Source organism: Microbacterium sp. NPDC008134 (genome assembly GCF_042957055.1).
Taxonomy (GTDB): domain Bacteria; phylum Actinomycetota; class Actinomycetes; order Actinomycetales; family Microbacteriaceae; genus Microbacterium.
In genome coordinates, this window is the sequence record NZ_JBIBHO010000001.1 from 54992 (window position 1) to 167067 (window position 112076).

Sequence of the window (112076 nt, forward strand, 5' to 3'; positions counted from 1 at the left end):
GAGCGCCAGCACCGGGGCCTCGAGGCCGCTGTACTCGTTGACGAAGGTGCGCACCACGCGGCTCAGCTCGAGGTTGGCGTTGCGCGGCGAGAGCTTTTTCGCCCGGTAGTCGGTCTCGATCTGCTGCACGCGGTCGAGGTACTCCGCACGCAGTTGGCTGAGCACGTCGCCGGTGAGCAGCGGCTGCTCCTCGATGCCGATGCGGTCGGAGGGCCGACGCTGCTTCGTGAATACGATCACGAGCCAGGCGCCGACGATCAGCAGGGCGAGGATGCCGAACGCGAGCAGCACCCATCCCCAGCCGTACTGCGCCGGTGGGTAGAGCTCATCAGACCCGGGCATTCGACCTCCCGGCGGAGCGGCTGAGTGCGCCGTGGAGCAGGCGCAGCAACTGGGGCACCGCCGACTCCTGACCCTCGAGCACGGCGTGGCCGATCTCGAGGCGCTTCAACGTCTCGGCGAGGTGCGCCTCTTCGGCCTGCGCCTGCGCGGTGAGCTGGCGCACGATCGCGGCGTCGCCCTGCACGAAGTCCGGCACGTCCCAACTGCTGTCGACGTCGCTGCGGATGCGCCCCGTCGCGTGGTCGAGCACCGGATCCGCGTCGCGCAGCGTGAGCCACAGCACGTCGTGCTGCACGCGCAGGCGGCGCAGCATCCGCTCGGTCTCGTCGGTGATCGGTGCCTCGTCGGTGATGACGACGACGATCATGCGCCGAGACACCGTGCGGGTGACGAACGAGAGCAGGCCGTCGCGGTCGTTGGGAACCGTGCTCTCGTCGGTGGCTCGGCTGATCGTGCGCAGGGCGTGCTCGAGCGCGCCCTCGCTGCGGCCGGGTGCCAGGCGACGCGCGCGCGAGGCATCGCCGTACACCGCGGTGAAGTCGTCGCCGTGCCGCAGGGTCAGGATGCCGAGGGCACCGGCGGCCATGATCGCGAGATCCTTCTTCGGCCGCTCATCGGCCGCGAGGGCGGTCATCGACCGCCCCGTGTCGACCACGAACAGCACCGTCTGCATGCGCATCGCGCGCGAGCGCTTCACCAGCGGCGTGCCCAGGCGGGCGGTCGCGCGCCAGTCGATGTCGCGCACCTGGTCGCCGTACTCGTACTTGCGCAGGTCTTCGAAGTCCAGGCTGCGCCCGCGCAGCAGCGACGCGTGCGCACCGTCGAGCGCGTGCATCGACTTGCGCGACGAGTGCAGGAAGAGCTTGCTCTTCACCTGCGTGATCAGACTGGGCATTCGTTTCGGTTTCTGGTCGGTGCCGCGTGGGCCCCTGAGCCTGTCGAAGGGTCGCTGATGGCGTCGCGGTTCAGGGCGTCGGGACGGCGGCGAAGATCTGGTCGATGATCTCCTCGCTGCGGATGCCCTCGGCGTCGGCCTCGAATGTGAGCAGCACGCGGTGGCGCAGCACGAGGTGGCGCAGCTCGCGGATGTCTTCGGGCAACACGTGCGAGCGGCCCTTGAGCAGTGCGAGTGCCCGCGACGCCTGCAGGAACGCGATGCTCGCGCGGGGGCTGGCGCCGTACTTGATGAAGCGGGCGCGGTCGTCGCCGATGTACGGCGCGGGGTTACGCGTGACGTACGCGATCGACACGATGTAGTTGCGGATCGCCGGGTCGACGTAGATGCGGCTCGCGACGTCCTGCAGCATGTGCACGTCGTCGAGCGAGATCGCGCTCGACACGTGACGGTCGGGGTCGAGCACGCCGGAGTCGATGCGGCCGAGGATCTCGAACTCCTCGGCGGGGCTCGGGTACTCGACGATCTCCTTGAGCAGGAAGCGGTCCATCTGCGCCTCGGGCAGTTCGTAGGTGCCTTCCTGCTCGATCGGGTTCTGCGTCGCGATCACGAGGAACGGCTTGGGCAGGTGGTGCACCTCGCCGCCGATCGTGGTCTGGTGCTCCTGCATCGCCTCGAGCATGGCGCTCTGGGTCTTGGCGCTCGAGCGGTTGATCTCGTCGAGCAGCACGAAGTTGGCGTGCACCGGGCCGAGCACGGTGCGGAACGACCCCGTCGCGGCGTCGTAGATCTGGTTGCCCGTGATGTCGCTGGGCAGCAGGTCGGGCGTGCACTGGATGCGCTTGAACTGCGCCTTGACCGTGTCGGCGAGGGTGCTCGCGGCGGTGGTCTTGGCGAGGCCCGGCACGCTCTCGAGAAGGATGTGGCCGCCGGCGATGAGCGAGATCAGCAGGCTCATCCGCAGGCGCTCCTGGCCGACCATCTTCGCCGAGTACGCGTCGGACACGACCTTCAGCACGTCGCCGGCGCGCTTCAGCTCGGCGTCGTTCGGGGCGCTCTTGGCCGCGGCATCCGTCTTCGGGGCCGGGGTGGATGCCGGGGCCGGGGTGGATGCCGGGGCCGGTGCGGATGCCGGTGCCGGCGTGGACGCGGGAGGCGCGGATGCCGGGAACGGCGGCGGCGTCGCCGGTGCGGCGGGCGGCGGGGGAGCCGCGGCGTCGCGCAGCTCGCTGCGCAGAACGGGCGCCGGCGCGGGAGGCGCGGGCGGAGGCGGAGGGGCCGAGTTCGTCGACGGGTCCGGCGCGTAGGGCTCGTTCATCTGCAGTCTCCTCGATCACGCGGGGAAACATCGCGTCCTTCCCCCGCACCAGGGTAACCGCATCCGCCGACACGACGGTCCGGACGGGATGGGGAGGAGTCCCCATCGGCTGCTCGCCCACCCGAGTGCCTTCACACCTGCAGGGGAATGCGCACACGTGCAGGGAGGTACAGCGGTTGATCTCCCTGCACGTGTGATTTCTCCCTGCAGGTGAGCAGCCCGGGCGCGACTCAGGGAACGCGGATGCCGCGGCGCCGGCCCACCCAGACGACGCCCGCCGCGAAGGCGATGATCGCGACGGCGATGCCGAGGATGTAGGCGATGACCGAGGGCCATCCGCCGGGGCCGTTCGGGTCGAGGAACGGATACGGGTACCACCAGGGGTTGCCCGTGACCGGGCCTGTGATGAAGTTCGCGCGCACCATCGTGTAGACCGCCCAGACGATCGGGAAGATCACCGCGACCACGGCGGCGCTCCACGGCAGCGCACGGCGACGCGGCGCGAACAGCACATCGAGCAGCATCACGAGCGGGATGATCACGTGCAGCGTCTCGTTGGTCCAGACCTCGGAGACGCCGTCGAGGTTGATGTACCGCAGCAGCAGGTTGTAGACCACGCCGGTGACGATCATGTACGTGCTCGTGCAGACGAGCAGGGTGGCCAGCCAGCGCGGCTCAGGGGTGCTGTCGCGGCGGGTGCGCAGCATCCAGATCGCAGCGATCGTGAGCGAGACGACGGCGCCGATGTTCGAGAGCACCGTGAAGAAGCTGAAGAAGTTCGCCACGACCGTGGGGATATGCGATCCCCACTCGGTCGTCGACGCATGGGCGTTCGTGAGCGACAGCGTGATCTGGCGGATCAGCGCCGCCGTGCCGAGTACCGCCGTCGCGACGCGCAGGTAGGGCCACCAGGTCGTCATGTTGCCTCCGAGGGCCAATGTAGCGGTCGACCGCGAAGACGCCCGATCCACACGACGATCGACGCGAGCACGAGAATGCCGAAGGCGATGACCGCGATATAGATGCCCACCGACAACCAGCTCGACGTCTGCGGGTTGAGAAACGGGTACGGGTACCAGTAGGGCGTGGCCGTGAACGGGTCGGTGATGAACGGCCCGCGGATCAGCGTGTAGGCGCCCCATGCGAGGGGGAGGATGACGGCGAGGAAAGCGGTGGTCCAGCCGAGGGGGTGGCGGCGCGGCGCGAACAGCACGTCGAGCAGCATCACGATCGGGAGCACGATGTGGAGCGTCTCGCTGGTCCACTGCTCGGTCGCGGAGTGCGAGGGGATGGATCGCAGCAGCACGTTGTAGACGATGCCGGTCGTGATCATGTACGTGCTCGCGAACGTGAACAACACGGCCAGCCAGCGGGGCTCGGTGTCGTTCTTCGCCTTCGTGCGAAGCATCCATGCGGCACCGATCAGCAGGGTGACGGCGGCGATGAGGCCCGAGAGGGTGGTGAAGAAGCTGAAGAAGTTCGACACCGCCGTGGGGATGTCGCGACCCCACTCGGTGGTCGCCGCCTGCGCCGACGCGATCTCGCGCGTGAGCTGCCGTGCGAGGGCCGCGAGGGCGAGCAGGGCGGTCGCGATGCGCAGGTAGGGCCACAGTGTCTTCATCGTTCCTCCGTCGATTCGTGGTCGACGTTCCGTGGTCGAGCCGTCGGACACCGTAGCCGCCGAGAGGACGCCTCGCGGGGCTCTCAGAGGGGTGTCTCACTCTTCGGGCGGGGTTCTCGGAATATCGCGACGTGCGGTCGTTGATTGCGCGCCGATCGCTGTGGCGATTGGTATATCGATACGCCTGATGGGGGATGTTTTCGAGGGGAGGATCGGGGTTTTCTTCGCGTCGATGATGCGGCATTCTTGACCCGGCTATGTCCGCGGAATGAGGGGGTTTCGGGTGTCGTACGACCTCGAGGTGTACGGAAAGAATGCGCTGTCGACGCGGGAGTTGGCGAAGCTGGTGTCGGCGGATCGGGCGTTGAGCGCGCAGGTCGACAAGAAGGCGGATGCCGTCGACGCCGTTGTGTGGAAGAAGACGGGGGCGCACTTCTTCACGATCGACGGGCCGATGGAAGTGGAGCCGGAGGATCTGCCGGAGGACTGGCCCGAGGGTGAGGGAGCGACGGTGCTCTACAGCCTGAGCATCACGTACGACGTGTCGGACGGGCCGGGTGCGTTCTCGGCGACGGTCGACGGTTCGGACGTGGATGCGGCGATGGCGTTCGCGACGCGGTTGGCGGAGCGGATCGATGGGGCCGTGATGGATCCGCAGTCGTGGGAGCCGGAGGAGGGCGTCGAGCCGGAGCCGGAGCCGGAGCCAGCGCCTGAGCCATCCAAGGCGCGCTACCTGCACATGACGTGGTGGCGCCTGCGCGACGATTCGAAAGATCTCGCCGAGATCTATCTGCGCACCGCGCGCGAGCTCTTCCCGGTTGCCGTGCCGACACGCTTCGGCACGTACGAACCGATGCAGGGAAAGTTCCCGCGGGACGACGACTCGGCGTTCGATGCGATGTATCGCGACGAGTGCGAGGGGAGCGCGCTCATGTTCAGCAGTACCTCGATGAAGCATGGCCGGATCAGCCACTGGACCAACGAGCTCTGGGTGCGCGTACAAGCCGTCGACCTGACGTTCGACCTCTCTCGAATAGAGAAGGCCCGTGCGGTAGGGGAGATCGAGCGCTTCTTCGTTGACCTTGCGGAGCGGATGAGCGCATTCTTCGCGTTCGCCTCGGTCACGCACAGCCGCTACGTCGCCGGCGAGTCCCGTTTCCTGCCGCGCGGGCAGTGGAGCGGCCTCCCTCGGGACCCCCGATGGATGACCTGGTTCGGAGCCGACTACGCAGAGCTTGTGCGCCCCCATATTGACCCGGCGCTAGTGACGGAAACTCCGCGGGGTCTGCTCCATCGGTGGACGGATCATCCTGTGAGCGCGGACGACCTTCGTCGAATCAGCCCCGAACCGTGGCTCCCCGCCGAGCTGAGCGGAACGCCCGATCCTGAGGACGAGTTCCGAAGCAGTGAGGGAGCAGTCAGCATGCCGGATTCCCTGCGTTATCCCGACGAGGGGTCGCCGCAAGCTCTGAGGATCGAAGCGCACTACGCGCGCTATGCGTGAGGTCGTGGCGAACCTGTCGAAGGTCTCCGATGAGCTGACCCCCGCGCCGCGTCAGCCCCGCCGGCCCCGCCGCAACCGCGTCACCAGCACTCCCAGCAGGCACAACGCCCCACCGAGGAACATCAGCGGGGTCGGCACTTCGCCGAGGATCGCCCACGACATCAGGATCGCGACGGCGGGCACGACGTAGGTCGTCGCCGAGGTCTGGCCGGCGGTGCTGCGCTGCAGCACGTACGCCCACGTCGTGAAGGCGATCGCGGTCGGGAAGATGCCGAGGTAGACAACCCAGAGCGTCGACTCGATCGGAGCGGTCTGCAGTGCGCCGATCAGGCTGCCCGTCCACGGCAGCAGCGCCACCGTTCCCGCGACCGCACCGAGCCACGTGAGGGTCGTCGCGTCGGAGCCGACGCTCAGAAGATGCTTCTGCAACAGCGTGCACCCGGCGTACATGACGGCGGCGAGCAGCGCGAGCAGCAGTCCGGTGACGTCGGGGCCCGCACCCTCGGCCGCCTGCGAGTTCATGCCGATGAGCACCACGCCGAGGAAGGCGATCGGCGCTCCGATGATCAGTGGCTTCGGAAACCCCTCCCGCAGGAACAGCCCGCTGAACACCACGACCATCAGCGGCGCGAGGTTCACCACCATCGCCGCCGTACCCGCGTCGAGCGTGCGCTCGGCGGCGTTCAGCGCGAGGTTGTAGACGCAGAACCACCCGACTCCCCACACCGCCACCAACCACCAGTGACGACGCGCGGGCAGGCGGATGCCGTGGCGCACCGCGATGATCGCGAGCACGAGACTGCCGACCGCCATGCGCAACAGAGCGAGGGCGCCCGGGTCGAAGTGCGGACCCGCGCCGCGGATGCCGATGAACGCCGATGCCCACAGCACGACCGTCACCAGGGCGGCGATCAGCACGAGCGGCCCCTGCCGGGGCGTCGCACCCGGCAGAGCGCCCGGGAGGGGAGCGGTCTTCGACATGCTCCGATGGTGGCAGGGGCCTCCGACATCCGCGATGCGCCGGAGCGACAGCATCCGCTCCTTTCCCGCCACGCTCGTTCCCGATCCCGGCGAAGCTGCGGAAGAAAGGCGATGTCGGCCCCTTCGATAGGATGGGGGAGCCCGAGAAGGGCCAGCTCATCAGCCGGTGCAAACCCGGCGGAAGCAAGGGGGACACCCGTGCCAGGAATCGTTATCGTCGGCGTGCAGTGGGGCGACGAAGGAAAGGGCAAGGCCACCGATCTGCTCGGTGAGCGCACCGACTGGGTGGTGAAGTTCAACGGCGGCAACAACGCCGGGCACACCGTGGTCGTCGGCAACGAGAAGTACGCGCTGCACCTGCTGCCCTCCGGCATCCTCTCCCCCGGCGTGACGCCCGTGATCGGCAACGGCGTCGTCATCGACCTCGAGGTGCTCTTCCACGAGCTCGAGGCCCTCGGCGGCCGCGGCATCGACGTCTCGCGCCTGAAGGTGAGCGCCAACGCGCACATCATCACGCAGTACCACCGCACGCTCGACAAGGTCACCGAGCGGTTCCTCGGCAAGCGCATGATCGGCACCACCGGCCGCGGCATCGGCCCGGCCTACGCTGACAAGATCAACCGCGTCGGCATCCGCGTGCAGGATCTCTTCGACGAGAACATCCTGCGCCAGAAGGTCGAGGGCGCCCTCGACCAGAAGAACCACCTGCTGGTGAAGATCTTCAACCGCCGCGCCATCACCGTCGACGAGATCGTCGAAGACCTGCTCTCGTACGCCGAGCGCCTGCGTCCCATGGTCGCCGACACCGGTCACCTGCTCGACGAGGCCCTGCGCCGCGGAGAGGTCGTCGTCTTCGAGGGCGGCCAGGCCACCATGCTCGACGTCGACCACGGCACCTACCCGTTCGTGACCTCGTCGTCGGCGACGGCCGGCGGGGCATCGACCGGTTCGGGAGTCGGTCCCGGCGCACTCGACCGCATCGTCGGCATCGTCAAGGCGTACACGACCCGCGTCGGATCGGGTCCGTTCCCGACCGAGCTCTTCGACGAGCAGGGCGACTGGCTGCGCTCGCGCGGCTTCGAGTTCGGCACCACCACCGGACGCCCGCGCCGCGTCGGCTGGTACGACGCCCCCATCACGCGCTACGCGACGCGCGTCAACGGCATCACCGACCTCGTGCTCACCAAGCTCGACATCCTCACCGGCCTCGAGCAGATCCCCGTGTGCGTCGCTTACGACGTCGACGGCGAGCGCTTCGACGAGGTGCCGGTCAACCAGACCGACTTCCACCACGCGACGCCGATCCTCGAGTACTTCCCCGGCTGGAATGAGGACATCTCGGTCGCCCGCACCTTCGACGACCTCCCCAAGAACGCGCAGGACTACGTGCTCGCGCTCGAGAAGATGAGCAACACGCGCATCTCGGTCATCGGCGTAGGCCCCGAGCGCGACCAGGTGGTCGTGCGCCACGATCTGCTCGACTGATCCCGTGACGCGGTTCTGGCTCGGCGGCTACGGCCCCGAGATGGACGGCTCGGCCGAGGGCATCGGATTCCTCGCCGGCGACGAGGGGCGTGAGGCGACGACGCTCGCCTACCGCGACCTCGCGGCGGCGGCGTCCTCGCCGTCGTGGCTGGCGCAGCATCCGTCGCTCGACGTCGTCTACGCGGCTCTCGAACACGACGGTGCCGTGCAGGCCTTCGTGCGGTCGGGCGAGGCCGCGCTCTCGCCGCTCGGCCGAGCCGTAGCGGCGGGCGAAGCCGTGTGCCACCTGGCCGTCTCTCGCGACGGCTCGACGCTGATCGCCAGCTGTTACGGCGACGGGCGGGTCGTGCGGTTCGGCCTCGCGCCCGACGGGCGCATCGTGCCGGCGAAGGCGGATGCCGCAGCGGCGCTGCGCGCGGCCCTGTTCGGCAACGACGAAGACCCCGAAACGGTGCGCGAGGAGCCGGGGGTGGGGGCGGCGGCATCCGATCCCTATGGCGTGACCGATCGCGTCTCGCACGCGCACTCGGCGGCGTTCCTGCCGGATGGGCGGATCGTCACCACCGACCTCGGCTTCGACCTCGTGCGGTTCTGGCGGCTGTCGGGCACCGGGCTGCGTCTCGATCACGAGGTGATCCTGCCCCTCGGCGTCGGTCCTCGACACATGGTCGTGCACCCGAGCGGACACCTCCACATCGTCACGGAGTACTCCTGCGAGGTCTTCACGCTCGCCGAGACTCCGAGCGGGGCGTGGGCCGTCGTCTCGTCGACGCTGTCGAGCCCGATCGCCGAGGTGGGCGTCGACTTCCCGGCCGAGCTCGCCCGCACCCGCGACGGAGCGTTCCTCTACACGGCCCTCCGCGGAAGCAACACGATCGCAGCGCTGCGCGTGCACGGCGGCGGGGAGCGTCTCGAGTCCGTCGCGCTCGCCGACTCCGGCGTCGACTGGCCGCGCCACCACCTGGTGTTCGAGGGAAAGCTCGTGGTCGCCGGGCAGCGGTCCGACTCGATCATCCTGATCGACCTCGACGAGCGCACGGGCGCGCCCCTCGGCATCCGCCACCAGGCCCCCGCCGCGACGCCGACGCACATCCTGCCCGTCCGCTGACTCGGATCCGGGCCTTCGGTGCGGGCGAGTCGTCCGGCACAACTCCTCAGAATCGCCGCGGTTGGGCGCGTTCCGGTCCGTTTCAGGGGGCTGCGTCCTGATTCTGCGGAGTTGTGCGAACGAAGGTCTGTACCCAACTCAGGAAGATCGGGTGGATTCTGCCGGAATCGGGCCGATTCGGGCAGTTCCGGGCGTTCTTCCTGAGTTGGGTACGCCGTCGTCCCGAGGCCTTGCGCAGAATCTCCGGAGTCATGCACGCCACGCGGCGCGAACCGTACCCGGCGCGTCGGGTAACAACCACCCCGTGACACGACGTTGCTGTTCAGCGAGACTGTTGCGCGGAGAGGTGCGAAGCGATGACTGCAGAGAAGACCGACGAATACGACCTGATCGTGCTGGGCGGAGGTCCGGTCGGCGAGAACGTCGCGGATCGCGCCGTGCAGGGAGGACTCACGGCGATCATCGTCGAGAGCGAGCTGGTCGGTGGAGAGTGCTCGTACTGGGCCTGCATGCCGTCGAAGGCGCTGCTGCGGTCGGCCCAGGCCCTGCGTGCGGCGCAGCACGTCGCCGGTTCGAAGGAGGCAGTGACCGGCTCCCTTGATGTGTCGGCCGTGTTCGCCCGCCGCGACTCCTTCACCAGCAACTGGTCGGACGACGGACAGGTGAAATGGCTGCAGTCGGCGCACATCGATCTCGCCCGCGGCCACGGGCGCCTGACGGGCGAGCGCGAGGTCACGGTGACCGACGCCGACGGAGGCACGCGCGTGCTGCACGCCCGCCATGCGGTCGCGATCAGCACGGGATCGGATGCCGTCGTGCCGCCGATCCCCGGTCTGAGCGAGGCTGCTCCGTGGACGAGTCGCGAAGCAACCAGCGCCGAAGAGCTGCCGGAATCGCTGGCCGTCATCGGCGGCGGAGTGGTCGCGGTCGAGATGGCGACGGCCTACGCCGCGCTCGGATCGACGGTCACGCTGATCGCACGCAGCGATCTGCTGGGCGGCATGGAGCCGTTCGCCGGCGAGCGGGTGGCGGCGGGTCTGCGCGAGCTCGGCGTCGACGTGCGGCTGAACACCGGCACCACGGCGGTGCGCCGCGACGACAGCGGCGTCACGATCACCCTTGACGACGACACCGAGGTGACGGCCGCCGAGGTGCTCGTCGCGACCGGGCGCTCGCCGCGCAGCGGCGACATCGGCCTCGAGACGGCGGGCCTGGAGCCCGGAAAGTGGATCACGGTCGATGACACCCTGCGCGTTCCCGGGTCGGACTGGCTCTACGCGGTGGGCGACGTCAACGGACGCGTGCTGCTCACGCACCAGGGCAAGTACCAGGCGCGCGCGGCGGGCGACGTGATCGCGGCCCGCGCGAAGGACGAGCCGGTGGATGCCGACGACTGGGGCCGCCATGCCGCCACGGCCGACCACGCTGCGGTGCCGCAGGTGACGTTCTCGATCCCCGAGGTGGGGTCGGTCGGGCTCACCGAGAAGGAGGCGCAGAAGGCCGGGCTCGACGTGAAGGTCGTCGACTACGACCTCGGCTGGGTGGCCGGGGCGAGCCTGTACGAAGACGGTTTCGAGGGTCAGGCCCGCATCGTGGTCGACACCGCGCGCGACGTGATCGTGGGCGCCACGTTCGTCGGACCGGAGGTTGCCGAACTGGTGCAGGCCGCGACGATCGCAGTGGTCGGCGAGGTGCCGATCAAGCGGCTCTGGCACGCGGTGCCCTCGTACCCCACGGTCAGCGAGGTCTGGCTGCGCCTGCTCGAGGGCTACGGGCGGGCCTCGGCATGACCCGCGCTGCCGGGGCGACGATCGTCCCGGCATCCGATCCGATCCGATCCGACGGATGCTCCGAACAGGGAGCGAGGTCGGATCGTTCGGCGTGCGCGGAATGTTTCGCATATTGACACCATCCGGCACAACCCCCGCCGCAATGTCGGCGACCTCTTATACGCTCTAACTCACATCCCAGGAGGCAGAACCATGAAGGCTGTACTCGCAGGAACCGTGATCGCCGAGGCCGAAGAAGCCGACCTCTTCCGCATCGAGGGCAACTGGTACTTCCCGCCGGCGTCGATCACGCCGGGCGCACTCGTCGAGAGCCCGACGCCGTACACGTGCCCGTGGAAGGGCGCAGCCCAGTACTTCTCCGTCGAGGTCGACGGCGAGCTGCACAAGGATCTCGCCTGGTCGTACCCGACGCCGTATCCGACCGCGTTCGACCGCGTCGGCGGCGACTTCTCGGGCTACGTAGCGTTCGATCCGAGCGTCGAGGTCACCGCCTGACCGCTCGACGGCATCCGTCCTCCCGCCTCGACCTCCCGCTCATCGATCCACCGACTGGAGCCCAGCCATGATCGAATTCCGCAACGTCACCAAGCAGTTCCCCGACGGCACCGTGGCCGTGAACGACTTCAGCCTGGTGCTGCCGTCGCGCAAGACGACGGTGTTCGTCGGCTCGTCCGGCTGCGGCAAGACGACGCTGCTGCGCATGATCAACCGCATGGTCGAGCCCACGTCGGGCGACGTCGAGATCGACGGTGAGAGCGTGCTCGGGGGCGACCCCGTGCAGCTGCGCCGCCGCATCGGCTACGTGATGCAGAACTCCGGGCTCATGCCGCACTTCACGGTGATCGACAACGTCTCGACGGTGCTGCGCCTGAACGGCGTGAAGAAGTCCGAGGCGTACGCGCGTTCCCGCGAGCTGCTCGACACGGTCGGTCTCGACCAGAAGCTCGCCGAGCGCTATCCCAGCCAGCTCTCGGGCGGTCAGCAGCAGCGCGTGGGCGTGGCCCGCGGCCTCGCCGCCGACCCGAACATCCTGCTGATGGACGAGCCCTTCGGCGCCGTCGACCCGATCGTGCGCGCCGATCTGCAGCAGGAGACGCTGCGGCTGCAGCACGAGCTCGACAAGACCGTCGTCTTCGTCACGCACGACATCGACGAGGCGTTCCTGCTCGGCGATCAGGTCGTCATCCTCGACAAGGGCGCGCGCGTGGTGCAGGTCGGGTCGCCGAGCGAGATCATCGAGAACCCGGCCGACGACTTCGTCGCCTCGTTCATCGGCGCGGATCGCGGGCGTCGCGCGCTGCACCTCAAGCAGACGCCGCAGGGCACCGTCGTCGTCGACTCCGAAGGACGCACCCAGGGCGCGCTCGTCGCCGAGACCGAGCACGCCGACGGTCCGCTGGCGGGGCCGGATGCTGCGGCCCTCGATGCAGTGCAAGGCGGTCAGCCGTGAACTGGGTGGCAAACAACTTCGGGCTGATCCTCGAACTCACCGCGGTGCATCTGCGGCAGAGCATCGTGCCGATCGTGCTCGGGTTCATCCTGTCGTTGCCGCTCGGGTGGATCGCCTGGCGGTACCGGCTGGTGCGCGGGCCGATCATCGTGCTGACGGGTCTGCTCTACACGATCCCCTCGCTCGCGCTGCTGATCCTGCTCCCCGCGACGCTGGGCTACTCCGCCATCAGCGAGACGAACCTCGTGATCGCGCTGACGATCTACGCGATCGCGATCCTCGTGCGCGCGGTGTCCGACGGGCTCGACTCGGTCGATGACGACGTGCGCCAGGCGGCGACGGCCACGGGCTTCGCGCCCTTCCGGCGCTTCTGGGCGGTCGAGTTCCCGCTCGCCGGTCCCGTGATCCTCGCCGGCCTCCGCGTCACGGCGGTGAGCACGATCTCGCTCGCCACCGTCGGCATCCTGATCGGCGTCACGAATCTCGGGTACCTCTTCACGAACGGCCTCGAACGCCGCATCATCGCCGAGGTGTTCGCCGGTGTGATCGCGGTCGTCATCATCGCTCTCGTGATCGACCTGATCCTGCTGCTGATCGGCCGCGCGCTCATGCCGTGGACCCGAGCGGCGTCGAAGGCCACCGCGAGCCGCGCGATCGCCGTGGGAGCTCCCGCATGAACCTCTTCGTCGAAGCCTTCGCCTGGATCTTCGCGCCCGCGCAGTGGACGGGGCCGTACGCGCTGCCCAAGCTCCTCGGCGAGCACCTCGCCCTCACCGCCATCTCGGTGCTGATCGCGGCGGCCATCGCGATCCCGATCGGGTGGCTGATCGGCCACACGGGTCGTGGACGCGAGGTCGCGGTCGCCGTCTCGGGCGCAGCGCGCGCGATCCCGTCCTTCGGTCTCATGGTGCTGCTCGTGCTCCTGCTCGGCGTGCTTCGCATCCCCGAAGCCGCCATCATCACCTTCGTGCTGCTCGCCATCCCGTCGCTGCTCGCCGGTGCGTACACGGGCCTCGAGGCGATCGATCGGCGCACGCTCGATGCCGCCAAGGCGATGGGCATGACCGGGTGGCAGGTGTTCTGGAAGGTCGAGGTTCCGCTCGGGCTTCCGCTGCTGGTCGGCGGCATCCGCTCGGCTCTCCTGCAGGTCATCGCGACCGTCACGATCGCCGCCTACGTGAACCTCGGCGGGCTCGGCTGGCCGATCATCCAGGGCATCCCCCTGCGCCGCTTCGACCAGGTGCTGGCCGGCGCGATCATCGTCGCGGTGCTCGCCCTGATCGTCGACCTGCTCCTCGCCACCGCGCAGCGCGCCGCGGTTCCGGCCGGCCTGCGCGGCGGCGGACCGCGGGTCAACGACAAGCGCTCGTCGCGGACGGCGCACGCGGCGACGGCATCCGCCTCCACATCGGAGCCGGCAGCCGCCCCCGCCTGACACCCCGCCCCGCCGGAGCATGCGCTCGGCGCCACCCACCTGAATCCACAGCACTCGAAGTCCCCAGCAGTTTCCAGAGAAGAGGAAGTCCATGTTCACAGCACGAGGCAAGCGCTCCGTCCTCGCCGTCGGCCTGGTGGCCGCGGCCGCGCTCACCCTGTCCGCCTGCGGCAGCAGCAACCCGCTCGACGAGCCGTCCGACGACAGCGCCGGCTCGGGCGGCGGCGAGACGATCGTCGTCGGCTCGCAGGCGTACTACTCGAACGAGATCATCGCCGAGATCTACGCCCAGGCTCTGACCGACGCCGGCTTCGACGTCGAGACGCAGCTCAACATCGGTCAGCGCGACGCGTACATGCCCGAGGTCGAGTCCGGCGCGATCAACGTCTTCCCCGAGTACACGGGCAGCCTGCTCGAGTACCTGTCGAAGGACGGGGTCGATGTCACCAGCCCCGACGACGTCTACGCCGCCCTGCAGGACGCCCTGCCCGACAGCCTGACCGCTCTCGACTTCGCCGAGGCATCCGACCAGGACACGTACACGGTGCTCAAGAGCTTCGCCGACGAGTACGGCATCACCTCGATCGCCGACCTGTCGAAGGCGCCCTCGCCGGTCACGATCGGCGCGGCTCCCGAGTTCGAGCAGCGTCCGTACAGCCCGTCCGCGGCCAAGGAGGTCTACGGCGTCGACCTGCAGTTCTCGGCCACCGGTCCGAGCACGCTCGAGTCGCTGCTCGCCGGCGAGATCCAGGTCGCTGACATCTACACCGCCGACCCGGCCTTCGAGACCGAGGACATCGTGGCGCTCGAAGACCCCGAGAACCTGATCATCTCGTCGAACGTCGTGCCGATCGTCTCGAGCGACATCGCCGACGAGGTCTCCGACGTGCTCAACGCGGTCAGCGCCAAGCTCACCGCCGAGGAGCTCGTGTCGCTGAACGTCCTCAGCACGGTCGACCAGCAGTCGTCGAAGGACATCGCCAAGAAGTGGCTCGAGGACCAGGGTCTCATCTGACCTCCAGCCGCCTCACCGGGAGTGCCCGGGCCCCGAAGGGTCCGGGCACTTCTGCGTTCTGGACGGGTTCGGTGGCGGTATCCGTTTCGAGTCGCTCACTTTGCAGAAAGCGATGCCCCCGAACCGCAATGTGAGCGATTCGAAAGCGGGGGTGTGGAGAGGAGAGAGCGGAGGGGGAGCAGGGTCGGGACCCTAGACCCGGGCGTCCTGCCTCGGCACCCAGACCTGCTTGATGATGATGAGGATGGATGCCGCGACCGGCACCGCCACGAGAGCTCCGAGCAGGCCGAGCAGCGTGCCCCCTGCGAGGGCGCCGATCACGACGAGCGAGCCGGGGATCGCGATCGCCTTGTTCATGACGCGCGGGGTGATGACGTAGGCCTCGATCTGCATGTAGACGAGATAGATCACGGCGAAGATCAATGCCGCGATCGGGTTGGTGAACAGCGCGAGGGTCGTGCCGATGATCCAGAACAGCACCGATCCGACCAGGGGGATCAGCGTGATGCAGAACGCCACGGTCGCCATGAGCGGCGGGAACGGCAGCCCCAGGAACATGTACAGCAGCAGTGCGAGCATCGCGTTGAAGAACGCGAGCACGACCATGCCCATCACGTAGCCGCCGACCGAGTCGGTGATCTGGTCGGTGATGTCGCTGGCGCGCGCGCGGTCGCGCGCCGGCGCGAGACGCAGCAGGCTCTGCTTCATGCCGGAGAGCGACGCGACGAAGTACAGGGTGAGCACAAGCACCACGATCGTCCCCGAGATGCCGGAGGCGATGGATGCTCCGACCTGGAGCGCCCCGCCGCCGATGCTGGCGATGTTGCCGGGGTCGGTGAGGAACTTCTGCAGGTCGGCGACGAGCCCCTGGAACTGGTCGCCGAACTGGTCGTTCAGGGTGGCGTAGATGTCGCTGCGCTGGAAGTCGGCGATCATGCCCGGCACGGATCGCACGAAGCTCGCGATCTGCTCGATCACGATCGGCAGCACCATCCAGAGGATCAGGGCGATGACGACGATGAGCGACAGGATCACCGTGACGACCGCCATCACCCGCGACAGTCCGCGACGCTCGAGGAAGCGCACCGAGGGGTCGAGTCCGAGCGCCGCGAACAGGGCGAGCGCGATGTAGATCAGGACGGTGGCGAGGCTCGAGATCGCGAGTCCGAGCACGAGAGCGGCGAGACCGCCGAGGGTCAGCAGGAAGCCGAAGACGAACGGGCGGTCGATGCGGGTCCAGAACGAGCGGCTCGGCGTCATCGGCTCGATCACGACCGCGCGCTGCGGGCGGGTCGCGGACGGGGCAGCAGACTCGGCGGCCGGCGAACCGGTAGGCGAACTCTCCTCGATCGACGCGGCGTCGTCCGAGGGCGCGGATGCCGGCGGCTTCTCGTTGCTCATGTGCTCACGATAGCGGTGCACGGCATCCGATCACCGGCGTTCTCGCGCGCTCTAGAGTGGAGGCATGACCGCGCCACAGGATCCGAAGGCCGAACTGCTGCGCCTGCGCGCCAGCATCGACAACATCGACGCCGCGCTGATCTTCATGCTCGCGGAGCGCTTCCGGGCGACTCAGCAGGTCGGTCACCTCAAGGCCGAATACGAGATGCCCGCCTCCGACCCCGGTCGTGAGGAGCAGCAGGTCGCCCGTCTGCGCGCGCTCGCCGAGGAGGCGCACCTCGACCCCGAGTTCGCCGAGAAGTGGTTCAACTTCGTGGTGGCCGAGGTCATCCGCCACCACACCGCGGCGGCCGAGTCGCGCTGATCCGGGCGGGTCAGACCGTGATCGTCGACCCGGTCACGAGACCCTCGACCGCGAGCGTGTAGGCGCGACCGATCTCGTCGTCGCCGACCGGGCGGTGCCCGGCGAACAGTCGGTGGTATCCGGGGGAGTTCTCGAGCACGTCGGGGGAGACCGCATTAATGCGGATGCCGCGGGGCGCCTCGGCGGCCGCCGTGATCACGAACGACTCCAGCGCGCCGTTGGCCATCGCGGCCGCGGCACCGGTCGCGATCGGGTCGCGCGAGAGCACTCCGCTGGTGAGGGTGACCGATCCGCCGTCGCGCAGGTGCGTGAGCGCCTGGCGCACGACCTCGATCTGCGGCAGCGTCTTGCCCAGGAACGCCGCGGTGTAGTCGTCGCGATCGAGTTCGGTGAGGTGCTTGAACGGTACGGAACCCGCGGCGACGACCACGGCATCGATCTCGGTCACCTCGGAGAACAGGGCGGCGATCGAGGCGGCATCCGCCAGATCGACCTGCACGTCGCCGGAACGCGACGCGCGGATCACCTCGTGCCCACGCGATTCGAGCGTGTCCGAGACGACGCGGCCGATGCTTCCGGATGCTCCGATGACGACGATCTTCATGGGATCAGTCTTTCACCGGTTCCTCGTGGCGGGGCCTTCGACAGGCTCAGGGACCCAGTCGCGCGAGCCCGATGGGCGGGCAGACGAAGGGCCCGGCGTTCCCCGTCCGCCGGACCCTTCCGAGGCCATCACGGAGCCGAGCCGCAGTGATCTCTGAGCAGTCGGTGTCGGTTGTCGTCCTCCCGCACTCCCCAGTGCACGGATGAACCCCCCTCGACCGCGCCCTCCCGCCCCGATGCTCGGAGCCTTTCGCGTTCGACACCTTCCGAAGAACAGGAGCGCCTCACGCCCTTCGTGATACATCGTGTCGAGAAAAATCTCGAGAAAGATCAGAACCCGGCGCCGTGGCACTGAAACGGCGCTCGATGCCCGGTCTCCTGCGCGGCGACGGCGAGGGCCGGCGCGGGTTCCACGCCGTCGGCGAGGTGCCCGTGCACCGCGGCGAGCAGCTCGCAGGCGACGTCGTCGGGCACGGTGACCGGCGCGGCGATCACGCAGCGGGTGCCGGCGTGCAGCCACACGCGCGTCATGCCGAGCGCCTCCTCGCCCCAGCGCACCGCCGATCGGCCGAGCTCGCACGCCGAGAGGATGACCGTCTCGGGCGCCGTGGGAATCAGATCGACGTCGTAGCCGAACAGCGTGCCGTCGGCGAGCTCGAAGCCCGAGAACAGCGGGTTGTCGGCGGAGTGCCGTCCGTGCGCGGCGATGTGCAGCAGATCGGATGCTCCGGCGACCTCGGTCACGGCCGACACGGTCGCTTCGCCGCCGAGGAGGGAGACGGTCGCGGCATCCGTCGTCGCCCAGGCGTCGCGCGCCCGCTGCACCTCTTCCACGGCACGCGGCACGCGCGGACCGGTCGCGAAGCCGATGCGTTCGGGCCGGCGAGACGTGCCGCGACGGGTGCGCACCTCGGCCCAGCGCGAGGCCGAGGTCGCGACCGTGAACGGCACGCCGTGCATGCCGGGCAGCATCGCCCACGGCACACCGGCGAGCACACCCGGCAGAGTGATCACGATGCGGTGCGCATCGCTCGGGTCGAGGGTGGCGCACACCGGGGTGAGGAGTTCGTCGTCGAGGGTCTGAAGGCGCACGGCCAGCGACCGTTCGATCACCGTCGACATCGGGCCGCCGCGAGTCAGGGCGGCGACGTCGAGGTCGGCGCGGAGGCCGTCCATCGCGGCACGCACCCGCGGCCACGACAGCTCGACGATCGAAGCTCCGGTCGCGGTCGTCGCGACGCACAGCAACTCGTCGCCGGTGTAGAGGTAGGCGAGCAGCGCCGTGCCGCGCTCGAGCTGCGCACGGGCGCCGGCGAGGTCGAGGCGCCCGCGGGTCTCACCCGCCCCGGTCGCCGCCCACTGCCGCTCGCGCACCCGGTCGCGCAGCACGCGCACGCGGGCGTCGGCGGTCCAGTCGGCGCCGGCGAGATCGGCGCGCAGCATCCGCAGTTCGGCGAGATCGGATGCCTGGGCGTCATCGACCGGCGGACGCACCGGGGCGACCTGATGACTGAGGTGGCGGGCGCGCTCCGCCCACTCGAACAGCACCTCGGGGTCGCGCGTGCGCGCCGCCGCGCGGAGTCCCGCGAACATCAGATCGGTGCCGTGCATCGCGACCGAGGCCTGCAGGTCGAGCGCGCCGAACGACTGCTGCCAGGAGGTGAGCAGATCGAGGCCATCGGTCGCGGCGCGCAGGGCCGCCGTGTGACGCCCGCCGGTTGCGGCCCGGGCCACGCGCACCTCGTGCGCCCGGAGCCGGAGCGTCGTGGAGGCGTTCGCGTCGAGTCGCGGCATCCGTCCGCTGCCGTCGCGGCGTGCGTCGAGTCGCAGGGCGGTCGCCTCGGTGCGGAAGCCCCCGCGGGCGAGAGCGGATGCCGTGCGCTCGATGTCGTCGTCGAGGCGGGCGTTGCGTGTCGAGGCGCGCGTGCGCAGCCGCGACTCGAGGCGCACGGCGTCGGCGCGTGCCGCCCAGCCCTCGCTGCCGAGCGCGGCGAAGCGCCGGGCGGCCGTGCGGGCCATGCGCTCGGCCGCCGCCGGATCGTGCCGCAGCAGGGAACGGGACAGGTGGAACTCCGCTTCGCCCCGGGCCTGCGGCATCCGTTGGGCGCCGAACTGCGCCGCCACCCGGGCGAGCAGGGCCTCGGCCTCGGTCGTGAGTCCGGCATCGCGCAGCACCTCGGCGCGGTCGAGGTCGCTGATCGCCGTCGCGAGGTCGCTGGTCGCCGCGAACACCGGGCGCGAGGCGGTCATGAGAGAGAGCGCGGTCACGAGGTCCCCACCGAGCAGCGCCGCGTAGCCGAGGTTGTGGCGGGCTTCGGCGAGGGGTTCCTCGTCGTCGTTCGCCTCGTACACCGCGACAGCGCGGAGAAGGTCATCGGTCGATGCCGCGAGTTCGTGCCGCTGCATCCGCACCATCGAGCGGTTCATGAGGCAGTTCGCGAGCTCGGTGCTCTCGTCGCCGGTCGCTCCCAGCGCGTCGATCGCGCGGCTGAGCATGGTCTCCGCCTCGGCGAGGGTGCCGCCGTGCATGAGCAGCGTGCCGAGCTGGCCGCTGAGGAGTGCGACGGTCGCCGGGCTCAGGCCCGCGCGATCGAGCGCCTCGCGGCACAGGTGCTCCGCCTCGGACGGATGCCCCGTCTGCGCCTGCACGTACGCCCGGGTGCCGTCGATCCGCGCCCGCAGGTCGGGGTCGTCGGTGCGTGCGGCGGCGTCGTCGAGGGCGCGCCGGGCCTTCGCGAACCGTCGGGCGTTGGCCGCTTCGACCCCGCGCCGGTGCAGTTCGCTCGCGGACAGGGGCATCCCCCCAGGATGCCGGGTGCCGGCCCCCGGGGGGAAGCCAGCCCAACGCTTTCGAATCGCTCACTTTGCAGTTTTCGACCCCCGAGGAGCGAAAAGTGAGCGATTCGAAAGCGGGAATGGACGGCTAGTCGACCGGGGAGGGGAGGTCGGCGACGACCGAGGTCACCGCCGCTTCCACGGCACCCGCATCGGCTCCGGCGACAGAGACCGCGCCCAGGAGGGCGGCGATCCGACCGGCGACGTACGGGGCCGCGAACGACGTGCCGCTCCACACCGCGAAGCCGCCGCGGTAGTCGTCGGGGTCGATCGTCTCGCGTCGCAGTCCGTCGATGTCGGCCCGGGTCATCGCCTGCTGGCCGCCCACGAACGCCGGCGAGCAGCTCACGACCGCCGCACCCGGCGCGTACAGCCGCACCCACGGACCGACGTTCGAGAACAGCGCCACCGACCGAGCCGACGGGTTGAGCGCCCCGACCGAGACGAGCGGAGCCCAGCGATCGCGGACGATGCCGTTGTCGGCCCCCGGCCACGCCCACAGCGACGCCGGGAACGACGGGCGGTCGATCGCATCGTTGCCGGCCGAGCACACCACCACGCACCCGAGTTCCCGCGCCTTGGCGAGCAGTGCGTAGAGCGTGCGGCTGTAGAGACCGTCCTCGGGGGTCTCGTGGTAATACCCGAGCGACAGGTTGAGCACGTCGATCGGATGCCCCGTCTTCGGGTTCTCGCGATACCGCCGCAGCAACTCGATCACCTGCGCGAGCGTCGTCAGCAGGTCGCTCTCATCGACCACGCCGAGTGCTCCGGCGACGCGCACCGAGAGGATGTCGGCATCCGGAGCGGCCTGACGCACGATGCCCGCGATGAACGTACCGTGCCCCGCCACCGCATCGATCTCGCCGTCGAGCTGCCCGTAGAGGTCGGGGTAGCGCTCGGGGTCGGCGTCGTCGGTCAGGCCGATCGGCACCCCGTCGAGTTCGACGTGCCGGGTGACGATGTCGTCGGGCAGCCAGTCGTGTACCCCGCACCCGGTGTCGAGCACCGCCACGACCGGGCGCCGCCCCTTCTTCGGGTCGGGCCCCCGGCGAGGCGCCGGGCCCAGCCAGGTCACCGGCTGCCGCGCGCCGCGACCCGGCTCGAGATAGTCGTCGCTGCCGCCCGCGCCGGCACCGCGCACGGGGTTCGTGCGGCTGAACGGGTTGGTGCGGCTGAAGGGATTCGTGCGGCTGAACGGGTTGAGCCCGACCGGATCGATCGACAGCACGTGCTCGAGGCTCGTGCGCGGCATCGTCGAGCGCGACATGCGGCGGGCGCGCTGCAGCACGCGCCAGGCATCCGGAGCGACCGGCGACTCACCACCCGTCGACTCGACGGGGGTCGTCAGGCGCGCACGGAGGAACCCGGGCACGCCCGGCAGCAGCTCGCCGCTGTTCTCCCCCTCGGATGCCTCGATCTCGAGCATCCATCCGAACGAGTCGGCCGCGTCGCGCAGGGTGCGCAGCTCGCGGTCGTACTCCTCGGCGTTCTCGAGGTCCTGCGTGATCAGCAGGCGCGTGGGCAGGTACGCGGTGGGGAACGCGCGGATGCCGTCGACCGGCTCCACACTCGGATCCAGGGCTGTGCCCCGACGGATCGATCCCTCCGCGCGGTCCTGCCAACTCCACCCTCTCGGCTGCTCCATGCGTCATCCTTCCTGCGCGGGCCCTCGCCCCGCGTTCCATCCCCGGTGCCCGTCGGGTCGGCGGGCACCGCCACAGCTCACAGCGGTTACAGCGGTACAGCAGTCCAGCGGTATACAGCGGTTACGGCGTCAGAGTTCGAAGCGCGGCGTCGCGAGGGTGCGCTCCTCGCCGCCGACCGTGGTGGTCAGGCGCACCGTGGTCAGGCCCGGGGGCACCTCGTCGAAGACGAACCGGCCGGTCTCGGCGGGTGAGGTCGTGCGAATCGTCTCGACCTCGTCCCCTTGCACGAGCACGATCTCGGCGGCCGAGGTGTCGACCCATCCGTCGACGCGCCGCAGGCCGCCCGCGCTCGCTGTCACGTGCAGCAGGATGCTCGTCGTGCCGTCGCTGAACTGCAGCGTCAAGGCATCCGTATCGCCGCGCACTGCACCGAGGCGGTCTTCGATGAGCGTCAGCAGCGCGTACTCGTGGTTCAGGTCGTCGGCGGCGACGGCCGCGATCATCCGCTCGACGAGAGTGTCGGGCACGGGGTCGGCGTCGCGCCACATCGCCCGCAGCTCGGCGAACAGCGTGTCGTCGTCCTGAGCGCTCATGCGATCCCCTCCGTCCGAGGTGCGGTGTCGAGCAGCGAGCGCAGTTTCGCGAGGCACCGCTGCCGGGTCGGGCCGATGCTCCCCACCGGCATCGCGAGATCCTGGGCGAGACGGGCGTAGTCGGGGCGGTCCTCGAACGCGACCACGCGCAGCAGGCGCTGGCAGCGGTCGGCCAGGCGTCGCACCGCGTCCCACAGCCGCCGCCGCTCATCCGCGATCGTCGCCCGTTCCTCGGCCGAGTCCTGCACCGGCAGGAGCACGTCGAGGTCGTCGGCATCCGTCGTGTCGATGCGTCCCTGGGCCTTGCCCACGCGCCAGGCCTCGCGGCGGGCCGTCGTCGTGAGCCACGCCGACACCGCCTGCGGGTCGGTGATCGAGGCATGACCGCGCACCAAACGCATCCACGTGGTCTGCACCACGTCTTCGGCGAGGGTGCGCTCGAGTCCGTAGGCCCGGACGACATGCCATAGCACGGGCGTCATCAAGCGGACGAGCCCGTCCATCGCGCGACCGTCGCCCTCGCGCCATGCGTCGAACAGGTTCGCCGCATGCTGCCAGCGAGGGGGACCGTCGTCCGACGCAGGATCGAGCGCGGTGCCGGGAGCACCGTCGATCATGAAAGACATTGTGAGCACACCTACCAGGAGCACGGCAAGTGCTTTCTGATACATGACGCGATTGGGCGGAGTCCATCAATTCGGGGATGGGTTGCGGGGTGCGGGGTGCGGGGTGCGCACGTCTGCACGGAGCGCGCACGTCTGCATGGCGGCTCGGGCGGATGCTCCGTGCAGACGTGATTCGTCCGTGCACGTGAGCGGGGGCGGAACGGGCGGATGCCGTCGTGCCGGGCCGATACGGTGGAGGGGTGACCCTTCTCGCCGTCATCCTCTTCCTCAACGCCGCCTTCAACGCGATCGCGTGGCCGCAGTTCCTCCGCCGCGTCGCGAAGGACCCGCGCGCCAAGGACGCGAACGGCAGGGCCACGAAGTTCCTGATCGTGCACATCGTGCTGATCTCGATCGCGCTGACCCTCGCCCTGCTCTCGCTGCTCGCCGGCATCGCCGCGCTCACGGGCGCGCTCTAGGCCTCTTCGGCTGCCCGTCGAGACCCATCAGTGTCGTCGAGACCCATCATCCGCGACGTCGGTGGTGGTGGGCTTCGGCGGTGGCGTGGGGTTTTGGCGCCACGACCGAGCCGCAGACGGCTAGCGGATGCCGCGGCTCAGAGTTCGTAGCGGCGGGCGTGCTCGGCCCACCGTGCTTCGACGGGGAGGGCGCGCAGCGCGCGGTTGCCGATCGCCAGCATGACCGCGACCGTGCAGAGCCCCGCGCACACGAGGATCGTGTTCTGGCGACCGAACCAGGCGAGCCCGAACCCCGCGATCAGCGGTCCGAGGGGCAGCGCCCCCATGCCCAGCGCTCCGGCGGCGCTGTTCGCGCGCCCCAGCAGGTGGCTCGGGGTCGCGACCATGAAGTAGCCCATCATCCCGGCATTGAGCGCGGGCACGAGGAGCACCGCCGCGCCCAGCACGGCGATGATCGCCCACGGTTCGACCGTCCACGACAGCACGACGGTGGCGACGGCGATGACCGACAGGGCGGTGACGGTCAGGATGCCGGCACCGATGCGCGGCACCAGCAGCGGGGCGATCACGGCGCCGGCGAGCATCACGGCCCCGACGCCGGCGCTCAGCGCCCCGATCAGCAGTTCGGAGCGCCCGTCCTGCTGCAGCGCGTAGATCGTCGTGGTGATCGCCGCGTTGAACCCCAGGTTCACGATCGTCGTGATCGCGAGTACCCCGCCGAGATCGGGGCGGGAGAGCAGCCAGCGGAACGCCTCGCCCAGCTCGGCCAGCGCGCTCGGGCGGATGCCGGTGCGAGACCCCGGACCATCGGCGGCATCCGTGGCGTGTCGGAGCGCGACGCGCCGAGCATCTGCCCGTTCGTCTCCGTTCTCGCGCACCACCCCGCGTGCGACCGCCCCCGCCGCGCCGCGCGCGAGCGCCCCGGCCGTGGCGGCGGCGAGCACGTGGCACACCGTCATCGCGAGGCCGACGGCCCACCCGCCGACGCCGAGCAGCAGGCCGCCCAGCGGTCCGCCGGCGAGTTGCAGCGCGGCATCCCGTCCCTGATTGGCGGCCTGCGCGCGGCCCGTGGCGTCGTCGGGGACGAGTTCTTTGAGCGCGCTCTCGCCGGCCACGTCGAACAGTCCGCTGCGCGCCGCGAGCAGCAGATTGATCGTGAACAGCACGGCGACGGTGAGGGCGTCGGCCCGGGCGAGCAGAGTGAACGCCGTGGCCAGGGCGATGCCGAGCAGCGAACCCACGAGCATCAGCACGACCCGGCGGTGACGGTCGGCGAGCACCCCTCCGACGAGGGTCGTCAGCAGGCGCGCGACGAGGCCGGATCCGGCGATGATGCCCGCCTGCGCGGGGTCGTTCGTCACGACGAGCGCGAGGAGGGGGATCGCGAAGCCCGACAGTGCGGCGGCGAGGCCCTTGCTCGTGTCGCTCGCGAGCCACGTGAGATAGCGCGCGTTCCGCCAGAGGCGGTGCGGGGCGGTCGCGGTGGTCATGGGTCGATGGTAGATCCGCAAGAACAGTTGCGCAAGGAGTATTGCGCAACTTCGAGTGCGGATAGACTCGCCGCATGGCAGACGACGAGACCGGGACGGATGCCGAGTGGATGACCTCGGCGATGCTCAAGGCGTTCGCGAACCCGCTGCGCCGCCGCATCCTGCGCCTGTTCTCACGCCATGAGCACCTGCGCGCGGCCGACATCGCCGCCGAGCTCGACGTGCCGGCCAACGGCGTCAGCTTCCATCTGCGGGCACTGGCGGATGCCGGACTCATCGTCGAGGCGCCCGAGCACGCGCGCGACCGCCGCGACCGCGTCTGGACGAGTCGCAAGGGGGCGCTCAACGTCGGCGGCCCCGAGAGCCCCGTGGTCGACGAGGCGCTCGGCACGGCCGTGATCTCGGCGATCGCCGAGGAGCATCAGGACCTGTTCCGCCGCGTGATCGCGTGGACGCCCGAGTACGTCGCCGGACGAACGGCCGAGGTGCACGCGACGTTCTCGCAACGCACGATCCGGCTCACCGAAGCCGAGTTCGAGAAGGCGATGGAGCGGGTGAACGCGGTGCTCGACGAGGCGCAGAAGGCGCACGACGACGCCGACCCTGCGGGCCGCCATTGGCAGATCGACGTGATCGGCGCCGACGACACGATTTGAGGGGTGTCTCGGGGCTGGGGCCCTTCGACAAGCTCAGGGACCCAGTGTGTGTGGGGCCCTTCGACAAGCTCAGGGACCCAGTGTGCGGGACCCGGAGCCTGTCGAAGGGGCGAGGGGCTACGGCTTCGCGCGGCGGAAGGCGAGGAACGAGACTCCCGCGAGCACCGCGACCGCGACCAGCCCCCAGAGGGCGAGGCCGAGGGCGCCGAGGTCCATGATCGCGATGCCCACCTGACCCCAGAGCTCGAGGCGCGTGGCGAGGAACACCAGGCCGAGGAGCACGAGCGCCAGGCCCACGCTCACGATCGTGAGCACCATGGGGCCCCAGCTCTTGTAGATCGTCGCACCGGTGAACCCGAGCACGAAGAGGAACAGCGCCAGCGTGAAGTAGACAGTGAACGCGCCGAGCGGGCCCGCCTCCCACAGCCACGGCAGGTAGAACACGTAACCGTTGACGCCGTATCCGTTGGTGAGCGTCTCGATGCCTCCGCCGATGAGGAAGATCACGCCGAGGAACGCGCTGCCGAGGATCGCCGTGATGATCGTGCCGAGGAAGAACTCCCGGCGGGTGATGCTCATCGCCTGCGAGAACGGGAACGTCAGCGTCATGGCCGAGAGACCGATCGCGAAGAAGTACCAGAGCGGAGCCTGCCCGCCGCCGCCGTACTTGGGGGTGTCGACGGGGATCATCGCGTAGATGAGCACCGAGATCAGCACGGCGGAGCCGAGGATGATCAGCGGCACCCAGATGAAGGTCTGCCGGTTGATGAGCTGCAGGCGGACGACGTTGAGTGTGCGTCGCATCAGAGTGCCCCTTCCGTGACGGCCGAGGGGTTCCCGGCCTTCTGGGTGAGTCGGACGATCAGCTGCTGGAGAGAGACGGGCGCGAGGTCGAGCCGGAGCTCGGTGACCTCGGCGCGCTCGGCGGGCGAGAGGGCTCCGAGCACGGTGACGGATGCCACGCGCCCGAGCGCCTCGCGGTGGAGCACTTCGCGGTCGCCGACCCAGGAGTCGACCGCGGCGGCATCGCCGACGACGGTCACGGCGCGATCGCGCACGGCATCCGTGTCGTCGTTGAGGAGGATGCGCCCCTGGTCGATCACGATGACCTTCTCGATGAGGTTCGACACCTCGTCGATCAGGTGCGACGACAGGATGATGGTGCGCGGATGCTCGGCATAGTCCTCGATCAACCGGTCGTAGAAGATCTGGCGGGCGACCGCGTCGAGGCCGAGGTAGGGCTCGTCGAAGAACGTCAGCTCGGCGCGCGAGGCGAGACCGATGATGACCCCGACGGCCGAGAGCTGACCGCGCGACAGCTTCTTGATCGTCTGCTTCATGGGCAGCTGGAACTCGGTGATGAGTTCGTCGGCGAGTGCCTGGTCCCAGTTCGGGAAGAACAGGCTCGCGGCCTTGAACGCGTGCCGCGGGTAGGCGTCGTCGGGGTACTTCTGGCTCTCGCGCACGAAGCAGATGCGGCTGAGCACCCGGGCGTTCTCGTAGGGGTGCTCGCCGAACACGCGCACCGTGCCCGAGGACTCGAAGTTCTGAGCGGTGAGGATCGACATGAGGGTCGTCTTGCCGGCGCCGTTGCGGCCGAGCAGGCCGTAGATGTGGCCGCCCTCGAGCGAGAGCGAGACGTCGTCGAGCGCCCGGGTGTCCTTGTAGCGCTTGGTGAGGTTCTGCACCTCGATGACGGTGGTCATGCGGGGGTCTTCCCTTCTCGTGCGGTCGGGGTCTGGGCCGCGCGCTCGGCGAGCAGAGCGGCGAGGTCGGTGGCGTCGAGACCCAGGGTGCGGGCCTCGGCGATGAGCGGGTCGATGTAGCGGTCGGCGAAGGCCGCGCGGCGCTCGCCGAGGAGCTGTTCGCGGGCGCCGTCGGCGACGAACATGCCGATCCCGCGGCGCTTGTAGATCACGCCCTTGTCGGTGAGCATCGCGACTCCTTTGGCTGCGGTGGCGGGGTTGATGCGGTAGAACGCGGCGAGCTCGTTGGTCGAGGGCGCCTGGGCCTCTTCGGCGAGTGAGCCGTCGACGATCGAGTCCTCGATCTGTTCGGCGATCTGCAGGAAGAGGGGCTTTCCTTCTTCGATCACGCGTCCTCCCGGTGGTCGGTTGGTTACTTACATGACTAACTAACCCCCTAACCCCGCCTCGTGTCAACCCCGTTCTGTCGTCGCGTAGATTCGAAGGGATCCGTACAAACCGAAGGGCAGACCATGGCACGGCTTCAGGATGGGTGGGGCGACTCCCGCCTCACCGCACGCGACAAGGGAATCCCCGAGCGGGCGATCGGGATGACGGCGGCCGAGTTCCTCGCCACCGAGCCCCGACTGTCGGAGTTCTGGACGCCGATCATCGCGCTCGACGACACCGCGATGCGCGACAACCTCGCCGTCATGGCCGCCTGGACCGAAGCCCGTGGCCTGCAGCTCATGCCCCACGGCAAGACGACCATGGCCCCCGCGCTCTGGCAGCGCCAACTCGACATCGGATGCCCCGGCATCACCCTCGCGACCATGGGTCAGGTGCGCACCGCTCGCACCTTCGGGCTCGACAGCGTCATGCTCGCGAACGCCGTCGTCGACCCGCGCTCGCTGCGCTGGCTCGCGGGCGAGCTCGCCGACCCAGACTTCCGCTTCGTCAGCTGGGCGGACTCCCTCGCAACGGTCGACGCGATGGAGCGCGCCCTCCGCGAGGTGGGAGTGCCGCGCCGGGTCGACGTCTGCGTCGAGCTGGGTGCCGAGGGCGGCCGCACGGGCGCCCGGAGCGTCGAGACGGCGATCGAGATCGGACGCCGGATCGCGGCATCCGATGTGCTGCGTCTCGCCGGCGTCGCCGGCTACGAGGGTGCCCTGGGGCACGACCGATCGGATGCCGCGCTCACCGCCGTGCGCGCCTATCTCGCCGACCAGCTCGTCGTGCACGACGCGCTCGGCGACCTGTACGACGAGGGCGACGTGTTCGTCACCGCCGGAGGGAGCGCCTACTTCGACCTGGTCGCCGAGGTCTACGCCCCCGCGATCGCCCGCGACTCCCGCACCCGCTTCACGCTCCGCTCGGGCGCGTACATCGTGCACGACGACGGTTTCTACCGCGGCATCTCGCCCCTCGACGAGACTTACCCCGGCGCGGAGGCCGGCGGGGTGTTCCGCTCGGCGATGCGCGGATACGCGCGGGTCGTCTCGCACCCCGAGCCCGCGCTCGCGCTGCTCGACGGCGGCAAGCGCGACTTCCCCTTCGACGAGGGGCTGCCGGTCGTGCACGGATTCGCCGCCGACCTCGGTGAGGACATCGCGCCGTTGCCCGGAGCATCCGTCACCGCGATGAACGACCAGCACACGTTCCTGCGCGGGGCGGACGTCGCGATCGGCGACGTCGTCGCGCTCGGCCTCTCACACCCGTGCACCGCGTTCGACAAGTGGCAGGTGCTGCCGGTCGTCGAATCGGCGGAGTCGGACCGCGTCGTGGAGCTCGTGCGCACGTTCTTCTGAGGGCTCGTGCAGGGTGGGGCCCTTCGACGAGCTCAGGGACCCAGTAGGCGGCCCCGTTCGGGAGGAGTTCTCTCGTTGTGGCGGACGGTATGCGGCATCCGCTCCTGCGTTGCGTGAGATCTCCTCCGTTGCGGGGCTCGGGGTGCCCAGCGAGAACCCTGGGTCGCTGAGCCTGTCGAAGCGTCGCAGACCCCGCGTCAGTCGAGGTCGCGCGGAGTGCGGAACGCCGCCCTCGCCGAGATCGCCGTCGACGCCATGAGGCCGACGCAGAGCGCGACGGGGGCCCAGGCGAGTCGGTAGCCGGCGAGGGCGATGAGGGTGCAGGTCAGACCGCTGAAGAGCGTCAAGCTGATTCCGAGCGCGTAGGCGATGCGGGTGAACCGCGGTTGCGCGTTCGCTCCCAGCCACTCGTCACGGCGTCGCTCGGGGGTGCGGAGCCGCCACAGCGTGATGAGAGGAACGGCGAGAGCGAAAGCGACCGCGAGCGTGATGATGATCAGCTCGTTCCACTCGGCCATGGACTCAACATAGGGGCTTGTGCGGGGTGGGGCCCTTCGACAGGCTCAGGGGCCCAGTGGTGGGAAGGCTCAGGGGCCCAGTGGCGGGCGGGGCGCCGCGTACAGTGAACGGGTGCCGGAGTTCCCCTACAGTCGCCTGCGTCGCTGGCCCGATGTCGAGGCCGAGAACCTGCAGGCGTACGACGCGACCGACCTGCTCCTCGTGGACCGCGCGCTCGCGCTCGCCGCGGAGCGCGGCCTCGACGGTTCCGAGATCGCGGTCATCGGCGACGAGTACGGCGCGATCACGCTCTCGCTGACGGATGCCGGGCTGCGCGGAATCCGGGTGCATCAGGACCTGGCGACCGGTCGCCGCGCGCTCGCCCGCAACGCTGCCGAGCTGGGGATCGACGGATTCTCCGCGCACGAGCTCGCCCCGTCGCTGCTCGACGGCGCGCGGGTGGTTCTGCTGCAGTTGCCGAAGGCGCTCGCTGAACTCGAGGAGATCGCGGATGCCGTGGCCCGCTGGGCCGCGACCGATGCGGTGCTCGTCGCCGGCGGCCGGGTGAAGCACATGACCCTCGCGCAGAACGAAGTGCTCGGTCGCAGTTTCGGGGTCGTGCAGGCGCAGCGGGCCGAGCGGAAGTCACGGCTGATCGTCGCGTCGGAGCCGAAGGAAGTACCGGTCGTGTCGCCTTTTCCGGTGACGGCTGAGCATGAGGGGTTGACCCTCGTTGCGCACGGCGGGGCGTTCGCCGGGGCGAAGCTCGACATCGGTACGCGGGTGCTGCTCGACGTGCTCGGAGTTTCTCGGGGTGGGGCCCTTCGACAGGCTCAGGGACCCGGTTCCGGTGAGGGGCCCAGCTGGGTCGCTGAGCCTGTTGAAGCGTCCCCCACGAGTCCGACCGTCCTCGACCTCGGGTGCGGCACGGGGGCCCTCGCCGTCTCGTACGCGCTCGCGCACCCCGATGCCCGCGTGATCGCGACCGACCGATCCGCCGCGGCCGTCGCCTCCGCCCGCGCCACCGTCGCCGCGAACGGGGTCGCCGACTGCGTCACCGTCACCCACGACGATGCGGCCTCCGAGGTGCCGACGGCATCCGTCGACGTCGTGCTGCTCAACCCGCCGTTCCACCTCGGCGCGAGCGTGCACACCGGCGCGGCGACGCGCCTGTTCGAGGCATCCGCTCGTGTCCTGCGCCCCGGCGGAGAGCTCCTGACGGTGTTCAATTCGTCCCTCGGATACCGGTCTGAACTCACCCGTCTGATCGGCCCGACCGAACAGCTGCACCGCACGCCGAAGTTCACGGTGACGCGCAGCATCCGCCGCTCCTGACCCCACTCGAGACCACCGCGACACGCGCGTCGGGAATTCGCTAGATGCCCGAGCAATCCCCCGGTCAGCACGTGATTCTATGAATGAGCCGAAGAGCGGGATTTGCCCCTGACCGGCCATTTCGTTACGTTGGTCTGTGGGCCTGACGGCCCGAAGACCAGTCCGCGACCACGTCCTTCTTTCGATGAGCTGTGCTGCGAAGAGGCGTGGACGTACGGTCGTTGCTCTATCGCGGTGGATCCGAAATCCGCCGTCCGTGCCGCCACAGCAGACATGTCGAACGGCCTCGAGAGCATCACCCGGGCGTAACCGAAGCAGGCTCAGCCACCCGAAGGCGAGCCGCAGGGGAAACGTGTCCGAAACCGTTCTAGAAGCGCGCAATCTTTTCAAAGTGTTCGGCAAGAATCCGAACCAGGCCGTCCGCCGGCTGAAGGCGGGCGAGAGCCGCACGCAGGTCGCCGAGGCGGGAACCGCCGCCGTCATCGATGCCAGCTTCACCGTCAACCGCGGTGAGATCTTCGTCATCATGGGGCTGTCCGGCTCGGGCAAGTCCACCATCATCCGCATGCTCAACGGGCTGCACCCCGCCACCGACGGATCCGTCACCGTGAACGGCGACCCGATCACCGGCATCCCGGCGTCGCGACTGCGCGAGATCCGTCGCGACCGCGTCTCGATGGTCTTCCAGCACTTCGCCCTGCTGCCGCACCGCACGGTCGCCGCGAACGTCGCCTACCCGCTCGAACTCAAGGGCGTCGCCAAGGCCGAGCGCCTCGCGAAGGCCGAGGAGATCCTCTCGCTCGTGGGCCTCGAGGGCCAGGGTGAGAAGCTGCCCTCCGAGCTCTCGGGCGGAATGCAGCAGCGCGTCGGCATCGCCCGCGCGCTCGCCGCCGACAGCGACATCCTGCTGATGGACGAGGCGTTCAGCGCCCTCGACCCGCTCATCCGCCGTGAGATGCAGGAGCAGCTGCTCGAACTGCAGCAGAAGCTCCACAAGACGATCGTGTTCATCACGCACGACCTCAACGAGGCGATGTTCCTCGGCGACCGGATCGCGGTCATGCGCGACGGCCGCATCGTGCAGATCGGCACGCCCGAAGACATCCTCACCGACCCGGCGAACGACTACGTCGAGCAGTTCGTGCAGGACGTCGACCGCGCCCGCGTGCTCACCGCCGGCAACGTGATGGAGCGCCCGCGCCCCGTCGTCGCCGAGACCGCCGGGCCGCGCACCGCGCTGCGCCAGATGCGCGACGCCTACATGTCGGCGACCTACGTCGTCGGCCGCGACCGTCAGCTGGTCGGCATCGTGACCGACCGGGATGCCGTGAAGCTCGTGCGCAAGGGCACCGCCAGCCTGCGCGACATCATCAAGCCCGTGCCGCAGAGCGTGAGCGAGGACGAGATCCTGATGAACCTGTTCATCCCCTCGGTCGAGTCGCCGCTGCCGCTCGCAGTGACGGATGCCGCCGGTCGCCTCGCGGGTGTCATCCCGCGCGTGACCCTGCTCGCCGCCCTCGGCCCCGGCCCCGGTGCGACGGGTGAGCTCACGCTGCCTCTGATCCCGATGCCGCAGGCCGAGATCGATGCAGTGCTCGATGACGGATGGACGGCGGACCCTTCGACAGGCTCAGGGGCCCAGACCATGAATGAGGAGGTGCGCTGATGGACTTCCGCATTCCCCTCGGGTCATGGGTCGCTGCCGGCGTCGACTGGATCAAGGACAACCTCGACGGCTTCCTCGGTGGAGTCTCGTTCGTCGTCGCGTTCCTCGTCGACGGCCTGACGCGCGCCCTGCTCAGCCCGCACTTCATCGTCATCATCGTGATCGCCGCGCTCATCGCGTGGCTCGTGCGCTCCTGGCAGCTCGCGATCGGAACGGTGATCTCGTTCGGCCTGATCGTCGCCATGAACCTCTGGGTGCCCGCGATGCAGACCCTCGCACTGGTACTCGTCGCCGCGGTGATCGCGGTGCTCATCGCGATCCCTCTGGGCATCTGGTCGGCGCGCAACGCCACGGTCCGTGCGATCCTGAAGCCGATCCTCGACTTCATGCAGACGATGCCCGCCTTCGTCTACCTGATCCCCGCGATCGTGTTCTTCAGCATCGGCGTCGTGCCCGGACTCGTCGCGACGGTCATCTTCGCCCTTCCCCCGGGCGTGCGACTGACCGAGCTCGGCATCCGCGGAGTCGATTCCGAGACCGTCGAGGCCGGACAGGCCTTCGGCGCGAAGCCGGGGCAGATCCTCCGCGGCATCCAGCTTCCGCTCGCGATGCCGACGATCCTCGCCGGCGTCAACCAGGTCATCATGCTCGCCCTGTCGATGGCGGTCATCGCCGGTATGGCGGGCGCGGACGGCCTCGGAAAGCTCGTCGTCGAAGCCATCTCGACCATCAACATCGCCAAGGGTGTCGAGGCCGGCCTGGGCGTCGTGCTGCTCGCGGTCTTCCTCGACCGCGTCACCGCCGCACTCGGCACGCTCGGCCAGAACCCGTCGTCGCTGCTGGGCCTGATCGCCCGTCGGCGCGCGAAGCACCGGGTGACGGCATCCGCTTCTGCGCCCGCCGGTGCGACGGACGCGACGGATGCCGCCGACGAGGCCGAGCGCCGCGTCGCCTCGCCGCAGCGCACGCCCGTCGGCACCGTCTGACTTTCCCTCCCGCAGTACCCGCAACACAGCACACAACGCATACGTAACGAGAGAGACACACATGAAGAAGAAGTTCCTGACCATCGCGGCGCTCGGCGCCGCCACCACCCTCGCGCTCGCCGGCTGCTCCGGCGACGGCATGGGTGGCACCGGCAGCGGCTCGGGCGGCGGCGACGCCGGCTCGGGCGACAAGGGCACGATCACCCTCGGCTTCCTGCCCTCGTGGACCGACGGCCTGAGCACCGCCTACCTGCTGCAGGACCAGCTCGAGAAGATCGGCTACAACGTCGAGATGAAGACGCTCACCGAGGCGGGCCCGCTGTACACCGGTCTCGCCCAGGGCGACGTGGACATCTACCCGTCGGCCTGGCCCGAGCTGACCCACAAGTCGTACATGGACGAGTACGGCGACGACATCGAGGACCTCGGCGCGTACTACGACAACGCCAAGCTCACGATCGCCGTGCCGGAGTACTCCGAGCTGAACTCGATCGAGGACCTCGTCGGCAAGGGCGCAGAGCTCGACGGCAAGATCTACGGCATCGAGCCGGGCGCCGGTCTCACCGCACAGACCCAGAAGATGCTTCCCGAGTACGGCCTCGACAGCGAGTACGAGCTCGTCACTTCGTCGACCGCCGCGATGCTCACCGAGCTGAAGTCGGCCACCGACAAGCAGGAGGACATCGTCGTGACGCTCTGGCGTCCGTTCTGGGCCAACGACGCCTTCCCCGTGAAGGACCTCGAAGACCCGATGGGTGCCATGGGTGAGCCCGAGGCCCTGCACTTCCTGGGCACGAAGGGTTTCGCCGAGGAGTTCCCCGAGGCCGCCGAGCTGATCGCGCAGATCCAGCTCGACGACGCGCAGTACGGTTCGCTCGAAGACCTCGTCGTGAACGAGTACGGCGAGGGCCAGGAGGCCGAAGCCGTCGACGCGTGGCTCGAGGAGCACGGCTCGGACTTCGACTGGGTCGTCAGCTGATCTGACCCCGTCTTCTTCGCCCCGCGTGGGGGGGACTTCTCGCCGATGGGCGGAGGATTCTTCTCGAATCCTCCGCCCATCGGTGGTTTCTCCGCCCGGCTACGGTGTCGACGTGCGCGCTCAGGGGCCACCCGCCGTCACCCGGACGTTCGAATCGCCCACTTTGCAGCTTTCGGCGGGTGAAATCGGCAAAGTGAGCGATTCGAAACAGGTTGGAGGCCCCGACTCACCGCACCTTGCGGCGGTAGGCGAGCATCGCGAAGGCGTAGGCGACGATGAGGATGCCGACGCACCAGGCGAGGGCGACCCGGATGTCCGATCCCACCGGTTCCCCCGCGAACAGCGCCTGGATCGTGTTGACGATCGAGGTCACGGGCTGGTTCTCGGCGAACCACTGCACGGGGCCGGGCATGGTGTCGGTCGGCACGAACGCCGAGCTGATGAACGGGAGGAAGATCAGCGGGTACGAGAACGCGCTCGCCCCGTCGACCGTCTTCGCGCTGAGACCGGCGATGATCGCCAGCCAGGTGAGCGCCAGGGTGAACAGCAGCAGGATGCCGATCACGGCGAACCACGCCCCGATGCTGGCCCCGGTGCGGAACCCCATCAGGAAACCCACACCGAAGATGATCGCGAGGGTGATCGAGTTCGCCACGAGAGAGGTGAGCACGTGCGCCCACAGCACGCTCGACCGGGCGATCGGCATGGAGTGGAAGCGCTCGAAGATGCCGCTCTGCAGATCGGTGAACAGACGGAACGCCGTGTAGGCGATGCCCGAGGCGATCGCGATGAGCAGGATGCCGGGGAGCAGGTAGTTCACGTAGTTCTCCTGCCCGGTGCTCTGGCGCAGAGCCCCGCCGAAGACGTACACGAACAGGAGCATCAGCGCGATCGGGGTGACCGCCGTGGTGATGATGGTGTCGGCGCTGCGGAAGATGTGCCGCATCGATCGGCCCGTGAGGGTCGCCGTGTCGGCGACGAAGTGCGTGCTCATGCTGCGTCCTCCTTCGGGGCGCTCGGGCCGACGAGCGAGAGGAAGATCTCCTCGAGCGTCGGCTGCTTCTCGACGTACTCGACCTTCGCCGGAGGCAGCAATGCCTTCAGCTCGGCGAGCGTGCCGTTGGCGATGATGCGACCCTCGTGCAGGATCGCGATGCGGTCGGCGAGCTGCTCGGCCTCGTCGAGGTACTGCGTGGTGAGCAGCACGGTGGTACCGGTGTGCGCGAGCTCCTTCACGACCTGCCACACCTCGAGCCGCGCCTCGGGGTCGAGGCCGGTGGTCGGCTCGTCGAGGTAGATGACCTCGGGGTCGCCGATGAGGCTCATCGCGATGTCGAGTCGGCGGCGCATGCCGCCGGAGTAGGTGCCGACTCTGCGGCCCCCGGCATCCGTCAACCGGAAGCGGGCGAGCAGGTCGTCGGCGATCCGCCCGGTGCCGGGCAGGTGCCGCAGCTTCGCGACGAGCACGAGGTTCTCGCGTCCGGTGAGGATCTCGTCGACCGCAGCGAACTGGCCGGTCAGACTGATCGTCTCGCGCACCTTCAGCGGGTCGCTCGCGACGTCGTGTCCGCGCACGGTCGCCGTGCCGGCATCCGCCGTCAGCAGCGTCGAGAGGATGCGCACCATGGTGGTCTTGCCGGCGCCGTTCGAGCCGAGCAGGGCGAAGATCGACCCCGCCTCAACCTCGAAGTCGACGCCGCGCAGAACGTGAAGATCCTTGTAGGACTTCTCGATCCCGGTGACGGAGATGGCTGCGGTCATGACTCCTTCTCCTTGTCCTTCGCTTCGTCGACGGCCTTGATCAGGCGCGCCCGCTCCTTGTCGATCCACTGCTCTCCGCCGTACGACTGCGCGTAGGTCTCGGCGAACTCGACGGGGTCGTCGCCCACGATCGCGTCGATCGGGGTGCCGTCGATCGCGGCGCGCTCCCACAGGTCGGCGAGGCCCAGGAAGATCTGCACCAGGGTGTCGCCGTCGGTGATGCCGCCGTAGTACATCGAGTAGCGGTGCTGGGCCTTCGCCACCGAGCGATAGGGCTCGGGGAGGGCGTCGATCCGCTTCTGGGCGTCGCGGTACTGCTTCTTCTGCTCGAGCGATCCGGTGAGCGCTTCGATCCACTTCGCGGCCATGTCAGTTCTCCTCGTTCGTGTTCTTGTTCGTGTCGTTCAGTTCTTCGATCCGTCGGGCGAGCAGGTTCCAGGTCTTCCAGAACTCCGCCAGCTCGTGCGTGCCCTGCGCGTTGAGCGTGTAGACCTTGCGGGGCGGCCCCTTCTCGCTCGGCACCTTCTCGACATCGACGAGCCCGCGCTGCTCGATCCGCACCAGCAGGGCGTAGACGGTGCCCTCGGCGGTGTCGGTGAAACCGTGCTCGCGCAGGCGGGCGGTGATGTCGTATCCGTAGGCCGGCTGTTCGGCGAGGAGCGCCAGCACGATGCCCTCCAGGGTGCCTTTGAGCATCTCGGTCATCTGTTTGCCCATCGGACGCTCCCTTCTGTGTCGCGGTCGGTACTCAGTGATGCTGGGTACCGGTACAAAGTAACACTAGGTACCGGTACTTAGCAACACCGAATACCGACCGGATCGTCAGACCCGGACGCCTGCCTCGTTGTTGAGAAACGGGAAGGCGTCGATGGGCGCCGCAGCACCTCAATCGCTCCAGGGGGAGACATGAAGTTCACGAAGCTCTCGGCGTTCGCCGGTGCGGCGACGCTGGTGTCGCTGCTGTTCACGGGGGTGGCGGCCGCTCCGGATCTGCCGATCCGATCGATGTGACCTGCGGGGACGCCGAGGAGGGCACCGGCACAACTCCGGAGGTCCGGGCCGCGACCGGCCGGAATCCCGTGTTTCGGCTCCTTCGGCGGCTGTTCTTCCGGAGTGCTGAACGCCGGAGCCCGGCCCGTGCAGTGGCGATGACCGGAGTTCCGGTCGCACTTTCTGTCGGAATAGCCGCTTCAGAACGACAGAACGTGCGACGGGAGCGGTCCTCCGACGGATGCCGTTGACTACGCGCGGGTGAGGTGGAGGAGCAGGGCGTTGCCGGGGTCGAGCACGGGAAGGGGGAGGCCCTGCGCGAGCACCGCGCCGGTGACCGTGAGGTCGGATGCCGTGAGCCACGCCGGGTCGGCGACCTGGTGGCGGTGGGCGGTGCCGATCTCGTCGCGCACCCGCACGCGGTACGACGCCGCGGGGTCGAGGCCCGGGATCGGAACGCGCGGCGTGTGCGCCGTCGCGCTCGTCTTGGTGCGCACCCACGCGAACACGGCCTCGCCGCGGTCGGCGCTCACGACGCCGTGCAGCAGGGTGCCGGGGTCGACGTCGTCGCCGCGAACGGTGACGCCCGAGTGCAGCAGCGGGCGCAGCTCGCGGTAGAGAGCGGTCCACGCGGCGATCGCGGCGCGATCCTCGTCGGATGCCGTCGTCAGATCCCACTCGAGGCCCGCGTGCCCGAACAGCGCGGTCGCGGCCCGGAACGCGAACGACGCGTGCCGACCCGTCGTGTGCGAGACGGTCGGGCCGACGTGGGCGCCGACGAGCTCGGGCGGCAGCAGGGTCGAGGTGCCGCGCTGGATGCTCTGACGCTCGATCGGGTCGTTGCAGTCCGACGCCCAGACGCGGTCGGTACGGGCGAGGGTGCCGAGGTCGGTGCGACCTCCGCCCGAGGCGCACGACTCGATCTCGAGACGCGGATGCCGACGGCGGATCTCGTCGAGCACGCGGTACACGCCGAGCGTATGGGCGTGTACGCGGCGCCGTCCGCGCGCGTCGATCGAGGCGTGCAGGTCGCGGTTGTGGTCCCACTTGACGAAGTCGACCCGGGCGCGGGTGATCACGTCGTCGAGGCGCTCGACGATGTAGTCGACCACGTCGTCGCGCGAGAAGTCGAGGGCGAACTGGTGGCGCGAGGTGAGCAGCGGGTTCTCGCCGAGCAGCCAGTCCGGATGCTCGCGCGCCAGGTCGGAGTCGGGATTCACCATCTCGGGCTCGAACCACAGGCCGAACTCGAGGCCGAGGTCGTGCACGCGGGCCGACAGCGGGGCGAGCCCCTCGGGCCACACGTCGTCGTCGATGAACCAGTCGCCGAGGCCCGCGTGGTCGTCGCGGCGTCCGCGGAACCATCCGTCGTCGAGCACGAAGCGCTCCACGCCCAGCTCGGCGGCGGTCGTCGCGAGAGCCGTGAGCGTGTCGAGGTCGTGGTCGAAGTACACCGCCTCCCACGTGTTGAGCAGCAGGGGCCGCGGGGTCTTCGGGTGGCTCGGGCGCGACCGGACCGACGCGTGGAACCGCGCGGTCACGCCGTCGATCCCCTCGTCGCTCCAGGTCGAGAGCAGCTCGGGCGAGCTGTACGTCTCGCCGGGCTGCAGGCGCACCTCGCCGGCGTCGACGAGCTCGCCGCCGCCCAGCACGGAGCGGTGCACGCCTGCGCCCTCGGGCAGCCGCTCGACGAGCATCTCCTGGTTGCCGCCCCACGCGAGGTGCGCGGCCCAGACCTCGCCCGAGCGGAAGCGGAAGCCCTCGGTGCCGGTGAGGGTGACGAACGATGCGTCGTGCCCCGGGCGCCCGCGCCGCGACGACCGCAGCCAGGTGCCGTCGTGGATCGCGGCGCGCTGGGCGACCTTCTCGTTGGTCCAGCGCCCCGTGAAGTCGACGACCTCGGCGGCGCGCGCGGGCAACGGCAGAAGGGATCGGACGGCGGCGACGTCGACCGGATGCTCGGCGCCGATGTTCTCGAGCACGATGGCGGAGTGCAGCACGCCGGCGTCGTCGAGCGCGAACGTGAACGTCGCCTCGACGGTGGCGCGGGCATCCATCAGCACGAAGCTCGCGCTCGCGGCATCCGTCTGCACTGTTCGGGTGAGGGTGAAACCGTCGATCACAGCATCCGCCGCCGTCGCTTCGATCCCCGGGGTTCCGGACCAGCCGTGCGCGCGGCCGGGCGCGATCGAGAAGGAGCGGGCGATGTCGAGGGAGTTGTTCATCACCGCCGGCGTGGCGGTCGCGAGGAGGCCGGGGATGTCGGCATCCGTCAGCGGCGCACCCCAGTGCGCGATGGTCGGCGCACCGAACACGTCGGTGGTGAAGACGAGGCTGACGCCCGCGTTGTGGAGGTGGGTGGCTTCCCGAACGGCGCTGTCCGGCCCGGAGTTAATTGACAACATGAATTAATAATAGCCAGCCCCCTGGCGTTCGAATCGCTCACTTTGCGCTTTTTGGGCCTCGAGAACCGCAAAGTGAGCGATTCGAAGACAGGACGGGTGTTGTCGGCGAGGATGGGAGCATGACCACTGCACTCGACGAACTCCTGGCCGCCGTCATCGAGAGCGGCCACCTCGACGAACCGGTCGCCGAGAACGGCATCGTGCACGGACGCGCCCATCTCGAGGCCGCCGGCACCGACGTGAATGTCAACATCGACCCCGAGATCGAAGAGGACGACGCGGATGCCGAGGCCGACGTCGAGGAGCTGATCGACGGTGTCGCGCGCATCCTGTCGATCACCGAGAAGCGTTGGCGCGCGATCGTCGACGAGGCCGCGACCGACATCGAGGAGGCAGTCGGCGAATCCGAGGTCAGTGAGCGCATCGACCTGCGCGACGACATGGAGGCCGCATCGGTCGTCGTCTTCGCGGATGCCGTGCTTGTGTCGTTCGACGCCCCGCGGCAGTTCCCCGACTCGCGCATCCTCGTGCAGCTCGACGAGGACCTCGAGATCGACGGCGTCGAGGTCGCCGAAGAGGACGGGGTCGAGACGATCTCCTTCGCCACCGGCGACGCGCTGCTCGACCACATCAGCCGCGACGACGCCTGAGCGTCTCGTGGGGGACGCTTCGACAGGCTCAGCGACCCAGCTTCTGAACCGCGCGACTGGCTCCCTGGACCCCCACGCTACTGGGTCCCTGAGCTTGTCGAAGGGTCCCGCCCCGTGACTGCTGGGTCCCTGAGTTTGTCGAAGGGCCCCGCCCCGTGACTGCTGGGTCCCTGAGCCTGTCGAAGGGTCCCGCCCCGTGAAACCCGCGTCAGCTGTAGATGCGCGCCGCGCCGACCTGCGCTTCCAGCAGCGGCAGCGTGCGTGACCGCTCCGGCTTCGGACGGATGCCGAGCACCGTCGCGATCTCGAGCGCGAGGGCGGCGTGACCAGCCGCGTTCGGGTGGAACGGGTCGCCCATCAGGCCCCACGGCATCCCGCCGGCGCCGAGCTCGACGAGGCGGGCGTACTGATCCACGAGGATGACGTCTTCGCTCGCGGCGACCTGCCGCACGGCATCCGCGAATTCTGCGACCCGAGCGCGCTCGGGAGCGTTGGCGGTGTCGATCGGCGGAGGCGTCTGCAGCACCGCGATCGCCCCGAGCGCTCGCACCCGCGCGACGAACTCGCGCAGCGAGGAGGCGTATTCATCCGGCGAGATGATCGGCTGCGGTCCGCCCGTCGAGAGGTCGTTCGTGCCGATCATGAGCGTCACGACGTCGGGCCGCCACGACGACACCCGGCGCTCGAAGTCGCCGAGGATGTCGACGATCCGATGTCCGCTGATCGCCGAGTTCACGACGATGTCGCGGACCCGCTCGAGCTCGCCGCGGATCAGTTCGTGCAGGTGCTCGGCGTAGCTGCGGCCGCCCTGTGTGAAGACAAGCCCGTGCGTGATCGAGTCGCCGGTGATGACCCAGTTGAGAGGATCGCCGCCCGCGAGCAGGTCGGCGAGGCGGACGAGATCGGATGCGGCGGTGGGCGAGGTGGTGTCGGGCACGCCTCGACCCTAGCCGCCGCATCCGACGTCGCGCACGCGCGCCCGCAACGGGAGGAGATCTCACGCTTCGCAGGATCGAAAGAGCGGATGCCTCCTGCGGAAGCCGAGTTCTCCTCCCTCATGCGCGCGCCCCGCTCAGAGCCAGCGCTTGAACTTGAAGATCCCGAACAACCCGATCGCGAACGCGGCCATCGCGCCGAGCGCGAGCGGGTATCCGAACGCCCAGTGCAGTTCGGGCATGACCTCGAAGTTCATGCCGTAGACCGTGCCGACCAGCGTCGGGGCGAAGATGATCGCCGCCCACGACGAGATCTTCTTGATCTCGTCGTTCTGGGCGAGACCCGCCTCCGACTGCCGTCGGGCGACGAGCGCCGATTGCACGGTGAGCGCGTTCTCGAGGATCGCGCGGAACGAATCGACCCGCTCGTTGACGCGGATGCTGTGATCGAGCACGTCGCGCAGCGACCGCTGCAGCTCCTCGTCGATGCGGTACTTGTCGGATCCGCGGCGCAGCCATTCGAGCATCCCGCCGAGCGGATGCACCGCCCGCTGGAAGTTGATGACTTCGCGCGAGAGTTCGTAGATGCGGCGGGAGAGCGCGTCGTCATCGCTGTCTCCGAAGAGCTGGTCCTCGATCTCGTCGATGTCGTTCTCGAGACCGGCCACGATCGGCTCGTACTCGTCGACGACCTCGTCGAGGATCGCGTACAGCACGGCTTCGGGGCCCATCGCGAGCAGCTCCGGGTGCTCCTCCATGCGCCGGCGCACCGCCGCGAGGTTCGGCGACTCGGCGTGCCGGATCGTCACCACGAAGTCGGGTCCGATGAACAGGTGCAGCTCGCCGAACTCGATCGACTCCTGCTCGTCGCGGTAGCGCGCGGGTCGCAGCACGGCGAAGAGCGTGTCGCCGTAGCGCTCGACCTTGGAGCGCTGGTGGCCCGAGAGTGCGTCTTCGACGGCGAGCGGATGCAGGTCGAACTCCCGGGCGACGGACTCGACCTCGTCGCGGCTGGGGCGGTAGAGGCCGATCCAGGCGAGTCCGCCCACCGCGTCGAGGATGCGGTAGGTGTCGTCGAGGTTCTTGAGGGTCTCGACGCGACGTCCGTGGACGTACACGCCGTTGTCGATCAGGGCCATGAGGGGGCCTTCTTGTCTCGCAGGCGCACACCGGGGACGGCCGGGTGCGCGGGTTCATCGGGATGCGGAGGACGCCACCCGAGGCTGCGGAGATCGACGTGCGAACGCGGAGCAGAAGCTCAACGCGCGAGCGCAGGGAGTCGCGACGCAGCGAAGGCGGCGTCGTTACTATCGTCGGACATCGCCATCACCGCCTTTCGGGACTCATCGGGTCGATCGACCCAAGGGGAGAGCTTACTCCTCGGTTCTGCGGGGTTACTGAGCGAGGGGCTGCCTCGGGGTGGAGCCCTTCGACGGGCTCAGGGACCCAGTTGGGGGCGAGGTGCGGGAGCGGGGTGTGGCCCTTCGTCTCGCTGCGCTCGCTCAGGAACCGGTTCCTGAGCGAGGAGCGCAGCGACGAGACGAAGGGCCCGCGCCGCGAGTTCGGGAGGAGTTCTCTCGCAACGGAGGACTGTTTCCAGCATCCGCTCCTGTGTTGCGTGAGATCTCCGCCGTTGCGTGCAGAGAGGGGGCGACGGGGCGGGGCCCTTCGACAGGCTCAGGGACCCAGTGCAAGTCTGGGTTGCTGAGCTTGTCGAAGCATCCCAGCCACCAGCGACTACAGCGGAACGACCTCGCCGTTGCGGAAGGCCGACAGTTGGGCGGCCTTCACGATCTCGACGGTGCGGATGCCGACACCGGCGTTGGGTTGCGGTTGACGCCCCGCACGCACGGCGGCGACGAACTCGTCGAGCAGCAGGGCGTCGAGGTCGGCGCCGATCGGGTCCCAGGTCTCGCCCGCCGCGTCATGCCCGGCGACGCCCTTCGCGAAGGGACTCACGGTCACCGTGCCGCGTTCCGCCACGACCTGGAGGGTCAGTCCACCCCAGGTCGCCGAGCTCATCGGCCAGCTCCACGAGCAGTCGATCGTCGCGATCACTCCGCTCGGATACTGCACCGTCACGAGCCCGCCGGTCTCGACGGCGAGGTCGCGCTGGCCGTGCAGGATGCCGTTCGACACCGCCCGCACCGACACGGCGCGCTCGCCCAGCAGGTCGTCGAGCAGGTCGGCGCAGTGCACCACGTGATCCACCAGTACCCCTCCGCCCGCCAGCGACGGGTCGGTGAACCACGCGCGATCCCCGGGCAGTTTGCCGTTGTTCACGCCGGTGACACCGAGCACCCGTCCGAGCCGGCCGCTGCGTAGTTCGGCGATCGCATCGCGCACGGCGGGGGCGAAGCGCACCGGATACGCGACCATGAGGATCACTCCGGCCCCCTCGCACGCGGCGCGCATCGCCTCGGCATCCGCCACCGTCGTCGCCAGCGGCTTCTCGCACAGCACGTGCACACCCTCGGCGGCCGCCCGCTCGACGAGCGCGCGGTGCCGGGAGTTCTCGGCCGCGACGACCACGGCATCCGGCTTCCAGGCGAACGCCTCGTCGTACGAGTCGACATACGTCACGCCCAAGTCCGCCGCCAGCGCCGCGCCGCGCAGCGCATCGTCGGGCGCCGACGCCCCGTCGGGGTCGGTCGCGATCAGCTCGACGCCGGGTATCGCCGACAGGGCGTGCACGTAACTGAGGGCGTGCGTGTGGGCGAACGACAGCACCGCGATCCGCAACGGCGTGGTCATCGGGTGACCTCCTCGGCAGGCGAAGGAACAAGAGCGACCGGCGCCCCGGCGGCGATCGACGCGTACGCCGCCTCGGCGACCGCCACCGCGCGGATGCCGTCGGCCGGAGCGACGCGCGCCTCCCGGCCCTCTCGCAGCGCCGCCACGAAGTCGGTGATCTCGGCGTAGTACGGGCTGTCCTGCGGGGACATCGGCGGCAGGTAGTCGGTGGCCCCCGGGAGGGCTGCGGCATCCGTTCGGATCGTGCGGTCCTCGGCGCTGTCGTAGCGCAGGCGGCCCTCCGACCCGGCGACCTCGACGCTCGTGCGGAACGGGATGCCGGGGGCGACCCAACTGCCGTGGATGTGGCTGATGACCCCGTTCGCATGCGTGAGCACGATGTGGGAGGTGACGGGTGCGGGCACGCGGTCGTCGACGGTCGGCGGATTCTGCACCGCGAACACCTGCGTCACCTCGCCCGCGAACCACAGGGCCTGGTCGATGTCGTGGATCATGAGGTCGCGGATCAGGCCACCACCGGCGCGCTCCGAGAAGAACCAGGGCGATTGCGGGGCCCCGCCGGCTCGGCTGAACCGCTGCACCGCGAGCGTGCCGATGCGGCCGGCGTCGAGGGCCGTCTTGATCTGCGCGTACTCGCCCATGTAGCGCACGACGTGCGCGGGGAAGAGACGCACGCCCGCGGCATCCGCGGCATCCGCCACCCGGGCGGCTTCGGATGCCGTCGCCGCCAGCGGCTTCTCGCAGATGACGTCGCGCCCAGCGGCGATGGCGCGCAGCGCGAAGTCGGCGTGCGTGCTGCTGGGGGTGACGATGTCGACCAGGTCGACCAGCCCGATCAGCGCGTCGACGTCGGAGACGAGTTCGAACCCGTACTCCTCGGCGATCTCCTCGGCCCCGACGAGAGACGTGACGTATCCCTGCACCCCGAGGGCGCGCCAGGCGTCGGCGTGCACGCGCGAGATGCCGCCGGCTCCGATGAGTCCGATCTTCAGGGTGCTCACTTCGTCTCCTCCAGAGCGGCGGGCTGCTCGACGTGCAGCGGGGTGATGGGCGGCGCCGGCATGTCGGCGATGCCGTAGATGTCGGACGCATGGCGCTGGAACGCGTGCACCACCGCTCCGTGCGCGGCGGCCTCGCCGCCGAGCCGCGCTTCGGCGAGCGGCACCTGGAACGGCAGTCCGAGGTGGCGGGGCAGGGCCTGGCGCAGCGGGTCGAGGAGTTGCTCGTGGGCTGCCGAGAGTCCGCCGCCGATCACGATCATCGCCGGATCGACCGTCATCGTGAGGGTCGCGATGCCGTGCGCGAGCTCGTCGATGAAGGCATCCAATTCGTCCTGCGCGGCGCGGTCTCCGGCGCGGGCCGCGGCGAACACCTCGGCGGCGGTCGCGGCGGTGCGCCACGAGATCTGACCGGTCTCGGTGTTGAGGCCACGGAACGCGAGCCGGCCGATGTCGCCCGCCGCATTGTGGATGCCGCGCCGCGGGCGCCCGCCGAGGATGAGGCCCATCGAGATGCGGTTGCCGACCGAGAGGTAGATGACGTCGTCGACGAGTTGCGCGACGCCGAGGTGGTGCTCGGCGACGGCGGCGAGCCGCACACCGTTGTCGACCGCGACGGGGCATCCGAACGCCTGGCGCAGTTGCGCGCCGATGTCGGCTCCCGACCATTCGGGGATCACGACCGAGAGCACGACGCGTCCGGCGTCGTCGACGAGGCCGGGCAGCGAGACGCCGATCGCGCGCACGCGGGAGGGGGGAACGGATGCTCCGCCCAACGTCTGCCGCACGTCGTCGATCACGGCCGCGAGCTTGGCGGCACCGTCGGGGTGGGCTTCGACGCCGGGGAAACTGCGCTGGGCGATCACGCGACCCGCGAGATCGGAGAGGATGACGCGCACGCTCGCGACGCCGATGTCGAGACCGACGACGGTGCCGGCTTCGGCGTGGAAGGCGTAGTGGCGGGCGGGGCGGCCCGCCCCTCCCGCTCCGGGGGCGGGGGCATCGACGATCATCCCGGACTCGCTCAGCGTCGCCACCGCGTTCTCGACGGAGGTGCGCGAGATCTCGAGCGACCGGGTGAGGTCGTTGACCGTCGAAGGCCCGCCGTCGCGGAGCTGCAGTGCGGATCGCGCGACGATCGACAGCTGGCCTGACACGCCCATGTGCGGTCCTCTCTTCATCGACGGCGTCGGTGTGCGAACAAGTTAGCACACCGGATTCTCAGATAAGGCTCGGACGTTCTCGAGCCGGAAACACGGTGGAAACAACCGGATGAGAACTTGTCCTTGACGAATTATCCCATCCCGATGTCATAATGAACCGTACTCAGCACGGTTCAAGCAAAGGAGCACCATGCGCGTCAGCAAGATCACCGGCGTCGTCGCGGGAGTCGCGACCGCCACCCTGTTGGCCGGATGTTCGGCCGGCGGAGGAAGCACCGCTGAAGGAGATCAGAGCATCACGGTCTGGCTCTACCCGGTCATCGCCGACGAGGCGGTGCACAAGGACTTCTGGGACTCGACGATCGAGGCCTTCGAAGCCGAGAACGACGGCATCGACGTGAAGTACGAGATCTTCCCGTGGGCCAACCGCGACGAGTCCCTGCAGACGGCGATCGCCGCGGGCAAGGGCCCGGACGTCGTCTACCTCATCCCCGACCAGCTCTCGGCGTACCAGTCGTCGATCGCCCCGCTCAACGACCTGCTCAGCGAGCAGCGGCAGGACGATCTGCTCCCCAACGTCAAGGAGTCGGTCACCATCGACGGCGACATCCTCGGCTCGCCGATCCTCACGAGCGCCCAGCCGCTCATCTGCAACGCCGCCGCATTCGAGGCTGCCGGCGTCACCGAGTACCCCGAGACGTGGGACGACATCATCGACATCGCGCCGGCCTTCACCGCCGCCGACATGTACGTGCTGAACTACCCGGCGTCGCCCGAGAACACCCTCAACCTCACCTTCTACCCGCTGCTGTGGCAGGCCGGCGGACAGGTCTACGACGACGGCGAGGTCGGCTTCGACAGCAAGGCCGGCGAAGAGGCACTCACCTTCATCACCGATCTCGCCGAGGCCGGCGCCCTCGACCCCGAGGCGATCACCACCAACGTGCCGCTCGAGCAGACCGCGATCGCCCAGGGCAAGGTCGCCTGCACCTGGAACAACGGCGTGACCGAGGTCGCTCCGTTCTGGGGCGAGGAGAACGTGAAGGTGCTCGCGCCGCTCACCGACGAGGAGTCGGTCGCATACGGCACGGTCGGATCGCTCTCGGTGCTCAAGGGATCGAAGGCGCAGGATGCCGCGGCGAAGTTCGCCGAGTACGCCACCGGCGCCGAGGTCGTCGAGCCCTACCTGCTCGCCTCCGGATTCTTCTCGGCGCTCAGCACCACCGCGCCGCTCTACGCCGACGACCCGCTCCTCGGCGAGGTCGAGAAGTACGTGCCCGACACCACGGTCGGCGAACTGAACGAGAGCTCGCGTGCGCTCATGGGCGTGCTCGCGCCCGAGATCCAGGCGGCGCTGCTGGGCCAGAAGTCCCCAGCCGATGCGCTGAAGGATGCCGCGACCGCCGCGGCACCCATCATCAAGTAGTGAACGCGGGGGTGCGCCGCGGCATCCGCTGCGCACCCCCGCCCCTTCCCGACCCGACGTGAGGTTCTCATGACGACGGCAACCATGCCGAAGAAACCGCAGGGCACGGTGACCCGCCTGCTCGCGCGGCGCGAAGCACGAATGGCCTTCCTCTTCGTGCTCCCGGCCTTCCTGCTCTTCATCGCGTTCCGCTTCGGCCCCAGCATCGCGGGCGTCGCGCTGAGCTTCTTCGACTACGACATCTCCGGCGAGATCGCGTGGCGAGGCCTCGACCACTTCCAGCGCCTCATCGCCGATCCGCTGTTCTGGCGGGCGATGGGTACGACGCTGATCTTCACGGTCTTCGCGGTGCCCATCTCGCTCGTGCTCTCGACCGTCATGGCGCTCGGGGTGCGGCGGGCGTTCCGCGGGGCGCGGTTCTTCCGCTCGATCTTCTTCCTCCCCGTCATCACCTCGCTCGTGCTCGCGGGCAGCATCTTCGTCTGGATCTTCTCGAGCAACGGCCCCTGGTCGCAGCTCATGGCCCCGCTCGGACTCGGCGGCTCGTGGCTCGGCAGCACGGTGCTCGTCATCCCGGCGATCGTCGTCGTGGGCGTCTGGTCGCGCTTCGGCTACGGGATGATGATCATCATCGCGGCCCTGCAGGACGTGCCGCGCGAACTCGAGGAGGCCGCGCTCGTCGACGGCGCCGGCGCCTGGAACCGTTTCCGGTACATCGTCTTCCCGTACCTACGGCCCACCTTCTTCTTCCTCGCGGTGATCGAGACGACCGCCGCGTTCCAGGTCTTCGACGTCATCTACGTGATGACCCAGGGCGGACCCGCGAACGCCAGCTACTCGCTCGTCTACCTGCTCTACGACCAGGGCTTCAAGTACTTCGACTACGGCTACGCGGCCGCGGTCGGCGTCGCCCTGTTCATCATGACCCTCGCGGTCGCCCTCATCCAGCGCCTCGTGATCGGAAAGCAGAAATGACCGCCCTGATCCAGCCGCCCACGCAAACGCCGGTCTCGGCCCCGCCGGAGAAGCCCGCCGCCCCGCGCCGCAACCGCTCGTTCCGCGCCCTCGAACCCACCCGCATGGGTGTGGTCGTGCGGTGGATCTGGCTGAGCCTCGCCGGCATCCTGAGCTTCTTCCCCTTCTACGCGATGGTCGTGCTGAGCCTCAAGCCCGGCATGGTCGTCGACCTGCCCGGTTCGCTCATCCCCTGGAACGACATCTCGTTCGAGGCGTACGAGCAGGTGCTCGGTGGGCAGAACATCCTCGGCTGGCTGTTCAACACGCTCGTCTACTCGCTCGTGTCTGTCGTCGCCGTGTTGTTCCTGTCGGCGCTCGCCGGATACGCCTTCGCCAAGAAGCGCTTCCGCGGCAAGGAGGTGATGTTCTGGTCGTTCCTCGCGATGGTGATGGTGCCGTTCCACGTCACCCTCATCCCGACGTTCATCCTGATGGCGAACCTCGGCGGCATCGACACATACTGGGGTCTCATCCTGCCGACGCTCGCGAACGCGCAGGCCGTGTTCCTCATGCGCCAGTTCATCCAGGGGCTGCCCGACGAGCTGTTCGAGGCGGCGCGCATCGACGGTGCGGGCGAGTTCCGCATCTTCCTGCGCATCGTGCTGCCGCTGTGCAAGCCGATCCTCGCGACGCTCGGCATCTTCGTCTTCCTGTGGCACTGGAACGACTTCCTGTGGCCGCTCATCATCGCCAAGTCCAACTCGATGTTCACCCTCACCGTCGGCATCTCGTCGCTGCAGCAGCAGAACGTGCCGTTGAGCACGATGCTCGCGGGGTCGGTCGTCGCGCTGCTGCCCATCTTCCTCGCGTACCTGATCGCTCAGCGCTACGTGCAGGAGGGTGTCACGGGCACCGGCATCAAGGGCTAGAGACACCAGCTGAGAAGAAGGGAAAGCACCACATGCCTCAGCGCCACTTCACTTCCGAGGCCGACCTCGAAGAGGCCCTCGCGACACCGAGCGACGCGCTCGTCGACGACCTCGCGAGCGGCTCGGGAGACCTCGTCATCCTCGGGGCGGGCGGAAAGATGGGCCCGACGCTCGCGATGCTCGCGCGTCGGGGGATGGATGCCGCGGGCCGACAGGCGGATGCCGTCTACGCCGTGTCGCGCTTCGGCGATGCCGCGATCCGCGAACGCCTCGAGAACGCGGGTGTGACCGTCGTACCGTTCGACCTGATCGAGAACGACGACTTCTCCTCTCTGCCGGATGCCCCGAACGTGGTCTTCATGGTGGGCGCGAAGTTCGGTGCCGCGACCAACGCCTCGTGGGCGTGGGAGGTCAACGCGGCGCTGCCCGACCGGGTGGCCCGTCGCTACCGTGACAGCGCCATCTCGGTGCTCTCGACCGGGAACATCTACCCCTTCGTGCCCGCGTCGTCGGGCGGAGCATCCGAAGAGCTGGCCCCCGCCCCGATCGGGGAGTACGCGCAGTCGTGCCTCGGGCGCGAGCGGGTCTTCGAGTTCGGTGCGCAGGAGCGCGGCACGAAGGTCGCCATCATCCGCCTGAACTACGCCGTCGATCTGCGTTACGGCGTGCTCGCCGACATCGGCAGCGCGGTGAACGCGGGCGAGCCGGTGTCGGTCGCCACCGCGAACGTCAACGTGATCTGGCAGGGCTACGCGAACGAGGTGGTGCTGCGCAGCCTGAACCATGCGTCGACCGATCCGTTCACCATCAATCTCACCGGCCCTGAGCTGCTGAGCGTCGAGTCGATCGCGCGCCGCTTCGGCACGCTGTTCGACCGCGAGGTCACCCTCGTCGACGAGCCGCAGCCGACCGCTCTGCTCAGCGATGCGCGTCGATGCATGGCGCTGTTCGGGTATCCGACGGTCTCGGCCGAGACTCTCATCGGCATGCAGGCCGACTGGATCGCCGGCGGACTGCCGATGATCGCCAAGCCCACCAAGTGGGCCGTGCGGGACGGGAAGTTCTGATGGCGTCGTCTGCTGCGCGCACGGCGACCGTGCCGTCGCTGCGCCCCGAGGCCGCGGCCACCTTGGCCCGCGGTGCGGTGATCCCGGCGCATCCGCTCGCCCTCACCGCCGAGCGCACCCTCGACGTGCGTCGCCAGCGTGCGCTCTCGCGCTACTACCTCGAGGCCGGAGCCGGCGGCCTCGCGGTCGGCGTGCACACGACGCAGTTCGAGATCCGCGACCCCGAGCACGCGCTCTTCGAACCGGTGCTTGCACTGGCGGCGGAGGAGATGGATGCCCGGAACGACCCGAGTCTCGTGCGCATCGCGGGCGTGGCCGGCGACACCGCGCAGGCCGTCGCCGAGGCCGAACTCGCCCGGTCGCTCGGCTATGACGCCGTGCTCATCAGCCCGCGCGTCGCGGGTGCCGACGAACGGGCGCTGCTCGATCGTGCCCGCGCCGTGGGGGAGGTGCTGCCCCTGGTCGGGTTCTACCTGCAGACCGCGATCGGCGGGCCGGTGCTCGACCGCGACTTCTGGCGCGAGTTCGCTGCGATCCCCTCCGTCGTGGCCGTCAAGGCGGCGCCCTTCGACCGCTACCGCACCCTCGAACTCGTGCGCGGGGTCGCGGCATCCGGTCGTTCCGACGAGATCGCGCTGTACACCGGCAACGACGACGCGATCGTCGCCGACCTGCTCGCGGAGTTCCACGTCGACTCCCCCGACGGCCCGCGCACGCTGCGCTTCGTCGGCGGACTGCTGGGACAGTGGGCGGTCGGCACCCGCGCGGCGGTCGCGCTGCTCGAGGAGGCGCACCGGGCGATGGCGGGGGACGCCGCGGCCTACCGCGAGCTGAGCCTCACCGCCGCCGACATGGTCGACGTCAATCAGGCCGTCTTCGACCCGGGCAACGACTTCCACGGCGTGATCGCCGGGGTGCACGAGATGCTCCGGCAGCAGGGTCTGCTCGAGGGCACCTGGTGCCTCGACCCCGCCGAGAGCCTCTCGCCCGGGCAGGCCGAGGAGATCGCGCGCGTGCGCGAGGCCTATCCCGACCTGAATGACGATGCGTTCATCGCGGCGCATCGGGAGGCGTGGTTGCGATGAGTGCTCTCCCGGTCGTGGTGGCAGTCGTGCCCGAGCCGCTGTTCGCCGAGTTCTTCTCGCGCGCCGACGCCGAGCGCCTCGCCGCGGCGGCCGAACGGCTCGGCGGATCGTTCGTGCGGGTGGACCGGCTGACGGATGCTGCGCTCGACGCCGTGCGCGTCGTGATCACGAGCTGGGGCATCGGGTCGTTCGACCAGGAGGCGCTCTCGTCGATGCCGGCGCTGGAACTCGTCGCGCACACGGGCGCCTCGGTCAAGGCGTTCGCGACCGAGGAACTGTTCGACCGGGGCGTCGTCGTCACGCAGGCCGGCGCCGGGATGGCGCGCTCGGTCGCGGAGGTGTCGCTGGCCTTCACGCTCGCGCTGCTGCACCGCGTGCCCGAGATGCACAACGGGCTGCGCGACGGCGGCTGGTACGACCCGGACGTCGGGGCGCAGCACGAGATCCTCGACGCGCCCATCGCCGTGATCGGAGCCTCGCGCACCGGCCGGGCGTACCTCGACCTGATCCGGGCGCTGGGTGCGCGGCCGCTGCTCGTCGATCCGACGCTCGATCCGGCCGCGGCATCCGCTCTGGGCGCCGAGCTCGTCGCGCTCGACGACGCACTCTCGCGTGCTCGGATCGTCGCGGTGCACGCGCCGACCCTGCCCGAGACGCACCACCTGATCGGGCGTCGCGAACTCGCGCTGATGCCCGACGGCGCGGGACTCGTGAACACCGCCCGCTCGTGGCTCGTCGACGAAGAGGCGCTCGTCGATGAGGTGCGCGCCGGTCGGCTCAGCGCCGCGATCGACGTGTTCGATGAGGAGCCGTTCGGGGCGGAGCATCCGCTGCGTTCGCTGCCCGGCGCGCTGCTCACCCCGCACCGCGCGGCCGGCACGACCGAGGGGCGGCTACGGCAGGGGCGCATCGTGGCCGACGAACTCGACGACTTCGCCGCGGGCCGACCGCTCGCACACGCCATCGACCGCGCGCATCTGGCGTCGATGGCATGACCACGAAGACCTCTGGGGGCTCTGGGGACTGAACCGGATGTTGCGTGACGACCGACAGGTCGCACGCCCGACCGCGGCCACACCGCCGCAAGGAGGTACGACATGACGATCACGCACGACGAATCCACTCCCACCACCACCGCCGCGCTCCGCAGCAGGCGCATGCTGCTCGCCGGCTTCGGCGCCGCTGCCCTCGGTGGCGTCGCCGCCGTCGCGGTGCAGACGCCCGCACAGGCCGCGGGTCCCGCGGTATCGATGAGCTCCTCGGGATCGAAGGACGTCGGCAATGCCGGCCTCGCGACCGACCTGCCCTCGCTCAAGGGCAAGAACGGCGACCTCGTGCGCACGAGCGGCTACGCGGCGCCGGGCGACGGCGGCCACGGGCTCTACCGCTACGTGAAGAAGGACGCTCCGGCCGCGAACGGCGGCACCGTGATCGCCGCTCGCAAGGAGGGCGCCTGGGTGCTCGTTCACCACGGCGTAGTCGATTTCCGCGCCTTCGGCATCTTCGACGCCTCGGTGAACGCCGACGACGCTCTGGACGAGATGGTGAACGATGCGAGCATCCGCCTGATCGAGGCGCACAGCGATCTCAACTTCGTCCGCCGGCACATCTTCCGCCGCTCGGGCATCGCCTTCGACTTCGGCAGCCACCTCATGACCACGGTCGGCATCGAGAACGCCGGCAAGGACGACCCGTTCGCCGCCGTGATGTTCTTCCAGGGCGAGGTGACGGATGCCGTGCAGGAGGCCCGGCTGAACGAGCCCGTGCCCGACCTCGGCGACATCTTCCCCGTGGCCGACTCGTCGTTCTTCACGGTCGGCGACTGGTACGCGGCCGAGGTGAACGCGCTCGCCGGGCGCTGGGAGCGCGAGCTCCAGCGGCTCGTGCAGGTGACGCAGATCGTCGACGGCACGCACATCCGCATCAACTACAAGAACGGCTGGCCGCTCGCCGCCGACCGCACGATGACGTGGCGTCACGTGCTGCCGGTGCAGGACGTCACGGTCTCGAACCTGAAGTTCCTCGGCACGGGCACCGACGAGTACACCGGTTCGCACCCGCTCGCCTTCGAGTACGCGGTGCGCTGCGACGTCGACCACATCGACGGCACCGGCACCTTCTGGCCGCTCATCCAGCGCCGGTGGAACACCTACTACTCCACCGTCAGCTGCACGCTCAAGAATCCCACCTCCGTCACCTGGGGCGGCGCCGGATACCTCACGCAGCAGATCTACTGCCTCTACGGCTACGTCGCCAACTGCCACACGGCCAACGCGCGACATCTCAACGACTTCACCGCGAGCGCCTACTGCCTCGTCGAGAACTGCCACGGCGACGGAGACGACCAGGGGCCGTTCGTGACCCATGGCCAGTACGAGCACGACCTCACGTACACCGGCAACTCGGGGCTCATGACCTTCGCGAACTCGGGGGCGGCCTGGGGCTCGGCGGCCAAGCGCATCACGGTGCGCAAGCACGTGTGCTCGTGGTTCGTCGCGCGCGTGCGCATCACCGACCTCACCCTCGAAGACGTGCAGGTGATCGGCAAGCCCTCGCTCGCGGGCTCGGGCATGCTGTGGATCAACGCCGACGGGGCGCAGTTGCGCGGGTGCACGGCGTCCGACACGCTCATCATCACCCAGCAGTCGGATGCCTCGTCGCGGCCGAACACGATCGAGGGCTCGCACTTCACCTTCGTCGCGGCGGGTGGGGAGTTGACGAGCGCGGCGGTGACGACTCCCGTGACGTTCATCGACACCGTACTGAACGGGGTCGGTGGGCTCAAGATCACCGGGCCCGGAGCGGTGACGTTCCGCGGATCGACGCTGCTCGGCGCCGATGACGCGGCGCCGATCGTGTCGCAGTCGGAGCGGCTGCGGTTCGAGGGGTCGACGCTGCGCAATGCGCGCGTGGCCGCGGCGCGCGGCGAGAGGCAGACGGTGGAGGTCGCGGGGTCGGAGGTCGTGAACGTCGGCGGCACGGGCATCGCCCGCACGGGCGCCGGCGAGTTGCACGTGGCGCTCTCGGACAGCACGTTCCGGGCCGAGGGGGCGGCGACGCACGTGTCTGTGACCACCGGGGCGACGCACTACCGCGCGGTCGGCAATCGGTTCGAGGGCGGGTCGATCGAGCTCGGCGACGGGGCCTTCGGGTCGTCGTCGACGCTCGTGCACACCGCCAACGTCGAGTCCGGCGTCACGCGCACCGCCTTCCCCGCCGAGGGCGACCGCGTCGCCGACACCGCGAACATCACGGTCTGAGCGGGCGCGTCTTGCGGAGGAGTTCTCGTGTTGTGCAGGAGCGGATGCGGCATCCGCTCCTGCACAGCGTGTGTTCTCCTGCAGAGCGTGTGCGTCGGGGACGCTTCGACAGGCTCAGCGACCCAGTTTCTCGGCTCAGCGACCCAGTTCCTTGCCACTGGGGCCCTGTTTCTTGTGACTGGGTCCCTGAGCTTGTCGAAGGGTCCCGCCCCGCGGCCCACTGGGTCCCTGAGCTTGTCGAAGGGTCCCGCCCCGCGGAACTCCTACAGGCCGACGAGCTCGGTGCTGCGTTGCCAGAGCGCCTCGGCGAGGGCAGGGTCGTCGGCCTGCGGGTTGACCTTCGACGACAGCGTCCGCTCGTCGTAGTACGCCCCCGAGAACCACGTCTCGTCCGGCGTGCCCTCGATGAACCAGCGCAGGATCGCGCCGCCCTCCTCGGTGCTCGTGAGCAGCAGCTTGCCGAGGAAGCTCCGGTACACCAACCGCATGACGCTCGACGAGTCCGAGGCGAAGTTCGTCTGCACGGTGCCGGGGTGGAAGGCGACCGCGCTCAACCCCTCGGCGTGGAACTTCTCGTGCAGGCTGCGAGTGAACAGCACGTTCGCGAGCTTCGCGTCGCCGTAGGCCTTGTTGGCGCTGAACTTCTTCGTGTTGTCGAGGTCGTCGACGTCGATGTGCCCGAAGAGCCGGTGCCCGACGCTCGAAGTGTTGATCACCGCGGCGCGCGAGGCGAGCAGCGTGGGCAGCAGCAGGTTCGTCAGCAGGAACGGCGCGAGGTGGTTGACCTGGATGGTCTTCTCGTAGCCGTCGACCGTGGGAGTGCGGTCACCGAAGATGCCCCCGGCGTTGTTGGCCAGCACGTGGATGCCGTCGGCGCCCACGGCATCCGTCAGCTTCTCGGCCAGTTCGCGCACGTCGTCGAGGCGGGCGAAGTCGGCGGTGAAGTACTCGGCACCGGTCTCGTCGGCGATCGCGCGGGTCTTCTCGGGCGAGCGTCCGACGAGGATCAGGCGGTCGCCGGATGCCGCGAGCTGTCGAGCCGCGGCGGCACCGATGCCGTCGGATGCTCCGGTGAGGACGATCGTTCTTCCGGTCATGCGTCGGCTCCAGTCGGGGTGATGCGACGGGCGCCGCGGGTGATGTGGTCGGCCACGACGGTGCGCACCCGCTCGGGGTCGCCGCTCGCGAGCGCGTCGACGATCTCCTGGTGGCTGCGCACGTGCGCGTCCTGCTCGTCGACGCCGAGGGCGTCGTTCGCGGCGCGGATGAACCCGGCGATGCGTCCGCGCAGCTGCGCGCTGATCTCGTCGAGGAACCGGTGCTCGGCGAGTTCCGCGAGGGTCTCGTGGAACAGGCGATCCTGGCGCAGCACCTCGTCGATATCGCCCGGAGAGGCGGCCCCCATCGCGGCGACGATCGCGTCGAGGCGAGTCGCGGCATCCGCATTCCACCGCTCCTGCACACGGATCGCCATGAACTGCTCGACCACGATGCGCAGGCTCGAGATGTCGTCGAGATCGGATGCCGTCAACTCCGCGACCCGTGCGCCGCGGCGGGGCTCGCGCACGATGAGCCGCTCCTCGGCGAGCCGGGTGAGCGCTTCGCGCACGGGGATGTGGCTGACGCCGAGGCGGTCGGCGAGTTTGCGCTCGACCAGGCGCTCGCCGGGGGCGAGCTCGCCGGAGTGGATCGCGGCGCGCAGTTCGTCGGCGACCTGTTCGGCGATGTTCTGGTCTGTCACGGTGCGCATCGAGGGAATCCTTCCGAGCGGGCGACGGTCGTCGGAGATCGAAGCTCCGAGGTCGCGCGCTCGCACCGATGCTATGGCATCCGCCGATGCGCGGGCCGAACGACAGGGGAGAGAGTGATGACCACGGCACTGGGCGACAGCATCCGCATCCCGCGCAGCGCGCTGCAGATCGCAGTGGCGCGTCGCGATATCACCCCGCCCACCGGTATCCGCGCGAAGAACTGGGGGCCGGCCGACTGGGAGCGCTCCGAGGGTGCGCACCGACCCTTCGAGCTGACCGCGCTCGCGATGATCGGCGACGACGACCGGCCGCGCGTGCTGCTCGCGGTCGACGGAACTTGGTGGCGGCGGGTCGCCGACGAGCAGGGGGTGCGCGGGGCGATCCTCGACGCGCTCGGTTTCGAGGCCGATCAGCTGATGCTCTCGCTCTCGCACACGCACGCCGGAGCGGTGCTGTGCGCCGCCGACGCGCACCTGCCCGGGGGAGAGCTGATCGCCGGGTACCTCGAGGCGCTCGCCGCCGCAGGCATCGCGGCCTCGAGGGAGGCGCTCGGGTCGGCCGAGCCCGGCATGATCGAGTGGACGACCGGCCGTTGCACCCTCGCCGCCGACCGCGAGCTCGACCTCGACGGACGCGCGCTCGTGGGATTCAACCCGGATGCGGTCGCCGACGACACCGTCGTGATCGGGCGGGTGAGCGTGGCCGGGGTCGTGCGCGCAACGCTCGTCAACTACGCCTGCCACCCGACGACCCTCGCCTGGCAGAACCGCGAGGTGTCGCCCGACTACGTGGGGGCGATGCGCGAGATCGTCGAGGCGGCGACGGATGCCCCGTGCCTGTTCGTGCAGGGGGCGTCGGGGGAGTTGGCCCCGCGCGAGCAGTACACCGGTGATCACGCGGTGGCCGATCGGCACGGGCGGTCGCTCGGACATGCCGTGCTCGCGGCGCTGGATGCGCTGCCGATGCCGGGTGAGCAGCTCACGCTCGACCGCGTCGTCGAGTCCGGGGCCCCGCTGGCGGTGTGGGCGGGGCGCGAACCGGTCCCGGAGCGAGGAGCGGAGCGGCGAGACGAAGGGCGCTCGGCCGGCGTCACGGCATCCGTCACTCTTCCTCTGCGCGAATTGGCGAGCCTCGTCGACCTCGCCGCCGAGTGGGCCGACATCGACGAGCGCTCGCGCGATGAGCGCCTCGGCCGTGCCCGCAACCTTCGCGAGGGGTACATCGACGGCCCGACCGTGCAGCATCCGGTGTGGGTCTGGCGCCTCGGCGATGCGGTGGTCGTCGGGCATCCCGGCGAGGCGTACTCGCGGCTGCAGACGGGTCTGCGTTCCCGGTTCCCCGGCATCCCGATCGTCGTGATGAACCTCACCAACGGCCCCGGCTTCGTCTACCTACCCACCCGCGACGCCTACGACCGAGGTGCCTACCAGGCCTGGCAGACCCCGCTCGCCCCCGGTGCCCTGGACCTCCTCGAAACCCACGCCGCGTCTCTGATCATCACCCTGCTGTCCCCGTCCACCCCCACTCCGGCTTTCGAATAGCTCACTTTGCCGAATTCCGGAGCCGAGAGTCGCAAAGTGAGCGATTCGAAAGCCGTCACCCAAGGAGAGAAATGAAGTCCGTCGCCATCGTCACCGGAGGATCCGCCGGCATCGGCTGGGAGATCGGTCAGCGCCTCGCCGCCGACGGCTACCTCGTCGTCGCCGCCGATCGCGTGCCCGGGCTCACTGCGGTCGAGAACCCCGCCGGCATCCTCTGGCGCGAGCTCGATGTCACCGATCACGACGGCGTAGACCGCGTGTTCGGTGAGATCGAGGACGACCTCGGGCCGATCGAGGTGCTCGTCAACAACGCCGGCATCCAGAGGCACCGAGGCCTCGAAGACCTCACGTTCGACGAGTGGTCGGCGGTCGTCGACGTGAATCTGCACGGGGTCTTCTCGGCGCTGCAGGCGGCCGGGCGGCGGATGCTCGAGCGCGGCGACGGCCGGATCGTGAACATCTCGTCGATCTCGTCGCGCGGCTCGGCGGGTCGCGCGCCCTATGCGACGACGAAGGCCGCGGTCATCGGGCTCACGGCGACGGCCGGGGCCGAGTGGGCCGCCCGCGGCGTGCGGGTCAACGCGGTCGCCCCGGGCTACGTCGACACCGGGGTCTTCCGTCAGGGCGTCGAGGCCGGGACTCTCAGCCTCGACACGATCCTGTCGCGCATCCCCGCACGGCGGCTGGCCGAAGCGAGCGAGATCGCGGCGGCGGTGAGCTTCTTGGCATCCGACGAGTCGCGCTACATGAACGGCCAGACGCTCTATGTCGACGGGGGCTTCCTCGTCGACTACGGCGTTCCCCTCGCGAAGAGGCCCGCATGACGGCGATCGAGCGGGTCGAGACGGCGACCGCCGTGCTGCCGCTGCCGGCACCGCTGCACCTCGGCGCGATGACGGTGACCCGGCGCGAGTACGGCGCCGTACGGGCATCCGACGCCGATGGCGTCTCGGGCGTCGCCTACTGCCTGTCGCGCGAGGCGCCGATGGCCGAGATCGTCGAGCGGCTCGTGGCGGGCCACGCGATCGGAGCGGATGCCGACGACCCCGCCGCGACCTGGGAGCGGATGCTGCGCGGCAGCGCCATCGTCGGCCGAATCGGTCTCGTGCGCCGGGCGATCGGGCTCGTCGACATCGCGCTGTGGGACGTCGCGGCGCGGCGAGCGGGCGTGCCCCTGTGGCGGATGCTCGGCACCGGAGATGCCCCGCGCAATGCGATGCTCGTGGCTGCGTACCCGTCGGCGGACCGCGCACCGCGCGAGGTCGCCGATGAGGTTCTCGCGCAGGCCGACGGCTGGTCGCAGGTGAAGATCGCGCGCATGCCCGATCCTGCATATATGCGCGAGCTACTCGCGTTGCTGGCCGCGGAGCTGCCCGCATCGACCGGATTGGTCGTCGATGTCGGCTTCGGGTGGCGCGACGCCGACGAGGCTCTGGCGGAGATCGCGCAGTGGGGCGACCCGCGGCTGGCGTGGCTCGAAGATCCGCTGCTGCCCGAGGATGCGGCGGGCTGCGCACGCATCCGCCGGGAGAGCGGGCTGCGGGTGTCGGTCGGCGACGAGGTCACCGACCCTGCCGTGCTGCGCGCGCTCGTCGATGCCGAGGCGGTCGACGTGCTGCGCCTCGATGTCGTCGCGATCGGCGGGGTGACGCCGGCGCGCGAGCTGACCGCCTGGGCATCCGATCGGGGTGTGCCGGTGTCGGGTCACGTGTATCCCGAGGTCACCGCGCACCTCGGGATCGGCGTCGAGACCTTCGCGCGCGGAGTGAACCCCTACGACCCGGCAGCGTCGTTCATCGTGGGTGGGCCGGTATTCGAGGGGGCGGTCAGGCCGACGGATGCCGAGGGACTGGGCTTCACACTCGACACGGATGTCTTCGAGTTCGATGCGGGAGGGGACTGAGATGGGTGATGTGGCGCGCAGTGTCGTGGTGACGGGAAGCGGCAAGGGGATCGGGCGAGCGGTCGCCGAGCGGCTGACAGCCGACGGATGGACCGTTGTCGGCCTCGAACGCTCCGCCGGATCGGGCACCGTCGAGGACGGCATCGTGGCCGAGGTCGTGCTGGGCGATGCGGCCGATCGTGCGGTGCACGAACGCGCCGCGACGGTCGCCCGTCGCCTCGCGCCGCTATCGGGGTGGGTGAACAACGCCGGCATCACGAAGCGCACGCCCCTGCACGATCTCGACGAGCAGGTCGTGCGCGAGATCCTCGACATCAACGGGTTCGGATACATCTGGGGCTGCTCGGTCGCCGTCTCGGCCTTCGTGGATCAGGGCGTGGCCGGAGCGATCGTCAACATCGGGTCGATCCACGGCCGGGCGTCGTTCGTCGACCACGCGGCCTACGAGTTCACCAAGGGCGGCATCGACGCACTCACGCGCAGTGTCGCGGTGACGTATGGCGGTCTCGGCATACGCGCCAACACCGTTGCGCCGGGAGGCGTGCGCACGCCGCACCTCGAGACGCAGATCGCGGCATCCGACGACCCCGTCGCCGCCGAGCGGGCACTGGCGGAAGGGCCCCCGATGGGGCGGATCGCCCGCGCTGAGGAGGTCGCGGCGGTCACGGCGTTCCTTCTGTCGGACGAGGCGCCGTACCTCTCGGGGCAGTCGATCGCGGTCGACGGCGCGTGGACGGCATCCTTCGGCGACATCGCCGTCGACCCGGCGCTCCGCGCACGCTTCGGCGACTGATTCTGGTTTACAGCCTGACCATTATCGTCGATAATGGTAGCTATGTCGACCACAGTAGAAGGTTCTTACGCCCCCCGGCTGCCCGTGAAGGTGCGGCACGCGAGCGCCGAAATCGGCGAGGACTTCACGGCATGGCGCAAGATCCTTGGATTGACTGCCGAGCAGGTCGCCGAGCGTGCAGGCATCTCGCGGGGGACGCTGCGTCGACTCGAGCACGGCGACCCTTCCGTCGGTTTCCACGTCGTGCTCCGGGTGGCCCGGGGGCTCGGCGTGCTCGAGAAGCTCACGGAAGCGCTTGATCCACTGACCACGGATATCGGCCGGGCGAGAGCTGATCTCATCAACCGGAAGCGTGTGAGATGACTCGCCTCGATTCCGTGGACCTGCACGTCGATATCGCCGGCGAGACCGTGCTCGCCGGGCGAGTGCAGTTCAATCGCAGGCGTGGCGCACTCTCGTCGACGATGTTCCAGTACGAACCGGAGTACCTCGCGAACGCGCTCGCGTACGAGGTGGATCCGAGGTTCGGGCTGTACAGCGGATCGCAGCAGGCAACGGGCCTTCCCGGCGCCTTCTCCGACTGCGCGCCGGATCGGTGGGGCCGCAACCTCGTCCTGAAGCGAGAGCGCGCGCTGGCCCTCCATGAACAGCGGGCCCAGCGATCGCTGGATGACGTCGACTACCTCGTCGCGGTCAGTGACGCCACGCGCCAGGGCGCTCTCCGGTTCCGCCGGAACTCCGAGTCTCCGTTTCTGGATCCTGATCACGACGTACCGAAGATGCTCCGCCTGGCCGAACTGATGCGCGCGTCCGAGGTCGCTGCTCGAGATGAGGGGGATCAGAGCCTCGCCGCGGTGAGGATGCTCCTCGATGCGGGAACCGGTTCTCTCGGGGGTGCGCGTCCCAAAGCGGCGGTGAAGGGCGACCGTGGCGAGCTGCTCATCGCGAAGTTCCCCCACCCCGAGGACGACTGGGATGTGATGGCGTGGGAGGCCACCGCCTTGGATCTCGCGATGGCGGCGGGTGTGGCCGTCCCCACGTACCGGCTGACTCCTGTCGATGGCCGCAACGTTCTGCTGCTCGATCGGTTCGATCGCACGCCTGACGGCGCGCGCATCGGATACATGAGTGCCATGACCGTCTTGGAGCGGGGGGACGGAGCCGGTGGTGACTACGTCGAGATCGCCGAGGCCATCGAGGAGATGGGCGGTCGGGTGAAGGACGACCTCGGCGAGCTTTATCGGCGCGCTGTGCTGAGCGTCGGGCTGCACAACACCGATGACCATCTGCGCAACCATGGGCTCCTGCATGCCGAGAGCGGATGGGCGCTCAGCCCTGCCTTCGACATCAACCCTGAGCCGGATCCGAAGGCGCGCCAGACCACGATCGCCGGAGCGAGTCACCACGGTGATGAGAGCGAGGGGCTGAGGGAACTCGCGCGTGCGTGTCGCCTGAGTCCTTCCGCGGCCAGGAGCGAGCGCGAGCGGATCGCCGACATCCTCGACGGGTGGCGAGACGCCGCGGAAGTGAATCGTGTTCGTGGATCGGAGATCGCGCGATTCGCCGACGAGATCGAGAGTGGTATCGCGGTGCTCAGGAGCTGAGCGGGCGCGTCCGAGAGAACGGCAGGCCTCGGTGGCGCGTCCACACGGGAACTACGCCTTGAGCATCGAGGCCCGGCTGATCAGCCCGTCGACCACGTCGAAGGTCGCGATGGTCTCGGTGGCGACCCCCGCGTTGATGACCTGCTCCTGCGCCACGACCCAGCGGTCACCGAAGAGCACGGTCTGCTCGATCACGCACGACAGCTCGGGGTTCTGCAGCCGGGGCTCGTAGAACGCGCGGATCGCGGCGGTGCCGACGACCGGTTCGGGCGCGACACCGGTGATGACGGCATCCGCGGCATACGTCGCGACGAACGCATCGAGGTCGTGCGCGTTGAACGCGTCGAGCTGGTCGTGCACGGTCTGCTCCGCGGACCGGGAGCGGATGCTGTCAGTCAATGCGAACTCCTCCGTTGACGTCGTAGGTGGCGCCGGTGATGAACCCGGCCCGCGCCGAGGCGAGCGAGGCGATGATCCAGGCGACGTCGGCGGGCTGTCCGAACGCGCCGAGCGGGATCGATGCTTCGAGCTTCGCGCGCCCCTCGCCCTGCAACTGGTCGGTGATGGCGCTCGCGACCGGGCCGGGGGTGACGGCGTTCACGCGGATGCCCTCGGGTGCCAGGTGGCGGGCGAAGCTGCGGGTCAGCGCCAGGATGGCGCCCTTGCTCGCCGCGTAGTGGAGGCCGGTCTGCAGGGCGCCGACCTGCCCGGCGATCGATGAGAGGTTGATGACGCTGCGGTCGCCCGACGCGGCGCGCAGCAGGGGCAGCGATCCGCGCGTGAGCAGGAAAGTGCCGCGCACGTTCGTCTCGAGCACGCCGTCCCACTCCTCGATGTCGATCTCGTCGTACGGCGTGTAGGGGCAGACCCCGCCGTTGTTGACGAGCACGTGCAGTTCGCCCCAGGCATCCGTCACCTCCGCGACGAGCGCGTCGATCGAGGCGGGGTCGCGCAGGTCGAGTCGCGAGACCCGCACATCGGATGCTCCCGCCGCCCGACACTCCTCGGCGACGCGCGCGGCCTCGGCCTCCCGCCCGGTGTACGTGAGCCAGACGTCGAGCCCTTCGCGGGCGAGTTCGAGGGCGGCAGCGGTTCCGATACCGGAGCTGGCCCCGGTGATGAGTGCGCGGCGGGTGTCCATCCCTAAACGCTATAGCAAAAGCATCCGAAAATGAATGCCGCAGAATGGCCGACCTTCGGCACCGATTGTCGATGCTGTTAGGGTTGCCTTACCGAACTCGCTTCGGCTTTCGCGTGCTTCGTTCGCGCTCCCCACTCGCTCGACCTCCTTCAGAAAGAGACGATTCGTCATGCTCACACGTGCCCGTCGCCGCCCCGGGGCGATCCTCGCAGCCTCGGCTTGCGCCCTTCTCCTGCTGTCCGGATGCACGGCGACCGACGCCCCCGCCGAGGGCGACACCGCAGCCGAGACGACCGGCACGCACAAGGTCGAGCACGCACGCGGCACCACGGCCGTTCCCGATGACCCTCAGCGCGTCGTGACCCTCGAGCCGCTCGAACTCGACACCGCCGTCGCGATCGGGATCGAGCCGGTCGGCGCCGCCGTCGCCAGCAACGTCACCGGAGCGCCCGCGTACCTCGATGCGGACGGCGTCGAGCCCGTGGGAACCGTTCCCGAGCCCGATCTCGAGGCGATCGCCGCCCTGAAGCCCGACCTGATCCTCGGTACCGAGGCCCGCCACTCCGAGCTCTACGAGCAGCTCTCGGCGATCGCGCCGACGGTGTTCATCGAGACCCAGGCCGACCCGTGGCGCGACAACGCACTGCTCATCGGTGAAGCGCTGGGCCGCGAGGACGAGGTGGCCGATCTGCTGACGGGCGTCGACGAGCGCTGCGAGGCGCTGTCCGACGAGTACGCCGTCGACGGCCAAACCGTGCAGCTGATCCGCCCCCGCGACGAGACGACCCTCAGCCTCTACGGTCCGGTGTCGTTCTCGGGCAGCCTGCTCGAGTGCGTCGGCTTCACGATCCCCGAGCAGGACTGGGCCGACGGCCTGCAGGCCGACATCTCGCCCGAGAACATCCTGTCGGCCGCGGCCGATCACGTCTTCGTGACCGTTGCCGACGTCGATGACGAGGCGGAGATCCCTGCGGCGATCGCCCAGAATGCGGATGCCTTCCCCTCGGTGACCCCGGTCGACACCAGTTACTGGGTGTCGGGTGTGGGGCCGAAGGGCGCCCAGGCGGTGCTCGACGACATCGAGACGTTCCTCGCAGCGAACCGGTGACGACGGTCGCCACGGACGAGCGCACGGGGACGCCGCGGATGCGGCGTCCCCGTCGTGGCGTGCGCGCGGTCGCGGGGATCCTGCTCCTCGTGGCCGCACTCGTGTGCGCCGTGCTGCTCTCGCTCGCCGTGGGCGCCAACCCGCTCTCGCTCGATGCCGTTGCCGCGGCGCTGCGCGGCGACGGCACCCCGGAGACCGCCTACGTGGTCCTCGACCTCCGCGTTCCCCGCACGGTCACGGGACTGGTCGCCGGCGCCGCTCTCGGTGTCGCCGGAGCGCTGATCCAGGCCTTCACCCGCAACCCGCTCGCCGATCCCGGCATCCTCGGGGTGAACGCCGGCGCAGCGCTCGCGGTGGCCCTCGGGGTGAGCCTGCTGGGTCTGCGCGATGCGTCACAGTTCGTGTGGCTCGCCTTCCTCGGCGCCCTCGTGGTCACCGTCGCCGTCTACCTCGTCGGTTCGTCGGGCCGCGGCTCGGCCGATCCGATTCGGCTCACCCTCGCGGGTGTCGCGCTCGGCGCGGTGCTGTCGGGTATCACCACCGGCATCGCTCTCAGCGACCCGGATGCCTTCGATTCGATGCGCAGTTGGAACGCCGGCTCGCTGCTCGGCCGAGGCTTCGACGTGATCCTGCCCATCGTGCCGTTCGTCCTGCTCGGTCTGGTGCTCGCCGTGGTCCTCGCGCCGGGGTTGAACGCGGTCGGTCTCGGTGAAGACGTGGCCCGCGCCCAGGGTGCGAACGTCGTCGGCATCCGCATCGGGGTGATCGTCGCCGTGACCCTGCTCGCCGGCGCGGCCACGGCGCTCGCCGGCCCGATCGCGTTCGTGGGACTGATGGTGCCGCACGTGATCCGCTGGACCTTCGGCATCGATCAGCGGGTGATCCTGCCGCTCTCGGCGGTGCTGGCCCCCGTGGTGCTGCTGCTCGCCGACGTGCTCGGCCGGGTCATCATCGCGCCCGCCGAGGTGCCGGTGGGCATCGTGGCCGCCTTCGTCGGCGCACCCGTACTGATCCTCCTCGCCCGCCGTCGTCGAGCGAGCGCCCTGTGAGCGCGCCGTCGACGACGACCCGTCCGACCCCGGTCGGATACCGTCGGGTGCTGTTGCGCATCGGGCCGGTGCGGATTCCGCTTCGCCTGCGCAGCATCGTCGTGGGGCTCGCGGCCGTCGCCGCCCTGTGCGTGCTCGGCGTGCTGGCGCTCGGTCTCGGCACGTATCCGGTCGCGCCGCAGGACGTCGTGCGCACGCTCTTCGGAGGCGGCGACGCCATGGATCGCACGGTCGTCATCGATTGGCGGCTGGCGCGAGCCGTCGCCGCGATCACGATCGGGGCGCTGCTCGGCATCGCCGGCGCGCTGTTCCAAACGGTGACGCGGAATCCGCTGGCCAGCCCCGACATCCTCGGCCTCTCGAACGGCGCGTTCACGGGGATGCTGCTCACCCTGGTCTTCGTCTCGACCGGTTGGCCGCAACTCACCGCCGGCGCACTGGTCGGGGGTCTGGCGACGGCGCTCGTGATCTGGCTCCTCGCGGCGCGCGGCGGGGTGCAGGGCTTCCGGTTGATCGTCGTCGGCATCGGCGTCTCGGCGATCCTGGCATCGCTCAACACGTGGATGCTGCTGCAGATCGAACTCGAGACCGCGATGTTCGCCTCGGCCTGGGGCACCGGATCGCTGAACGGCGTGACCGCCGGGCCGCTCATCGGTGCGCTGCTGTGCGCGCTTCCGTTCGTCGTCGCGGCGTTCGTGCTCGTGCCGGCGCTGCGTCAGCTCGGCCTGGGCGACGACATGGCGGCGGCGTCAGGCGCACGACCGACGATGATCCGCACGGTCGCCCTGCTCGTCGGTGTCGTGCTGGTCGCCGCGGCGACCACGGTCGCGGGGCCCGTCGCGTTCGTCTCGCTCGCCGCCCCGCAGATCGCCCGACTCGTCGCCCGCACACCGCAGCTCTCCCTCGTACTCTCCGCGCTGTTCGGAGGCGTGCTGCTGCTCGGTGCCGATCTGGTCGCCCAGCACGTGCTCCCCACCCCTCTGCCCGTCGGGGTCGTCACCGTCTCGGTCGGCGGCGCGTACCTCGTCCTCATGATCATCCTGGAGATCCGCCGCCGTGCCTGAGACCCCGCCCCCGTTCGACTCGTCCGCCTCCCGTCTCTCGGCCGAGGCGATCACGCTGTCGTACGACCGCACCGAGATCGTGCGCGACCTCTCAGTGGCCGTGCCGACGGGCGGTTTCACGGTGATCATCGGGCCGAACGCGTGCGGCAAGTCCACACTGCTGCGCGGTCTGTCGCGCCTGCTCGCGCCGACGAGTGGACGTGTCGTGCTCGATGGGCGCACGATCAGCGCGTTCCCGGCGAGGGAGGTCGCTCGGCGACTCGGTCTATTACCCCAGAGCGCGGTGGCGCCCGACGGCATCACGGTCGCCGATCTGGTGGCCCGCGGCCGCTACCCGCACCAGAATCTCGTGCGTCAGTGGTCGGATGCCGACGAGCACGCGGTCGCGCGGGCCCTGGAAGCGACGGGAACCGCCGATCTCGCCGACCGCCCCGTCGATGCGCTCTCGGGAGGTCAGCGTCAGCGGGTCTGGGTGGCGATGGTGCTCGCGCAGGAGACCGATCTGCTGCTGCTGGACGAGCCGACCACCTTTCTCGACGTCGCGCACCAGGTCGAGCTCATGGAGCTCTTCGCCCAGCTCAACGCCGAGGGTCGCACGCTCGTCGCGGTGCTGCACGACCTCAACCACGCGGCGCGGTACGCGAGCCACATCATCGCGATGCGCGATGGTCGCATCCTCGCCGAGGGCCCTCCGAACGAGGTCATCACGAGCGAGCGGGTGCACGAGGTGTTCGGCCTCGCGAACGTCGTGATCCCCGACCCGGTCACCGGAGGCCCGCTCGTCGTGCCCCTGCGCGGAACGGCGCCGATTGGAGGGCGGTCGTGATGGTCGAGCGCCCTTGGGCGTACAGCGCGTTCCCCGTGCGTGTGAGCGCGCGGCGGACGCTCAGCCCGCACTTCGTCCGCCTGACGCTGGCCGGAGAGAGTCTTCGGAACTTCGCCGCCTGGGGCATGGACCAGCGGATCAAGGTCGTGCTGCCCCTGCCGGACGGCAGTTTCGCCGACACCGGACTTCTCGACGAACCCACCCCGCATCCCTCCGACTGGTACACGCGCTGGCGCGAGCTCCCCGAGGACGAGCGCAACGTGCTGCGCACCTACACGCCCGCGGCGATCCGCGCTGAGCAAGGGGAGATCGACATCGACTTCTTCCTGCACGACCCGGCCGGGCCGGCATCCGCGTGGGCCGCAGCGGCGCAGCCGGGCGACCACCTCGTGGTGAACGGACCCGACGCACGGATGGGCTGGACGGGATACGGACTGCATTGGCAGCCGGGCGATGCGTGCCGGTTCCTGCTCGTGGCAGACGAGACGGCGTTCCCCGCGGTGCGCGGCATCCTCGCCACCCTGGGGTCGGATGCGGAGTGCGAGGTGATCCTCGAGTGCGCCGACGCGGCCGACGATGTGATCTCGGCCGAGGCACCCGACGGCATCCGCGTGCAGCGCGTGCTGCGCGAGAGCGGCGACCCCCGCGTCGAGCAGACGGTGCGCGCCTGGGGGGCTGCGCACGGCGACGGGGCGCGCGATGATGCCGGGTTCTACGCCTGGATCGCCGGCGAGTCGGGGACGACGACGGCGATCCGGCGCTACCTCACGGCCGAGCTCGGCATCCCGAAGGAGCGGGTGTCGTTCCTCGGCTACTGGAAGAGCGGCGGCCCGCTCGTCGGCTGAGAGCCCGCCCGGCCGCATCCGCCCCGGCATCCGTCCGCTCCCGTCGCACTTCCTGTCGGTCTGAGAGCGTCAGAACGACAGAAACTGCGACGGGAGCCAGGGGAACGGTTGCCGCACCCTCAGCGCTCGAACACGACCTCGCCGCCGACGACCGTCGTCGTGACGTACTGATCGGCGATGCGCTCGGGCTCGATCTCGTAGAGGTCGGCGCTCAGGGCGATGAAGTCGGCCAGCATCCCGACCTTCAGCGTGCCGGTCACGTGCTCCTGTCCGACTGCGTACGCCGAGCCGTAGGTGTAGGCGCGCACGGCCTCGTCGACCGTCACGCGCTCGCGCTCGCCGAGCACCTCGCCGCCGCTCGTGCTACGCAGCACCATGTCACGGATCGACACGAGCGGGTTCGCGTCGGAGATGGGCGAGTCGGTCGAGCCGTTCAGCACGATCCCGGCATCCGCCAGCGACTTCACCCGATAGATGTCGTCGCGTCGGTCGGCCGCCACCGCCGCGGCCATGCCGTCGCCGAAGTCCGACACGAACACGCCCTGGGGCACGGGGATCACGCCCAGCCGGGCGGCGCGCGCGATGTCGTCGTCGCTCGCCAGCGCGAAGTGCTCGATGCGGTGCCGCACGTCGGGGCGCGGCGCGATGCTCTGGGCGTGCTCGATCGCGTCGAGCACGTGCGTGATCGCGCGGTCGCCGATCGCGTGGGTCGCGACGGTCCACCCGGCGCGGTGCGCGCCCACGATGTAGTCGCGCAGCGCGTCGGGCTCGTGCAGCAGCACGCCGAAGTTGTCGGCCTCGCCGTGGAAGCAGGCGTGCATGGCGGCCGAGCGCCCGATGAACGATCCGTCGGCGACGATCTTCACCGGTCCGACGCGCAGCATGTCGTCGCCGAGGCCGGTGCGGATGCCGAGGTCGAGACCGAGCACGTCCTTGTCGGGCAGGTCGGTGAACGGGTGCAGCACCGTGATGTACGGCATGAGCGTGGTGCGCACGCGCAGCTGCCCCTGCTCGACCGCCGACTGGTAGGCGTGGTAGTCGAGAGGGCTGTTGCCGACCATGCGGATCTCGCCGATCCCGGGCTCGGTGACCGAGGTGAGCCCGTAGCTCAGCGCCTGGTCACTTGCGAGCCCGAGGTTGCGCTGCACCTCGTCCAGACTCATCGGCCGCACGAGCGCGAAGATCGGGGCCATCGCCGACTCCTGCAGCAGGCCCTCCGGCCGGCCCTCGGAGTCGCGCGGGATGCCGCCGCCGGCGATTTCCGGGAACCCCTCGCGTCCCGTGTATCCCGCGAGCTCGAAGGCCTTCGTGTTCGCGACCATCATGTGCCCGGAGACGTGCTCGAGGATGACGGGCCGCCCGCCCGCGACCCGATCCAGCCCCTCGGCCGTCGGATGCCCCTCGAGGAAGTTCTGGTCGTAGCCGGAGCCCCGCACCCAGGCATCCGGTGCCAGCCCCTCGGCGTGCACGCGCACCGCCTCGTACAGCTCGTCGAGCGAGTTCACCGCGCCCGGCCGCAGGTTCAACGACGCGAGCCGGAAGCCCGTGAGCGAGAGGTGGTGGTGCGCGTCGTGGAACCCGGGCAGCACCGGCTGCCCGCCGAGGTCGACCGTGCGCGTTGCTTCGACGCCGAGCAGCTCATCGTCGAAGCCGATGATCCGGCCGTTCAGCACGCCGATGCTGTGCGCCGTGGGGCGGTCGGCATCGAGCGTGCGGATGCGGGCGTTCGTGAAGATGGTGTCGACGCGCATGGTCTCTCTCGGGTCGGGTTGTCGGGTCGGGCGGGCTACGGGTGAGCGGGACGGATGCCGTCAGGCCACGGATGCCGTGGCCGCGGTCTCGGCCTCGACCGATCGCGCGATGCGTCGCTGCAGACCCCAGACTCCGGCGATCGTGATGAGGATCATGACGGCGTAGAAGACCGCCACGCCCCAGACGCTGCCGCCGGTCGAGTTGAGGATCCACTGCGCCACGAGCGGCGTCGATCCGCCGAAGACGGTCGCGCACAGCTGGTAGGCGAGCGAGACGCCCGAGTAGCGGATGCGGGCCGGGAACGCCGAGGCGAGGAGCGTCGCGAGCAGCGCGTAATAGGCGGTGCTGCCGATGATGGTCGCGTAGAGGGTGACCGTGATCCACAGCGGCGAGGCCGCCTGGATGGCCAGGAAGTACGGCACCGTCAGCGCGACGCTGAGGATGAGCCCCGCGAGCATCACGCGGGCGATGCCGAAGCGCTCGGCGATCTTCGCGGCGATCGGCTGCCAGATGAACTGCAGGATCGCCATGCCGAGCAGGATGTTGAGCATGAGCTGGCGCTCGATGCCGAGCGATCCGGTGGTCCAGGCGAGCAGGAAGGTGTTCGAGAAGTAGGCGTTCGAGATGCCCATGACCGAGGCGAGCACGCCCAGGCCGATCAGCAGCGGCGCGGTGCGGATCGCGACGAGCACCGGGGCGCTCACGACCTCCTTCGACTGCTTCGCCGCCTCGAAGTCGGGCGACTCCTCGACCTTCACACGGATGACGAGGCCCACGATCACGAGGATCGCCGACACGAGGAACGGGATGCGCCAGCCCCAGGTGATGAACTGCTCGTCGGGCAGCAGGCCCACGATGAGGAACATCACGGTCGCGAGGATGGAGCCGGCAGGCGAGCCCTGCTGCACCCAGGCTCCGGCGAGGCCCTTCTTCTGGGCGGTGGCGTTCTCGGTCGACAGCAGCACTGCGCCGCCCCACTCGCCGCCGACCGCGAAGCCCTGCAGGCCGCGCAGCACGACGAGCAGGATCGGGGCAGCCATGCCGATCTGGGCGTAGGTCGGCAGGAGGCCGATCGTGGTGGTCGCGGCACCCATGAGGATGAGCGTGAGTACGAGCACGTTCTTGCGCCCGAACTTGTCGCCGAAGTGGCCGAACACCAGGCCACCGATGGGGCGCATCAGGAAGCCGACCCAGAAGGTGGCGAACGAGGCGAGCAGGGCCGCACCGGGGGCGACCTCGGGGTAGAAGACGCGGCCGAAGACGAGGGCGGCGGCCGTGCCGAAGATGTAGAAGTCGTACCACTCGATCGCGGTGCCGACGAAGGCACCCAACATTGAGCGTCGTTGCCGGGCAGAACTGATCTCAGTGCGGGAAGCAGCCATCGGGAGGGCTCTCTGTCTCGGGGGAAGAAGGGGGGAACTTCGGGTTCTGCCCATCCTGCGGTGATCACCCCATGCTCGTCCAATGAAGAAAACGGGGTCAGGTATACGGTTTACGTATGTATGGGGAACGTGAGCTCGAGGCATTCGTCGCCGTGCTCGACAGCGGTTCGGTCAGCCTCGCGGCAGAACGCCTGATCAGAACGCAACCTACCGTGTCGCGGCAGATCGCGTCGCTCGAGCGTCAGGTGGGGGCATCCCTGTTCCGACGGATGCCGCAGGGCATGGTCGCGACCTATGCCGGCGACCGCCTCGAACCGATGGCGCGCGACCTGGTCCGGCGCGGACGCCGCGCCCGCGAGGTGATGAGTGGCATCGTGCTCAAAGAGCGCTCGTTCGTCGCCGCGGCCCCTGAGATGACCAGTGTGCTCGTGCTCGCGCCGTTCATCGCGGGCGGCGGGCCGATCTCGGATGTCGTCGTCGCGACGCCCGTCGAGACCTACGACCGGCTTCGTTCCGGGGCCGACCTCGCCGTGACGACGAGCCCTCCGGATTCGCGTCTCAGCAGCATCCGCATCATGAACCTTCCCCTCTACTGCCAGTTGCCGGCGTCGCACGCGCTCGCCGCGGGGGAGCGGCTCGAGCTGGAGGATCTGCTGGCCGGGCCGTTCCTCACCTCGGGCACCGGATCGGCCGCGTGGACGCAGATCCAACGGGCGGCCGAGAGTGAGGCGTGGTCGGTCGAGATGGCGAGTTTCGGAGCGGATGCCCCCATCATCCAGGCCCGTTCGGCCGCCGGGCACGGCCCCTGCGTGGTCGTCGAGCCGCCGCGCTTCGGGCTGATCTCGAAGCCCCTGCATCACCGTGGCATCCCGATGCAGTGCGCGCTGTACGCCGCGTGGGAGCGCACGCACTATGCGCGCGACGACATCCGCGGGGTGGCTGAGCAACTGGCAGCCTTCGCGGCCGACCACGTGCTGAGCCTCTACGACGCCGAGGACTGAGCGTCTTGTGCGGGCACGCTTCGACAGGCTCAGCGACCCAGCGTCTAGGTCCCTGAGCGCACCTGGGCCCCTGAGCCTGTCGAAGGGCCACATCCCGCACGCATCCGCTAGATGCTATAGCATCGCACTCATGACAACGCCGTTCATCCTCGTCAGCGACTGCGACCTCCCCGGAACCGTCATCGAAGACACCCTCCGTTCCGCCGGACTCCGCGCCGAACGCGCCGCCTCCCCGGCATCCGACGACCTCGCCGCAGCAGGGACGGATGCCGTCGGCCTCGTCGTGCAGTGGGCGCCGATCACCGCCGAGGTGCTCGATCGGATGCCGAACCTGCGCATCATCAGCCGCGTCGGCATCGGTTACGACATGATCGACGTCGAGGCGGCGACCGCCCGCGGGATCGCGGTCGCGAACACCCCCAGCTACTGCATCGAAGAGGTCGCCGCGCACACGGTCGCGATGATCATGACCCAGGCCCGAGGGCTTCCGGCCTACGACCGCGCGGTTCGCGCCGGCACATGGAAGGCGGTGGATGCCCAGCCTCTGGCCGTCCGTCCGTCGACGACCACGGTGTCGGTGCTCGGCTTCGGCCGTATCGGATCGATCGTCGCTCGCGGATGCCGCGCGCTCGGGTTCCGGGTGCTCGTCGCCGACCCGTACGCCTCTGCCGACAGCATTCGTGCGGCCGGGTGCGAGCCGGTCGAGATTCCGGATGCCGTGGCGCAGGCCGACATCCTCACCCTGCACGTGCCGCTCACCGAGACGACCCGGCACCTGATCGATGCGGAGTCGATCGCGACGATGCGGCCCGGCGCCGTCGTCGTGAACACGTGCCGCGGGCCCCTCGTCGACGAGCGGGCGCTGGTCGATGCGCTGCGCTCGGGGCGACTGGGCGCCGCCGCCCTCGACGTCTTCGACGGGGAACCGCTCGCGGCGGACTCCCCGCTGCGCGACCTCGACCAGGTGCTGCTCAGCCCGCACGCCGCGTGGTTCTCGCCCGAGGCGCTCGCCGACCTCCCCGTGCACGCGGCGCGCAACATCATCGACTTCCTGGAAGGGGAGTCGGTACCGATCGTCAACCCCGCCTACGCCGGCTGAGTCAGCAGGAGTGGAGTCCTTCGACTCAGGAGTCCAGCTTCTCGGGCGCGATGAAACTGGGTCGCTGAGCCTGTCGAAGCGTCCCGCCCCGCAGGTTCGGGAGGAGATCTCCGCGTTGGGCGGAGGCATCCGCTGTTTTCCTCCTCCCTTGGGCGAGTTCTCCTCCCGAACGGGTGCCGGCGGATGCCGCGCTCACAGGAGGGGTGGAGTCAGCGGGGGCTGAGCCTGTCGAAGCGCCCCACCCCGAGAAACCGGGTCGCCCCGAGAAACCGTCAGCCGGCGAACGCGACCACGGGCATCCCGTGCACCCCGGGCCGCACGGCGAAGAGAGATCCGGCCTCCGTGCCGTGATCCGCTCCGAGCCCCTGGGCCGAGGTCGTGATGAAGAGCGTGCCGAGGTCGTCGCCGCCGAACGTGCACGCGCTCACCTGCGGCACGGGCAGTTCGATGCGGGCGATCTGCGAGCCGTCCGCGGCATACCCGTGCACCGCCGATCCGCCCCAGAGTGCGACCCAGACCGATCCGTCGGTCGCCACGGTGAGGCCGTCGGGTGCCCCCTGCTCTTCGGGGATCGTCACGAATCCGCGGCGCCCGCGCAGTTCGCCCTCGACCACGTCGAACAGATCGATCCGCTGCGTGACGGTGTCGACGTAGTACGCGCGCGCCCCGCTCGGAGCGAAGCCCAGCCCGTTCGACACCGTCACGCGCGACAGCACCTCCGTCGTCGACAGATCAGGGCCGATCCGCAGCACGCGCCCCACGGCTCCCGCGTCACCGAGCGCCATCGATCCGGCCAGCAGCCGTCCGCGCGGATCGACCGTTCCGTCGTTGAACCTGGCCTCGCCCAGGTCGAACGTCGCCGCGACGTGCGCCGGGCCGTCGGCGGCATCCGCCAGATGCAACGCCCGCGCGCCGAGCGCCACGAACCCCCCGCCGACCCGTGGACGAACGAACGCCGCATAGGTGTCGTCGAGGTGCAGACGGTGGATGCCGTCCTCGCGCAGCGTCACAAGATCGGCGGCGTCGCCGTCGACCCACCGCACGCCGCCCCACGACGGCGACCAGACCGGCGCCTCGGCGTGCACGCAGATCGGGCCGGTGAGGTTCTCGGCCCTCACGGCTTCTCGTCGGTGCGGTGCAACGGCATCCGCTCGGGTTCGGGGCCGGCCTCCGGGGTGGGCGTCGCCGCCGGGACCGGAGGAACCGGAGGGGCTGCAGGAGCCGCCGGCGCCGTGATCTCGCGCGCGACCTGCTTCTCGAGCACCTGCACGGCGTCGTCCGAGAGCAGGATGAGCCCGTCGAGCTCCTCGCGCACGCGCTTGTAGGCGACATTGCGTTCGGCCTGCGTCGCCGACTCGTCGACCGCGACCTTGAGCAATTGCTGCGCGCGGTCCAGGCGCTTGCGCTCGGCGTCGGTGAAGGTGGAGTCGCGCAGACGCCGGGCATCCTTCTCGGCGATCTCGAACGCGACGGCGTACGCGCCCACGGCGTCAAGATACTCCGACACCTGCTGTTCAGTGACCTTCGCCTCGGCCGAGGCCGGGCGCAGGGCGTCGGCGGTGCGCTTCGCGCGCAGGAACGCGGCGGTCAGCGGCTGACGCCCATCGCTCATGGCGGGGAAGGCGATGAGCTTCGCGACGTCGAGTTCGTAGTCGAGCCAGCGTGCGGTGATCTCGTCGTGCTCGGCGAACAGGCGCGTCAGCAGGTCGTTCGGAACCGGGGATGCCGTCGTGTCGACGACCGTCGCCCCGCGGTTCTTCGACGGGTAGGTCAGGGCCCGCGCCTCGATCTGCGCGGTCTTGAGCTGCGCCTTCATCTTCAGCGTCTCGAGACGACGCTCATGGCGGCGCTTGGCCGAGCGCTCCCACGCCTTCGCGGCACCGCCGGCCATCCCCATGATCGGGAAGATGAGCCACCAGTACGAACCCGCCCACGTAAGGAACTCTTGCATGATGTGCCCAGCCTACTGGCGCGCACCGACGCCCGAGAGGCCCGTCTTCGAGAGGATGGAGGCATGGCAGCGCACCGCATAGGCATCGTCGGCATCGAGAACAGTCACGTCGACGGCATCGTGCGCGCGCTCAACGTCGACGGGGTCGCGAACGCCCGGGTCACGGCGCTCGTCGCGGGAGACGCCGACCGCACTGCTCAGCTCGCGGAGGCCGGGGGAATCGACCGCATCGTTCCGGCATCCGTCGACCTGCTCGGCGAGGTCGATGCGGTGATCGTGACCACTCGCGACGGGGCGACGCATCGCGAGCTTGCGGTGCCGTTCCTCTCTGCGGGGGTGCCGGTCTGGGTCGACAAGCCGCTCGCGCTCTCGGTGGCCGATGCCGACGCGATCCTCGCGGCGGCGGAACCGACGCCCGTCACCTCGTCGTCGACGCTGCGCTGGCTTCCCGACACGGATGCCGTCGCCACCGCGCTCGCGTCGATCGGGGAGCTGCACAGCCTCACCGTCTCCGGACCGGCCGATCCCGACGGACCATACGGCGGCCTCTTCTTCTACGGCATCCACCTCGCCGATCTCGCTCAGCATCTGGTGCCGGGAACACCGGGGCGAGTCGACGTCGAGCGCTCGCCGAAGGGCGTGCGCGCGCGATACGCCGTCGGCGGGGTGGCCGTGACACTGGAGTTCGTCCGACCGATCGGGGAGGTGTCGGTGCCCTTCCATGTCACCGCTGTCGGCAGCCGGGGGAGTGAGAGCCGCGACATCGCGGTCGGCCCCGACTACGTGCGCCCGGGCGTCGAGGCATTCGTGCGGATGCTCGGCACCGGCGTACTGCCGGTGCCGGCTGCTCAGATGAGCGGCGCGATCGCCGTGATGGCGGCGATCGGGCAGGGGTGAGGCCCTGAGACGTCGTCTTCGATGACGGCAAGCGCATGAAATGGGTTTCTCGGTGGATTTCGAACCTAGAATGTGCGCATGGTAGCGCGGGGGAGATATGCCAAGGGCGTGGCGAAGCGGGAGGAGATCCTGCAGGTCGCGCTCGATGTGGTGGCCGAGGTCGGCTACCGCAAGGCGTCGAACCGCGAGATCGCCGCACGGGTCGGTCTGACCCAGCCCGGTCTCATGCACTACTTCGGCTCGCGGGAAGAGCTGTACATCGAGGTGCTGCGCGCCCGTGACAATCGCGACATCGGCGAGTACATGGAGCCGGACCCGACGTTCCAGGGTTTCCTCGACGTCATCGCGCACAACGTGTCGGTTCCGGGACTCGTGCGTCTGTTCGTCGAGTTCTCCGCCGAGGCGACGATGGTCGGTCACCCGGCGCACGAGTACTTCATCGAACGCTACGCGTGGGCGCGCGGGGTGCTCACCGGAGTGATCGAGCGCGCGCAGGAGTCCGGCGAACTCGGCCCCACCCTCGACGCGGGCATCGCCGTCGACATCATCCTCGCGACCTCCGACGGCCTCCAGGTGCAGTGGCTCCTCGACCCCGAGGTCGACATGGTCGAGCGCCTCTCGCGCCTGTGGGACGGCATCCGCCTGGCCTCCCGCCGCGACTGACCCCGCCCGGAACTGACGCTCTCATCCGGTTCCTGAGCGAGCGGAGCGAGACGAAGGGCCCACCCCACGTCACCCTCCGTTCACGCAGCGTTCCTTTGCGAGTACGGCGGTCTCGTAATTCCCGGTCACCTTCAGGAGTTGGAATACCGAAGGTCTCGGAATTCGAGCCGCTCCCTCCCGAAAGGTCATCATGCGTCGTCTCACCCTGCCCGCCGTCGGCCTCCTCGGCATCGCCGCTCTCGCCCTCACCGGCTGCCAGAGCCCCACCGCCGAAGCGGCCCCCGCCGACCCGAACGCGCCCATCACCATCGCCACGCTTCCCGTCGGCGAGGACCCCACCGCCGTCAACCCCATCGAGGTCTTCGCCGAACTGTTCGAAGAGGCCACCGGCCGCGAGGTCGAGGTCATCGACGTGCCCGACTACCTCAGCGTCGTCGAGGCGATCCGTGCCGACCACGTCGACATCGGCATCATGAGCGGCTTCCCCTCCGCGCTCGCGGTGAACACCGGCGAGGTCGACGCCCTGGTCGCGTTCGAGGGCGATGGCAAGCCGGTCTCGACCTGCGTCGTGCTGAACGACTCCCCCATCCAGAAGGTCGAGGACTTCGCCGGCAAGACCGTCGCGTTCGCCGACCAGGCCTCCAGCTCGGGTTACTTCATGCCGGTGTTCATGCTGCACGAGGCGGGTCTCGAGCAGGGCACCGACTACGAGGCGATCTTCGCCGGCGGCCACGAGGGCAGCTTCGCCGCGCTGCAGCAGGGCCAGGTCGACGGGGCGTGCACCGCCAACATGCTCACCGAGCTCGGCGCACCCATGTTCCCCTTCGCCGACGGCGAGTGGCGCGGCGTCGGCGAGAGCCCGGCGATGGACATCCAGGGCGCGGTGCTCGGTCGCCAGTCTCTCGATGACGAGACCCGCGCGCTGATCCAGAAGGGCATCGCCGCGGTCTTCGCGCCCGAGAACGCCGAGCAGCTCGGTGCATACGGCGCCTTCGCCGCCGCTCCCCAGCAGGTCGACCCCTCGGGTGAGGACTTCGCTTCGTTCGCCGAGATCGCGGCGGTGGCCGGCGTGGAACTCGAGGACCTGAAGTGACGACGGTTCGAGTCCAGGGGATGGATGCCGCGGCATCCGCCCCCGCGGGCGCGCCCGCGCCCACGACCGCCGAGGTGCGGCAGTCGCTTCCTCTGGTGACCGTGCGCGACCTGCGTGTCGCCTACGACGACACCACGGTTCTCGACGGCGTCGACCTCGATCTCTTCCCGGGCGAGATGGTGGCGCTGCTGGGCGCATCCGGATCCGGCAAGTCCACGCTCATGCGCAGCCTCACCGGCTTCGCGCCGATCGCCGGGGGCTCGGTGCGGGTCGCGGGTCATGACGTCACGAACCTGCGACGCGGACAGTTGCGGATGCTGCGCTCCGACGTCGGCCAGGTCTTCCAGCAGTTCAACCTGATCCCCCGCCTGAGCGTGCTCACCAACGTGCTCACGGGCGCCCTTCACGGCGCCGGTCCGCTCAATCTGATCGGGGGATTCACCGCCGCGCATCGACGTCGGGCCCTCGAACTGCTCGACCGCGTGGGCATCGCGCACAAGGCATCCGCCCCTGCCCGCTCGCTCTCGGGCGGTCAGCAGCAGCGCGTGGCGATCGCCCGCGCGCTGATGCAGCAGCCGAAGGTGATCCTGGCCGATGAGCCGGTCGCGTCGCTCGACCCGAAGCTCGCCGACAGCGTGCTCGAACTCCTGCGCGAGATCGCGACCGACGACGGCATCCCGGTGCTGGTGAGCCTGCACGTGCTGCCGCTCGCGCTCGCGCACAGCGACCGCATCATCGGCCTGCGCCACGGCGAGGTTCTGGTGGCGGGTGCAACGTCGCGGTTGGATGCCGCCGCGCTCGCGCCCCTGTACGACGACGAGGAGCACGGCGATGACGACCACCGCTGACCCCCGCAAGACCGCCCGGCCCGGCAAGCCCACGAGCTCGGGGAAGCCCGCGAAGCCCGTTCTCGACGAGGCCGAACGGCGACGCCTGGAGAGCGCGTTCCGCGTGCCGCGCGCCCGATTCCTCATCGGGCTGCCGATCGCCCTGCTCATCCTGATCTGGTCGTTCAACGGCGCCCAGTTCAACTTCGTCAAACTCGGCGAGGGCACGGTCAACATGGGCGAGTTCCTCGGGCGGCTCTTCCCGCCGGACTTCTCGAAGATCGGCACGATCCTCGCCCTGCTGCTCGAGACGTTCCAGATGGCGGTCGTCGGAACCGTGCTCGGCGCGGTGCTCGCGCTGTTCGCGGCCGTCTGCGCCGCGAGCAACATCGCCCCGAAGTGGCTCTACTATCCGGCGCGCTGGGTGATGAACATCATCCGTTCGGTGCCCGATCTGGTGTTCGCGCTCATGTTCGTCTCGGCGGTGGGCCTCGGCCCGTTCGCCGGAATCCTGGCGATGACGCTCGGGTCGATCGGATCGATCGGCAAGATCTTCGCCGAGGCGATGGAGCAGGTCGATCGCGGACCCGTCGTCGCGATGGAGGCCGTCGGCGCATCGAAGCGTCAGATCATCCAATACGGCATCCTGCCGCAGGCCGCCCCGTTGCTCACCTCGTACACCCTGCTGCTGTTCGAGGGGAACGTGCGCGGCGCGACCATCCTCGGACTCGTCGGCGCTGGCGGTATCGGCCTCGAGTTGACCACCGCGATGCGCATGTACGACTACGGGCACCTCAGCGCCATCATCATCTGCATCATCGTGCTCGTCACGCTGATCGACCAGGGCAGCGCCCTCATCCGAAGGAGAATCACATGACCCTCATCGACGCCCCGCTGATCACGCTCAGCGCCCCCGTCAACCTGCGTGACCTCGGCGGCATCGCCGTCGACGGGGGAGTGCTGCGCGAGCGTCTCGCGATCCGCACCGACGACCTCGCCCTCGTGACCGAGGAGGTGGCCGACGAGTTGGTCGCCGCAGGACTCACGGCGATCATCGACCTGCGCTCGAACGCCGAGGTCGGGATCAGCGGCCGCGGCCCGCTGGGTACCCGGGCGGTGGCGTACCACCACATCGCACTGATGGCGGATGTCGGGGAGTCGATGCGTGAGCAGCCGATGTTCACGCACGAGTCGATGGGCGCCTCGTACGTCGCGATGGTCGACACCGCGGCTCCGCAGCTCGTCACGGCCCTGAACGTGATCGCGTACTCGCCCGGAACCACGGCGTTCCACTGCGCCGCCGGTCGGGATCGCACGGGCGTGCTCGCCGCGATGCTGCTGCTGGTGCTCGGGGCATCCGACGACGACATCGTGATCGACTACGCGCTGACGGATGCCAACATGCCGGCAATCATGCAGCGCACGAGCGGCGTGATGGGACCGCTGTGGGCGAAGCTCGGCTTCGACGAGGAGCGGATGCGTTCGGCTCTGCCCGCGGGCGAGATGGCGGTGTCGATGCGCATCCTGCTTGCGACGCTGCGGGAGCGCCACGGCGACCCGATCGCGCCGCTGCGCGCGGCCGGGCTGTCGGACGACACGATCGCGCGCCTGCGCGCGCGGGCGCTCGACGCGTGACGTCGGTCGTTCAGGCGGATGCCGGGGTCGCGGCTCTGCCGTCGGCTGCCGGGGTCGGGGCTCTGCCGTCGGATGCCGGGGTCGCGCGTCGTCGCGGCCCCGGGCGTCCGCGCGACGAGGACATCGACGGGCAGATCGTCGCCGCGACGCTCGGGATCATCGATGCGGGCGAGGAGGTCACTGTCGCCCGCGTCGTGCAGCGCAGCGGGGTCAGTCGCGCCGCGCTCTACCGCCGCTGGCCATCGCTGACGACACTGATCGCGACGGCGCTCGACGTCGGCCGGGAGGTGCCACCGGAATACCCCGAGGGTGCCGATCTGCACGAGATCCTGCTCTCGGGTCTGGGCCTCGGTGCCGACGGTGTGGCGCCCTCCGCGCCCGGGTACTCCGAGGAGCGGTTCCGGCAACGCATCCGTCTGGTGATGGCCGACCGTGCGCTGCAGAAGGCGTACTGGGAGTCGCACGTCTCGCGCCGACGCGTACCGATGGAGAACGCGCTGCGGGCGGGCATGGCCCGGGGCGAGCTGCGCGCCGACCTCGACATCGCCGCGTGCTTCGATGCGATCGCCGGCGCGGCGTACTACCAACTGGTCGTGCGCGGCGACCGGGTCACCGACCCCGCCGTCGTCGCCCGTCTCCGCGCCGCGATCGAGGTGATCTGGCGCGGCATGGTCGCCTGAGCCGAACGGGGGCCCTGAGCCTGTCGAAGGGTCCCCCCACGCACAACTTCGGAGTTTCGGTGAGACACGCCGCGCCGCGGCATCCGTCCCTCGGCGTGTCGTCTCGAAGCTCCGAAGTTGTGCAGGGCCGGGGCCCGTCAGCCCCGAGTCAGGTCCTGCGCGAGCATCACGATGATGCCGCTCGGCCCGCGCACGTAGGCGAGGCGGTAGATGTCCTGGTAGTTCGCGACCCCGCGCAGGGGGTGGCAGCCGTGGCGCGCGGCGATCGCGAGCGACGCGTCGATGTCGTCGACCGAGAACGCGACGCGGTGCATTCCGATCTCGTTCGGCAGGGTCGGCTCGGTCTCGATCGCGTCGGGATGGATGTACTCGAACAGTTCGAGCTGCCCGTGCCCGTCGGGCGTCTGCAGCACCGCGATGCGCGCGTGGTTGCCGTCGAGCCCGACCGCGGTGTCGGCCCACTCGCCGCTGATGGTGTCGCGGCCGACGACCTCCAGGCCGAGATCGGTGAAGAAGGCGATGGTGGCGTCGATGTCGCGCACGGCGATGCCGACGTTCTCGAGTCTGATGGGCATGCACGGAATGCTAGCCCCGTGTGCGCGCGTTGTCAGCGGCCCAGCTTCTCGGCGCAGGCGACGCAGTGCTCGGCGAACGGCCGCACCTCCAGTCGGGCAGCCGGGATCGGGTTGCCGCAGTTCAGGCACACGCCGTAGGTACCGGCATCCATCCGGGCGAGCGCGTCGTCGACCTGCTGCAATTCGGATGCCGCGGCCTCCGCGAGCCCGGTCAGACGCGACCACTCCGACGACAGCGTCACACCCTCGGGGTCGTGTTCGTCGTCGTCGTTCGAGCCTTCGCGGTCGTGGGTGAGGTCGGTGAGGATCGCCGCGGTCGCCCGGACCCGGGCATCCGCCTGTCGGCGCATCGCCGTAAGCAGCGCGCGCAGCCGACCGTCGTCCTCCTCCATGCGGCCACCCTACTGCGCGAGTGTCTCGGGTGGGGCGCTTCGACAGGCTCAGCGACCCAGTGGCACAGGCTCAGCGACCCAGAACTGGGTCCCTGAGCCTGTCGAAGGGCCCGCCCCGCAGGAACTAGCCCTGCCGGCGCTTGCGCTCGGCGCGGGTCAGCGGCTCGGGGGTGTCGATCGTCGGGATGCTGTCGGTGTGCACGGCGGGGTGGTCGCGCTCGAGTGCCGCACCCTCCATGTCGACGTTCGGCAGCAGACGGTCGAGCCAGCGCGGCAGCCACCACGCCGACTTTCCGAGCAGGTGCATGAGCGCGGGCATGAGCAACATCCGCACCACGAACGCGTCGAGCAGCACGCCGAAGGCGAGGCCGAATCCGATCGAGCGGATGATCGTCGACTCCGAGAAGATGAACCCGCCGAACACCGACACCATGATGAGCGCCGCGGCGATCACGACCGAGCGCCCGGCACGGAAGCCCTGTGCCACGGCATCCCGCGCCGATGCTCCGTGCACGTACGCCTCGCGCATGCCGGAGGCGAGGAACAGTTGGTAGTCCATCGCGAGCCCGAACAGGATGCCGACGAGGATCACCGGCAGGAAGCTGAGGATGGGCCCGGTGCTGTGGAGCCCGATGATCTCGGCACCCCAGCCGAACTGGAACACCGACACGATCAGCCCGTACGTCGCGAAGAGCGAGAGCACGAAGCCTCCGGTCGCGATGATCGGCACGAGCAGCGAACGGAACACCACGATCATGATCAGCAGCGAGAGCCCGACGACGACCACGAGGTACAGCGGCAGCACGCCGGCGAGGGCCTCGGAGATGTCGATGTTGACGGCCGCCTGACCGGCGACGCCGAGCGTGATACCGCCGTCGAGCTGCGGTAGGGAGCGGATGCTCTGCACGAGCTGTTCGGTGGAGGTGCTGTTGGGGCCCTCCTCCGGCAGCACCTGGAAGGCGATGAGGGTGTTGTCGTCGGAGGTCGCGACGGGAGCGACGGCGACCACGTCGTCCTGATCGGCGAGCTTCTGCGCGACCTCGACCTGCGTGGCGAGGAGGTCGTCGTCGCTGACCGCGTCGTCGAGGGTGGCGGTCACGAGCAGCGGACCGTTCGCGCCCTCGCCGAACTGCTCGTTGACGGCGTGGAAGGCGCGATAGCTGGTGGAGTCGCTCGGCTCGCTGCCGCCGTCGGGCAGGCCGAGGCGCATCGACATCGAGGGGATGGCGATGATCAGCAGACCCACGATGCTGACGAGCACGGTGACGACGGCGCGCAGGGTCGACATCTGCTTCACGGGCTTGCCGGTGGCGTGCGGCTGGCCGATCGTCGCGCGGGCCTTCTTGCCGAGCAGACGGTTGCCGATGAGACCGAGGATCGCCGGGGCGAGGGTGATCGCGACGAGCACCGCGACCCCGACGCACACGGCGCCGACGGTGCCCATGAGGCCGAGGAACGGCACACCGGTCACGTTGAGGGCGAGCAGCGCGACGATCACGGTCGCGCCGGCGAAGACCACCGCGGTTCCGGATGTTCCGGTCGCGAGCCCGATCGACTCGCGCACGGGGGAGCCGGCGAGCAGCTGCTTGCGGTGGCGGTTGACGATGAAGAGCGAGTAGTCGATGCCGACCGCGAGGCCCAGCATCACGCCGAGGACGGGGGTGACGGATGCCATGTCGACGACGCCCGAGAAGGCGAGCGACGACGTCACACCGACACCCACGCCGACGATCGCGGTGATGATGGGGAGCACGGCGCCGAGCAGCGAGCCGAGCATGACGATGAGCACGACGGCCGCGAAGGCGAGACCGATCGCCTCGCCGATGCCGAAGATCTCGGGCACGCCCTGCGCGATGTCGGTGCCGAAGTCGACCGTGGTGCCTTCGACCGCAGTCTCTTCGAAGTGCGCGATCGTGCCCTGCTTGACCTCTTCGGAGAGTTCGAGGCGCGGGTCGGTGAACGAGACGTTGACGATGGCGGTGGAGCCGTCGTCCGACACGACGCCGATGCCGTTCGTGAGGTCGAGGAGGGTCGTGCCGAGGTCGAGCTGCTCTTCGTTGGCGTCGAGCTCGTCGCGGTTGAGGTTCAGGGTCTGCTGCTGGCCCTCGAGCTCTGCGAGCTGGGCCGTGAGTGCGGCCTTCTGCGCATCGAGCACGGCGATCTGCTGCTCCGGGGCGCCGGCCGCCTGGGCCTGTGCGATCCCGGCGTCGATCTGCGCGATGCCGTCTTCGAGCTGGGTGCGGCCGCTGTCGAGCTGGGCCTGACCGGCATCCAACTGGGTGCGGCCATCCGCGATCTGCGCCGCGCCGTCGGTGAGCTCCTGCTCCTGGTCGGCCTGCTGCTGCTGGGCGTCGAAGGGGTCGACCACGGCGGCGACACCGTCGAGGTCTTCGGCGCTCGCGGCGAGTTCGCTGATCGCGGCCTTCTGCTCATCGGTGAAGGGCTCGCCGTTCTCGGTCTGATAGACCACGGTTCCCGTGCCGCCGGCGGTGTCGGGCAGCTTGTCGGCGAGCTCGTCGATGACCTCGCCCGAGGCGGTACCCGGGATGTCGAAGCTGTTGCTCAGCGTGCCGCCGAGCGTGAGGAACGCGCCGACGCCGAGACCGAGGATGATGACCCACGAGATGATCACCGTCCACGCCTTGCGCGCAGCGAAAGAACCCAGACGGAACAGCAGTGAGGCCAAGACGATCTCCTTCAGACCTTCAGAGCATACGGTACGTCTCGTCTAGGGTTCTGTGGTTATCCTGAACGTGTGGTGAACGAGCATCGGAGTGGACCCGTGCGCAGCACGGCTGCCCGCGAGGCGATCCTCGACGCCACCGCCCGCCTCTTCCACGGTCAGGGCTACGACCGCCTCACGATCGAGGGCATCGCGAAAGAAGCCGGGGTCGGCAAGCAGACGATCTACCGGTGGTGGCCGTCGCGGGGAGCGTTGATCGGCGAATGCCTCGCCGAGGGGCGCCTCATCCCCGTCGACTTCGTGGTTCCCGACACGGGCGACCTCGCCGCCGACGTGGAAGCCTGGCTTCGCAGTGTGCTGTCGATCCTCGATGCGCCGGAGGGCGGGGTGCTGCTGCGCTCGTTGGTCGCGGCGGCGACCGAGGATGCCGGAGTCGGCAAGCACCTCGGCGAGAGCCTTGGCGTCGAGGAGCATCTCGGCTCGCGGCTGCGCGCAGGCATCCGCGCGGGACAGTTGCCCGAGGGCGCACCCGTGCAGGAGCTCGGTCGCGCCATCCTCGGCGCGATCATCGTCGAGTCGCTCGGCCGCGAAGAGCGCGACCCCGAGTCGATCGTGCGGTTGACGCGGTTCTTGTTCTCGCGCTGAGGGGTGGGGCGGGGTGGGCCCTTAGTCTCGCTGCGCTCGCTCAGGAACCGGTCCCTGAGCGAGGAGCGCAGCGACGAGACGAAGGGCGCTCAGTCCACCGCCTCAGCGCGATCCGCCGGGGCGACCGCCCGCCGCACTAGTCCTCGCGCGAGCATCAGCACGACGATCAGCAGCGTCACGAGGAAGAACCCGCCGAGCTGCACCGCGTCACCGAAGACCAGCGCGACGACCTCGAGCACGAGGAACTTGCTGCCCGGCATCACCAGCAGCAGCACGACCACACCGATGGCCCGGGCGCCCCAGCCGCGGTTGGAGCGGACGCGTGCGATCGCCTTCGTCTTCACCCACACCACGACCTCGAGGATCGCCTTCAACAGCACCGCGGTGAGGAGCGACAGTAGGAACGACTCCGAGATCACCGCCGGGAACAGCTGACTGAACGTCTGCAGCACGACGAGATACGCGAGCACATCGACGAGGTCGAGCGGGCGCAGGCGCATAGTCGGATTCTAGAGTCGGGCCCTTCGTCACTTCGTCTCGCTGCGCTCGCTCAGCACGGCGCTCGCTTCGCTCGCTCAGGAACCGAAGAAACCCGGTTCCTGAGCGAGGAGCCCTTCGTCTCGCTACGCTCGCTCAGGAACCACGTAGCGACGAGACGAAGGGCCGAGAAAGACGGATGCCTCAGCCGAACAGCAGTGTCAGCACCGTCGCGCCGCCACCGCCGAGGATGAGCGCCACGATGACGACCCACGACACGATGCGGATGCGCCGGTTGCGGCGCTCGCCGAGGTCGCCGTAGTCCTCGCTGAGCCCGTCGTTCGCGGGCGTCTGCCGTGCGGGCTCGTTCGGCTCGCGCCGGTTGAGGTCGCTCATCACGACACCTGTTCGGTGACGGTCGGGCCGAAGTGCGACGGCAGCGTGGCGGCCGAGCGCTCGCGCAGTTCGGCGGCCGAGACGGTGAAGACGTCCTGCACCTCGAGCTGCGGTTCGCTGTCGGTCACGCCGATGCGCATGACAGGGTAGCCGCGTCCCTCGCAGAGGCCGCGGAACTTCACGTCGTCCTCGCGGGGCACGGTCACGATGACGCGACCGGTCGACTCGGAGAACAGAGCGGATGCCGCATCCACACCGTCGCGGTCGATGATCTCGGTGAGCCACACGCGGGCACCGACGCCGAAGCGCATGACGCCCTCGGCGAGGGCCTGGCCAAGGCCACCTTCCGACACGTCGTGCGCCGAGGAGATCAGCCACTCGTCACGCGCGGCGGCGAGCAGGCCCGCGAGGCGCTTCTCGCCCGCGAGGTCGACCTTCGGGGGCAGTCCGCCGAGGTGGTCGTGCACGACGTCGGCCCAGGCCGAACCCGAGAGCTCGGTCGAGGTCGTGCCAAGCAGGTAGATGTTCTGGCCCTCGTCCTGCCATCCCGAGGGGATGCGGCGCGAGACGTCGTCGATGATGCCGAGCACGCCCACGAGCGGGGTGGGGTGGATCGGCACGTCGCCGGTCTGGTTGTAGAACGAGACGTTGCCGCCGGTGACCGGGGTGCCCAGTTCGAAGCATCCGTCGGCGAGGCCGTCGACCGTCTGACCGAACTGCCACATGACCTCGGGGTTCTCGGGAGAGCCGAAGTTGAGGCAGTCGGTGATCGCGGTGGGCACGGCGCCGGTGACGGCGACGTTGCGGTACGCCTCGGCCAGTGCGAGCTGCGCACCCGCGTAGGGGTCGAGCTGGCAGTAGCGGCCGTTGGCGTCGGTCGAGATCGAGAAGCCGAGGCCCGACTCCTCGTCGACGCGGATCATGCCGGCGTCGTCGGGGAAGCTCAGGGCCGTGTTGCCGAGCACGTAGTAGTCGTACTGGTTGGTGATCCACGACGTGTCGGCGAGGTTCGGCGAGCCGACGAGCGCGAGGAACTGCTCGCGCAGCACCTCGGCGTCGGAGGAACGAGGCAGCAGCTCGGCGGCATCCGCCTGCAGTGCGTCGATCCACGTCGGGTAGGCGACCGGGCGGTCGTAGACCGGGCCGTCGACCGCGACCGTCGAGGGGTCGACGTCGACGATGCGCTCGCCCTGCCAGTCGATGACGAGGCGTCCGTCGCCGGTGACCTCGCCGAGTACGGAGGTCTCGACCTCCCACTTGTTCACCACGGCCATGAACGCGTCGAGCTTCTCGGGTGCGACGATCGCCATCATGCGCTCCTGCGACTCCGACATGAGGATCTCTTCGGCGGTCAGCGAGGGGTCGCGCAGCAGCACGTTGTCGAGCGACACCTTCATGCCGCTGTTGCCGTTGGCGGCGAGCTCGCTCGTCGCGCACGAGATGCCCGCGGCGCCGAGGTCCTGAATGGCCTCGACGAGCTCGTCGCGGTAGAGCTCGAGGCAGCACTCGATGAGCACCTTCTCGGCGAAGGGGTCGCCGACCTGCACCGCGGGGCGCTTGGTCGGGCCGCCGTCTGCGAACGTGTCGGAGGCGAGGATGCTCGCGCCGCCGATGCCGTCGCCACCCGTGCGGGCGCCGAACAGCACGACCTTGTTGCCGACGCCGGTCGCGTTGGCGAGCTTGAGGTCCTCATGACGGAGGACGCCCACCGCGAGCGCGTTGACGAGGGGGTTGGCCTGGTAGACGGAGTCGAAGACCGTCTCGCCGCCGATGTTCGGCAGGCCCAGGCAGTTGCCGTAGAAGCTGATGCCGCTGGTCACGCCGTGCACGACGCGGGCGGTGTCGGGGTGGTCGATCGCACCGAAGCGCAGGGCGTCCATGACCGCGACCGGGCGCGCGCCCATCGAGATGATGTCGCGCACGATGCCGCCGACGCCGGTCGCCGCACCCTGGAAGGGCTCGATGAACGACGGGTGGTTGTGCGACTCAGCCTTGAAGGTGACGGCCCAGCCCTCGCCGACGTCGATGACGCCCGCGTTCTGGCCCATGCCCACCATGAGGCGTTCCTTCATCTCGTCGGAGACCTTCTGGCCGAAGCGGCGCAGGTAGTTCTTGCTGCTCTTGTACGAGCAGTGCTCCGACCACATGACCGAGTACATCGCCAGCTCACCCGAGGTGGGGCGGCGTCCGAGGATCTCGCGGATCTTCGCGTACTCGTCGTCCTTGAGTCCGAGCGCCGCGTACGGCTGCTCCTTCTCGGGCGTCGCGATCGCGTTCGAGACGGAGTCGGGGACGTGCTTGCGGGCGGGTGCAGGGGCGGTGGTCACGCACACTCCAAGGGAAGGGGCCGGCGGGGCGGTTCCATTCTACGTGCGCCGCGCCGGGCGGTCGGCCCCGCTGGGATCAGCGGACGGATGCCGCGGCCAGGCGGGCCGACAGGGTGGCGGATGCCTCGGCCAGGGGTGCCGGACCCTCGATCGTGAAGGGGGCGTCGAAGCGGGCGACCGAGGCGAGGAGACCGGTCCACGACCAGGAGCCGAGGGTGACGCGGCAGCGCCCGTCGGGGAGCTCGTCGAGGTCGGCGTCGTCGATATACGGCGTGATCTTGCGGGCGGGGAGGTCGATCACGACGGTGCCGATGCAGGGCCAGCGGTCGGCGGCATCCGATCCCTTCGAACGGGCGGCGAGGAAGGTGCGGGCATCGACACCTCCGGGGAGCGGGCGCGGGGTGAACGCCGGGCCGGTCGGGATGCGCGGGTGCAGGCGGTCGAGGCGGAAGATGCGCCAGTCGTCACGGTCGAGATCCCAGGCGACGAGGTACCAACGGCCCTGGCGCGACACGACGTCATGCGGCTCGACGCGGCGGCGCGGGGCATCCGATTCGGTCGCTCCATAGTCGAAGCGCAGCACGTGCCGGTCGCGCACGGCGGCGCTGACCGCTTCGAGCGTTGACGGATCGACGCGGTCGGCCGCCGTCGAACCCTGGAACCGGATGCCGTCGATCCGGTGCCGCAGACGAGACGGCATCACCTGGCGCACCGTCGCGAGCGCGCGCTCGGCGCCCTCGTCGATGTCGATCCCGCTCGCCGGCATGCTCTGCAGAGCAACCGCCACGGCGACGGCCTGCTCGTCGTCGAAGAGGAGAGGTGGGAGCTCCGACCCGGCGGCGAGCCGGTATCCGCCATCGGGGCCCTTGATCGCGCCGATCCGGTATCCGAGTTCGCGGAGGCGGTCGACGTCGCGGCGCACCGTGCGCGGGCTCACCTCGAGTCGCTCGGCGAGCACGGCGCCGGGCCAATCGCGCTGCGTCTGCAGAAGGGAGAGGAGCGCGAGCATCCGTGACGAGCTTCCGGTCATGTCTTCATTGTGCGTCGAATAGCGGACCGAAACTGACCTCTTCTGTCGAGATGCTGTTCTGTGTCGGGCAACGGCTCGGCACGAATCTCTCTGGAGGAATCATGACCGTCACCACCACGACCCACCTCAACTTCGCCGGCACCGCACGCGCGGCGCTCGAGTTCTACGCCGAGGTCTTCGGTGGCACCGTCACGGTCGCGACCTACGGGGACTTCGGCATGCCTGCCGATGCCCCGGGCGCCGACAAGGTCGTCTTCGGGCAGATCGCCGGGGGTGCGATCGCGCTGATGGCGTATGACATCCCGGGGGCGACCGAGGCCCCGGCCGGCGTCACCCGCCGCGAGAACGGCGTCACCATCACAGACCGTCCGTTCTTCCAGTCGCTGCGGGCCTCGTCGCTCGACGAGCTCACCGGATACTGGGAGGCACTCGCCGGGGGTGCTGTGATCGTCGAGCCGCTCGCCGCCTCGGCATGGTCGGCCGGATTCGGCATGCTCACCGACCGGTTCGGGGTGACCTGGGTGCTCGACGTGGCGTGAGGGCGGGGTGGGCGTACCCAACCCAGGAAGAACGTGCAATTACGGCCTGAATCCGGAGTTTCCGGGCCGGATCGGTGGGCTTTTCCTGAGTTGGGTACGCGGTGCGGGCCGGGGTGGCGTGCATAACTCCGGGGATTCGACGTTGAGGGGTCCGGAGCCGGCCGATTCGCGCCGTGTGTGCGTGATTCTCCGGAGTTATGAACGGCCGCGGACGGGTTCGGCCCGGCGGGTGGCACCAACTCAGGACAGATGGGCTGATTCGGGCCCGGAACCGGGGGAACGTGGGCCCGGGGCGCGGGTTGTCCTGAGTTAGTGCCGGGTCGGGGCGGCATAACTCCTCAGATTCCACGCCGAAGGGCCCCGAACCGGTGGATTCGGGGCCCTTCGCCCGCGGTCCTGAGGAGTTATGAACCGCCGACCGCGGTCACTCCGGGCGCTGCAGGCGCTGCGCACGCAGGGCGAAGTCGAGATGCTGCTGCGCGATCGAGCGGATGCCGACGAGCAGCAGTCCGATGAAGAACGACACCGCACCGAACCAGAAGATGACCCCGCCGAGCTGCGTCTGGAAGATCGCCCAGTCGAAGTCGCGATCCGCGTTGATCGTGCCGAGGAACGCTCCGATCGGCAGGAACAGAGCGGCGACCACGAACAGCGTCGGGGCGAGTGCGGGCAGCGCGATCCGGTTCGGGCGCACGTGGGGAGCGGCGGAATTCGTCATGCCGCCGAGTCTAGGAGTCGAGTCGTCGCCCCCTGCGCGACGATCGGTGCGAAATGTCGGGTATCCGGGTCCGGAGCCGACGTTTCGCACCGATCGGTGCGCGCGCGGACTCAGTCCCGGCGGGTGCGGTCGATCAGGCGCCAGGTGGCGGGCAGGAGTCCGGCCATCGCGACGATCTTGATCGCGTCGCCGATGAGGAACGGCACGACTCCGAGCCCGATCGCGGTGGCGATGTCGACGCCGGCGAAGGCCGCGAGCCACGGCACTCCGCACGCGTAGATCGCGAGGGAGCCGAGCCCGGCGAGGCCGAGAGTCGTGAGCACCGATCGGTCGGCGTGGTGGCGTGCCAGAGTTCCGACCAGCAGTGCGGCGACCACGTAGCCGAGGATGTACCCGAACGACGAGAACGCCCATCCCGCATTGCCACCCGCGAAGAGCGGCACACCGAGAACGCCGAGCGCCAGGTAGAGGAGGGCGCTCGCGCTGCCGCGCACGGGCCCGAGCGAGGCGCCGGTCAGCAGCACGGCGAAGGTCGCGAGCGATAGTGGCACGGGCGTGAACGGCAGCGGGATCGCGATATACCCGGCCACCGTGATGAACGCGGTGCCGGCGAGCGTGAGCGCGATATCCCGGACGCGCGCACCGGGCACGAGGTCGGCGAGCACCAGGGTGGGGCGCGAAGAGACGGCGGATGCTGACATGGGAAGTTCCTCCTGAACACTGTTCACCTGAACACTGTTCGGTACAGTAGCACCATGAACGCGGCATCCGCAGATCAGCCCACCCCGCGGCGCAGCAAGCCCGACGTCGTCGACGCGGCCATGCGCGTGCTCGCCGAGAACGGCATCGCCGGGCTCTCGATGCGCCGCATCGCCGACGAACTCGACGTGCAGGTCAGCGCGCTGTACTGGCATTTCCCGAACAAGCAGGCACTTCTCGCCGCGGTCAGCACGCGCATCGTGACGGACGAATCGGATGCCGCGACGGATGCCGATTCGGATGCTGCCGCCCTCGCCGACACCGCCACGGCACTGCGCGACCGCCTGCTCGCCCACCGCGACGGCGCCGAGGTCGTGTCGAGCTCGCTCGCGCTCGGGCTGCTCGATCTGCCCGCCAGGCAGCGACTCGTCGCGGCGGCGCTCGCCGCGGGGCTCACGGATGCCGCGGCCGATGTCGCCGCCGACACCCTCGTGCACTACGTGATCGGGTTCACCTTCCACGAGCAGCAGCGGGTGCACGCCGCGGTGGTCGGGGCGGCGGATGCCTCGGTCGATCTGTCGCCCGCGGGCGCCGCGGCTCCCGTGTCCGCCGACGATTTCGCCGCCGGTCTCGCGCTCATCGTCTCCGGCATCCGTTCGGCCGCCGTCGCCGGTTCCTGAGCCGCCCCGGGGTGGGACGCTTCGACAGGCTCAGCGCCCCAGTGCTTTCGGCGCACGCCCAACTGGGTCCCTGAGCTTGTCGAAGGGCCCCACTGCGAGGTCACGAAACAGCGAACGAGTGCCTTCGACGGCCCCTTGGGGGTGGGACGCTTCGACAGGCTCAGCGACCCAGTTTCTTCGGCTCAGCGACCCAGCTTCTTCGGCTCAGCGACCTAGCTTCTTCGGCTCAGCGACCCACGGTTCCGGCTCAGCGGCCCACGGTTTCCGCGCACGCCAACCCTGTGCCTTCGACATACGCACAACTGGGTCCCTGAGCCCGTCGAAGGGCCCCACCCCGAGGCGCCGAGAGGTCGCAACCGGCCGCGCCGCGGCATCCGTCAGTCGCGTGGCGTACCCCCTCACGGGCGGGACGCTTCGACAGGCCCAGCGCCCCAGTGCTTTGGCCGTCTTCCCCCCCCCACGGCGCCCGCACGCGAGAGCGCCCGCCCCCGGAATCCCGGGGACGGGCGCTCGCGTGTCTCAGCCGATCAGACCTCGAGCTTGCGGCGTCGGGCGGCGACGAACATGCCTCCACCGACGAGCAGCACGAGGGCGAGCAGGCCGAGTGCCGTGGGCAGTTCGCCCCCGGTCTCGCTGAGCTCTTCGCCCGAAGCATCCGAATCGCCGGGGGTGACGGCTCCGCCACCACCGGTTCCGCCACCGGTCCCGCCGCCGTTGTCGGGGTCTTCGCCCCCGCCCGGCACCTCGGCCGCGGCAACGGCGACCGTCGCCTCCGAGGTGACCGATCCGGCGCGGAAGCCCTCGAGCGTGCCGGTGACCGTCACCGAGATGCGCGCGCCGAGAGCGGATGCCGGGATCACGAAGCTCGGTCCGGCGTCGGCAGCGCGAGCGGCCAGGAGCGCAGGCTCCTCGGCAGGAACCTCGACCGGCACACCGTCGATCGCCCACTCGTAGGTGAGGTCGGTGCCCTCGGGCCAGCCCTCGGAGGTCGCGGTCAGCGTCTCGCCGACGACGGCGTCACCCGAGATGGTGGGGAGCTCCGTCGGGGTGACGATCTCGACGATCGACGTGTCGACCGCGCACGACGCGGTGCAGCTACCGCCGGGGGTGAGCGGCTTCGCGGCCAGCGCGAACGAGCCACCGGCGGATGCTTCGCTGATCGTCGCGTCGATCGTCAGCGATGCCGACGTGCCCACGGCCGTGCCGACCGGGACCGGCCAGCTGAGCGTGGTTCCGTCGAGCGTGGCGCCCTCGGGAACGACGATGTCGGCGTTCGCGAGCAGTGCGGTTACGTCGACCGAGACGACCGACGAGGCGATCGGCACGCGACCGGTGTTGAGCGCCGAGACCGTGTACGAGACGGTCTCGCCCGGGTACAGTGCGACCTCAGGGCTGCCACCCGCGACCGAGACCGAGTACTTGTCGGGCCAGGCGGGCTTGCCGGGCTCGAGGATCCAGTCGGTCCAGAAAGCGGTGAGGTCAAAGCCCGAGAGCTCTTCGGCGAGGGCCTTGAGGTCGGCGCCGGCGAGGCTCGTGCCGGCGTTGTCGACCTGCCACTGCTTGATCAGCGTGAAGAACGCGTCGTCGCCGATCGCGACCCGCAGCGCCGCCCAGAAATGCGAGCTGCGCGTGTAGGTCTGGTAGCCGTAGAGGTTGGCCGAATTGGTCTGCGCACCCGGGGCGATGTTCCAGTTGGCGCTGGTCGGGGCCGTGTTGTTCCAGGCATTGAAGTAGGTCTGCTCCGAGAGCGCGCCTGCGCCGAAGGCCTCCGACGAGTTGTAGTACGTCGGACCCCAGGTCGCCATGCCCTCGCCCATCCAGATGTCGGTCCACGTCGACGGGGCGACGTTGTTGCCGTACCACTGGTGCACGAGCTCGTGGATGAGCGTGTTGCCCGCCACAGAGTTCGCGCTCGGGAAGAACGAGCGGTCCTGCGTCTCGAGCGCGTAGTTGATCGCGCTCGGCACGGTCTTCACGATGACGCCGGTGCTGTTGCCCGGGTAGGGACCGTAGATCGTCTCGAGGTTGCGGGTGATGGTCTCGAGCTGGCCGATGCGGGTGCGCACCGTCGCCTTCTGCGTGTCGGTCAGACCGAAGTCGATGAACGACCACGACGGGATGCTGCGGCCATCCGACAGCGTGACCGACCCCTCGACGACCTCGTAGCGGCCAATGCCGATGACGACGAGCTCCGATGCCATCTGCTTCTGCTGGCGCCAGGTCCACGTGGTGCGTTCGCCGGACTGGCTGACGACCTTCGACTGCAGCTCGCCGTTACTGGCGACCGCGCCGGGCGCGGTGACGCCGGTGGTGTTCGCGAGGGTGGTGGGGGCATCCACCGTGATCGTGTACAGGGCCTTGTCTGCCGGAGTGTTGTTGTGCGGGAAGCCGGTCATCATGCCGATCGGCTGACCCAGCAGCATCGCGCCGTCGTTCGTGCCGCTCCAGCCTTCCTGGCTGCCGTCGGCGTCGGTGTGGAACTGGGGTACACCGCTGTAGTTCACGGTGACGGTGAACTCGCCGGTGACGGGGGTCGCCGGGGTCACGATGAGCTTGTACTTGATGGCCGCCGCGTCGATGTCGCGCGACCACTGGGCGGGCTGTCCGTTCACGAGCACGCTGTCGACGGTCAGGCCCTCGAAGTCGAGCGAGAACGAGCGCAACGGAGCGAGCGCGCGTGCCGTCATGGTGGTGGATGCCGAGTCGAACTGTCCGGTGATGACGTTGTTCGCGACTCCGGTCGGCGACCAGGCGATGTCGATGTCGTAGTCGAGGGCGTCGTAGCCGCCGTTGCCGACGTTGGGGAACATGGCGTCGCCCGAGGTGCGGGCTCCGTCGATCGGGTCGTCGGCGGCGGATGCCGGCACGGCGGTGGCGAGAAGGGAGCCGGCGAACAGCGCGGTGACCATGGAGGTCGCGAGCAGCCGCCGACGTCGGGGAGGAGTCAGTCGGGTCATGAGTGCTTTCGGGTAGGCAGGAACGAAAGGCGACCGGTCACGTCGTCGTGGTGCGGGGGTGGCTTGTGGCCGGGGTCGCGAAATCGCGGTGATCGCAACCTAGGGAAGTCCTATGTCGGCGGTATATCGGCTTTGTGTCGGGAAGATTGCAGGATTTTTTCCTGTCGTGGAGGGGGTCCCGTTACCTGCCGTCGAAGGAATCGGCAAGGGGGTTCTCGGGGCCGTCCTCGTCGCGTAGACAGGGGACAGATCGAAGGAGAGATAGGGCATGGCTGCCGGCGACATAGTGACGTTCCACCGCAACGGGATCTGGTTCAACCGCATCGAAGGAGAGGCGGGGGTGATCGGGTCGGGATATTTCACCGAAGCGGATGCCGTCGTCGCGGGCCGCGGTTCGGCCGCCGCCCGTCAGGTCGACCACCTCATCCACGAGGACGAGCCTCCCGCTGACGAGTTCGACCCCTACGCCCGGCACCCGCGCGATCGCGTCGGGGTGTCGATGCAGGGCTGAAGCTCCCGGTCGCCGCGTGCGGCCGGGTTGGGATCGAGAGCGCACCGCCACCACCCCTGGGCGGTGCGCTCTCGTATGCGTGGGGTGGGGCACTTCCTCTCGTCGCTGCGCTCCTCGCTCAGGGACCGGTTCCTGAGCGAGCGAAGCGAGCGCCGTACTGAGCGAGCGCAGCGAGACGAAGTGACGAAGGGCCAGCAGCCGCGCGCGACCCCGACCTGGGTCGCTGAGCCTTTCGAAGCGTCGCAGGGCGTCGCCCAAGAAACCTCGACCCTGAGCGCAGGTGAGAGGCCATGAAACGCCGCGCGCTGAGGCCGTGAGGATCAGACGGGCTTCTGAATTCCGGCGTCCGCGCCGTGCTCGCGCTCGAACGCGCGAGTGTCGCGGCGAGCCTTGAGCAGCGAGAGAACGCCCGAGAGGGCGAGGAGCGCCATCGCGGTCAATCCGAACCAGCTTCCGATGTTGCCGCGCCCCACGGCGATGAGGGCCGCCCAGAGGGCGACCAGAATGCTCCCGAACACGAGTTGGGCGGTCGCGATGGCCCGTCGCCGACGCAGGGCGATCCGCTGCTGGATGTGCGACGGCACAGGCGGGGTGTTCTCGATCATCCGCCGAGGCTAGTCGCCCGCCCGCGGCGACAACACCCCTGTGGCCACCGGGCGGCACCCTTCGACAGGCTCAGGGGCCCAGTTTCTTGCTCTGGGTTGCTGAGCCTGTCGAAGCATCCCAGGGCCGCGCCTCGAGCGCTGGGGCCTACTGCACCGACCATCCGCCATCCGAGGCGAGGATCGCACCGTTGATGTTCACGCCGTCGTCCGACAGCAGGAAGGTGATGGATGCCGCGAGCTGCTCGGCGGTCGCGACGGTCGGGATCGCCTGCTGGAAGGGCGAGAGGCGGGCCGAGCCGCGCTCCGACATGTTCGGGGGCATCGGGATGCCGGTGGCCACACCGCCGGGAGCGACCGAGTTCACGCGGATGCCCTTCGGTCCGTACATGAACGCCGCGGACTTCGTGACGCCGATGATGCCGTGCTTGCTGGCCGTGTAGGCATTGCCCGAGGCGTTGCCGCGCAGGCCCGCTTCGCTCGAGACGTTGAGCACCGACCCGCGGCCGGCGGCCTCCATGATCGGCAGTACCGCGCGCGTGAGCTTGAAGGGCGCGGTGAGGTTGATGGCGATGACGCGGTCCCACACGGCATCCGTCGTCTCTCCGGCGGGCGAGAAGTCGTCGTTGATGCCGGCGACGTTCGCGAGACCGTCGATCGTGTCGCCCGCGGCGGCGATGACAGCGTCGATCGCCTCCTGCTTCGTGAGGTCTCCGGCGACGGTGACGATGTCGGCATCCGGGTTGTCGGCCTTGAGGGTGTCGAGCTTCTCGGCGGCGATGTCGCTGGCGATCACGCGTCCGCCTTCGCGGGCGATGCGCTCGGCCGTCGCGCGCCCGATTCCGGATGCCGCGCCCGTGACGATCACGGTCTTGCCGGCGAAGCGGGCGCCGGAGTCGACGACCGGGGCGGCCTCTTCGGCCGGGACCACGCCGCCGTTCACCGCGCGCACGAGATCGTCGACGACCGACTGCGGCATGGCGCCCTGGCTCATCGCGACGAGCTGCTGCAGGGGCAGGCCGAGCACGGGGGTGAGGAGCGCGGGGTCGGCGCCGGTCTGCTCGAAGAGTCCGCGGATGAGCGGGCCGCCGGTCGAGTCGTCGAGCCATTCGCCGATGGTGGAGTGGGCGGTGAGGGCCATGGGATTCTCCTTGTTCGGGTTCCTGCGGGTTTCGCAACGGTGCGTCTACTTATGAATCAGTGTACGCCCGAGTAGCCTCGGATGGTGCCTCGTCCTCGCAGTGAAAAAGCGCGCCAGTCGGTCCTCGACGCGATGCGCGCCGCGGTGTCGTCGGGGGCCTACGAATCGGTGACGATCGAGGGGCTCGCCGAGGCCGCCGAGGTCTCGAAGCAGACCATCTACCGGTGGTGGCCGTCGAAGGCGGCGATCCTCGGCGAGGCCCTGCTCGAGGGGTCGGTGCCCGGGGCGGATGTCTCGGTGCCGTTCACTTCTGACCTCGGAGCCGACCTGCGCGCGTGGTTCTCGGCGATGAGCCTGTCGCTGGGTGATGCCGAGGGCGTCGCGATCGCGCGGGCGCTGATCGTCGTGACCGCGTCGGACCCGGCACTCGGGCTGTCGTTGAACGAGCGGCTGGCCGCGCCGATCCGTGCGTGGGTGCGCGAGCGGTTGGCGCTGGCGGTGTCGGCCGGGGATGTGCGAGCGGATGCCGATGCGGCGGCCATCGCGGACCAGTTCGTCGCGATGGCCAGCTACGCGGCCCTACTGGGCCGCCCGCTGAGCGAAGAGCGGGTGGAGGCGACGGTGCGGGTGTTGTTGCGCGGGATCGGCGCGGGCTAGCAGAACTGGGTCCCTGAGCCTGTCGAAGGGTCCCACCCCGCAGCAACTGGGTACCTGAGCTTGTCGAAGGGCCCCACCCCGCGCACTGAAACAGGGTCCCTGAGCCTGTCGAAGGGCCCGCCCCGCGCGCACTCCCCTTGACGCCGCACTTGCATTTTGCAAGCATCTCCGCATGAGCCTGTTCATCACCTGTCCCGTCGCGGACGTCGAGCGCGCGACCGCCTTCTACACCGCCCTCGGGTGGACCCTCAATGCCGAGATGTCGGACGACAACGTGTCGTGCTTCCAGATCGCGCCCGAGCAGTATGTGATGCTCGGCAGCCGTGAGATGTACGCGGCGGTCGGCGGCACCGAAGACCTGATCGGCGGCCCCGGCACCCCGTCGAAGGTGACGGTCTCGTTCGACCCGGGCAGCCGCGAGGCCGTCGATGAGCTCGTCGCGCGCGCCGCGGCCGCGGGCGGACGCGTCGGCGACATCGACGACTACCCCTTCATGTACCAGCGCCAGTTCGACGATCCGGATGGCTACCACTACTCGCCGTTCTGGATGAAGCCGGCGACCGACCCGGCCACGTGAGCGATCTCGCGGCTGCGCTCGAGATCGTCGGGTCGCGCTGGGCGCTGCTCATCGTCGAGCGGATGCATGACGGCCCGCAGAGGTACGGCGACCTGCAGCGCGAGCTCGGAGTGCCGACGAACATGTTGGCGACCCGCTTGCGGGAGTTGGAGTCCGCGGGGGTGTTGCGGCGATTGCCGCTGAAGCACAACGCCCGGGCGTATGTGTTGACCGAGCGCGGCGAGGCGCTGCGAGGGGCGATCGAGGCGTTGGGTGAGTGGGGTCGTGCGGGGCGGGATGCTTCGACAGGCTCAGCAACCCAGTAGCAACTGAGTCCCTGAGCCTGTCGAAGGGCCCCACCGCGCAACTGGGTCCCTGAGCCTGTCGAAGGGCCCACCACGCGCCCACTTCATCGAAAACCCACACCGAGTTAACTTTTCGTTCACTCCTGCGCCGCCTCCCGGCATCCGCGATCCCTAGGTTCGGACGCGGCGCCCCGAGACCCCTGCTCGTGCGCGCTCCGAAAGGACCCCCGCATGAGAACCGTCTCTCGTCGTGCCCGCCGGCGCGCCCTCGCGACCCTCAGCGTCGCCGCGCTCGCGACGATTTCCCTCCTCCCGTCCGTCGCGGTCGCCGAGGCCGACCCCGACCCCACCCTGCTCGGCCAGCCGACACCGTTCCTGATCGAGAGCCTCAGCGCTCCCGGCAAGGTCATCGAAATCGGCAACCCGAACGCGCAGACGACCGTGCCCGACAACACCCTCGCGGCCGCGGCGGTCTTCCCCTTCGCGAAGACGCCCGCCGAGCTCCGCGCGCAGGCCGTGCTCGCCTACCCGGTCGAGGGCGCGAGCAACACCTTCGTGCTCGCGAACGACGACGGCCAGGTGCTCGCCCGCCGCGCGAACGACGACCCGAACTTCCGCTACCTCACCCTTCCCGGCTTAACGCTCGACGAGGCCGCCGCGAACCCGCTCGCGCAGTGGACCGTGAGCGACGCGGGCGGCGGCTACAGCTACCTGCGTAACGTGCAGGCCTACGGCAGCGGAGCGATCGCCGGGCTCGACATGTACAACTGGGCGACCGCCACGGGCAGCGAGGTGCAGACCTACGACGCCGGCGGCGCGAACGTGCAGAAGTGGCGGATGCATCCGCTCACCGCCACCGTCGAGACGCACGAGCAGCGCGTCGACAGCGGCACGACGCCGACGTTCCCGACGGCGCTGACCGGCCGGTACTCGTGGGGCCTCACGGCCCCGCTCGCGAACATCGCGTGGAGCGCACCGGCATCCGATGTCTGGAACACCGACGGCACGGTGACCGTCGAGGGCACCGGCACCGGATACTTCGGCGAGACCGTGCCCGTCACCGCCGAGTACCTGGTCGGCTCGCTGGGCGGAGCATCCGCCGACGCGACCATGTCGGGCTACGTCGGCCAGACGCTCAAGGAGCTGCAGATGCACGCGCCGACCCACGTCGAGCGCACGGTCTCGGGCTCGACGACCACGGTCCGCGCGAAGGTCACGTGGGACTGGGCGTCGCTCCCCGCCGAGGCGACGGCCACACCCGGCATTCTCGAGGTCCCCGCCACCGCGGCGACCGGCTTCGACGCCAGCCTCATCATCACGATCGCCGAGGCCGAGAGCGTGAACATCCTGCGCGGCGCCGGCATCCACTACGACTACGCGCACATGAACGGCTCGAACTTCGGCCTCATCGACGGCAACCGCAACTCGAGCGGCTTCGACGACTGGCGCAGCGGCGGAGCGACGAACCGCGTCAACCCCAACAGCGTGAGCTTCTACTTCGACCAGCCGCGTCAGCTCACCGGAGTCGGGGTCTTCGACCTCAACGGCCTGAAGAACGTCGGCGGGGTGACGGTGCAGTACCGCGATCTCATCGGCGGCTGGATCGACATGCCCACGGATGCCGTCGCCTGGCCGTACGTCAACGCGACCCCCGACCTGAGCCTCGAGTTCGAGAGCACCCCGGTGCTCGCGACCGGCATGCGCGTGGTCTTCACGAACAAGTCGAGCGCCAACTGGATGAGCCTGTCCGAGATCGAGGCCTACGGGCCTGCGCTCGTCGGCTGACCCTTCTCTCCTTCACCCTTCTCCCCTGAGGAAGACATGACCTCCCCCACTTCGCGCCGGCCCTGGCGCGCGCTCTCCGCCGCAGCCGTCACCGCCGGCCTGCTCGCTGCTCCCTTCGTGCCCGCGGCTGCGGCCTCGGCCGACACGACCGATTCGATCGGGGATGCGCTGGCGCAGGCATCCGCCGTCATCGCCGAGGAGGCGCGCTCGAGCTTCGTGCTGCCGGTGCTTCCCGATACGCAGTTCTATTCGCGGTACAGCGCCTCGCAGTTCTACCCGAAGTACGACACCAACCCGTTCGAGGTGCAGACCGACTGGATCGTCGAGCACCAGCGCGACCTCAACGTGCCGTTCGTCGTGCACGTCGGCGACGTCGTCGACCAGGAGTGGGTGACGGGCGAGTGGGATGCCGCGGCCAAGGCCATGAAGAAGCTGACCGACGGCGGCGTGCCGTACTCGGTCGTGCCCGGCAACCACGACGTCGCGAACATGAGCGCGCGGTCGTCGGAGGCGAACTCGTGGCAGTACCTGCAGCGCTTCGACGCGGGGCGGATGGCCGCGCAGGGCGGGGAGACGTTCGTCGACAGCTTCCAGAACGGGCTCTCGACCGCGTACATCTTCGAGGCCGAGGGGCACGAGTGGATGTCGCTCGCGCTCGCGTGGAACGCCTCGGCCGACACGTTCGCGTGGGCGCAGGGCGTGATCGATGCGAACCCGGGCATTCCGGTGATCCTGTCGTCGCACGCGGTGATCAACATCGCGCTCGACCAGACCTCACCTGCGGACTGGTGGTGGGGTGAGGAGCTGTGGAACGCGCTGATCCGTTCGAACGACGAGATCATCATGACGGTCAACGGACACTTCCACGGCACCACGATGCGCGAGCGCACGAACGACTTCGGCCACCCGGTGTATCAGGTGCTCACGGACTACCAGATGGCGGCCGACGGCGGTAACGGATACATGACGCTGTTCGAGTTCGATCTGACGAACGATCGCGTCGACGTCGAGTCGGTGTCGCCGTGGGTGACCGTGAAGGACAAGCAGTCGCTGACCGCGAACGACACCCCCGTGCTCGACGGGAAGTGGCAGTCGTTCTCAATGGCTCTCGATTTCGAATCGCGGTTCGGGTACTCACCGGTCGCCGGTGAGGAGACGAAGGGCGACCTGTCGGAGCGGGCGAAGGAGATCGCCCTCGAGGGCTGGGACGGCACCGGCGTCGGCGAGCAGTGGGCGTCGGCCGGTCGGGCGGATGACTACGTCGCCGTCGACGGCACGGTGGCGCACTGGCGGTTCGGTTCGGTTGCCGAGGGCGTCGTCGATGAGTCGACGGTGATCCCGGATGTGGCCGGCGACAGCCCGATGTATCGCAGCGCGATCGAGAACACGGATGCTCCCGAGAAGCTCGAAGACGTGCAGGTATCCCACTCGAACGTTCCGTTCTACTCGTCGGATCGCGGGGCCGTGTGCTTCGCCGACGTGCACCGCAACGCGAGTGGTCCCGACAACATGTCGTACATCTCGACCGAGTACGGGGCACCGGCGACGTTCGCCGATCTCTACTCGTCGTCGGGGTACACCGTCGAGGCGTTCCTGCAGCTCGATGAGGAATGGACCGAGGCCGCCAACCGCTGGAGCGCAGCGCTGACGCGTGGCGGTGCCCGGCAGTGGATCGGGATCAACGACTCGGCAGACCCGGGCGCCGGCGCTGCCTGGCTCGGCGTCTCGAGCCTGCGCGAGTACCAGTTCTCGGCGGGAGATTCTGACTCTCGTAACTCGTACACTCTGTGGTCTGGCGAGATCATGCAGGGGTCGTGGCACCACGTCGCGATCGTGAACGACCCGCGCGCCGACACCGCGATTATGTACGTCGATGGCGTGCCGGTGCTGCGCAACGCCTCGAACGTCGGCGGCATGATGGCGGCGGACTTCATGCCGTGGATCATCGGCGCCTCGACCTGGAACACCGAGGTCGAGCACGGCTGGCACGGGTGTGTCGGCGAGGTGCGCGTGGTGGATCATGCGCTGTCTTCGTCGGAGTTCCTGTATCAGCGGGCTGATCTTGTTGGTGAGTTCTCTGTTGCTGGGGACTTCGGGGCTGTGCTGCCGTCGGATGATGTCGTATCGTCGTTTGCCGGGCGCGGGCATGCGGGTTCTGCGGTGCGTGTGATCTCGGGTGGCGAGGTTCTGGGCACGGCGGACGTGCTCGCCGACGGTAGCTGGACCATGTCGCTGTCGTCGCCGATCTCCGGTGCCGGAACGCACGCGGTGTCGTTCGTGCCGTCGATCGGTACGCGGGACGCCGCCGCGGTGGAGCGGTCGGTCGTGATCGGTGAGGCGCCGGGTGGGTGGACGCCGGTCGAGGCAGACCTGACGGACGCGCTGGAAGGCGTGATCTTGGTCGACCCGTCGCGCTTCGCGCCGGGATCGGTTGTGTCGGTGTCGCTGCCTGCCGGGATCGAGGGGGAGTCGGTTTACGGGTTCTTGTTCTCGACGCCGGTGTCGGCTGGGTCGGGGGTCGTCGCTGATGGTGCGGTGTCGCTGACGGTGCCGGAGTCGGTGCCGTTCGGTGAGCACCGGTTCGCGCTGTACGCCGCGGATGGCGAGATCATCGGGTGGGACGCGGTGACGGTGGTTGATCCGTCGGTGCCGGGTGGCGGGTCGGGCTCTGTCGGTGGCTCTGCCGGTGGCGGATCGGATGCCGGGGCTGGCGCGTCGGATGACTCGCTCGCGACGACAGGGATCGATGCGTCGTGGATGCTGCTGTGGATCGCGCTCGGCGCTGGCGCGCTCGCCGCGGGCATAACGCTGGTGCTTCGCCTGCGGCGCTCCTAGCCCCAGTGTGGGAGGGTCTATGTGCGCCCTCACTCACTCACTGGGTCCCTGAGCTTGTCGAAGGGACCTCACCCGAGTCCGCCGTCAGAAGTCAGCGTCGGCGTCGTGAAAGCACCCAGCACGCGCGACCGCCACATCTCGACCGCGCTACGCCGTGCGGTAACGACGCAGTGGGGGCGACGACCACCCCATAGACGTCGAAGATCTGTGCGCGTGTAAGCCGGGCTCGGCTCGGGCGGACGAATTTGATCAGTGAGGGGAGGGGCAGGCGGTCAGCATCCGAAGCTCCGTCGCTTAGCGCGACTGGTTCACGCACCGACACGAGCCTTCCAACCGATGGCAAAACCGAAGCCACCAACCGTGTGCGGCCAGTTCGCGGTGACCCGCTGCTTCGGGACGCCAAGGCTGACGTTGCATCGAGACGGCTCGGGAAACGAGCAACAAGATTATGGTGTGATGATCACGAGGGCGATGTGCTCTGGAAGGTCGCAATCACGTTTCTTGCGACCTCTATCGCCGGCTCGTGCTCCCAGAATCGCAGGACTTTCCATCCCGCATTTTCGAGCATCATGTTGGTCTCCAGATCACGCTCTATGTTGCGCTGGAGCTTAGGAAGCCAATACCCTGTATTGCTCTTGGGGAGGGCTGCATGATCGGGACAACCATGCCAGAAGCATCCATCGATGAACACGACTATTCGCCTTCGAGTAAAAACTATGTCCGCCCGTCGACGCCCTCCGAGCGGAGCGAAGTCGACGCGATAGCGCAGACCCGCAGAATGAATGAGCCTACGAACAGCCAATTCTGGCGCCGTGTCTCGTCGCTGATTGCCGCGCATAGACCTGCGCGTGCCTTCCGAGGTCGCCCACGACACAAGGACAGTGTACTGAGCGCACGTGATCGATGACGAAGCAGTACTCGTCAGCGGGAAGAGATCGTAGTGCTCTAGTCCGGAGCCTCGTGATCTAGCCGCCCAGAAGTGAATGCGGTCCGCGCGAGGAACGAGTACTCTCTTGCTTGCCAGGCCCTCACGCTGCCGCGCCCCGCCGCACCGAGGCACTGCAGCCGATGCGGGCGAAACCCCGGGAAGGGTGTCGATGTATCGCCTGCGTGAGTATCATTCAAAAGGATTCGACCTAGCTATAAACGATCGAGATGAAAGAGAGGAAACTTGCTACTCCGTCCTCATCGGAGCGAACGGCAGTGGGAAGAGCCGCCTTCTCGGAGAATTAGCTCGAAGTTTTGTGGGAGAGGTGCCCGACTACCATTTGGATTCAGATGGACAACCGGCCCGAGTGCTCGCAGTATCCAATATGGTCATGGATACGTATCCATACGTTAGCCGGGAAAATGATCGCTATCGCTACCTGGGTTTAAGGCAGTCCTCCAACTCGATGACAACTGGCGCGATCGCGGCATCGTTAGGTCGTTTTTTTGCCGAGTCGCTATTGATCCCAAATCAGGGCAGTAACTTGGACGAGCTCGCGTCTCAGCTCAATTTGCCGAGGATGCATATCGGGCTCGGGAGGGTAGCCTCTGCGATCAATAAACGCTCCCCACTTGACACGCTGCCTTTGCTTGAGCGTGATATCTATGGATCCTCCTTCTCGCGGGCTCAATCACTCGAAGCAGTAGACCGTGAGCTGAGCCAGCTCGCTATGCGAGTTCGCTCTAGACGGGCGGTGTCGATGCCAAGAGAAGAGGTAGTCAGCCTGATTCGAGATCTCGCCGGTGCGTCAGAAGTCGATGCCTCGACCCTGCTTGACTTGATGAGACGAGTTTACGGACTCCGCTTTCAATTGCTGTTCGGTGATGATGAAGACATGTCGTTCGAGCCGAGCGCAGGTCAATCGCTTTTGCTCTCGATGTTTCTGCGAATTGCTTCGGCGGTACGTCCTGGTTCGCTGATACTCATCGACGAGCCGGAGATTGGCCTGCATCCAGAGTGGCAGTCGAGTTTCATCGATCTACTCAAGAAGCACCTATCGAACGCTGAAGGCTCGCACTTTTTAATCGCAACCCATTCTCCGTACGTCGCACTCGCCGCGAGAACCATTTCAGTGCCGGACCCGCAGGCGCCGGCTGGGGTGCATGGCTTCACCGGGATCGGAGTGAACCATCAGGGGATGTCTGTTGAAATGTTGATCTACCAAGTGTTTGGGGCTCAGGTAATCGGAAACGCCTCGGTTAACAGCGACCTTACGACTGTAATTGATTGGATATCGTCGAATGCCGCGAGGCCCGGAATCTCCGTCGTGGCCGCGGCGCAGCGGCTCAGCGCAATCGCCGGTCCTCACACGCCAACATTGAATGCTGTTCTGCGCGAGTTTAGGGAACAATCGTGAGGCGACTCAAGCGACCGCCGCGGGCGATACGGCTCCCCGAGGCCGACCGCTTTATGGATGACGGAACCCTTCGTCAATGGGATAGCAATGCCCGAACGCGAAGATTTAGGAAGGATCTCACTTTCTGGCTCGCTAAGAAGCAGAAGGGTCGCTGCTCCTACTGCTCGCTCCAAACTGGAGCGGTTGGGCACCGGGGTCGATCGTTGGACCATCTCGTTCCGAAGAGCGCTGTGAACGGAGTGCCCGAGTGGTCGTTCGAAATCGAGAACTTGATTCTCTCCTGCGATTACTGCAACACCAAACTGAAGAAAAGATACAACCCGCTTGTCAGCCGTGGAGCGAGCTACCGATCCTCCAGCTTCGCGATCTACCATCCTTATCTTGACCGAGCGGGTGATCATATTACCGGTGGATATCGGGGCGGGGCGGACGAGCCATCGACGCCCACGCATCGGTCGGAGAAAGGCAGAAAGACGATTGAGCTTTTCCGACTGACGAGCGTCGACCTTCGAGAGCTCTGGCACCAGGAGTACCGGTCAGCCGTGGAAAGACGAGAGCGTCTGAGCTGGCGTCCGTCAAGGCGTGTACAATTTATGGACGCGGCTCGCGAGTTGGGCACGTCAAAAATTCTCGAATAAGCGTGTCGAGGATTTGGGATGGCGAGGGCTAACTGTTCTGTCGCGATAGTGGCGGCGGATTGCGTCTCGCTAAAGGTGACGCGTCGCGTAAACGGCCCCAAGATCTTTCAAGAAAACTTTTATGCTCTCGGCGCGCAATCGAGAACACTTAGTCAACGGCAGGGAGCTTCAGCTTTTCTCGCAACTTGGACTCGTAAGCTCCCGCGGGCGGGAGATTCCTGGGGGAAATAAATGCAAGCGACATGTCGCTTGTCGACACAGTCAGGTTTCCCACGCGTTCGAGAGGGCGTGGTATTGCACCATTTGATTCCCCATAATCGTAGCGGAGGAAAGTAATCGCGCCAGGCTGGTGGGGAATAGCTCGTTGAGCTTCAAGTCCGCCGAGTCTCGCCGCGATCCTATCAAACACTGCTTTCGGCGTGACGAAGTACATCCCGCGCGTGCACAAGCGCTCGCCCTGAAGCATCAACCCTTTAGTTATGAGCTGCGGAAGAATCCGTTTGCTCACGTTCTCCCAATTTAGGCCGAAATTGGACGGCGAAACGCTCCCATTTAGCTCGTGCGCTGACACCGAGCTCGCGTAACTGTTCGTCGTGTCGATAGTTTGCACCTCGACCGGGACAATTGCAAGTAATTCTCCCTCAGGTGTAATGGCGGTGAGAACGAAATCCACGGAGTAGGACGCGCCATCTACCGATGCTTTCGGGAGGCGCAACTCCCCGCCTAGATTTGCCCCGAACGCGCCGACCGCGACCTTTCCGATTTTGCGTGCGGCCGTTGCGACCTCAGGCCCTTTGTGAAGTACCGGTAAGCCGTCTCGCGCGAGGTCAAAGATATCAGGTTGGTTTGAAACGATTGCCTCAAAAGCGATCTCGCGAAGGAATCTAAACTGTCTCTCGTAAAGTCGATTTGGGCAAATTATGACTGGTGTTCCAAGCCCCGTCGGCGTCACGGAGCACACACCACCTTTCGCCTTCTTCTTGCAGTTGGTCCCGACAAATGGACAGATTCCCTGAGCTGCGGCGACCGACTCCCTCGATTGCGGGTCGCCGATCGGTATGCCGTAGCGCTCGTACACCGCGCCCATATGCGGCTACCTTTCCTGATCGACTAGTAGATCAGCGAGGTGCGCGCCAATTGCAGCAGCAAGCCTGACAGGAACTGCGTTGCCTATCTGTCGGCCCTGGATCGTCTTGGGCCCTCTCAGGCGCCATGAGTCCGGGAACGTCTGCAAACGTGCTGCCTCGCGAACGGTTAGTTGCCGAGGAAGTGTGGGATGTATTGGAGGATGGAAACCGCCAAGGTGATCACCGTTCGGACCGTATCCACCACCCGCTCGGATCGTCACGGAAGGCCGATCAGGGTCTAGTCGGGCGCGTCGATAGTTGGGATCACTCTCGCCTGCACTTAGCTTCGACCAGCGCTCGACGACGTGCGCAGCGTGACTATTCGCGACGTGATTGAGATCGACCGAGTCAGGGAGATGCGCTAGGTCGTTCAACGCCGACCATACGGTCGGGTGGCTATCCGCTGTCGTCGCAGGGGGCAACGATGCTGTACCTTCTTTGACGCCAATGACGATCAGGCGCCGCCTCTGTTGCGGTACGCCGTAATCGGCGGCGTTTAGGACGCCATAGGAGAAGGAGTACCCTTGTCGCTCAAGCTCATCCATGATCCCGCTTAGGTGATCTCCGTTACGGCGGTGAGTCAACGCACTCACGTTCTCGAGGACCACGGCTCGAGGTTGCACTTCGCTCACCACTCGCATGTACTCGCGCCATAGGAAGTTTCGGGGATCGGTGGGATCGCCTTTGCCCGCGGTGCTGAATCCTTGGCATGGCGGTCCGCCGACGACCGCGTCGGCGCCAGCGTAAGGCCTGGCATCGAACGAACGAATGTCTTCGGTGAGAACGTTCCAGCTGGGTCGATTGAATCGGAGAGTGTCGGTCGCGACTGGATCGTTGTCGACACAGACGACTGGCTCCCACCCTGCTTCCTCGAAGCCGAGGTCGAGGCCTCCCCCGCCGCTGAACAAGGATACGTATCGCATCCTCTGATCGTAATCGTTACTACCGACACGGCGTCTCTGTTGACGTCGTGTATCTGCGGCGGACCCGTCCGTGCGTGGCGGCGCGGTTGGGCCCGCGCTCGTGGAGTCGATGCTCAGGCCCCATACGGGTTCGTGAGAATCCTCGAGGGTGCGCATCGATATTTAGCGGTCTCAGAAACCTTGGCACAAGCGAGGCTGGCATCTTCGAGAGGTCGCTGAAGCCGTTCTGAGGCTAAACGCCGTGGGGTGGTCGAAGATCGATGCGGCTCGCTGAAACGTCTCGCGTGCTTCCGTGCTGCCGCATCAGCCGAAGCATGTCCTCTTGGCGGGGCTGACCCAGCGTGAGCCGATACAGCGTTAGTGCATCAAGCAGTCGTTCATATCGATCGTGGTCACGGCTGAGTGTGAACGAACCGACGCGACGATGGATTCGAGAGTCCCCGTCGTAGACCCACCACGGCGCGAACTGCCCGAGTCCGGACTCACCAGACGTGTGCGCGGCAGCGCGGAACACAGCATCCCACGCCGGCTCGGTCGACGCCAGCGCATCTGACCAATGTCGCGCCGCAACGTTCTTGCGAACCGCATGGCCCATGTATCGATGTACTCGGCCCTCGCGCTGCTCGAAGTCGACGGGATTCGATGGCAGGTTCCAATGAACAACCGCGTGACTCCACCAGTGGAAGTCGATGCCTTCTTGGCCGATGCTCGTCGACGCGAGCACGAAAGGAGCGAAAGGACTGTTGAACGACGCACGCACACCGCTTTGGCGCGCAGCGACCTTCTCATCTGCATCCGTCCCTGCGCCTCCGTAGCGGACGGCGAATCGCGTCGGGAATCGAATCTCGGCGCGCTCGGCGGATGCTTCGTGTCCATGCAGCATCGCGGGTCGCATACGCAGCGCGGCACCGATCTGCATGGCAACCGACGCGAGCCCGTCATCATCAAGGAGTCCGCCACCCGCCTCGCTACGGAGTTGATAGACGTACTCGTCGAGCACGGCCTGCAGATTCCCATCCGCGCAGTAGTCAACAACGACCCGCCAGTACGGCGAATCGGTTCCGACGATCGTGTCGAGGAGCGCGGCGGTCTCGGGGCGCGCGAAGAGCGAACGAATCGCGAGCGAGAGATCCCACGCGGCTCGCCACACACCCATATCGGTCGCTTCGGCTGACGCGGCACCGCGGAGCGCCCGGTAGGCGATCGATCCCGGCGCGTGGGCGGCGAGCCGGCCCAGGTCCCGATGGCCAGAGGGAGCCTCCGCCATGGCTGAGGCGGCTGTATCGAGATACTCAGCGAACCGGTCGGTCGGTGAGTCGTCTGCATCGGCATTGCTACCGAACATTCGTGACACTCGTCGGGGATCAGCACCCTCAGGCATCGCCCCAGGAAAGGAGAAGAATGCGGCGGACGGTTCGACGGCATCACCGTCGACTTCCACGATTCTGGAGAGGGAAGCGGCGTCAACCGTCGCGCCCGCTCTTCGTGCCGCGCTGAGTGGATCCGCAGCAGACGCCAGGCCCGGGTGGGGCCAGAACAACGCGAGCGCGCTCATCTGCGTCGGTCGGCCTTCCTCGTTGAGCGACCAGGCGAGACGCGCCGCCGTCGAATCCGACGCCCGACCTCTGCCTCGATGGGATCGTCGCAATGCCTCATGACTCAGCAGAGCCGCGACCGCAGTAGGTACGCCGTTCCACGCCGAGAAGACGACGTGCTTCGTGACATCCCCATCGATGCTCGAATAGACCGGACCCGGCTCGAGGTATGGCATCGATGGGGGCATCCACAACAGCTTCCACCAGCCGCGCTCGATCGTATCGGCGGCAAGGGCGCGCAGCATCCCGTTGCCGAGATCGATCTCAGCGCGAGTCTGGACGTCGCCGACGGTGAGCCCGCGCGCGGCTGCAAGGAGCGGCCCAACGGTGTCGCCTCCTTCTTGGTCAAGAAGCTCGCGGATGCGGCTGCCCGCCTTGTACGTGTCCATGAAGGTCGCAAAGTAGGGGATCGACTTCCACTGCTCGATGTCGATGTGAGCGTGCAGGTGCTGATCCAGGCGATGTAAGGCGGCCCAATCCGCGATCTCCTCCGCCTGGGGCACACCGCCGTCGAGTGGGCGATCGACCACCATGTCCTGGTTACGTGCCAGCGGGGGTCGCTCGGAGCGCGTCATGTACGGAATGAGCGCATCGCGCACAACGGAGGCAGTCTTCACGGCGTCTCCGCCCATCACCAGCGCGAGTCGGTGAGTTTCTAGCGCGTCTTTCACTTTCGACACCTTGAGGTCATCACGGCCGGCGAGGAAGCCGATCGTCTCGAGGAAGTCACGGTGATGATCGTCGTCGCCGTCGTTCGACGCGGTGTATGGCTTATACGGTGTTGCCGAGAGAAGGAGAACCTTGGCGTCGCCGTGGGTAAAGAGACTGTCGGCGAGCTCAGCGGCGTCGCTGCCTGTGGAAGGGTCAAGGAGAGTGCGGAAGCGCTGGAACTCGTCGAGGATGATGAGATCCGGCTCCAACGCCTCGACCCCGGCCTTCGCAAGCTGACGCCGCAACGCCGCCAGCATCTCGGCGGTGTCATGCCAGAGCGCGCCGTGTGTGGGCTTGGAGCCGTGCGCCTGAACATGATCTCGGAGTTGCACGAAGCTCGCGAGAAGGCCCTGCTCACGGATGGCTCGAGAGAACGCATCGACGATTCGAGGGTCTGGTCCCTCGGCGCCGAGATCGTGACGCATCTTCGTCAGGCGCCACTCGAAGCTCGAGACCTTCTGCACAGCACCTTGAAACAGCAGCCGACCGGCGGCGCGTTGATCGTCGTCGGGTTCCAGGATGTCTTCGAGCAAGAGGCAGAGCAGTGCACGCTCCTCCGCATTGCCCGCACGGAACCCGCTGTCTTTGAAGGACGTGCCGGGCGTGAAGGAGACCAGATTGACCTTCTTCGCGGAGCCATCGTGCTCACTGAGGCGGTGGCTTTCGCGC

Annotated in this window: 107 protein-coding genes (2 of these 107 running past the window's edge); 56 read left to right on the plus strand and 51 right to left on the minus strand. The window is 68.8% G+C overall.

The genetic code is table 11. From position 1 onward, the window contains the following. From ACFY9N_RS00300 to ACFY9N_RS00320, 5 genes are all read right to left on the minus strand, one after another. Positions 1-342 carry the 5' portion of a hypothetical protein gene (locus ACFY9N_RS00300; RefSeq protein WP_391476122.1) on the minus strand. 147 nt of this gene lie to the left of the window's left edge, so only the first 342 of its 489 coding nucleotides appear in the window; it begins with the start codon at positions 340-342; the stop codon falls past the left edge of the window. Further along, entirely contained in the window at positions 329-1237 is a 909-nt protein-coding gene (locus tag ACFY9N_RS00305; protein WP_391476123.1) for a DUF58 domain-containing protein, read from the minus strand. The genes ACFY9N_RS00300 and ACFY9N_RS00305 overlap by 14 nt, the downstream gene beginning before the upstream one ends. 70 nt (positions 1238-1307) lie before the next feature. Continuing rightward, positions 1308-2555, minus strand: coding sequence for an AAA family ATPase (locus ACFY9N_RS00310; RefSeq protein ID WP_391476126.1), 1248 nt, complete (start codon positions 2553-2555; stop codon positions 1308-1310). A 230-nt stretch (positions 2556-2785) separates the two neighbouring features. After that, complete coding sequence (locus ACFY9N_RS00315; protein WP_391476128.1) at positions 2786-3475, minus strand: Pr6Pr family membrane protein; 690 nt, start codon at positions 3473-3475, stop codon at positions 2786-2788. Beyond that, a complete protein-coding gene (locus tag ACFY9N_RS00320; RefSeq protein ID WP_391476129.1) occupies positions 3472-4176 on the minus strand; it encodes a Pr6Pr family membrane protein in 705 nt (234 codons plus the stop codon). The genes ACFY9N_RS00315 and ACFY9N_RS00320 overlap by 4 nt, the downstream gene beginning before the upstream one ends. A gap of 511 nt (positions 4177-4687) precedes the next feature. Between ACFY9N_RS00320 and ACFY9N_RS00325 the strand changes: the two genes are divergently transcribed. After that, positions 4688-5680, plus strand: coding sequence for a hypothetical protein (locus ACFY9N_RS00325; protein WP_391476130.1), 993 nt, complete (start codon positions 4688-4690; stop codon positions 5678-5680). Positions 5681-5731: 51 nt separating this feature from the next. On the opposite strand, the gene ACFY9N_RS00330 is transcribed toward ACFY9N_RS00325, so the two are convergent. After that, complete coding sequence (locus ACFY9N_RS00330; RefSeq protein WP_391476131.1) at positions 5732-6661, minus strand: DMT family transporter; 930 nt, start codon at positions 6659-6661, stop codon at positions 5732-5734. Positions 6662-6859: 198 nt separating this feature from the next. On the opposite strand from ACFY9N_RS00330, the gene ACFY9N_RS00335 reads away from it, so the two are divergent. From ACFY9N_RS00335 to ACFY9N_RS00370, 8 genes are all read left to right on the plus strand, one after another. Further along, a complete protein-coding gene (locus tag ACFY9N_RS00335) occupies positions 6860-8146 on the plus strand; it encodes an adenylosuccinate synthase (protein ID WP_391476134.1) in 1287 nt (428 codons plus the stop codon). A 4-nt stretch (positions 8147-8150) separates the two neighbouring features. Next, positions 8151-9254, plus strand: coding sequence for a lactonase family protein (locus ACFY9N_RS00340; protein ID WP_391476137.1), 1104 nt, complete (start codon positions 8151-8153; stop codon positions 9252-9254). A 356-nt stretch (positions 9255-9610) separates the two neighbouring features. Beyond that, the gene (locus ACFY9N_RS00345; protein WP_391476139.1) at positions 9611-11044 is read left to right on the plus strand and encodes a dihydrolipoyl dehydrogenase family protein; all 1434 of its coding nucleotides are present in this window, start codon (positions 9611-9613) and stop codon (positions 11042-11044) included. Positions 11045-11236: 192 nt separating this feature from the next. Then, complete coding sequence (locus ACFY9N_RS00350; protein ID WP_391476141.1) at positions 11237-11539, plus strand: DUF427 domain-containing protein; 303 nt, start codon at positions 11237-11239, stop codon at positions 11537-11539. 67 nt (positions 11540-11606) lie between these two features. Next, positions 11607-12494: an ABC transporter ATP-binding protein gene (locus ACFY9N_RS00355; protein ID WP_391476143.1), complete on the plus strand. Its 888-nt coding sequence runs from the start codon at positions 11607-11609 to the stop codon at positions 12492-12494. After that, positions 12491-13171, plus strand: coding sequence for an ABC transporter permease (locus tag ACFY9N_RS00360; protein ID WP_391476146.1), 681 nt, complete (start codon positions 12491-12493; stop codon positions 13169-13171). Before ACFY9N_RS00355 ends, ACFY9N_RS00360 begins: the two co-directional genes overlap by 4 nt. Continuing rightward, positions 13168-13929 (plus strand): ABC transporter permease, encoded by a 762-nt coding sequence (locus ACFY9N_RS00365; protein WP_391476148.1) that lies wholly within the window; start codon positions 13168-13170, stop codon positions 13927-13929. The genes ACFY9N_RS00360 and ACFY9N_RS00365 overlap by 4 nt, the downstream gene beginning before the upstream one ends. Positions 13930-14020: 91 nt before the next feature. Then, positions 14021-14944 carry an ABC transporter substrate-binding protein gene (locus ACFY9N_RS00370; protein WP_391476150.1) on the plus strand — a complete coding sequence of 308 codons (924 nt, stop codon included), beginning with the start codon at positions 14021-14023 and terminating at the stop codon, positions 14942-14944. Between the two features lie 192 nt (positions 14945-15136). Here ACFY9N_RS00370 and ACFY9N_RS00375 read toward each other — a convergent pair whose 3' ends face one another. Then, a complete protein-coding gene (locus ACFY9N_RS00375) occupies positions 15137-16345 on the minus strand; it encodes an AI-2E family transporter (protein WP_391476152.1) in 1209 nt (402 codons plus the stop codon). A 64-nt stretch (positions 16346-16409) separates the two neighbouring features. Here ACFY9N_RS00375 and ACFY9N_RS00380 point away from each other — a divergent pair, with 64 nt between their 5' ends. Further along, positions 16410-16709 carry a chorismate mutase gene (locus ACFY9N_RS00380; RefSeq protein WP_391476155.1) on the plus strand — a complete coding sequence of 100 codons (300 nt, stop codon included), beginning with the start codon at positions 16410-16412 and terminating at the stop codon, positions 16707-16709. Between the two features lie 10 nt (positions 16710-16719). Here the strand turns inward: ACFY9N_RS00380 and ACFY9N_RS00385 are convergent, their stop codons facing one another. The 5 genes from ACFY9N_RS00385 to ACFY9N_RS00405 all read right to left on the minus strand — a co-directional run bounded on the left by ACFY9N_RS00385 (position 16720) and on the right by ACFY9N_RS00405 (position 23003). Then, positions 16720-17313, minus strand: a complete 594-nt coding sequence (locus ACFY9N_RS00385; protein WP_391476157.1) for a short chain dehydrogenase — start codon at positions 17311-17313, stop codon at positions 16720-16722. A gap of 329 nt (positions 17314-17642) precedes the next feature. Beyond that, positions 17643-20111 (minus strand): CHAT domain-containing protein, encoded by a 2469-nt coding sequence (locus ACFY9N_RS00390; protein ID WP_391476159.1) that lies wholly within the window; start codon positions 20109-20111, stop codon positions 17643-17645. A gap of 124 nt (positions 20112-20235) precedes the next feature. Then, positions 20236-21792 carry a S8 family serine peptidase gene (locus ACFY9N_RS00395; RefSeq protein WP_391476161.1) on the minus strand — a complete coding sequence of 519 codons (1557 nt, stop codon included), beginning with the start codon at positions 21790-21792 and terminating at the stop codon, positions 20236-20238. 129 nt (positions 21793-21921) lie between these two features. After that, entirely contained in the window at positions 21922-22386 is a 465-nt protein-coding gene (locus ACFY9N_RS00400) for a hypothetical protein (RefSeq protein WP_391476162.1), read from the minus strand. Further along, complete coding sequence (locus ACFY9N_RS00405) at positions 22383-23003, minus strand: RNA polymerase sigma factor (RefSeq protein ID WP_391476163.1); 621 nt, start codon at positions 23001-23003, stop codon at positions 22383-22385. The genes ACFY9N_RS00400 and ACFY9N_RS00405 overlap by 4 nt, the downstream gene beginning before the upstream one ends. A gap of 248 nt (positions 23004-23251) precedes the next feature. Here ACFY9N_RS00405 and ACFY9N_RS00410 point away from each other — a divergent pair, with 248 nt between their 5' ends. Next, a complete protein-coding gene (locus ACFY9N_RS00410) occupies positions 23252-23470 on the plus strand; it encodes an SCO4848 family membrane protein (RefSeq protein WP_391476165.1) in 219 nt (72 codons plus the stop codon). 137 nt (positions 23471-23607) lie between these two features. Here the strand turns inward: ACFY9N_RS00410 and ACFY9N_RS00415 are convergent, their stop codons facing one another. Beyond that, positions 23608-24960 (minus strand): MFS transporter, encoded by a 1353-nt coding sequence (locus tag ACFY9N_RS00415; protein WP_391476167.1) that lies wholly within the window; start codon positions 24958-24960, stop codon positions 23608-23610. A gap of 74 nt (positions 24961-25034) precedes the next feature. Between ACFY9N_RS00415 and ACFY9N_RS00420 the strand changes: the two genes are divergently transcribed. Further along, positions 25035-25616, plus strand: coding sequence for a helix-turn-helix domain-containing protein (locus tag ACFY9N_RS00420; protein ID WP_391476168.1), 582 nt, complete (start codon positions 25035-25037; stop codon positions 25614-25616). A gap of 117 nt (positions 25617-25733) precedes the next feature. Here ACFY9N_RS00420 and ACFY9N_RS00425 read toward each other — a convergent pair whose 3' ends face one another. The 3 genes from ACFY9N_RS00425 to ACFY9N_RS00435 are packed head-to-tail and all read right to left on the minus strand — an operon-like array spanning position 25734 to position 27711. After that, positions 25734-26420 carry a hypothetical protein gene (locus ACFY9N_RS00425; protein WP_391476170.1) on the minus strand — a complete coding sequence of 229 codons (687 nt, stop codon included), beginning with the start codon at positions 26418-26420 and terminating at the stop codon, positions 25734-25736. Continuing rightward, entirely contained in the window at positions 26420-27322 is a 903-nt protein-coding gene (locus ACFY9N_RS00430) for an ABC transporter ATP-binding protein (protein WP_391476171.1), read from the minus strand. Before ACFY9N_RS00430 ends, ACFY9N_RS00425 begins: the two co-directional genes overlap by 1 nt. Continuing rightward, positions 27319-27711, minus strand: coding sequence for a GntR family transcriptional regulator (locus ACFY9N_RS00435; protein ID WP_391476173.1), 393 nt, complete (start codon positions 27709-27711; stop codon positions 27319-27321). The genes ACFY9N_RS00430 and ACFY9N_RS00435 overlap by 4 nt, the downstream gene beginning before the upstream one ends. A 123-nt stretch (positions 27712-27834) precedes the next feature. On the opposite strand from ACFY9N_RS00435, the gene ACFY9N_RS00440 reads away from it, so the two are divergent. After that, positions 27835-29109: an amino acid aldolase gene (locus tag ACFY9N_RS00440; protein ID WP_391476174.1), complete on the plus strand. Its 1275-nt coding sequence runs from the start codon at positions 27835-27837 to the stop codon at positions 29107-29109. Between the two features lie 197 nt (positions 29110-29306). On the opposite strand, the gene ACFY9N_RS00445 is transcribed toward ACFY9N_RS00440, so the two are convergent. Next, on the minus strand, positions 29307-29627 hold the full coding sequence (locus ACFY9N_RS00445) for a hypothetical protein (protein ID WP_391476176.1): 321 nt from the start codon (positions 29625-29627) through the stop codon (positions 29307-29309). Positions 29628-29739: 112 nt separating this feature from the next. Between ACFY9N_RS00445 and ACFY9N_RS00450 the strand changes: the two genes are divergently transcribed. The 4 genes from ACFY9N_RS00450 to ACFY9N_RS00465 all read left to right on the plus strand — a co-directional run bounded on the left by ACFY9N_RS00450 (position 29740) and on the right by ACFY9N_RS00465 (position 34573). Next, positions 29740-30942 carry a class I SAM-dependent methyltransferase gene (locus ACFY9N_RS00450; RefSeq protein ID WP_391476177.1) on the plus strand — a complete coding sequence of 401 codons (1203 nt, stop codon included), beginning with the start codon at positions 29740-29742 and terminating at the stop codon, positions 30940-30942. A 352-nt stretch (positions 30943-31294) separates the two neighbouring features. Further along, a complete protein-coding gene (locus tag ACFY9N_RS00455) occupies positions 31295-32608 on the plus strand; it encodes a glycine betaine/L-proline ABC transporter ATP-binding protein (protein ID WP_391476179.1) in 1314 nt (437 codons plus the stop codon). After that, positions 32605-33594, plus strand: coding sequence for an ABC transporter permease (locus ACFY9N_RS00460; protein WP_391478427.1), 990 nt, complete (start codon positions 32605-32607; stop codon positions 33592-33594). Before ACFY9N_RS00455 ends, ACFY9N_RS00460 begins: the two co-directional genes overlap by 4 nt. A 61-nt stretch (positions 33595-33655) precedes the next feature. Then, the gene (locus tag ACFY9N_RS00465) at positions 33656-34573 is read left to right on the plus strand and encodes a glycine betaine ABC transporter substrate-binding protein (RefSeq protein WP_391476181.1); all 918 of its coding nucleotides are present in this window, start codon (positions 33656-33658) and stop codon (positions 34571-34573) included. Between the two features lie 226 nt (positions 34574-34799). Here ACFY9N_RS00465 and ACFY9N_RS00470 read toward each other — a convergent pair whose 3' ends face one another. From ACFY9N_RS00470 to ACFY9N_RS00490, 5 genes are all read right to left on the minus strand, one after another. Next, entirely contained in the window at positions 34800-35567 is a 768-nt protein-coding gene (locus ACFY9N_RS00470) for an ABC transporter permease (protein WP_391476182.1), read from the minus strand. Further along, positions 35564-36334, minus strand: a complete 771-nt coding sequence (locus ACFY9N_RS00475; RefSeq protein ID WP_391476183.1) for an ABC transporter ATP-binding protein — start codon at positions 36332-36334, stop codon at positions 35564-35566. The genes ACFY9N_RS00470 and ACFY9N_RS00475 overlap by 4 nt, the downstream gene beginning before the upstream one ends. Next, positions 36331-36702, minus strand: coding sequence for a DUF1048 domain-containing protein (locus tag ACFY9N_RS00480; protein ID WP_391476185.1), 372 nt, complete (start codon positions 36700-36702; stop codon positions 36331-36333). Before ACFY9N_RS00480 ends, ACFY9N_RS00475 begins: the two co-directional genes overlap by 4 nt. A 1-nt stretch (position 36703) precedes the next feature. Continuing rightward, positions 36704-37051: a PadR family transcriptional regulator gene (locus ACFY9N_RS00485; protein WP_391476186.1), complete on the minus strand. Its 348-nt coding sequence runs from the start codon at positions 37049-37051 to the stop codon at positions 36704-36706. A 524-nt stretch (positions 37052-37575) separates the two neighbouring features. Continuing rightward, positions 37576-39729, minus strand: a complete 2154-nt coding sequence (locus ACFY9N_RS00490) for an alpha-galactosidase (RefSeq protein WP_391476188.1) — start codon at positions 39727-39729, stop codon at positions 37576-37578. A 119-nt stretch (positions 39730-39848) separates the two neighbouring features. Here ACFY9N_RS00490 and ACFY9N_RS00495 point away from each other — a divergent pair, with 119 nt between their 5' ends. Further along, positions 39849-40379, plus strand: a complete 531-nt coding sequence (locus ACFY9N_RS00495) for a cytochrome C5 (RefSeq protein WP_391476189.1) — start codon at positions 39849-39851, stop codon at positions 40377-40379. Between the two features lie 208 nt (positions 40380-40587). Here ACFY9N_RS00495 and ACFY9N_RS00500 read toward each other — a convergent pair whose 3' ends face one another. From ACFY9N_RS00500 to ACFY9N_RS00520, 5 genes are all read right to left on the minus strand, one after another. Beyond that, positions 40588-41316 (minus strand): SGNH/GDSL hydrolase family protein, encoded by a 729-nt coding sequence (locus tag ACFY9N_RS00500; RefSeq protein WP_391476190.1) that lies wholly within the window; start codon positions 41314-41316, stop codon positions 40588-40590. Positions 41317-41451: 135 nt separating this feature from the next. Then, on the minus strand, positions 41452-42453 hold the full coding sequence (locus ACFY9N_RS00505) for a magnesium and cobalt transport protein CorA (protein ID WP_391476191.1): 1002 nt from the start codon (positions 42451-42453) through the stop codon (positions 41452-41454). 598 nt (positions 42454-43051) lie between these two features. Beyond that, positions 43052-44068, minus strand: coding sequence for a Gfo/Idh/MocA family protein (locus ACFY9N_RS00510; RefSeq protein ID WP_391476192.1), 1017 nt, complete (start codon positions 44066-44068; stop codon positions 43052-43054). Next, positions 44065-45069, minus strand: coding sequence for a Gfo/Idh/MocA family protein (locus ACFY9N_RS00515; RefSeq protein WP_391476194.1), 1005 nt, complete (start codon positions 45067-45069; stop codon positions 44065-44067). The genes ACFY9N_RS00510 and ACFY9N_RS00515 overlap by 4 nt, the downstream gene beginning before the upstream one ends. Then, positions 45066-46229, minus strand: a complete 1164-nt coding sequence (locus ACFY9N_RS00520) for an ROK family protein (protein ID WP_391476195.1) — start codon at positions 46227-46229, stop codon at positions 45066-45068. Before ACFY9N_RS00520 ends, ACFY9N_RS00515 begins: the two co-directional genes overlap by 4 nt. A gap of 190 nt (positions 46230-46419) precedes the next feature. Between ACFY9N_RS00520 and ACFY9N_RS00525 the strand changes: the two genes are divergently transcribed. The 7 genes from ACFY9N_RS00525 (at position 46420) to ACFY9N_RS00555 (ending at position 54953) form a co-directional block, all read left to right on the plus strand. Next, positions 46420-47655 (plus strand): ABC transporter substrate-binding protein, encoded by a 1236-nt coding sequence (locus ACFY9N_RS00525; protein WP_391476197.1) that lies wholly within the window; start codon positions 46420-46422, stop codon positions 47653-47655. An 84-nt stretch (positions 47656-47739) separates the two neighbouring features. Further along, positions 47740-48630 (plus strand): carbohydrate ABC transporter permease, encoded by an 891-nt coding sequence (locus ACFY9N_RS00530; protein ID WP_391476199.1) that lies wholly within the window; start codon positions 47740-47742, stop codon positions 48628-48630. After that, positions 48627-49541 carry a carbohydrate ABC transporter permease gene (locus tag ACFY9N_RS00535; protein WP_391476201.1) on the plus strand — a complete coding sequence of 305 codons (915 nt, stop codon included), beginning with the start codon at positions 48627-48629 and terminating at the stop codon, positions 49539-49541. Before ACFY9N_RS00530 ends, ACFY9N_RS00535 begins: the two co-directional genes overlap by 4 nt. A 32-nt stretch (positions 49542-49573) precedes the next feature. After that, the gene (locus ACFY9N_RS00540; protein ID WP_391476202.1) at positions 49574-50608 is read left to right on the plus strand and encodes an NAD-dependent epimerase/dehydratase family protein; all 1035 of its coding nucleotides are present in this window, start codon (positions 49574-49576) and stop codon (positions 50606-50608) included. Further along, the gene (locus tag ACFY9N_RS00545; protein WP_391476204.1) at positions 50608-51693 is read left to right on the plus strand and encodes a dihydrodipicolinate synthase family protein; all 1086 of its coding nucleotides are present in this window, start codon (positions 50608-50610) and stop codon (positions 51691-51693) included. Before ACFY9N_RS00540 ends, ACFY9N_RS00545 begins: the two co-directional genes overlap by 1 nt. Further along, complete coding sequence (locus ACFY9N_RS00550) at positions 51690-52688, plus strand: hydroxyacid dehydrogenase (RefSeq protein ID WP_391476205.1); 999 nt, start codon at positions 51690-51692, stop codon at positions 52686-52688. The genes ACFY9N_RS00545 and ACFY9N_RS00550 overlap by 4 nt, the downstream gene beginning before the upstream one ends. A 102-nt stretch (positions 52689-52790) precedes the next feature. Further along, complete coding sequence (locus tag ACFY9N_RS00555; RefSeq protein WP_391476206.1) at positions 52791-54953, plus strand: peptidase C14; 2163 nt, start codon at positions 52791-52793, stop codon at positions 54951-54953. A gap of 263 nt (positions 54954-55216) precedes the next feature. Here the strand turns inward: ACFY9N_RS00555 and ACFY9N_RS00560 are convergent, their stop codons facing one another. Continuing rightward, positions 55217-56050 carry an SDR family NAD(P)-dependent oxidoreductase gene (locus tag ACFY9N_RS00560; RefSeq protein WP_391476207.1) on the minus strand — a complete coding sequence of 278 codons (834 nt, stop codon included), beginning with the start codon at positions 56048-56050 and terminating at the stop codon, positions 55217-55219. Next, positions 56047-56703 carry a GntR family transcriptional regulator gene (locus ACFY9N_RS00565; protein ID WP_391476209.1) on the minus strand — a complete coding sequence of 219 codons (657 nt, stop codon included), beginning with the start codon at positions 56701-56703 and terminating at the stop codon, positions 56047-56049. The genes ACFY9N_RS00560 and ACFY9N_RS00565 overlap by 4 nt, the downstream gene beginning before the upstream one ends. Positions 56704-56820: 117 nt before the next feature. Here ACFY9N_RS00565 and ACFY9N_RS00570 point away from each other — a divergent pair, with 117 nt between their 5' ends. From ACFY9N_RS00570 to ACFY9N_RS00595, 6 genes are all read left to right on the plus strand, one after another. Next, positions 56821-58245 carry a hypothetical protein gene (locus ACFY9N_RS00570; protein ID WP_391476210.1) on the plus strand — a complete coding sequence of 475 codons (1425 nt, stop codon included), beginning with the start codon at positions 56821-56823 and terminating at the stop codon, positions 58243-58245. A 71-nt stretch (positions 58246-58316) separates the two neighbouring features. After that, positions 58317-59069, plus strand: coding sequence for an SDR family NAD(P)-dependent oxidoreductase (locus ACFY9N_RS00575; protein ID WP_391476211.1), 753 nt, complete (start codon positions 58317-58319; stop codon positions 59067-59069). Next, positions 59066-60148: an enolase C-terminal domain-like protein gene (locus ACFY9N_RS00580; RefSeq protein WP_391476212.1), complete on the plus strand. Its 1083-nt coding sequence runs from the start codon at positions 59066-59068 to the stop codon at positions 60146-60148. Before ACFY9N_RS00575 ends, ACFY9N_RS00580 begins: the two co-directional genes overlap by 4 nt. Before the next feature lies 1 nt (position 60149). Then, positions 60150-60941, plus strand: a complete 792-nt coding sequence (locus tag ACFY9N_RS00585; RefSeq protein ID WP_391476214.1) for an SDR family NAD(P)-dependent oxidoreductase — start codon at positions 60150-60152, stop codon at positions 60939-60941. Positions 60942-60983: 42 nt separating this feature from the next. Beyond that, the gene (locus ACFY9N_RS00590; RefSeq protein WP_391476215.1) at positions 60984-61304 is read left to right on the plus strand and encodes a helix-turn-helix domain-containing protein; all 321 of its coding nucleotides are present in this window, start codon (positions 60984-60986) and stop codon (positions 61302-61304) included. After that, on the plus strand, positions 61301-62545 hold the full coding sequence (locus ACFY9N_RS00595; RefSeq protein ID WP_391476216.1) for a type II toxin-antitoxin system HipA family toxin: 1245 nt from the start codon (positions 61301-61303) through the stop codon (positions 62543-62545). Before ACFY9N_RS00590 ends, ACFY9N_RS00595 begins: the two co-directional genes overlap by 4 nt. Positions 62546-62596: 51 nt before the next feature. On the opposite strand, the gene ACFY9N_RS00600 is transcribed toward ACFY9N_RS00595, so the two are convergent. Together ACFY9N_RS00600 and ACFY9N_RS00605 are read right to left on the minus strand one after the other, a co-directional pair. Next, positions 62597-62944, minus strand: coding sequence for a nuclear transport factor 2 family protein (locus tag ACFY9N_RS00600; RefSeq protein WP_391476217.1), 348 nt, complete (start codon positions 62942-62944; stop codon positions 62597-62599). Beyond that, positions 62937-63686, minus strand: a complete 750-nt coding sequence (locus ACFY9N_RS00605; protein WP_391476219.1) for an SDR family NAD(P)-dependent oxidoreductase — start codon at positions 63684-63686, stop codon at positions 62937-62939. Before ACFY9N_RS00605 ends, ACFY9N_RS00600 begins: the two co-directional genes overlap by 8 nt. A 169-nt stretch (positions 63687-63855) precedes the next feature. On the opposite strand from ACFY9N_RS00605, the gene ACFY9N_RS00610 reads away from it, so the two are divergent. Genes ACFY9N_RS00610 through ACFY9N_RS00630 form a run of 5 tightly spaced genes read left to right on the plus strand, consistent with a single transcriptional unit; the run spans position 63856 to position 68578 of the window. Further along, a complete protein-coding gene (locus ACFY9N_RS00610; RefSeq protein WP_391476220.1) occupies positions 63856-64794 on the plus strand; it encodes an ABC transporter substrate-binding protein in 939 nt (312 codons plus the stop codon). Positions 64795-64832: 38 nt separating this feature from the next. Beyond that, complete coding sequence (locus ACFY9N_RS00615) at positions 64833-65843, plus strand: iron chelate uptake ABC transporter family permease subunit (RefSeq protein WP_391478428.1); 1011 nt, start codon at positions 64833-64835, stop codon at positions 65841-65843. Continuing rightward, positions 65840-66907 (plus strand): FecCD family ABC transporter permease, encoded by a 1068-nt coding sequence (locus ACFY9N_RS00620; RefSeq protein WP_391476222.1) that lies wholly within the window; start codon positions 65840-65842, stop codon positions 66905-66907. The genes ACFY9N_RS00615 and ACFY9N_RS00620 overlap by 4 nt, the downstream gene beginning before the upstream one ends. Further along, positions 66900-67733 (plus strand): ABC transporter ATP-binding protein, encoded by an 834-nt coding sequence (locus tag ACFY9N_RS00625; protein WP_391476224.1) that lies wholly within the window; start codon positions 66900-66902, stop codon positions 67731-67733. The genes ACFY9N_RS00620 and ACFY9N_RS00625 overlap by 8 nt, the downstream gene beginning before the upstream one ends. Continuing rightward, the gene (locus ACFY9N_RS00630) at positions 67733-68578 is read left to right on the plus strand and encodes a siderophore-interacting protein (protein ID WP_391476225.1); all 846 of its coding nucleotides are present in this window, start codon (positions 67733-67735) and stop codon (positions 68576-68578) included. Before ACFY9N_RS00625 ends, ACFY9N_RS00630 begins: the two co-directional genes overlap by 1 nt. Positions 68579-68697: 119 nt before the next feature. Here the strand turns inward: ACFY9N_RS00630 and ACFY9N_RS00635 are convergent, their stop codons facing one another. Further along, the gene (locus tag ACFY9N_RS00635; RefSeq protein ID WP_391476226.1) at positions 68698-70329 is read right to left on the minus strand and encodes an amidohydrolase; all 1632 of its coding nucleotides are present in this window, start codon (positions 70327-70329) and stop codon (positions 68698-68700) included. Between the two features lie 60 nt (positions 70330-70389). After that, positions 70390-71664 carry an MFS transporter gene (locus tag ACFY9N_RS00640; RefSeq protein WP_391476227.1) on the minus strand — a complete coding sequence of 425 codons (1275 nt, stop codon included), beginning with the start codon at positions 71662-71664 and terminating at the stop codon, positions 70390-70392. Positions 71665-71828: 164 nt separating this feature from the next. Between ACFY9N_RS00640 and ACFY9N_RS00645 the strand changes: the two genes are divergently transcribed. Next, a complete protein-coding gene (locus ACFY9N_RS00645; protein ID WP_391476229.1) occupies positions 71829-72713 on the plus strand; it encodes a LysR family transcriptional regulator in 885 nt (294 codons plus the stop codon). Between the two features lie 130 nt (positions 72714-72843). After that, complete coding sequence (locus ACFY9N_RS00650; RefSeq protein ID WP_391476230.1) at positions 72844-73812, plus strand: C-terminal binding protein; 969 nt, start codon at positions 72844-72846, stop codon at positions 73810-73812. 272 nt (positions 73813-74084) lie between these two features. On the opposite strand, the gene ACFY9N_RS00655 is transcribed toward ACFY9N_RS00650, so the two are convergent. Both ACFY9N_RS00655 and ACFY9N_RS00660 read right to left on the minus strand, forming a co-directional pair. Next, the gene (locus ACFY9N_RS00655; protein WP_391476231.1) at positions 74085-74930 is read right to left on the minus strand and encodes an SMP-30/gluconolactonase/LRE family protein; all 846 of its coding nucleotides are present in this window, start codon (positions 74928-74930) and stop codon (positions 74085-74087) included. Then, positions 74927-75763, minus strand: a complete 837-nt coding sequence (locus ACFY9N_RS00660) for a hypothetical protein (RefSeq protein ID WP_391476233.1) — start codon at positions 75761-75763, stop codon at positions 74927-74929. Before ACFY9N_RS00660 ends, ACFY9N_RS00655 begins: the two co-directional genes overlap by 4 nt. A 63-nt stretch (positions 75764-75826) precedes the next feature. Between ACFY9N_RS00660 and ACFY9N_RS00665 the strand changes: the two genes are divergently transcribed. The 7 genes from ACFY9N_RS00665 (at position 75827) to ACFY9N_RS00695 (ending at position 81558) form a co-directional block, all read left to right on the plus strand. Continuing rightward, positions 75827-76660 (plus strand): Gfo/Idh/MocA family oxidoreductase, encoded by an 834-nt coding sequence (locus tag ACFY9N_RS00665; protein ID WP_391476234.1) that lies wholly within the window; start codon positions 75827-75829, stop codon positions 76658-76660. Positions 76661-76738: 78 nt separating this feature from the next. Further along, positions 76739-77323, plus strand: a complete 585-nt coding sequence (locus tag ACFY9N_RS00670; protein ID WP_391476235.1) for a TetR/AcrR family transcriptional regulator — start codon at positions 76739-76741, stop codon at positions 77321-77323. Between the two features lie 190 nt (positions 77324-77513). Further along, a complete protein-coding gene (phnD, locus tag ACFY9N_RS00675; RefSeq protein WP_391476237.1) occupies positions 77514-78416 on the plus strand; it encodes a phosphate/phosphite/phosphonate ABC transporter substrate-binding protein in 903 nt (300 codons plus the stop codon). After that, positions 78413-79264 carry a phosphonate ABC transporter ATP-binding protein gene (gene phnC / locus ACFY9N_RS00680; RefSeq protein WP_391476238.1) on the plus strand — a complete coding sequence of 284 codons (852 nt, stop codon included), beginning with the start codon at positions 78413-78415 and terminating at the stop codon, positions 79262-79264. Before phnD ends, phnC begins: the two co-directional genes overlap by 4 nt. Continuing rightward, complete coding sequence (gene phnE / locus ACFY9N_RS00685; protein WP_391476240.1) at positions 79248-80120, plus strand: phosphonate ABC transporter, permease protein PhnE; 873 nt, start codon at positions 79248-79250, stop codon at positions 80118-80120. Before phnC ends, phnE begins: the two co-directional genes overlap by 17 nt. Further along, positions 80117-80878 (plus strand): tyrosine-protein phosphatase, encoded by a 762-nt coding sequence (locus ACFY9N_RS00690; protein ID WP_391476241.1) that lies wholly within the window; start codon positions 80117-80119, stop codon positions 80876-80878. The genes phnE and ACFY9N_RS00690 overlap by 4 nt, the downstream gene beginning before the upstream one ends. Continuing rightward, on the plus strand, positions 80875-81558 hold the full coding sequence (locus ACFY9N_RS00695; protein ID WP_391476243.1) for a TetR/AcrR family transcriptional regulator C-terminal ligand-binding domain-containing protein: 684 nt from the start codon (positions 80875-80877) through the stop codon (positions 81556-81558). The genes ACFY9N_RS00690 and ACFY9N_RS00695 overlap by 4 nt, the downstream gene beginning before the upstream one ends. 137 nt (positions 81559-81695) lie before the next feature. On the opposite strand, the gene ACFY9N_RS00700 is transcribed toward ACFY9N_RS00695, so the two are convergent. The 3 genes from ACFY9N_RS00700 to ACFY9N_RS00710 form a co-directional block, all read right to left on the minus strand. Further along, positions 81696-82133 (minus strand): VOC family protein, encoded by a 438-nt coding sequence (locus ACFY9N_RS00700; protein ID WP_391476244.1) that lies wholly within the window; start codon positions 82131-82133, stop codon positions 81696-81698. A 32-nt stretch (positions 82134-82165) separates the two neighbouring features. Beyond that, on the minus strand, positions 82166-82525 hold the full coding sequence (locus ACFY9N_RS00705) for a TraR/DksA family transcriptional regulator (RefSeq protein WP_391476246.1): 360 nt from the start codon (positions 82523-82525) through the stop codon (positions 82166-82168). Between the two features lie 124 nt (positions 82526-82649). Then, complete coding sequence (locus ACFY9N_RS00710; protein WP_391476247.1) at positions 82650-85211, minus strand: MMPL family transporter; 2562 nt, start codon at positions 85209-85211, stop codon at positions 82650-82652. A 96-nt stretch (positions 85212-85307) separates the two neighbouring features. On the opposite strand from ACFY9N_RS00710, the gene ACFY9N_RS00715 reads away from it, so the two are divergent. Beyond that, complete coding sequence (locus ACFY9N_RS00715; protein ID WP_391476248.1) at positions 85308-85853, plus strand: TetR/AcrR family transcriptional regulator; 546 nt, start codon at positions 85308-85310, stop codon at positions 85851-85853. 89 nt (positions 85854-85942) lie between these two features. On the opposite strand, the gene ACFY9N_RS00720 is transcribed toward ACFY9N_RS00715, so the two are convergent. The 4 genes from ACFY9N_RS00720 to ACFY9N_RS00735 form a co-directional block, all read right to left on the minus strand. After that, the gene (locus tag ACFY9N_RS00720) at positions 85943-86353 is read right to left on the minus strand and encodes a hypothetical protein (protein ID WP_391476249.1); all 411 of its coding nucleotides are present in this window, start codon (positions 86351-86353) and stop codon (positions 85943-85945) included. A 181-nt stretch (positions 86354-86534) separates the two neighbouring features. Next, entirely contained in the window at positions 86535-86726 is a 192-nt protein-coding gene (locus ACFY9N_RS00725) for a hypothetical protein (protein ID WP_391476252.1), read from the minus strand. After that, entirely contained in the window at positions 86726-89053 is a 2328-nt protein-coding gene (gene purL, locus ACFY9N_RS00730; RefSeq protein WP_391476254.1) for a phosphoribosylformylglycinamidine synthase subunit PurL, read from the minus strand. The genes ACFY9N_RS00725 and purL overlap by 1 nt, the downstream gene beginning before the upstream one ends. Positions 89054-89129: 76 nt before the next feature. Further along, positions 89130-90083 (minus strand): helix-turn-helix transcriptional regulator, encoded by a 954-nt coding sequence (locus tag ACFY9N_RS00735; protein WP_391476255.1) that lies wholly within the window; start codon positions 90081-90083, stop codon positions 89130-89132. A gap of 101 nt (positions 90084-90184) precedes the next feature. Here ACFY9N_RS00735 and ACFY9N_RS00740 point away from each other — a divergent pair, with 101 nt between their 5' ends. After that, positions 90185-90622: a VOC family protein gene (locus ACFY9N_RS00740; protein WP_391476256.1), complete on the plus strand. Its 438-nt coding sequence runs from the start codon at positions 90185-90187 to the stop codon at positions 90620-90622. 424 nt (positions 90623-91046) lie between these two features. Here the strand turns inward: ACFY9N_RS00740 and ACFY9N_RS00745 are convergent, their stop codons facing one another. Together ACFY9N_RS00745 and ACFY9N_RS00750 are read right to left on the minus strand one after the other, a co-directional pair. Then, a complete protein-coding gene (locus tag ACFY9N_RS00745) occupies positions 91047-91340 on the minus strand; it encodes a hypothetical protein (RefSeq protein WP_391476258.1) in 294 nt (97 codons plus the stop codon). A gap of 110 nt (positions 91341-91450) precedes the next feature. Then, complete coding sequence (locus ACFY9N_RS00750) at positions 91451-92041, minus strand: biotin transporter BioY (RefSeq protein ID WP_391476259.1); 591 nt, start codon at positions 92039-92041, stop codon at positions 91451-91453. Between the two features lie 54 nt (positions 92042-92095). On the opposite strand from ACFY9N_RS00750, the gene ACFY9N_RS00755 reads away from it, so the two are divergent. Beyond that, complete coding sequence (locus ACFY9N_RS00755) at positions 92096-92719, plus strand: TetR/AcrR family transcriptional regulator (RefSeq protein WP_391476261.1); 624 nt, start codon at positions 92096-92098, stop codon at positions 92717-92719. 527 nt (positions 92720-93246) lie between these two features. On the opposite strand, the gene ACFY9N_RS00760 is transcribed toward ACFY9N_RS00755, so the two are convergent. Beyond that, on the minus strand, positions 93247-95676 hold the full coding sequence (locus ACFY9N_RS00760) for a M1 family metallopeptidase (RefSeq protein WP_391476262.1): 2430 nt from the start codon (positions 95674-95676) through the stop codon (positions 93247-93249). Between the two features lie 268 nt (positions 95677-95944). On the opposite strand from ACFY9N_RS00760, the gene ACFY9N_RS00765 reads away from it, so the two are divergent. Continuing rightward, positions 95945-96187, plus strand: a complete 243-nt coding sequence (locus tag ACFY9N_RS00765; RefSeq protein WP_391476263.1) for a hypothetical protein — start codon at positions 95945-95947, stop codon at positions 96185-96187. Between the two features lie 320 nt (positions 96188-96507). Here the strand turns inward: ACFY9N_RS00765 and ACFY9N_RS00770 are convergent, their stop codons facing one another. Both ACFY9N_RS00770 and ACFY9N_RS00775 read right to left on the minus strand, forming a co-directional pair. Then, positions 96508-96792, minus strand: coding sequence for a hypothetical protein (locus tag ACFY9N_RS00770; RefSeq protein ID WP_391476264.1), 285 nt, complete (start codon positions 96790-96792; stop codon positions 96508-96510). Positions 96793-96937: 145 nt separating this feature from the next. After that, positions 96938-97930, minus strand: coding sequence for an SDR family NAD(P)-dependent oxidoreductase (locus ACFY9N_RS00775; RefSeq protein ID WP_391476266.1), 993 nt, complete (start codon positions 97928-97930; stop codon positions 96938-96940). Positions 97931-98011: 81 nt separating this feature from the next. Here ACFY9N_RS00775 and ACFY9N_RS00780 point away from each other — a divergent pair, with 81 nt between their 5' ends. The 5 genes from ACFY9N_RS00780 (at position 98012) to ACFY9N_RS00800 (ending at position 104068) form a co-directional block, all read left to right on the plus strand. Next, the gene (locus ACFY9N_RS00780; protein WP_391476268.1) at positions 98012-98587 is read left to right on the plus strand and encodes a TetR/AcrR family transcriptional regulator; all 576 of its coding nucleotides are present in this window, start codon (positions 98012-98014) and stop codon (positions 98585-98587) included. A 172-nt stretch (positions 98588-98759) separates the two neighbouring features. Beyond that, on the plus strand, positions 98760-99164 hold the full coding sequence (locus tag ACFY9N_RS00785; RefSeq protein WP_391476269.1) for a VOC family protein: 405 nt from the start codon (positions 98760-98762) through the stop codon (positions 99162-99164). After that, complete coding sequence (locus ACFY9N_RS00790) at positions 99161-99469, plus strand: winged helix-turn-helix transcriptional regulator (protein ID WP_391476271.1); 309 nt, start codon at positions 99161-99163, stop codon at positions 99467-99469. The genes ACFY9N_RS00785 and ACFY9N_RS00790 overlap by 4 nt, the downstream gene beginning before the upstream one ends. Before the next feature lie 210 nt (positions 99470-99679). Continuing rightward, entirely contained in the window at positions 99680-101233 is a 1554-nt protein-coding gene (locus ACFY9N_RS00795) for a hypothetical protein (RefSeq protein ID WP_391476272.1), read from the plus strand. A gap of 36 nt (positions 101234-101269) precedes the next feature. Beyond that, the gene (locus tag ACFY9N_RS00800; RefSeq protein ID WP_391476273.1) at positions 101270-104068 is read left to right on the plus strand and encodes a LamG-like jellyroll fold domain-containing protein; all 2799 of its coding nucleotides are present in this window, start codon (positions 101270-101272) and stop codon (positions 104066-104068) included. Between the two features lie 460 nt (positions 104069-104528). On the opposite strand, the gene ACFY9N_RS00805 is transcribed toward ACFY9N_RS00800, so the two are convergent. Next, on the minus strand, positions 104529-105128 hold the full coding sequence (locus ACFY9N_RS00805; protein ID WP_391476275.1) for a very short patch repair endonuclease: 600 nt from the start codon (positions 105126-105128) through the stop codon (positions 104529-104531). Positions 105129-105165: 37 nt separating this feature from the next. Here ACFY9N_RS00805 and ACFY9N_RS00810 point away from each other — a divergent pair, with 37 nt between their 5' ends. Continuing rightward, positions 105166-106413: an ATP-binding protein gene (locus tag ACFY9N_RS00810; protein WP_391476276.1), complete on the plus strand. Its 1248-nt coding sequence runs from the start codon at positions 105166-105168 to the stop codon at positions 106411-106413. 53 nt (positions 106414-106466) lie between these two features. After that, positions 106467-107051 carry an HNH endonuclease gene (locus ACFY9N_RS00815; RefSeq protein ID WP_391478429.1) on the plus strand — a complete coding sequence of 195 codons (585 nt, stop codon included), beginning with the start codon at positions 106467-106469 and terminating at the stop codon, positions 107049-107051. Between the two features lie 148 nt (positions 107052-107199). Here ACFY9N_RS00815 and ACFY9N_RS00820 read toward each other — a convergent pair whose 3' ends face one another. The 3 genes from ACFY9N_RS00820 to ACFY9N_RS00830 all read right to left on the minus strand — a co-directional run. Further along, entirely contained in the window at positions 107200-108138 is a 939-nt protein-coding gene (locus ACFY9N_RS00820) for a hypothetical protein (protein ID WP_391476278.1), read from the minus strand. A gap of 6 nt (positions 108139-108144) precedes the next feature. Beyond that, positions 108145-109257, minus strand: a complete 1113-nt coding sequence (locus ACFY9N_RS00825; RefSeq protein ID WP_391476279.1) for a DNA cytosine methyltransferase — start codon at positions 109255-109257, stop codon at positions 108145-108147. A gap of 76 nt (positions 109258-109333) precedes the next feature. After that, positions 109334-112076: the 3' portion of a DEAD/DEAH box helicase gene (locus tag ACFY9N_RS00830; RefSeq protein ID WP_391476280.1), read on the minus strand. Its footprint extends 299 nt past the window's final position; 2743 of the gene's 3042 nt are visible here — the last part of the coding sequence; its start codon lies off the right edge, out of view; the stop codon is at positions 109334-109336.

What these genes read in the sequence shown, in the direction of transcription:
- ACFY9N_RS00305 (WP_391476123.1), bottom strand. Translation starts at nt 1,237, where the DNA reads ATGCCCAGTCTGATCACGCAGGTGAAGAGCAAGCTCTTCCTGCACTCG.
- ACFY9N_RS00310 (WP_391476126.1), bottom strand. Translation starts at nt 2,555, where the DNA reads ATGAACGAGCCCTACGCGCCGGACCCGTCGACGAACTCGGCCCCTCCG.
- ACFY9N_RS00315 (WP_391476128.1), bottom strand. Translation starts at nt 3,475, where the DNA reads ATGACGACCTGGTGGCCCTACCTGCGCGTCGCGACGGCGGTACTCGGC.
- ACFY9N_RS00320 (WP_391476129.1), bottom strand. Translation starts at nt 4,176, where the DNA reads ATGAAGACACTGTGGCCCTACCTGCGCATCGCGACCGCCCTGCTCGCC.
- ACFY9N_RS00330 (WP_391476131.1), bottom strand. Translation starts at nt 6,661, where the DNA reads ATGTCGAAGACCGCTCCCCTCCCGGGCGCTCTGCCGGGTGCGACGCCC.
- ACFY9N_RS00345 (WP_391476139.1), top strand. Translation starts at nt 9,611, where the DNA reads ATGACTGCAGAGAAGACCGACGAATACGACCTGATCGTGCTGGGCGGA.
- ACFY9N_RS00350 (WP_391476141.1), top strand. Translation starts at nt 11,237, where the DNA reads ATGAAGGCTGTACTCGCAGGAACCGTGATCGCCGAGGCCGAAGAAGCC.
- ACFY9N_RS00355 (WP_391476143.1), top strand. Translation starts at nt 11,607, where the DNA reads ATGATCGAATTCCGCAACGTCACCAAGCAGTTCCCCGACGGCACCGTG.
- ACFY9N_RS00365 (WP_391476148.1), top strand. Translation starts at nt 13,168, where the DNA reads ATGAACCTCTTCGTCGAAGCCTTCGCCTGGATCTTCGCGCCCGCGCAG.
- ACFY9N_RS00370 (WP_391476150.1), top strand. Translation starts at nt 14,021, where the DNA reads ATGTTCACAGCACGAGGCAAGCGCTCCGTCCTCGCCGTCGGCCTGGTG.
- ACFY9N_RS00375 (WP_391476152.1), bottom strand. Translation starts at nt 16,345, where the DNA reads ATGAGCAACGAGAAGCCGCCGGCATCCGCGCCCTCGGACGACGCCGCG.
- ACFY9N_RS00380 (WP_391476155.1), top strand. Translation starts at nt 16,410, where the DNA reads ATGACCGCGCCACAGGATCCGAAGGCCGAACTGCTGCGCCTGCGCGCC.
- ACFY9N_RS00385 (WP_391476157.1), bottom strand. Translation starts at nt 17,313, where the DNA reads ATGAAGATCGTCGTCATCGGAGCATCCGGAAGCATCGGCCGCGTCGTC.
- ACFY9N_RS00390 (WP_391476159.1), bottom strand. Translation starts at nt 20,111, where the DNA reads ATGCCCCTGTCCGCGAGCGAACTGCACCGGCGCGGGGTCGAAGCGGCC.
- ACFY9N_RS00395 (WP_391476161.1), bottom strand. Translation starts at nt 21,792, where the DNA reads ATGGAGCAGCCGAGAGGGTGGAGTTGGCAGGACCGCGCGGAGGGATCG.
- ACFY9N_RS00400 (WP_391476162.1), bottom strand. Translation starts at nt 22,386, where the DNA reads ATGAGCGCTCAGGACGACGACACGCTGTTCGCCGAGCTGCGGGCGATG.
- ACFY9N_RS00405 (WP_391476163.1), bottom strand. Translation starts at nt 23,003, where the DNA reads ATGATCGACGGTGCTCCCGGCACCGCGCTCGATCCTGCGTCGGACGAC.
- ACFY9N_RS00415 (WP_391476167.1), bottom strand. Translation starts at nt 24,960, where the DNA reads ATGACCACCGCGACCGCCCCGCACCGCCTCTGGCGGAACGCGCGCTAT.
- ACFY9N_RS00420 (WP_391476168.1), top strand. Translation starts at nt 25,035, where the DNA reads ATGGCAGACGACGAGACCGGGACGGATGCCGAGTGGATGACCTCGGCG.
- ACFY9N_RS00425 (WP_391476170.1), bottom strand. Translation starts at nt 26,420, where the DNA reads ATGCGACGCACACTCAACGTCGTCCGCCTGCAGCTCATCAACCGGCAG.
- ACFY9N_RS00430 (WP_391476171.1), bottom strand. Translation starts at nt 27,322, where the DNA reads ATGACCACCGTCATCGAGGTGCAGAACCTCACCAAGCGCTACAAGGAC.
- ACFY9N_RS00440 (WP_391476174.1), top strand. Translation starts at nt 27,835, where the DNA reads ATGGCACGGCTTCAGGATGGGTGGGGCGACTCCCGCCTCACCGCACGC.
- ACFY9N_RS00445 (WP_391476176.1), bottom strand. Translation starts at nt 29,627, where the DNA reads ATGGCCGAGTGGAACGAGCTGATCATCATCACGCTCGCGGTCGCTTTC.
- ACFY9N_RS00465 (WP_391476181.1), top strand. Translation starts at nt 33,656, where the DNA reads ATGAAGAAGAAGTTCCTGACCATCGCGGCGCTCGGCGCCGCCACCACC.
- ACFY9N_RS00470 (WP_391476182.1), bottom strand. Translation starts at nt 35,567, where the DNA reads ATGAGCACGCACTTCGTCGCCGACACGGCGACCCTCACGGGCCGATCG.
- ACFY9N_RS00475 (WP_391476183.1), bottom strand. Translation starts at nt 36,334, where the DNA reads ATGACCGCAGCCATCTCCGTCACCGGGATCGAGAAGTCCTACAAGGAT.
- ACFY9N_RS00480 (WP_391476185.1), bottom strand. Translation starts at nt 36,702, where the DNA reads ATGGCCGCGAAGTGGATCGAAGCGCTCACCGGATCGCTCGAGCAGAAG.
- ACFY9N_RS00485 (WP_391476186.1), bottom strand. Translation starts at nt 37,051, where the DNA reads ATGGGCAAACAGATGACCGAGATGCTCAAAGGCACCCTGGAGGGCATC.
- ACFY9N_RS00490 (WP_391476188.1), bottom strand. Translation starts at nt 39,729, where the DNA reads ATGTTGTCAATTAACTCCGGGCCGGACAGCGCCGTTCGGGAAGCCACC.
- ACFY9N_RS00495 (WP_391476189.1), top strand. Translation starts at nt 39,849, where the DNA reads ATGACCACTGCACTCGACGAACTCCTGGCCGCCGTCATCGAGAGCGGC.
- ACFY9N_RS00505 (WP_391476191.1), bottom strand. Translation starts at nt 42,453, where the DNA reads ATGGCCCTGATCGACAACGGCGTGTACGTCCACGGACGTCGCGTCGAG.
- ACFY9N_RS00510 (WP_391476192.1), bottom strand. Translation starts at nt 44,068, where the DNA reads ATGACCACGCCGTTGCGGATCGCGGTGCTGTCGTTCGCCCACACGCAC.
- ACFY9N_RS00520 (WP_391476195.1), bottom strand. Translation starts at nt 46,229, where the DNA reads ATGGGCGTGTCAGGCCAGCTGTCGATCGTCGCGCGATCCGCACTGCAG.
- ACFY9N_RS00525 (WP_391476197.1), top strand. Translation starts at nt 46,420, where the DNA reads ATGCGCGTCAGCAAGATCACCGGCGTCGTCGCGGGAGTCGCGACCGCC.
- ACFY9N_RS00530 (WP_391476199.1), top strand. Translation starts at nt 47,740, where the DNA reads ATGCCGAAGAAACCGCAGGGCACGGTGACCCGCCTGCTCGCGCGGCGC.
- ACFY9N_RS00535 (WP_391476201.1), top strand. Translation starts at nt 48,627, where the DNA reads ATGACCGCCCTGATCCAGCCGCCCACGCAAACGCCGGTCTCGGCCCCG.
- ACFY9N_RS00540 (WP_391476202.1), top strand. Translation starts at nt 49,574, where the DNA reads ATGCCTCAGCGCCACTTCACTTCCGAGGCCGACCTCGAAGAGGCCCTC.
- ACFY9N_RS00545 (WP_391476204.1), top strand. Translation starts at nt 50,608, where the DNA reads ATGGCGTCGTCTGCTGCGCGCACGGCGACCGTGCCGTCGCTGCGCCCC.
- ACFY9N_RS00550 (WP_391476205.1), top strand. Translation starts at nt 51,690, where the DNA reads ATGAGTGCTCTCCCGGTCGTGGTGGCAGTCGTGCCCGAGCCGCTGTTC.
- ACFY9N_RS00555 (WP_391476206.1), top strand. Translation starts at nt 52,791, where the DNA reads ATGACGATCACGCACGACGAATCCACTCCCACCACCACCGCCGCGCTC.
- ACFY9N_RS00560 (WP_391476207.1), bottom strand. Translation starts at nt 56,050, where the DNA reads ATGACCGGAAGAACGATCGTCCTCACCGGAGCATCCGACGGCATCGGT.
- ACFY9N_RS00565 (WP_391476209.1), bottom strand. Translation starts at nt 56,703, where the DNA reads ATGCGCACCGTGACAGACCAGAACATCGCCGAACAGGTCGCCGACGAA.
- ACFY9N_RS00570 (WP_391476210.1), top strand. Translation starts at nt 56,821, where the DNA reads ATGACCACGGCACTGGGCGACAGCATCCGCATCCCGCGCAGCGCGCTG.
- ACFY9N_RS00575 (WP_391476211.1), top strand. Translation starts at nt 58,317, where the DNA reads ATGAAGTCCGTCGCCATCGTCACCGGAGGATCCGCCGGCATCGGCTGG.
- ACFY9N_RS00580 (WP_391476212.1), top strand. Translation starts at nt 59,066, where the DNA reads ATGACGGCGATCGAGCGGGTCGAGACGGCGACCGCCGTGCTGCCGCTG.
- ACFY9N_RS00585 (WP_391476214.1), top strand. Translation starts at nt 60,150, where the DNA reads ATGGGTGATGTGGCGCGCAGTGTCGTGGTGACGGGAAGCGGCAAGGGG.
- ACFY9N_RS00590 (WP_391476215.1), top strand. Translation starts at nt 60,984, where the DNA reads ATGTCGACCACAGTAGAAGGTTCTTACGCCCCCCGGCTGCCCGTGAAG.
- ACFY9N_RS00595 (WP_391476216.1), top strand. Translation starts at nt 61,301, where the DNA reads ATGACTCGCCTCGATTCCGTGGACCTGCACGTCGATATCGCCGGCGAG.
- ACFY9N_RS00605 (WP_391476219.1), bottom strand. Translation starts at nt 63,686, where the DNA reads ATGGACACCCGCCGCGCACTCATCACCGGGGCCAGCTCCGGTATCGGA.
- ACFY9N_RS00610 (WP_391476220.1), top strand. Translation starts at nt 63,856, where the DNA reads ATGCTCACACGTGCCCGTCGCCGCCCCGGGGCGATCCTCGCAGCCTCG.
- ACFY9N_RS00615 (WP_391478428.1), top strand. Translation starts at nt 64,833, where the DNA reads ATGCGGCGTCCCCGTCGTGGCGTGCGCGCGGTCGCGGGGATCCTGCTC.
- ACFY9N_RS00630 (WP_391476225.1), top strand. Translation starts at nt 67,733, where the DNA reads ATGGTCGAGCGCCCTTGGGCGTACAGCGCGTTCCCCGTGCGTGTGAGC.
- ACFY9N_RS00635 (WP_391476226.1), bottom strand. Translation starts at nt 70,329, where the DNA reads ATGCGCGTCGACACCATCTTCACGAACGCCCGCATCCGCACGCTCGAT.
- ACFY9N_RS00640 (WP_391476227.1), bottom strand. Translation starts at nt 71,664, where the DNA reads ATGTTGGGTGCCTTCGTCGGCACCGCGATCGAGTGGTACGACTTCTAC.
- ACFY9N_RS00645 (WP_391476229.1), top strand. Translation starts at nt 71,829, where the DNA reads ATGTATGGGGAACGTGAGCTCGAGGCATTCGTCGCCGTGCTCGACAGC.
- ACFY9N_RS00650 (WP_391476230.1), top strand. Translation starts at nt 72,844, where the DNA reads ATGACAACGCCGTTCATCCTCGTCAGCGACTGCGACCTCCCCGGAACC.
- ACFY9N_RS00660 (WP_391476233.1), bottom strand. Translation starts at nt 75,763, where the DNA reads ATGCAAGAGTTCCTTACGTGGGCGGGTTCGTACTGGTGGCTCATCTTC.
- ACFY9N_RS00665 (WP_391476234.1), top strand. Translation starts at nt 75,827, where the DNA reads ATGGCAGCGCACCGCATAGGCATCGTCGGCATCGAGAACAGTCACGTC.
- ACFY9N_RS00670 (WP_391476235.1), top strand. Translation starts at nt 76,739, where the DNA reads ATGGTAGCGCGGGGGAGATATGCCAAGGGCGTGGCGAAGCGGGAGGAG.
- phnD (WP_391476237.1), top strand. Translation starts at nt 77,514, where the DNA reads ATGCGTCGTCTCACCCTGCCCGCCGTCGGCCTCCTCGGCATCGCCGCT.
- phnE (WP_391476240.1), top strand. Translation starts at nt 79,248, where the DNA reads ATGACGACCACCGCTGACCCCCGCAAGACCGCCCGGCCCGGCAAGCCC.
- ACFY9N_RS00690 (WP_391476241.1), top strand. Translation starts at nt 80,117, where the DNA reads ATGACCCTCATCGACGCCCCGCTGATCACGCTCAGCGCCCCCGTCAAC.
- ACFY9N_RS00700 (WP_391476244.1), bottom strand. Translation starts at nt 82,133, where the DNA reads ATGCCCATCAGACTCGAGAACGTCGGCATCGCCGTGCGCGACATCGAC.
- ACFY9N_RS00705 (WP_391476246.1), bottom strand. Translation starts at nt 82,525, where the DNA reads ATGGAGGAGGACGACGGTCGGCTGCGCGCGCTGCTTACGGCGATGCGC.
- ACFY9N_RS00720 (WP_391476249.1), bottom strand. Translation starts at nt 86,353, where the DNA reads ATGCGCCTGCGCCCGCTCGACCTCGTCGATGTGCTCGCGTATCTCGTC.
- ACFY9N_RS00725 (WP_391476252.1), bottom strand. Translation starts at nt 86,726, where the DNA reads ATGAGCGACCTCAACCGGCGCGAGCCGAACGAGCCCGCACGGCAGACG.
- ACFY9N_RS00735 (WP_391476255.1), bottom strand. Translation starts at nt 90,083, where the DNA reads ATGACCGGAAGCTCGTCACGGATGCTCGCGCTCCTCTCCCTTCTGCAG.
- ACFY9N_RS00740 (WP_391476256.1), top strand. Translation starts at nt 90,185, where the DNA reads ATGACCGTCACCACCACGACCCACCTCAACTTCGCCGGCACCGCACGC.
- ACFY9N_RS00745 (WP_391476258.1), bottom strand. Translation starts at nt 91,340, where the DNA reads ATGACGAATTCCGCCGCTCCCCACGTGCGCCCGAACCGGATCGCGCTG.
- ACFY9N_RS00750 (WP_391476259.1), bottom strand. Translation starts at nt 92,041, where the DNA reads ATGTCAGCATCCGCCGTCTCTTCGCGCCCCACCCTGGTGCTCGCCGAC.
- ACFY9N_RS00755 (WP_391476261.1), top strand. Translation starts at nt 92,096, where the DNA reads ATGAACGCGGCATCCGCAGATCAGCCCACCCCGCGGCGCAGCAAGCCC.
- ACFY9N_RS00760 (WP_391476262.1), bottom strand. Translation starts at nt 95,676, where the DNA reads ATGACCCGACTGACTCCTCCCCGACGTCGGCGGCTGCTCGCGACCTCC.
- ACFY9N_RS00765 (WP_391476263.1), top strand. Translation starts at nt 95,945, where the DNA reads ATGGCTGCCGGCGACATAGTGACGTTCCACCGCAACGGGATCTGGTTC.
- ACFY9N_RS00770 (WP_391476264.1), bottom strand. Translation starts at nt 96,792, where the DNA reads ATGATCGAGAACACCCCGCCTGTGCCGTCGCACATCCAGCAGCGGATC.
- ACFY9N_RS00775 (WP_391476266.1), bottom strand. Translation starts at nt 97,930, where the DNA reads ATGGCCCTCACCGCCCACTCCACCATCGGCGAATGGCTCGACGACTCG.
- ACFY9N_RS00780 (WP_391476268.1), top strand. Translation starts at nt 98,012, where the DNA reads ATGGTGCCTCGTCCTCGCAGTGAAAAAGCGCGCCAGTCGGTCCTCGAC.
- ACFY9N_RS00785 (WP_391476269.1), top strand. Translation starts at nt 98,760, where the DNA reads ATGAGCCTGTTCATCACCTGTCCCGTCGCGGACGTCGAGCGCGCGACC.
- ACFY9N_RS00795 (WP_391476272.1), top strand. Translation starts at nt 99,680, where the DNA reads ATGAGAACCGTCTCTCGTCGTGCCCGCCGGCGCGCCCTCGCGACCCTC.
- ACFY9N_RS00800 (WP_391476273.1), top strand. Translation starts at nt 101,270, where the DNA reads ATGACCTCCCCCACTTCGCGCCGGCCCTGGCGCGCGCTCTCCGCCGCA.
- ACFY9N_RS00810 (WP_391476276.1), top strand. Translation starts at nt 105,166, where the DNA reads ATGTATCGCCTGCGTGAGTATCATTCAAAAGGATTCGACCTAGCTATA.
- ACFY9N_RS00815 (WP_391478429.1), top strand. Translation starts at nt 106,467, where the DNA reads ATGGATGACGGAACCCTTCGTCAATGGGATAGCAATGCCCGAACGCGA.
- ACFY9N_RS00820 (WP_391476278.1), bottom strand. Translation starts at nt 108,138, where the DNA reads ATGGGCGCGGTGTACGAGCGCTACGGCATACCGATCGGCGACCCGCAA.
- ACFY9N_RS00825 (WP_391476279.1), bottom strand. Translation starts at nt 109,257, where the DNA reads ATGCGCACCCTCGAGGATTCTCACGAACCCGTATGGGGCCTGAGCATC.